Raw genomic sequence first — 94,684 nt, 5'->3', positions numbered from 1 at the left:
TCATGCTTTCACCTTCATTACCATCTATATATTGTCTTACTGCCTGTATTTTTTCTTCTGAAGAAAATCTCGCCATAAAAAACTGCACCTCCAATTGTTAGTTGTGTCTAACAATTGGGGTGCAGTTCACGTAGAGGAGATCGACTTTTCAGGTTGGAATTCTCTTAGCGTATAAAATTGCCGAAATGGGCGGTATAGCATTGTTGCTACTGTTCGTTTAAGTAGACATTTGCGAACGGTTCGTTTTTATATTGAATTGTACGATATAAGTCGTTCGGAAAAGTCTGTTTTGAGTTTACTGACGTTCACTGGTTGTTATGTACATTTACGAACGTGTCTAAAAATTATAAAGAATGATAACCTATACCTATTATCCGAAAATTATAAAAATTGTTATAATTAGGCTATATTCCAATAATCCTAAGGAGGACTTATTTTCATGGTTAGTCTCATTCAACAGTTTAAAGCTTTACCTACCACGGCCATTTCTGATGCAATGGATGGATTGAACAATCTAGACTCAGCAATTAAACCCCTAAAAGATGAATATCATTTTGCCGGACGTGCATTAACTGTCCAGGTACCAGTCGGTGATAATTCAGCCGTTTTAAAGGCAATCGGTGAGGCCCAGGCAGGGGACATATTAGTTGTTGACTGCAAAGGGGATACATACCGAGCTATCGCTGGTGACTTTGTTGTGGGCATGATGCAAACAATGGAAATTGAAGCTCTCGTCGTCGATGGAGTTATTCGTGATCTAGCAGCCATTAAAGATCTAAATTTCCCTGTATTCAGTAAAGGGACTACTGTTGCCTCAAGTGGAAAGGCTGGTGTGGGTGAAACCAATATCCCAATTTCCTGTGGTGGTGTCACTGTATATCCAGGCGACATTATAATAGGGGATGTAGATGGAGTCGTGGTCGTCCCTCAAGCTATTTGTGAAGAAATATTAAAAAAAGCAAAAGATAAAATCATAAAGGATGAACAGCGTGCAGAAAAGTATGCAGGAAAGCCTGATGAAATCAGGAAGTATATTGCCATGATGACTGCAAAATCCTAAAGAACTGCCTTATTAAAATTATCCCCTTAACTATAAAAAAACAGGCAGGAAGCTATTGCTTCCTGCCTGTTTTTTTATTAACCCCTTATTTATCAGAATCAACTTTTGAATCAACTTCTTTTGAATCTTCTTCATTGTATGTGTAATCATAATCCTTCGGATCAATCGGTTTAAAACCATTTGGAGTATAGAATCGGAGTAAGTCTCCGTTTACGACTTGGTCGGATAAATTAAGCATCTTTTCAGCTCTCGTTTTATAATTGAGAATGTCTTCATTCTCCTCGACCAATTCTCCAGTATTAGTATCATAGTACTTTCCTTTAATGGAAGTAACATCTGGCGTTACAAAGTCTCCATTCCTGAAAGGTACTACTTCATTATGATCTTTTGATAATAAATCTGAACCGAATTGTACATAATCATTTGATTTAATCCCTAACAAATGTAGTAATGTTGGGAGAAGGTCTATCTGTCCACCGTATTGATGCATTTCCCCGCCTTCAACGCCTGGAACATGAATCAATAATGGTACACGTTGTAATTGGGCATTCTCAAACGTGCCCACTTCTTTGTCCAGCACCTTTGACATGGCTTCTTTATGGTTTTCCGAAATACCATAGTGATCGCCATACATGACGATTACCGAGTTATCATATAGGCCTGATTTTTTCAGATAATCGAAAAATTCTTTAAGCGCTTCGTCGGCATAGCGTGCAGTTTGGAAGTAACTATCAACCGATGCATCACCCGTTGTTTGTTTACCAATTGTTGCTTTTTCCTGATCCATAGCATATGGGAAATGGTGAGATACTGTTATGAATTTTGTATAGAAAGGCTGTTTAAGTGTTTCTAACATAGGAATGGATTCTTTAAAGAAAGGCTTATCCATTAATCCATAACTTAGTACTTCTTCTTTATTTTCCATATTATAATGGTTTGCATCGAAGAACTGATTAAAGCCAAGAGACTTATACATATTATCCCGGTTCCAGAAAGATTTATAATTACCATGGAACACAGCAGATGTGTATCCTTTTTGTCCTAAAATCGCTGGTGCCGCTTGATACGTATTTTGAGATCGGTTTGTGAATGCTGCCCCCTGTGGTAAACCGAACAGAGAATTTTCGAGCATGAATTCAGCATCCGCTGTTTTACCCTGACCAACTTGATGGAAGAAATTATCAAAGTACATGAAATCAGAATTATCATGTGCAAGTGAGTTTAAAAATGGAGTTACTTCTTCTCCATTCAACTTATAGTCAATCAAGAAATTCTGCATGGATTCCAAATGCAAGTATATAACATTCTTCCCTTCAGCTGCACCGAAGTATTTAGGATTAGGCTCAGCGCTTGTCGCTTTTGTATAGTTGACGACTTCTGCGATATCCGTGCTATTAGCTGTTGCACGCTGAGCATAGGTTTTAGTATTCTGAACCGCATCATAGACAGTATAGTTAAACATGCCTAGATATTTCACAATATAATTCCTGTCAAACGTTCTCGATAATAATTGCGGACGATCCTTTTCAGCAAGTCCCAAATTGATCGCGAAAATTGCAAGTCCTGCAAGGTAAACCATTCCAACTGTACGACGTTTAACTTTGATGTCTTCCACTTTAAAGTCTTTGAATTTATATAAAACAATTAAAAGAACCGTATCAAGGAAATAAAGTACATCATGGGGTTTAAATAATTCTAAAACACTCGGTCCCAAATCTCCGGCATTATTTCGCACTTGTGTCAAGGTTGGTAATGTAATGAAATCGGTAAATGAACGGTAGTATACAATATTGCAGAATAGCCAAAAGGACATCAATAAGTTCAACCGAATAATCCATTTAAACGATTTTTTACCTTTCGCCAGTAATGCCAACCCAAAGAATAAAATAGCTGAACTAATCGGGTTTATGAATAGCAAAAACTGTTGTAGTCCATTTTCAATACCTAAGTTAAATTCAACTCGATATCCAATATAAGTTTTAATCTGAAACATTAATACCGCAATAAAGAAAAAGCCTAGTACATTATTTGCAAATAAATGCTGGCTCTTTTTAAGAAAATTATTCATGCTTTCACCTCTATTAATCTAGTGGTTTATATATATAAATTTTTACATACTTACAGAAGACGGAAAATCGCAAACCTTATGATAGCATTCTTTCACTTAGATAGTCAAGATTGCGCAAAACCACTTTTTGGCACAATATTTACTATTGCATAAAGAACGCTTATTCAGCTTATGAACAAGCCTTTGAAAAAATAACAGAGTTTGGCCCCGCCTTTGAAGTTTGATTTCCTATAATTAATATATAGGAACTCCAAATCTTATTCCAATAAATATCACCATAAATTCCTGGTAAATGTGGATGACAGTTATATTTAAATTTCACTTCCCTTAGGCTTTTACCATTATAAACGACTCCATATAAAAACACCAGCACATTACAAAAACTGTAAAAAATAATTCTTTTAACATCAAAAGCTATTAAATTTATCCAAGATTTCTTTCCCGATAATTCGACAGTCTAAGAATGATTGCTTTTTTTCATTTTATTTTGTCCAGGAATTACTCCCTGAAAACTTTATAATTCCAGTTCAGAACATTTACCTGTACGACTTCTCTTTCAATATCTCCGACCTCATACGCGAGTCGGCTACCTACTAATAACTCAAAGCATTTATCCTACATTTACTTGTATTCCTGACTGTAAAAGATGCCTTTTCTTATGCTCCATTCGAGTATTATCGACAACATCGCCTTCCAAATTTCCCATAATTCGATCATTTTTATTTTCTATTTTTGACAATATTATTAGGACTGCTTTCAGACTGCATCGTAAGTGATGTTACTTCCCCACTCTCCAAAAAAATAGAACTCATCTTGGGTCATTTTCTCTGTTTGTTCATTGATATTATTCAAGATGCATACAAATCCAATGATGACCAGCCAAAGTTCACTGAGATTTTTGACTTTAAACTACCCCTGACTCATAAATAGCAGCAAGATAAATAGCATCGCTATACAATCGACATATAATAGGAAGAAAGTATATTTATTCTCATCTGTTTTTTGTTTTTTTTGGTCCCCTGCTTTAAGCTCCTAGGAGTCCATTTCCAGCTTTTGATCTCCTTAGCTGCTATCAAATCCATAGCTGGGATTGCATTCACTGTGGTGCCCAACTACAAGGCTTGGTTAACGGTCGTTGAGCATAAGCCCTCGTTATTTAAAGGTGGGGATTTTCAATAAGTACAGTCATCTTTCATTATGGTATGTTCTCTTAGCCTATTTGTTATAGGAGCAAATCTGCTTTATATAAAACAAAAAAAGCCTGCTTTCACTTTACGTGAGAGCAGGCCTTGCTTTACATCTTTATTATTTAATACCCTTAGAGACTTCTTTAACCATAGAATCAACAGACTCTAAACCGCCGCCTGATAAGTACCAGTAGTTAGGATCAAGATAAACGATGTTGCCTTCTTTATAAGCTTTTGTATTTTTTACAATATCATTTTCAACTGTTTTTTTCGCTGCAGCTCCATCACCAGCAACTGCATCTCTATCAACTACGAAAAGGTAATCAGGGTCTTTTTCAGCAATGTATTCGAAAGAAATACTTTGACCATGTGTAGATACTTCTAATTTATCATCAACTGCAGGAACGCCGAATACATCATGGATAATACCAAATCTTGAATCAGGACCGTATGCACTTACTTTTCCACCGCTAGCAAGAATGATTAAACCTTTTTTATCTGTTGGTGCTTTTTCTTTCAAAGCGGTGATGTTTTCTTCAACACTTGCAAATTCTTTAGCAGCTTCTTTTTCTTTACCGAAGATTTTACCAAGAAGTGTTACGTTTTCTTCAAATGATTCCATATATTTTGTAGTATCCACACCTACATAAACTGTAGGAGCAATTTTACTTAATTCTTCATATGCATCAGATTGACGACCTGAAATAAGGATTAAGTCAGGAGCAATCTCGTTAATTTTTTCGAAGTCAGGTTCTTTTAATCCACCAGCATTTTCAGTTGTAGCTTCATATTTAGAAAGGTATTCAGGAAGGCCATCATGAGGAACAGCAGCCACTTCTACACCTAATTTATCAAGTGTATCAAGAGTTCCCATATCGAATACGACAACTTTTTCTGGGTTTGTTTTTACTTTCGTTTCTCCTAGTTGGTGCTTAACTGTTATTTCTTCGCTTTTAGCCGATTCTTTTTTCAGACTTGATTCTTCTTTTTCATTATTTGATCCACAAGCTACAGCCACTACAGCCAGCATTGCTATTAATAGGAGTAAAGATAATTTCTTAATCATTAAAATGTCACCTCGAAAAGTATTTTTTATTATTTAAAATTACATGTTGAATCCGTAACTTGTTAGAACCCATCATTTTTCCCTCTTTTTTCCTTACATTTAAACAGGAGGCGGCTAATTCTTGGGCGCCCGCCAACTCTTAACAGCCTAAAGAGTGTTCTTAATGTTTCCTAGTTTAGTTACGAATACCTGAAGTAATTTAAAACCAAATGGCATAGTTCCTAAGTAAAGTACACGCAGATCTTATTATCATTGATATTTTGAATCTCAATATCCATATCATAGATTTCCTTTAATACATTGGAATTAATGACTTGTTCGGTAGGTCCATTTTGGATCACCTTTCCATCCTTCAATGCGACAATATAGTCGGAATAACAGGATGCAAAATTAATATCATGAATGACGATAATGACTGTTTTTCCTAATTCATCAGCCAACCTTCTTAACACCTTCATGATTTGGACAGAATGCTTCATGTCCAAATTGTTCAAAGGTTCGTCAAGAAGTACATACTCTGTATTTTGTGCAATTACCATTGCAATGAAAGCCCGTTGTTGTTGGCCCCCGCTAAGCTGGTCAAGAAACTTATCCTGCATACTCGCAAGTTCCATATATTCAATCGCTTCATCGACATATTTCCAATCCTCTTTAGTCAATTTCCCTTGTGAATAAGGGAATCGACCAAAGGCGACGAGTTCACGAATCGTCAATCGGATATTAATGTGGTTAGCTTGCTTTAAGATAGCGATTTTTTTCGCAAGCTCATTGCTGTTGAATTTCCCCATGTCTTTACCATCAATCAGGACTTCCCCTGAATCTTTAGTAATGAGTCGGCTGATCATCGAAAGAACCGTACTTTTTCCCGCACCATTAGGGCCGATGAAAGAAGTGATTTTTCCTTTGGTAATTTCAATGGATACATCCTCGACAACCGTTTTATTATTATATTTTTTGAATAAACTTTTCACTTCTACCATGACTTATTCTCCTTTAATAGAAGATAGATGAAATAGACACCGCCAACAAAATTGATAATGACACTCAAAGTGGTTGAGAAGGTGAAGATTCTCTCAACTATGAATTGGCCGCCGACCAAGGCAATCACACTAATCAGCATCGCACCTGGAAGGATATGTTTGTGCTGATAAGACTTAATAAATTGATACGCCACATTGGCAACAAGTAAGCCGAGGAATGTGATAGGACCTATCAGGGCCGTTGAAATGGAGATTAAAATCGTGACAACGATTAATACCCGTTTCGTTACAAAATCATAATCCACACCTAAGTTTATGGCTTGGTCTCTCCCTAAGGACATGACATCTAAATACTTCAAAAATCTCATAAAATATACGATTACTGCTATCATAAGGACAATAGCTAACGTCAATAAGTCCGTATTGACATTGTTAAAACTCGCAAACATTTTATTTTGAATGATTTGAAATTCATTCGGGTCAATCAATACCTGCATAAATGATGACATACTGCCGAATAATGTTCCGAATATGATGCCTATCAGCAAGAGAAAATATATATTCCGATTTTGCTTGAACATGAACTTGAACAGTAGACTGGAGAAAATAAGCATAGCTGTCAAAGTAACCAGAAAATTTAGATTTTTATTTAAAATCATGACATGTGTTGAACCGAACAGGAAGATGACTCCTGTTTGAATCAGCATATACATAGAATCTAATCCTAAAATGCTTGGTGTTAAAATTTTATTATTTGTTACTGTCTGGAAAACTACTGTTGCGAAGGCAATCGCACAACCCACTACAATGATGGCGATAATTTTGATAACCCTTCTTGGAAGTGCATAATCCCAATTCGGGCCAAGATCCCAAAAGATATAACCTGCCGTTAAAACTGTTGCAACAACAGCTAGTAAAATGATTTTTCCTTTATTATTCATATGCCTTTCTCCTCATTATCAGATAGATAAATACGGCGCTTCCTATTACACCAACTACGAGACCTATCGGAATTTCAAATGGATAAATGATAATCCGACCCAGAATATCGCAGATCAATAGGAACACAGCCCCTAGCAATGCTGTATGAGAAAGACTCTTCTTCAAATTATCACCAAGGTAAAGTGAAACAATATTAGGTACAATCAGTCCTATAAAAGGAATTGTTCCCACCGTTAACAAGACGACGGTAGAGGATAATGCTACGATAACCAATCCAAAATTGACTACAAATTTATAATTGAGTCCAAGATTGATAGCAAACTCCTCACCCATCCCTGCCACAGTGAATTTATTAGCAAAGAAGTATGCGAGAATAACCAAAGGGATACTTATGTATATTAGTTCATATCTTCCCGACATAATCATCGAGAAATCCCCATTCATCCATGTGTTGAGACTTTGAATCAAATCATATTTATAAGCAAAGAAAGTTGATATAGATCCGACGATATTACCAAACATCAAACCAACCAATGGAATAAAAATCGTATCCTTGTATTTAACTTGATCAAGAATTTTCATGAACAAGAAAGTGCCTGCCAAAGCGAATATGAATGCGAATGCCATTTTCTCAATAAGTGCTGCTGATGGAAAAATGATAATAGCAAGAAGAAGACCCAACCTTGCAGAATCCATCGTACCGGCAGTTGTTGGTGATACAAATTTATTTCTACTCAATTGCTGCATGATTAAGCCACTGATACTCATAACCACCCCAGCAATTACAATAGTTACCATTCTAGGAAAACGGCTTTGCAGCATAATTTGCACTTTATCATCACTTAAATCTAATAAATCGAGTGGCGTAATATCTTTTACTCCAATGAATAATGAGGTAAATGATAAAACAATTAACGCCATGACTAAATATCTTATCTTCATCTTCATTTCCTACTCTTCCTATATCAGTAAAAACACAGTGATAATATTTTTAATTAAAAATGTTTGAATAAAGACTATTATTAAGTTTTTATCTATCTTTAATAAAAATAAGACCCATGAGCTACAATAACTGCATGTGTTTTCCTTTTTTTTGATAATGAGATTCATTATCAATATCGTTGTCATTTCTATTCTACCATTCCTTTGACATGTGTCAACATATACAACCTAATTACTTAGATAAATTGGGAATTGTATCCTCTATTGTTCACACCAATCCATTTAAAGTATATATAAACTTGTGGATTAAATTTGAGATATCAAACCATGCATTTCGCAACATTAAGTGATAAAATCAAAATAACATATATTTACTCTTCCAATGAAAGTAGCGATATGATGAAAACCTTTCTTTCTAAAATGTTCACAAAAAAAGAGAAAATCCAGATTGAATTTTGTCAAAATAATCTTGACCGTTTCCTTAATGAACAAACACTCGCTGTGTATGGAAAGTTCTTGAAGAATCCCCGAATTCAGTATAAAGAATATGAATGTTTAAGTGAATGTAAACTTTGTAATACGACACCCTATGCTAAAGTAAACGGGCAGATTATGAGTGGGGAAAATACACAAGATCTGTTAAACCAGTTACAAAACATATTAAAATAAATACGGGCCAAGCAACTTCAAATTGCTTTGGTCCTTATTTTATTGTAGAGACTTTAACTATATCCCTAAAATTATAATGAAGAAAACCGTGTATAAAAAAACCTCTATTCCTTCTATATAATAGAAGTGCATAAAAGGATTAGCTGTATCAGCCCCTCTGGAGCATCCGTTATATCATCCATTGCAGTCGGGATGAAACAAGATCGCTCTACTGTTTCACGGCTGGAGCTCTCATATTGTTGTTTCGTCTTCATTTCTTTGATTTAGGTTTTATATTGTGATTTATGAGGAGTAGCAGAATACATAACTACTTCTGGGCACCTAGCCATAGAACGCCCTTTATCAACCTAGTAGATACTTCCTGTTTTTTACTACTTTCAAAGTTTATGCTATTTTTCTAGTATTATATATGATAATTTATGGAAAAAAGATTAATTAGGAGGATGTATGTGAAAAAGATCATACCAACGATTGTTTCTGTTGTCTCGCTTAGTCTTATCACTGGATTGCCCGGCCTAAGCTCCACGGCTCAGGCAGATGAATTTACCCCTTATTATGGCAAGGGTCCTAGCTACATTCAGCCAGAAAATCTCTCCTACCTTTTCCCAGACCCTAAAGTTACCTTCAAGACTCCTGCCTTTCAACATGACAAGATTGCCTTTACAAGCCAAGAAGAAATGATAACTTATATCAAAAAACTATCCCACAAAAGCAAAAACATCCAAATTAAGACAATTGGTCAATCTACAGAAGGACGCGATATCCCGATGCTCCTTTTCAGCAAGGATTCAAAAAAGCTGAAAAAGGATACTAAGAAACCGTTGATTTGGATTCAAGGTCAGATTCATGGCAATGAACCCGCCTCTGGTGAATCTACATTAGTGATTGCCCAATGGCTTGCTGAAGGAAAACTTGGTGATGTCCTCGATAAAGTAAACATTGCCATCGTTCCACGAGTAAATCCAGATGGCTCCTATTATTTTAAACGATTTACCTCTAATGACATGGATGCGAATCGAGACTATTTAAAAGTGGAGTATCCTGAGGTACAGACTATTCATCAAACCATCAATGATTATGAGCCTGAAGTCATTCTTGATGTACATGAATATACAGTGAACCCCGCTCCCCTAAAAAAGGTAGGCGCAAATGGATCCATCGCTTCCTATGATCTGCTCATTTCTTCAGCAAAGAATTTAAATATTCCAGAACAGCTTCGAAAAGCATCCGATGAACTTCTTTTGCCTAATGTTTTTAAAACATTGGAAAAAGAAAAGCTTTCCTATCATGATTACTATACACTCGATACTTCTGATGCTGGAATTCTTACCGCTACTGAAGGAAGCACAGAAGCCCGCATCGGTCGCAACGCTCTCGGATTGAAAAATACGATGACCTATTTAATTGAAACAAGGGGTATCAATATCGGTCGTACTGACTTCAAACGTCGTGTTTATGCACAAGCTACAGCTCAGGCTGCCTTCATTAAAACGACAGCTGATCAAGCCAGTACAGTAAAAAAGGTGGTCAAGCAGGCCGAAAATGAAGTGGTGAAAAAAGGAAGAAAGGCAAATGATAATGACAAAATTGTCATCACCAGCGAAAATAAATTGATGAAAAATCAAAAGTTAACAGTAGTTGATTTAGCAAAAGCCAAAAAGGTCGATACGCCTATCGATTGGCTGGATTCTACCGATGCCTACCCTACCCTTGTTAGAGATCGACCAACAGCATATATCCTCCCACCTGAATATAATGATATTGCAAATAAACTTCAGTTATTGGGAGTGCAGGTGAAAAAACTAAAAAAACCTGTGAAATTATCTGTTGAAAGTTACAAAGTAAAGGATTTGAAGGTGTCCACTACACTTGAAAGCGGACATACAACCAAAGAAGTGACGACCACTGTATCTGCGAAAAAACAGGAATTCCCGAGAGGAAGCTATGTATTTAACATGGACCAGCCTGACGCTAACTTCATTTCCCTCGCACTCGAACCTGAAGGCATAGACAGTTACGTTACATTCAATTTCATTCCCTCTGTTAAGGGCGGAGAACTTCCGATTTATCGCTACATGCAACAATCAGCCTTACCAGTTAAATAATAAATCTCCACTACTACCTAAAAAACGCTTTGGCAGCTTTCATTGCCGAAGCGTTTTATTTTTTATTCCTTCTTTAAGCATTTGCAGAATTTCTGACACCATTCAGTCGTCTTTCTTGAATGCAGCAAAAACTTTTGAATATATATATAAACGGACAATGTGTTTAGGAGGGGGAACACCTTTGAATCACCAACATGTACAATTGGAAATTAACCGACTTGTTTATCACTTAAAGCAAGACCAATCAGCAGATGGATCTTGGAACTATCCCTTTGACACTGGGATAACAGCTGATGCCTATATGATTATTTTACTAAAAATTTTAGACATAGAAGATGCTCCTCTTATAGAGGCTTTAGTAAAAAGGATTGAAAGCAGACAAACAGAAAACGGTTCTTGGAAACTTTTCCATGATGAAAAGGAAGGCAATCTCTCGGTCACTATTGAAGCTTACTATGGTCTTCTATATAGCGGCCTACGGAAAAAACAAGATCCCCATATGAGAAAGGCCAAACAATTCATTCTTTCTAACGGCGGAATCAAACAGGCCAATACGCTAACTAAAATGATGCTCACCGTCACTGGCCAACATAAATGGCCGCCTCTATTCCCAATCCCGCTCGAGGTTATATTACTGCCGCCAACCTTTTTCATCAACATTTATGACCTTTCCGTATATGGGAGAGTTAACTTGATCCCCCTGCTTCTGCTTGGACATAAAAAGTATCAGATTAAATCCTCGAACGCACCTAGTTTAAAAGATTTATATCAAACGCGGGAGGAACGTACTGAAGAATATGTGTGGGAGGAATATCGAACGGACGAATACCGCTCTTTCTTTTCCAAACTTCAAACAGGGGTCAAAACCTTAATTGGTTATCCAGATTATTTGCATTCCTTGGCCCTAGAGTCAACGAAAAGATATATGCTCGACCGGCTAGAGCCCGACGGAACGCTTTACAATTATTTTGTTTCTACCTTTTTCATGATCTTTGCACTTCTCTCAACCGGCTATTCGAAAAAAGATCCAGTGATCCTAAAAGCAGTTGCCGGTTTGAAGGGAATGGCCTGTTCAGTTGATGGTTACACTCATATCCAATTTACAACAGCCCATGTTTGGAATACCTCCTTAATCAGCTATGCTTTGCAAGAAGCAGGATTGCCTTCCAAAGATCAAACTGTTAAAGCCGCAAATCAGTACTTACTTTCCCGTCAGCATTATATGTATGGTGATTGGCTGGTTCATAACCCTAACGCGGTTCCAGGTGGCTGGGGTTTCTCAGATTTGAACACAATGAATCCAGATGTCGATGATACGACTGCCTCACTACGGGCGCTGGCCGGTCAATTGCAAACAAACCCAGATAATCAGAACAGCTGGCAGCGTGGTGTCGCCTTCACGATTTCCATGCAAAATGATGATGGCGGATTTCCTGCATTCGAAAGAAATAACGATCATAAATGGTTACACCTTACCCCTTTCGAAGGAGCTAAATATTTCCTAACTGACCCATCGACCGCTGATTTAACAGGAAGAACACTTGAATTTTTAGGGAACTATACAAATTTGAAGAAACCTGAGAAAGTCAGCAAAAAAGCCGTAGATTGGCTCTTGAAAGACCAGGAGCGCGACGGATCTTGGTACGGACGCTGGGGAATTTGCTACCTATATGGCACATGGTCTGCACTGACTGGCCTTAAGGCAGCTGGGCAATACTCTAAACACCCAGCTATCCAAAAAGCTTTGGCCTGGTTAAAGAAAATTCAAAATAAAGATGGAGGCTGGGGAGAATCTTGTTACAGTGACATTAAGCAACATTATATGCCTCTCGGGACCAGCACCCTGACCCATACAGCTTGGGCTGTGGATGCGTTGATTTCAGCATCCGAAAAACCGACACCCGAAATCGAAAAAGGCATCACCTATCTCATTCGCGAAGCCCAAAAAGAAAGCTGGACCAATGACTATCCTGCAGGTCAGGCACTGGCAAATTTTTCGTATATCCATTATCACAGCTATCGCTATATTTATCCGCTATTGGCCTTAAGTCACTACAGAAATAAGTTCATGAATGTTTAAGCGCTGTGTGTGTCGGCGCTTTTTTCGTCATAAAAAGATGAATATGTGGATTACCTGTGGAAAAGGGTGGCACATAAAAGTACAGTTATCCACATTTTAAGGTTATCCACATATAATTATCCAATAAATTGACCCGAAGCATTTTATAAACAAATTATTATCCACAATTGCTGTGAGTAACATTCATTCTTATGTATTTTGCCCATTTATTTGTCCGAAAGTATGCACAAAAGTTCTAGATTACTTGTCTTCTTAAGGTTTTGTGGATAATTTGGGGATGAATCCTCACTGTTTTATTATTTTTCACTTCCAAACTGTATCAAGTTTATCGCTATAGAATTCTATTGCCTTTGCATATGACTGGATTGCATGATCCTTAGAAGTTTCCGCAATAATTTTCAGTAGAGATTCCATTGCCAAATTATGATGTCCTAAATTATAGAATGCCATTGCTCTAAATACTATTAAAGCCTTGTCCTCAGGAAACTTGCTCAGCCCTGTTTCTAATGTTCGTTTTGATTTCTCATATTCTCCAATGGTACGATATGTACTCCCCAACCCTAAATATGCACCTTTTGCATCCTCCTCTGATAAACCCAATGTGAGCGCTGTTTCATAATAGGGCACAGCCTGTGACTCAAGCCCAAGAATATCCAAACTCCAGGCACATTGATACTGAATTACAGCATCCTCGGGATTTTGCTTTGCGAGTTCCATTAAAAGTTGATTTGATTTCTCAAACTCTTTCTTACACCGTAACGATAGCGCCGCTTCTAAATTCTTCACTCTCATTCCCCCTATTGGATAAAGATCTTTATGTCCCTTATTCTGGAGGAACCCTTTAATTCCTTCTTAATTTCGAAACGGATATTGCCATTGTTCATTTATAAGAAAAAAACTAATATGACTGACCAGATACTGTATCAACTATTCTTTTAATGGATTTTGTAAGTATTTAGATTACTAAAAAAAAAAAGGATCTGCCCCATGGCAAATCCTTTTTAGTCTTTGATAATCATTTCAGCAAGGTTATGAACAATAAATGTTACGTAATCGAAACAACTTTTGGTCTTGATATTCGATTAATCATCCAATTCGGTTTTTAATACTTTCCCCGTAGTAGCATCAACTACTACGTCATATTCCTTTTGTCCTTGGTTTATCTCCAGTTCGTATACAAGGATGCCATTCTCAGAATCCAGCTCTACATCCGCAATTTGGCCATCCACCTTTTTCAAAGCAATCTTTTCAGCTTGATCCATACTGATTTTTGCAGTTTCCACCGCTTTTTGAGTGCTCATATCCTCATCATCATCGTCTTCCATCTCCTGAGAAAGGATCTCTCCTTTTTCAGCATCCACATCTACGTCTTGATAGCCTTCTTCCGTTTTAACGGTCATCTCATAGGTCATCGGCTGGTCCCAATCTTTTTCAAATTGAGTAACTTCCCCACCTAGTTTTTCTGAAATCATTTTGACAGCCTCGTCTTCAGATAGCGCACCCTTATTGACTGCATATACGGCCGTTCCGGCAGCACCACCGAAAAGCAATACGGAGGCTATGGACACCGTCATTATTACCTTTTTCCTTTGGATGATACCTTGTTTTATCGTGCTCCACTGCTTTTTCATGAATGAATTCCTCCTTTAATTTGTTACCTTAAGAATAACAATCCTTCATGAAACGAACATGAACGCTAGATTAGAATTTGATGAGAAAGAATAATCGTCACCGACGTTCCTTCCCCCACTTCGCTTTGAATTTCCAATTTGCCGCCGAATGACTCAACAATTGATCGAGCAATGGAAAGACCGAGTCCATTGCCTCCCGTTTTCCTTGCTCTCGATGAATCCACACGATAGAAACGTTCAAATACATGTAACAGATGTTCTGGTGATATGCCTACACCTTGATCTTTCACTCCAATAAAAACTTCATTTCCCTGCTGATTAATCAAGATTTTTATACCCGATTCACTGTATTTCATGGCATTGTCCAATAGGATGACCAACACCTGTTCAAGCTTACTGGAAATGATCATTGCATATATTTCCTTAAACTCGGATTGTATATTTATTTCACGATTCCCAGTCCGTCTAAACGTTTGGGCAATCTGTTCACAAAATGAAATAAGTTCGATTTTTTCCTCCATATCGACTGAAGGTTCCGATTGGGAAGCCGCCTGTAGAAGATGTTCCGTCAACTTTTTCATCCGGATGGCTTCATGATGGATCGCTTCCACAGCCTCTTCCTGAATCGCTGCATCCTTCATTCCCCAGCGTTTCAATAGTGAGGAATAGCTTTCAATAACCGTAATCGGTGTTTTCAACTCATGTGAAGCATCTGAAAGGAATTGCTGCTGTTGGTTATAATTCCGTTCTAGCCTTTCTATCATCCTGTTGAATGAAACTCCCATTACCTGTAGTTCGTCCTTTGATTGATCCGATAGCGGAATCCGTTTGAATTCTCCACTTTCCTCAATATCCATCATTGTCCCGCTCATGATGGATATTGGTTTAAGAATTAGATTTGCCAACCACTTGCCAGCAAAAATGGATAAAAGAATGACAAAAAGGGATGAACCAGCAAGCACAAGTGCAAGTGTTGATAAATTATCAAGAAGGGTGTCCTGTGCCTGGGTGACCTCAATCATTCCAAGCGGCTTACCTTCTTCCGGATAAGGATAGCGGTAGGTTAACACATACTCTCCGTCGACTTTGGTAAAATCATATCCCTTCTCGTTAACGGATTTTATTATAAGCCCCTGGAGGTCCTCTTCATCAGTAAATATGTTGACCAAGCTTCTTTCGGTGTTAAATACCCGTACCATTCCATCGTCTGGGGTATATGGCTCTACCAAGCTAGAATTGCCGGAGAATAGATCCTTCGCCTGGACATTTTCTTCGATTAACGAAGCCTGATTTTCAAGCATATCCTGTTCCCTCTCAACGGAAATCCAAAGAAAGGCGGTTAAAACGATGATACTCAGCACTACCAGCATGAGGCTTAAAAAAAGACTAGAATACCATTGGATTTTCGTCCGGATCTTCATACTGGCTCCTTCAAGCTATATCCTACCCCTCGATAGGTATGTATGAGCTGCAAATCAAAAGGATAATCAATTTTTTTACGTAAATAACGAATATACACATCAACCACATTCGTATCCCCTACAAAATCATACCCCCATACATGGGTCAGGATTTGGTCTCTCGACAGTACTTGATTTTTATTTTGCAAAAGATAAACTAGCAAGTCGAACTCGCGGGAAGTCAGCTCGATCCTTTTGCCTTGCCTCAGAATGTCCCTTGTACCAAGGTTCAATTGCAGATCATGGACCTTAAGGTCATCCGCTTTTCCTTCTGATTGGCTCCCCCGTACATTCATCCGAAAACAAGCACGAATCCGGGCAAGTAGTTCTTCTATTTCAAATGGTTTCGTTACATAATCATTTGCACCATGGTCCAGGCCGTTCACCTTATCAGGTATAGCATCCCTGGCTGTTAAGAGGATGACTGGTGTGTGACCATTCTTTTTTCTAAAACGCCTAAGTACTTCTATGCCATTCAACTCGGGTAGCATCACATCTAATAAGATTAAATCCCACTCTTCAGCTTCAGCCCTTTCCAGACCTGTTTTTCCGGTAAAAGCCGATTCAGTTTGATAACCCTCATGGTTCAGTTCCAGCTGTATGACCCTCGCGATTTTTTCTTCATCTTCTATAATTAAAATTCTTTTATTCATTATTTAACACCACCTACCCCTTAGTGTACTGAAGAAAAATGAAAATATCATGAGAAATTGAACCCTTCTCGTTAAATCGTATGACAAAAACAATTTTATAGAGAAAAAAAATCCCTGCTTCTATCTTTACAGATTAAAGAGAGGTGACTTCCCTGTTTTATGTTCCTTAACTATCGATACTGTAGAACTTTAATTAATAGGGGGCGGATTCCCAGCAATCCACTACCTTATGCTCTATGTCATTTTTTCGCACCAACTGTCCCATATACTACCGATAAAGAAGAATCTTTAGAAATTCTGTTGGATCACCCTTATTAACAACGAATATACTTACATGAAGAAAGAGTAAAAATTGAAAAAGAACCGGATGTGAATACACATCCGGTTCTTTTGTTCTTTTATTTACCAATCCAATGTTGATCAATGAATTCATCGCGTCCTGATTTCGCACGGTCCGCTTTGTACTCATCTTTGTTTTTCTTATGATAGCCTTGATGATATTCTTCAGCCGGATAAAAGGTTTGGGCCTGCAGGATTTCCGTTACTATAGGTTTCTTGAACTTACCGCTAGCTGCTACCTGTTCCTTAGTTTCAATAGCTAATTGTTTTTGAGTTTCATTATGATAGAAGATAGCCGTGCGATACTGGCTTCCTCTGTCATGGAATTGACCGCCATCGTCGGTTGGGTCAATCTGCTGCCAATACAATTCCAGCAGTCTTTCATAAGGAAATAACATAGGATCGAAAGTAATTTCAACGACTTCATAATGGCCCGAAGTTCCCGTCTTCACTTCCTCGTAAGTTGGGTTTTCAACGTGTCCTCCTGTATAACCGGATACGATTCCTCCAATGCCGGGTTGTTCTTCAAATGGTGTCACCATGCACCAAAAACAGCCTCCAGCAAATGTAGCTTTTTGCATAATGGTCATCTCCCTCCAATACTTATGAATAAAAATTAATATATCATATCCTAACCCCAACCATATGTTTTTTTGATTCTTTATAATTTGCGGAACCGTCAGTCATCGTGCCAAAAAGGATCTACCTCTTCGGCAAACCCTAAATCAATCTTTTGACCAACCCTTTTCCTTGAATCTTACTATCGCTTCAACGCGATTGCTTACATCCAATTTATCGAGAATGACCGAAATATAATTACGAACCGTTCCATTAGTTAGATAAAGCTGGCTGGCAATTTCCTTAGTATTCTTACCATCTGCAATCAATTTGAGCACTTGACTCTCTCGTTCAGTCAACGGGTTTTCTTCCTCAAAAGCCATATCCACCAGCTCCGGAGCATATATGCGCCGACCATCCATGATGACTCTAATTGAGTTTGCCAATTCCTCACTTGGACTATCCTTCAGTAGATATCCACCTACTTCTGCCTTTCTGGCTCTTTCAAAATATCCAGGACGTGCAAAAGTTGTTAAAATGATGACTTTGCATTGGTGGCCCTGACTCTTAATCTCTTCTGCTACATCGAGGCCTGTTTTAACGGGCATTTCAATATCCGTAATGCAGATATCTGGCTTTAAACGATTGACGAGATTCATTGCTTCTTCCCCATTGCTTGCTTTTCCGACAACTTCCATATCCTCTTCTAAATCAAGGATAGAACCTAGCGCACCAAGCAGCATCCGCTGGTCTTCAGCAATAACGATTCGAATCAAAGTTAATCCCACCTATTCATTATTTTTTATAGCATTCGGAACCCTAATGTAAAGTGTAGTTCCTTCAGTTGATTTAATATCTAGGCTGCCGTTAACGAATTCAAGCCTTTCTTTCATTCCTTGAAGTCCATTGCCTTTAAAAAACTCTGATTTGTGTGAAAGCCCCACTCCATTATCTTGGACTTTGATCGTCACTCCTGTCTTTAATTCTTCTATAACGATATTACAGCAGTCGGCACGGCTATGTTTGACTATATTGGTCACAGCCTCTTTCAAGCACATGCTTAATACCGTTTCAACAAGCAATGGGGTATCTTGCAATTCTGTGGTGCCCTCCAATTTGAATTCTATCTCTGCCGCTTTCAAAATTTGCTTGACCCGGATTATTTCATCGCTTAGCTTAGCCCCACGCATTTCCGACACCATTTCCCGTACTTCTTTGAGTGCCGTCCTCGCCGTTTGGCGGATATCCTTGATTTCCTTCTTAGCCGAATCCGGGTTTAAATCAATCAATTTCCCAGCAAGGTCACTTTTCAAGCCAATCAAAGAAAGTTTTTGTCCAAGAGTATCATGTAAATCACGAGCAATCCGCTGACGTTCTTCCATTTTGCCAAGTTCGGATATTCTTTTATGTGCATCTTCCAGTTGTTCTTCCAGCCTATCCCGTTTATTCCGATTATATGTGTTGAATGGGAGAAGAATCACGCCTACTACACAAATGAGCATAAAGGGAAATTGCGAAAAGAAGGTAGGATCTTTCATGATGAACCCAATATTGACGGAAACGATGGTAGCTAATAACTGAATCGAATATAATACGAAAAAACCAACCTTATTTTGAACATTCCCAATAAAAAATGCTAAAAAAAGTGAAAAGTAAATGTAGCTGAAAAATATGGTCATGGATATGGATATGACTATTTGTATCGCAGTCCAAACGTATACGGGCCATCCCTTTGAAACGAATGAAAGGCCATATGAAATGAAAAACAAAATGATCATGACGATTCCAAAAACAATCTCCAACATAGATGAAGATTTGAAAATGAAATAAAAAGGGAGGATACAAAAAATGATCCAGACATATGGGCTTAGCCCTGTGTTCTTCGGAAAGATATGATACCAACTTTGCATGGCGCTGCCTCTTTTTCTTTTACTCCTAGTATATACTACGGAGTTTTATCAAAAAACCATCCAATGGAAATTGAATGGTTTTTTAATAAACTATTTATTTTTCTTGAAGACTTGGACGTTTATTATTGATTCCTACCTTTGATTTTGTATCGCTTAGACGGTGCTTAATCTCTTTAAAACTTACAAACGTTTTGTTTTCGCTATCATAAAGGCGGAAGCGAAGCGATTTTAAGCTTGAACCAAGAGTGATTGTCGTTGCCTGTTGCAAAGGAAGAGTGGAATCATGGACTTTTTCCAGATTATAGTTTGGCACTCTTGGACTAAGATGATGCACGTGGTGGAAACCGATATTTCCAGTTACCCATTGTAAAATCTTTGGAAGCTTATAATAAGAACTTCCATCAATGGCAGCCTTCACGTAATCCCATTCTGATTCCTCTTCGAAATAAGAATCTTCAAACTGATGCTGTACATAGAACAGCCAGATGCCCAGTGATCCCGTTACAAAAAGAAGCGGTACTTGGATCATCAAGAATGCCTGCCAACCGATAGCCAAGCATAAAAGACCATAAATCACCAAAATAGAAGCATTTGTCAGATACGTATTCAGACGTTCTTTCTTTCTAGCGCCTTTTGTATTCAAACGATTCGACACAAGGAATAGATAAAATGGTCCTAAACCAAACATGACGATCGGATTTCTATATAAACGATAAGCTAGACGTCCCCAGAATGAAGCGGCTACATATTCATCAACGGTCATGACCCAAATATCGCCGGTACCGCGTTTGTTTAAATTACTGCTGGTTGCATGATGTATGGAATGACTATGCTTCCATTGTTCATACGGAAATAATGTGACGATTCCGCTGATTGTACCCAGGATATTATTCGCTTTCCTACTTTTGAAAAACGATTGATGACAGCAATCATGAAAAATAATGAAAATCCTGACCACAAACCCTGAAGCCAGAACGCTAAATGCAAGGGTCAGCCAATATGAGATCGATAAGCTCTGATAGGCTAAGAACCATAATAGAAAAAAGGGTGGAAATGTATTTAAAAGTTGTTTCACACTCGATTTAGTATTGGACATTTCAAAAGGGGCAACATCTTTTCTCAATTGTTTTTGATTATGGTTACTCATAACTTCCTCCTAATAAATATTATATAGAAACGTGGAGTGTTTAATTGGATTGGTAAGCTTACATTTTAAAGCAACTATAATTTACGCCTTGGCCCGTTAAATTTAACGAACTATCTTTCTCTTCTTAAGTATAGGAATAATCACCGATCTTCTGAAGTCATAAACGTCAATTGGCTGGCATGACAAATGTCATATACTTGTCTACCCTTTCACTTTTCACACGTATTTTATCCTCATTTATCATTTTTACCCCTCAAAAATTGATAAATCCACTCAAATGAATGGGGAAAACAATTAACTATTTTCAACCCATTCGAATCATACTTCCCTTATATGTAAAGCAAATCTATGTATTGCTCAAACAAAAACAGATTCGCCACCAGGCGAATCCATTTATATCTTAATGGCATAAACCCTTTCAGGCCGTCCTACCGTGCCGTATGTTAAATCCGCTTCAATTTTTTCCTCAGACATCAAGTGTTCAAGATAACGCCTTGCCGTAGTCCTACTCACTCCGATTTCCTTCGCCACTATTTCGGCAGTTAACCCAGGGGATGTGTTTCCCAACACTACCATCACCTTCTCCAAAGTCATCCTATCAATCCCTTTTGGCAATGAAGTCTGTTCTCTTTCCTTGTCATTCATTTCCTTTCTCAAAAGCTTATCCACTTGTTGCTGTGTCACAGGAAAATTGCCCTTTCCTAATTCAGATAATTTCATGTAATATTCTTGATATCGGAGTAAGGACTGTTTGAACCGTTCAAATACGACAGGCTTGATAATATAATCAAATATGCCGATTTTAATGGCTTCCTGGACTTTTTCAATCTCTTTAGTTGCCGTAATCATAATGACATCCATTTGTTTGCTTTGCTGCTTGATTTCTTTCAGGATATCGAGCCCATTCATATCTGGAAAATACATATCGAGCAGCAATAGGTCCGGCTGCATGATTTCAATGAAGCTTTTAGCTTCAACATAACTTGACGCTATCCCAATGGTTTGAAACCCTTCAATTTTTTCGATGAACAGCTTCTGTATTTCAGCAATCCGTAAGTCATCTTCTACGATTAAAACTTCTATTTCGCTAATAGCCTTCATTTAATCACCCCTCTGTTTTTTGGTATGGCTACTGTAAAGATCGTATATTCCCCTTCCTTTGATGAAAAAGTGATATATCCTCCTAAACCATTAATGGCTTCCTGAACAAGACTCAGACCAATCCCTGAATTAGTTTGATGGTTTTTCGTGGTAAAACCTTTCTGAAAAATTTGTTCGGTAACATTTGAATTCATCCCTTTTCCGTTATCTTCAACTTCGATAATCAGTTCTTTACCCAAATCAGTTACGAACAACGAAACCTTTTTTTCCTCCCTTTGGTTTTCCCGTACCGCTTCAAAAGCATTATTGATAAGGTTACCGATAATCGTCACTAACACATCTCGGTCTATTTCGGACGGAATATCTTTAAAACTGCTCTCTCTATCAATAGTAAAATGAATTTTCAACTCGCTTGCTAAACTTACTTTCCCTAAGATGAACCCAGCAATAATCGGATCAGGTACTTCCTTCATTAAAAAGTGAATGAACCCTTGTGTGACATCCACTTCCTTCGATATGAAATCTATCGCTTCTTTATAGGACCCCAGTTGAATCAAACCAAGAAGAGTATAAAGCCGATTGGAATATTCATGTGTCTGAGCCCTTAGCCCCTCTGCATAGGCCTTCACATGGGAAAGCTCTTGAAGAAGGTTCGATAGTTCGGACTTATTTCTTAAGCTCGCAACAGCACCGATAACTTCTCCGTGTTTATTTAATATTGGAATGCGACTTGCCAAAAAAATTTCACCGTCTATCATAAATTCCTGATCATATTCGGCCTGTGCTGTACTAACTACATCAAGCAGATGTGTATTTGTAATGACCTCTTCAATTTTTCTCCCGCGTAGCACAACGTCTTTAGGAATATGAAGGAATTTATGCGCCGTTTCATTGACAACAGTGATTTTCCCATAGACATCAATGGCTATAATTCCTTCATGAATGGATTCCAAAATGGCATGTTTCTCTTGAAACATCCAGGCAATCTCCTTGGGCTCAAGTCCTAATATAGCCTTTTTTATATTTAATGAAATAAAGAAGGCAATTAATAAACCACCTATTAAGATAAAAGAGATGGTCCATACTATCTTTCTTTGTATTCTAGACACTTCATTTTCAATATCGTTCTGCATGTAACCAACAGAGACTACACCAATGACTTTTCCCTCATCCTCTATTGGAGCTTTCCCCCTTATGGAGGGACCCAATGTCCCGGTTGATTCCGTTATGATTGATTTCCCATTCCAAACCTCGGCGTTATCTCCCCCTACCATTTTCTTCCCAATCAATTTGGGATTAGGGTGAGACAGGCGTGTTTCATTCTCATCTCCTATTACAATGAATTCCGCATCGATCTGTCTGCGAATTTTTTCCGCAATAGGCTGGATGATCACGGAAGGACTATCTGTTTGAAAGGCTTGTTTAATTTCAGGCAGCAATGAAATGGTCTGGGCAACCGATAATGCTTTTTCCCCTGTTTCCTGTTTCAGGTTAATTTCTAAGATATTTATAAAAATAACTTCAAAGATTCCACCTATTAAGATGATTAACGTGCAGATGCCCAGCATCAACTTAGTATGTAAACGCATTCAATCACCCCTTCTTACATCATATAAAAAAAAACCCCTTTAAAAAAGGAGTTTTTTTGCAACATTCAGAAAATGTTCATTAGCCTTCTATATTGATGACGACATCTTTCCCTCTCTTCTTAAGTAAAACCGGAATGAGCAGCCATAGTGCCGTTACAATCAAAAAGGTAAGTGAAAGTGGCCTAGTGAAAAACAAGCTGTAATCACCATCGGATATGGTCAAGGCTCTGCGCATATTATTTTCTATCATCGGCCCTAATACCAACCCTAGTACCAATGGAGCGATTGGATAATCATTTTTACTTAAGAAATACCCCAAGACCCCGCACCCTAATAATAGCAATAAATCATAAGTGGATACTTGAACCGCATAAACACCAAAAATGGAAATCGCGATAATGATCGGAATCAAGTACTTCTTAGGCGTTTCAATGATTTTTGCAAAAACCTTAACGAGAGGAAGATTAAGGATGAGAAGCATCAGATTCCCAATGAACATACTAGCGATAAGTCCCCAAGCTACCTGAGGATGATCTTCGAATAATAATGGTCCAGGTTGAACATTGTACATCATGAGTGCTCCCATTAAGATAGCTGTTGTACCGGAACCTGGAATCCCCAGAGTCAATAATGGAATCATCGCTCCACCAGAAGCTGCGTTATTAGCCGTCTCAGGCCCCGCTACTCCTGCAATTGCTCCAGTACCAAATTTCTCAGGTTTTTTTGAAATCCGTTTTTCCATAAGATAAGAGAAGAAAGAAGCAAGAGTTGCCCCTGCACCTGGTAGGATTCCTACAAAGAAACCTAAGAGCGATCCCCTGGCAATGGGACCTGCGGATTCTTTGAATTCTTCTTTGGAAGGAATCAAATTACTAATCTTAGCGATTTCCCCGTCATCCTCTTCTTTTTCCAATATCGTCTTGAACACTTCTCCAAGGGCGAATAACCCAACTGCGATTGTCAGGAATTCAACCCCTTGATATAGCCAGGGAACGTCGAAGGTAAAACGAGCAATCCCTGATACATTATCAATGCCTATCGTCCCAATCAGCAAGCCGCAAACAGTCATAATTAACGCCTTCGTTACTGACTTTCCCGCCAAACCACTAACAGCTGCCAGTCCTAGAAGCATAAGTGAAAAATACTCGGCTGGACCAAATTTTATGGCAATCGTCGATAATGGTTGAGCTAAGGCAATCATAGCAATAAGGGTGACAATCCCTCCAACAAAGGAACCGATGGCAGAAATAGACAAAGCACTTCCAGCCCTGCCCTTCTTCGCCATTTGATAGCCATCCAAAGTTGTAACAACAGAAGAAGATTCCCCAGGTGTATTTAATAGTATGGAAGTTGTCGAGCCTCCATACATCGCTCCATAATAGACACCTGCAAGTAAAATGATGGCGCTTGTTGCCGCTTGCTCCGGGGGAAGTCCTCCCGTAATTGAAGCCGTTACCGGAATTAAAAGGGCCACACCGCTCATCGGTCCAATCCCTGGCAAAACGCCAACAGCCGTTCCAATCAATACTCCAACAAATGCAAAAAGCAAATTATACCAAGTAAGTGCTGTTTCAAACCCTTGTAATAAATAATCAAAAGTGCCCATTACTCATCCTCCTTTCCTTTATGAAAACCAGATTGGCCAACCAGGCAGTGTTCCTTTTAAGACATTTACGAATAAAAAATAGACGATTCCGGAAAACCCTGCAGATATAATGAGTGATGTTACCCACTTGCTCCGTTCCATAGTTTGAAAGCAAACAAACAAAAAGAGAAAGGTTGTAATGACATACCCAAATGTTTCTAATGTCAAAATATAAATCAATGTTGAGAGTAAAATAATGATAAAAGGCTTATACTCCAGCTTTTCCTTACTCGATTCTTGTCTCTTACTCCGATATGCCTCATAAAATAGGCGAATACTCAATGCAGCAAGAACAAGTCCCAAAACAAATGGAAAAATATCTGGCCCCACTGAACTTCCATAAGAAGAACTGGATAAATTCCTGCTCCCTATCATAAACAACACACCGACAGCCAGAAAGGCTACAGCTGCAAAGCGGTCAAATTTCATGTCCACCCTTATCCCCCCAATTCAGAAAATAGGAAGAAGGAGAAGTACCTCCTTCTTCCCCCATTATTTTTCCATTCCTAAAGCTTCTAATAATTGCTGTACTTGTTTCTCTTGTTCTTCTAAAAACTTGCCAAACTCTTCACTGTTTTTATATTCTTGCTCCCATCCTTGTGCCTCGACTTCCTTTTTCCATTCAGAAGTTTCAACTAACTTTGCAATAGATTCGTTCCAAAATGTTTTAGCTTCATCAGACATTTCCTGAGGACCAAAAACCCCCCTCCAAATGGTAAACTCAGCATCTACTCCCTGTTCCTTAGCCGTTGGTATATCTTTAAGATCTCCACCAAGGCGTTCAGTCGATGTTACGGCCAGAACTCTAATCTTCCCTGCTTTTAAAAACTCTCTTACACTAGAGGCATCGGTTCCAATTACATCTGCATTGCCTCCAAGCAATGCCGTTATCGCTTCCCCGCCACCGTCGTACGATACATATTTAAGTTCAGTAGGATTTAATCCATATTCATAGGCTGGAAGAATAGAAATCAAGTGATCCATGGAACCTGGAGCTGATCCTCCTGCAAAAGTTAGCTTGCGCGGATCTTTTTTTACTACTTCCAACACTGATTTTAAATCTTTAAATTCTGAATCCGCTTTGACGACGATTGCTCCATAATCTTTTGTCAGCTGCGCCAAAGGAGTCGTATTTTTATATCCATAAGGACTGTTTCCCTCTTTTTTAAGATTATTAATAATGACAGGTGGCGAGTTCACAAACAGCATGTCGTTATTATCAACTTGCTGTGTTGCATATTCCGCCATAAAAACAGCACCACCACCACCTGGTTTGTTTTCAACGGTTAACGGCTGGTTTACCAGTTTTGTCTCACTTAAGACCTTTGTAAATGAACGAGCTGTTAAATCCCATCCGCCACCTGCACCCGACGGAGCAACAATCGTTATGGCTTTTTTCGGATATCCAGTACTTTCTTTCTTTTCGCCTGATGTATCCGAACTACTGCATGCACCTAAACTTAGGGCTAACGAACTTGCCAATATAACCGCAGAAATCTTTTTACGAGAAAACATATGAATCCCCCTTTTGAAAGCGTTTTCTTAATTTTACAAAAATTTATACCTTTTCTTTAATTATTCACCTAAAAAACATAAATTCCATAATATCCATATTGTTCATAAAGTTTTATAGCAGGAAAAGGGGAAAAGACTGCTCCTTCAGAGCAGTCCCAGTTTGTAGACTAAAGGGGGTCTATCTAAATTAAACAAAGTGATTGGAATGGAAGGTGCGAGACTCCTGCGGGAAAAGCGTGTCGAAGGGAGACCCCGCAGGCGCAAAGAGCGCCGAGGAGGCTCCCGGACCGCCCGCGGAAAGCGAGTGCCTTACGTTCCAATCAAGGTTCGAATTTTACAAACACTTAAAAAAAACTGTAGACTGCCCATTAAGAGCAGTCCAACTAGAATAGAATTTTTGATAGATATACGACCAACGTTACCGTAATACTGCTGAATAAAGTGGACATCAAGACGGCCTGTGCCGCATACTCCGGATGGTTACCATATTCTAAAGCAAATAACGCACTGTTTCTTGATGTTGGAAATGAGCTTGCTATAAATAATCCTTGAGCAACCGTCCCTTCCAGCCCAAGCATGAGAATGATTAGGAAGGCAATAGATGGGGAGAGTATTAAACGGCCAATCAAGCTAAGAATTAGCGGAAGCGGGAAGTGAGTTATTTTTAAGTATGCACTCTGTGCACCCAGTGTAATTAAGGCAATCGCTATGAACGCACTTGCGATATTATCAATCGGAGTCCATAAAAACAAAGGAATATTAATTGAAGTCGCCTGTAAAACGAAACCAAGTAAGAGAGCGTAGATAACAGGGTTCTTCAAGAACTCACTGACCGCTCCCTTTGCACTTTTTGTATGAACGGAAACGGAATTCATCAATCCATATGTATAGGTCAGTAGATTTTGAAAGATGATAACGATGACTTGAATTGATAGCCCAAGAGGATTATTATGAAACACCAACTGGCTGACTGGCATCCCAAAATTGGCTGAGTTATTTAAGACCACACTATTTTTAAAAGTTGCAGAAAGACTTTGATCAAACTTAGCGAGTTTAGCAATCAATGTACTTACTATGATGAGACTTACAGCTTGCAGAGCAAGGAAGCCAAATATTTGTACAATCATCCCCCCTCCCATCTTGCTTTGATAAATATTAACAAAGCTAATGGCCGGCATAAGCAGGAAATTGTTCAATTTAGACAACGTGTTCATATCCAGATGGAATTTACGATGAAGAAATGCCCCCGCTCCTATTAGAAAAAAGACAGGTACAATGACATTCAATAAAATTAGAAACAAAACACTCATATTACTACCTCTCCATTTCAAAAGGAAATATCCTGTAGATTCACTTCTCTCATACATCATAATGTGGATGAACCCATAATTAAAATACGAATAAATTATCGTTGGCTATTCAAAAAAGGAATGATAAAAAAAAGCACAGAAGTTTCTGTGCTTTATCTAAATATCTCTCATAAAATCGACACTCTTAACAAATTGGACAAACTCATTGACCAGCTTTAATTCTAGCGTCTTTTCATGATATAACATCCAAGTATCTCTAATAAGTGTATCTCCTTGTTCATCCTTCAAATTAATCTGAAATAGATTTTGGTCTTTCTCCAGTAAGACGCTTGGAAGAATCCCATATCCTAGCCCATTCCTGACCATTTCTTTGCATGTATCACCCTTATCCACTTCCATTCCAACCAAAGGGGGCCTGGAGAAATTCCTTCTCCACCAATTATCAATCATCGATTTTAAAAGAGCGTCGGTCCCATAATCAATTCTCGGCAAAGATGGCAGGTCCTGGATATCAATTTTTTCCTTTGAAGCGATACAAATCGTTTCCTCAAAAAGATGATGCCTTGATTCCGACCATTGATAGTCCCCACGTACAATCCCAACATGGACTTCTTCTTTGTAAATGAGGTTTAGTATTTCCTTACTCCAACCCGTAGTCACATTAAAATCAACCTTAGGAAATTGTTCACGAAAAATTTTCAACAAGCCCGGCAACTTATGAAGCGTAATATAGTTGGAAACTCCCAATCGCAACGTTCCACTAATCTCCTGTCCCATGTTAAACGCAGTCTCTTTTATCTGACGGAGCCTTATCAGCATCTCATCAGCACAGTTCGCCAAGTACTCCCCTTGAGGGGTAAACTGGACACCTCTTGTTCCCCGCTCCACAATCTTCAAATTAAATTCTTTCTCAATTTGTTGAATTCGTTTTGTTAAAGAAGGTTGCGAGATATATAAACTTTGCGCGGTTTTAGTAATATTCTTTTTTTGATATAAAACCTTTAAAATATGCCAATCCCTTTCATCCATTGACTTTCCTCCGATACCACTTTCCAGTAATTGTTTTACCCAAACTGTACCACAAAAGGCTTGAAGGATATATTATTTAACAAAGTCAAAAAAAGGTCCGAGCCATGCCGGCAAGGACCTGTTTACCTTTAAGCAAATTCTCCACCCTTTTCCCTAGTGGGGGGTGGCAACATTCAAGAGGAATATGCTCATTTATTCATTTAATTGAATTCTTTCAGGACATGTATAGATATTCATGGAATCATTACGAATAAATCCGACCGTCGTAATTCCTAATCCTTCAGCTAACTCCAAAGCTAATTCTGTTGGAGCAGATTTTGAGAGTATAAGTTCACAACCAATCTTCGCCACTTTCAATAAAATTTCCGATGAAATCCGGCCACTGAACACGATAGCTTTTCCTTCTATCGAAATACCATTTTTCAAGCAATATCCATATATTTTGTCCAAAGCATTATGCCGCCCAATATCCATCCGACTTAAGACGAGGCCATCGACATCACATAACGCAGCATTGTGAACTCCACCCGTATTTTGAAACGTAACAGCAGAATTTTGCAAATCCTTCATCAAGCGGAAGCAATCATCAGGTGTAAGCTTTACTGAAATATTATCCATTTTCTTAGCAGTCAGTGCATCGTTTACAAAGACAAATCCTTGCCTGCTCATCCCACAGCAAGACGTAATATACCGCTTATTTTGAAAGTCCTGGTAGTATGGGTTCACCTTATCCGTTTTCACATGAACAAAACCTTCTTTTTCTTGCACCCAAATTCCCTTTATTTCTTCATATTTTTTGATAATTCCTTCAGAAGCCAAGTAACCAATGACCATATCTTCGATGTATTCAGGTGTACAAACCATGGTAACAAATTCTTGTCCATTTATTTTCACAGTAACAGGAAACTCCGTCACGATCGTATCTTCTGTTCTCTCAACTTCTCCATTAACTATACGGATAATGTCCCGCTTCATTTCAATTGCTTTCATGTCCCCACTCCTTTTAATGTCTAGGAGCTAATTGACCTAATATGTTAGGAACCTATATCTTCTAGAGGTTGGTCAATGCCCGTTTAGTTTTTCCGCTATTTCCTTATCAAAGACAAATACAGAAATCGCTATATTTTCTTTTACTTTTATATCTGAAAACAAATGGACTAGTTTAGCTCCAACCAGTTTTTCCATTCCTTCCGGAGGATTCACCGAGTATACATCCTGAATCATTTTAGTTCTGGCTGAATGGACCATCTCTTTTCCTTCCTCTGTGCTTGATATGAACATTTCCGTCGGAGTTAAATTCCCGTATAACGTTGAGACGGCCATGTTTTCAACGAAAACTGTGTGGATACGCTCCGGACCTTTCCCGAATAGTTCCTTGCGAAGCTTACGAATCATATCATTGAATTCATGAATTACTTTTGACATATTACCCTCACTCCAATTCACGGAATTACACTTCTCAATTTTCTTATCATAAATCAACAAGAAAAAAAACGAAAGGAATTTGGAAATGGTAGCTCCTATACAGGATTGTTTCTTTTTGAAATAAAAGGTATAATATCAGTAATAAAAGTTGGGTACGCAATAGTGTACTGTTGTGTTTCTATCTTTTCTCAATACCCATACATAAATGGTATGGATTGGTATATTGGCAAGTTTTGCTATTAAACTATTCCACCATGACTTACACCACCGTTCAGAGCCGGAGGTGTAATCATGGTGGTTTTTTTCGTGTTTTCGGCTATAAAAGGGGGAAATATTATGAGCGATTCAAATATTACTATAAAAATTAATGGTTTGGACTATAAAGCAAAAACCGGATCAACAATACTGGAAGTTATCAATCAAAATGAGATAGCTCATCCACAAATTTGTTATGTTCCTGAAGTAGATCCGATCCAAACATGTGATACATGTATCGTAGAGGTAAATGGGAAACTCGTCCGATCCTGCTCGACTGCGGCAGTGAGCGGCATGGATATTGCCTTAGACTCAAGCAAGGCAAAAGAAGCCCAAACCGAAGCTATGGACCGGATCCTGGAAAATCATTCTTTATACTGTACAGTATGTGATAATAATAATGGAAATTGTAAACTTCATAACACCGCAGAATTAATGGAAATTGAACATCAAAAATATCCTTACACACCGAAAGTGAAATTGGGTGACGTCGATATGTCCCATCCTTTTTACCGCTATGATGCTAATCAATGTATTGCATGCGGACAATGCGTAGAAGTCTGCCAAAACCTTCAGGTCAATGAAACGCTATCCATTGACTGGGAAGCAGATCGCCCTCGGGTAATATGGGATGAAGGAACAGATATTAACAACTCATCTTGTGTCGGTTGCGGACAGTGTGTAACCATTTGTCCTTGTAATGCATTAATGGAGAAATCAATGCTTGGTGAAGCTGGTTTCATGTCAGGTTTGAAAAACGACATGCTTGAGCCAATGATTGATCTTGTTAAAGAAGTAGAACCTGGCTACAGTGGTATTTTTGCCATTTCAGAAATTGAAGCAGCAATGCGAGACACTCGGACGAAGAAGACAAAAACAGTCTGTACGTTCTGTGGGGTAGGCTGCTCATTCGAAGTTTGGACAAAAGGCCGAAAAATCCTTAAAGTCCAACCAACTCATGAAGGCCCTGTTAATGCGATTTCCACTTGTGTTAAAGGGAAATTCGGTTGGGACTTCGTAAACTCTGAAAAACGGTTAACTAAGCCCCTAATTCGTAAAAATGGACAATTTGTTGAATCAAGCTGGGATGAAGCACTTGATTTAATTGCATCTAGATTAGGTTCAATCAAACAACAGCACGGAGGTAATTCTGTAGGTTTCATTTCTTCATCTAAGATTACGAATGAAGAAAACTATGTAATTCAAAAACTAGCACGTCAAGTTTTCGAAACGAATAACGTCGACAATTGCTCCCGTTACTGTCAATCTCCAGCAACAGATGGATTGTTCCGTACAGTCGGCATGGGTGGAGATGCTGGAACGATTAAAGATATCGCCGCAGCAGGTCTTGTCATTATCGTTGGGGCAAACCCGGCTGAAGGCCATCCTGTACTAGCAACACGCGTTAAGCGGGCACATAAGCTTCATGGTCAAAAACTGATTGTTTCAGATCTTCGTAAAAATGAAATGGCAGAGCGTTCTGATATCTTTATGAGACCAAAGCAAGGTACGGACCAAGTATGGCTAATGGCCGTTACAAAATATATGATCGATCAAGGTTGGCATGATCAAGAATTCATCAATGAAAATGTGAACTTCTTCGACGATTATAAAGAGATACTTAAGAAATATACCTTAGAATATGCAGAACTAAACACAGGGATTTCAAAAGAAACACTAATTCAAGTAGCTGAAATGATTCGTGATGCTGACGGGACTTGTATTCTTTGGGGAATGGGTGTAACACAAAACACTGGAGGTTCCGATACTTCCGCTGCGATTTCCAACCTTTTACTAGCTACAGGAAACTACCGTCGTCCAGGAGCTGGAGCTTATCCGCTTCGCGGCCATAACAATGTACAAGGTGCTTGCGATATGGGTACTCTTCCAACATGGCTTCCAGGATATCAGCATATTTCTGATGATATAGCACGTGCTAAATTCGAAAAAGCATATGGAGTAAAAATTGATGGAAAACCAGGTATGAACAATATCGAAATGCTTCACGCTATTGAAAAAGGCGATATGAAAGCAATGTACCTTGTCGGTGAAGATATGGCACTTGTCGATTCCGATGCCAACCACGTCCATAAGGTGTTATCAAGCTTAGATTTCTTTGTTGTTCAAGATATTTTCCTTTCTAGAACAGCTCAATATGCAGACGTCGTATTACCAGGAGTACCATCTCTTGAAAAAGACGGAACGTTCACTAATACAGAACGTCGCGTACAGCGTTTATACCAAGCACTGCCTACTTTAGGAGAAGCTAAAGCAGACTGGTGGATCACCCAAGAAATTGCTAAACGCTTAGGAGCGGATTGGAACTTCAATCATCCAAGTGAAATTTATGCGGAAATGGCGAGCCTATCTCCAATATTCAGCGGAGCGAATTATGAAGTCCTTGAAGGCTGGAACAGCTTCCTATGGGGAAGCCATGATGGAACTAGCACGCCGCTTCTTTATGTGGATGGCTTCAACTTCCCTGATAAGAAAGCCCGTTTTGCTCTATCTGATTGGGTGGAGCCTGCTCAGTTCCCAGAGGAATATGATCTTCATATCAACAATGGACGTATGCTTGAACATTTCCATGAAGGAAATATGACGAATAAATCCAATGGAATTCAATCTAAAGTTCCTGATATATTCGTTGAGGTTTCTCCTGAGCTTGCAAAAGAACGGAAAGTCAATGACGGCGGACTCGTACGCTTAGTGTCACCGTTCGGAGCCGTTAAATTAAAGGTTCTTATCACAGACCGAGTACAAGCAAATGAGCTTTTCTTACCGATGAACTCAGTTGACAAAGATTCAGCCATTAATTTCCTGACAGGTCCTGTGTATGATAACCGTACAAGTACGCCTGCTTATAAACAAACGATGGTTCGCATGGAAGTATTAAGTAAAAGCGGAGACACTCCATTACCGGGATCTAATCCACGAAATAAAAAACGTCATCCTCAAAATGGTGTTGAGGTAGAACGTAAGTGGGCTCGTCCAGGGTATGTTCACTTAACGGATAAATAATTAAAGGAGGGTGAAGCTCATGGCAGCTCCAATTACGGAAATCCATAATCCTATAACAGAGGAAGAAATAAAGCTACAAAAACTCGAAGAACTAAAAACGCTTGTCACCAACAATGAGGATGTGTTGAACAATATGTTTAAAATCCTCGGTGAACTTAATGAATCAGGTGTCCTTGAAGCTGCGAATTCCATGCTTCAAGGAAAAGAACAAATTGCAAAAATCGCTCTTCAACAAGTCACAAGACAACCTGTAACCAATTTAATCAATACCCTTATGGGAGCAACAGGAGCCTTGATGAACGCTGATGCCGCACAATCTACAAAACTACTTAACAGTGCACTAGCAGGAGTCGATGAAGCCAACAAATTCCTACAGACCGATAAGAAAATTGGTGTAATGAATTTAATGAAAACATTAAATGACCCAGATATAAATCGAGCAATCGGTTTTGGCATCCATTTCCTAAAAGGAATGGGTAAGGAACTAAAAGAATAGATTTAGAACCTTTTTTACAAGTGACTATCCCCAAAAGTAAGCTTTCTCTCAACAAATAGATTAAGACTTAAAAGAAGTTCATCCTTCTTTTGAGTCTTTTTTCTATCATGCACGACGATATTGAAAACAAAAGGATGGATGAAATGCTAACACATGAAAAAGTCATGGATGCTTTGAAACATGTCGAAGATCCTGAATTGCATAAAAGTATTGTAGAGTTGAATATGGTTAGAAATATCAAAATCGAAGGTACCCATATCCAGTTAGAAGTGGTGTTAACCATTCAAGGCTGTCCTTTAAAAGTGAAGATTCAGGAAGATATTGAAAACTCACTGAAAGCCATCGGTGCTTCAACTGTGTCTTTACAATTTGGCTCGATGACTAAAGAAGAACGAGAAGCCTTGACGAAATTACTAAAAAGCAATGCAACCACTGAAACGGGTATGCCTAATATGCTTCGCCCTGATTCAGGTGTGACCTTCATTGCCGTGACAAGCGGTAAAGGAGGCGTTGGAAAATCAACTGTTACGATTAATCTCGCAGTCTCTTTAGCACGAATGGGCAAACGTGTGGGCATTTTAGATGCTGATATATATGGCTTCAGTGTCCCTGCAATGATGGCGATTAGCCAAAAACCAACGATGATTGACCAAACCGTCATTCCCGTTGTCAGTCATGGTGTGAAGGTCATGTCCATGGGATTTTTTGCAGCAGATGATAATCCTGTTATGTGGCGGGGACCTATGCTTAATAAATGGATAAAAAACTTCCTTGTGAACACGCATTGGGGAGAACTGGATTACCTGCTGCTTGATTTACCTCCTGGAACTGGAGACGTAGCCATCGACGTAGCGGCAATGATCCCTCAAGCTAAGGAAATTGTTGTTACTACGCCGCATAATGTCGCCTCTTTTGTCGCCTCAAGAGCAGGTGCAATGGCCAAACATACCCAACATGAAATCTTGGGTGTCATTGAGAACATGGCTTATTTTGAAGAACAGGACGGATCGAGGAATTACCTGTTTGGAAAAGGCGGCGGGGCCATTTTGGCACAACGACTTGAAACTGAAGTAATCTCTACCATCCCATTCTCAAACCGCAAAGAAAATAACGACGCCTCTGTCTTTGATGAAGAATCGTACGTTGGAGAAACCTTTACATCATTAGCAGAAGATATTATCAATCAAGCATAATTGAACAGAGGTTGACTCTTAAGAGTCGGCCTCTTTTTTACTCATTAAAAGACAAGCTGTATACTCTCCCCTTATTCGCCCCACTACTTGTTAGATTCAATGATTGCAATATTCTCGTAGCACTAGCAGAAGATGAAACAAGTAAAAACTCCCTCAATTGACGATTGGTTATAGTCGATCCGATAAGGAAAAAATAATCTTGTAATGCTTGGATATGAGCATCCTTACTTAATAGTTGGCAATTGTCGCAAAACCATGTACCATGTCTTCTTAATAACGGGCTCTCCTTGCAATTCTCACATATGACTCCCTTGATAAGTTCCCCCGGCTTGAGGGTATAACGTTCCAAGACAGAAAAATCTGCTTCGATATGATTCCTATTTATTACCCGAATTATTTTTCACAAAATGTTGGATTTTTAATAGATTGTTCTATCCTATTAATATTAGAGGGAAGCATGTCGCGATGGATTACTTTGTAGTGTAGTTTACGGTTTTCAGGAGACGTACGTATGATTGTTTGTGGATTACTAATAACAACCAAAGAAAGAATGGGCAGCGCCGAAAATCCATTTTTCAAGAACCAATTCTTTAACTGTGATTCCTGGCGGCTGACTTGAATAATAGGATCTGGAAATGCCGTTTCTTTTCCTTCTTTCTTTCGAATGAGTTGATTGAAATGTGGATCAAAGTAGATTGAACCAGCTATGTTCTTCACTTCTATAATAAGGGCAAATTTTTTGGATACTAATAAGGTATCCATTTGAAAAAATCGGGATTGATCCTGTAACCTTAAATCGTGGAAGATGAAATAGTTTTTCGGTTCAAGAAAACTTAAAGGAAAATCAATTGCACTTTCCCCTTTAAAACCCGCTTCTCTTTTTTTGAGTTCATTCATTATTGAGGGGATTTTAGGATGGGACTGAGGAAGCCTGTGCGCCAAGGCTCGTAATTTAAGGATAGAAAGAGGAACTTTTCGTTCTTTTACAATCATTTTATCACTCCAATCTAGGTTTCTTACAATTGATTCTACATAACAAGTGATATCCCTTTAATTGGTAGCAGCATTTTCTTTCGAAATGTAGTTTATCTTCGAAATTCGGGATATATCTACGAAAATTGAGTTATTTCTACGAAAACATCTATTTATCTACAATTTATTTGATATATCGACCAATAACGGACCTGCTTAACAAGTCCGTCCTACATAGCTGACGTACTATAACAATTTCAGATATCAATGGAACTTAAAGAAGATGACCCCTATTAAATACAGGAAATCATCTTCTTTGTGCTACATGCTTATAGATTATTGTTATTCGTTCTGGCTTCGATTAACATTCTAGTAAAGCATTAGGCGGTATGTGTTTAATATTGCTGAAAAAACTAAGTTCAAGATAAGAATCTTTTGTTAATTTGTATTTGTCCCTCCGCCATTCAAACCTTCTTTAATCAGCTCGTTGACTTTACTGTTCCAGAGCATTCCCACGTGGTCTACACCGCTAATTTGAACGTTTTTCGCTCCCTGAAGTATTGAAAGCGAAGTAGGTACAACATAGTCGCTAGTACTGTAAATCGAAGTATAACGGATTTTACGGGTAGGATCTGTACCTACGGGAGCTTTCGATGTTACAAATTTGTTTGGAGAACCCAACGTCACCACATCGTTTACCTTACTTCCGCCGCCATTGAGGAGAATATAAGTCAGGGTATTGATGCCTCCCGCGCTGTGTCCAATAATATCAACCTTACTCTTTCCTGTTTTCTTTAACACTTCATCTACATAAGGAGCTAGCTGTCTTGCATTATTCAAGCTATTACCCGATTTATCCACCATTTCGATGGCATATAGTTCATTATCGGACCAGCCTTGTGTTTTCAGGTAATTCTTAATGCTGTTAAAGTTTCCGCTATTACCGCCGGCTCCGTGAATGAAGATAACTGGATCATGGCTGTTTGTCTGTGCTTTGGAATCAGAAGGCTGAATAGTAACAACAGAAAAAATAATGGCCATGCATGCAATTATTGAAAGTAGCAATCTCTTATTTTTCATTATTTCCCTCCTATGTGTTTGTCTGCTTTTTTGTTACGTTAATTGTCATACATTTTGGAGGGTGAAACAACCGGCAACTTTTTGTAACACTGGTTACCGCTGGTATTTAACTGGTAAATAAAGGAAAAACTACTTCGCCTATGGCCCTGTAAAATACAGAAATCATCTTTTTATGCCGCCTAGTCCTTTTTTCAAATAACCTTTTCAAAGGGGACACTTCATTTAAATTTCCCCTTTATATTTTTGTATCAATGATAATATTTTCCATTGATATTAATTGGTATATGCAAATAAGGGTAACAGCCATAATTGACATTGTTTTCTTTCTTCTTTACTTAGGGATAGTTATTCATTATTTATGAATATGAACCGTTTGAGGTGGAGGTCTTAAGAGTGAACATTCGTAAACCAGATGTTAATTTTTGGCGATTAATAAGCGTCAGGAAAATGCGGATTTACAACGTTAAGGAAATGCCAATATAAAAAGCCCAATTTCTCAGCATTAAAATTGAGGAATTGGGCTTTATTCGTTACTTGTTCCTACTTTACACTCTTACTTGTAAGAGAATAACTTTAATGGTCCTTTTAATTTTCATCATTTACTGATTCCAATGTTTATTAATAATATGGATGAATGATTTAGAATCATTGCACTTTGTACATTAAATAAATTTGATTTGCAATATAATCTGAACTAAAATGAAGCCCCTTCGTTATCCACCACATGATGATGCCTACCAATGAAGCTGTTTTAATATCAACCGCGACATAGTCGGCAGGTAAATCCTTTTTGGTATTCTTTCTTCTTGTTTCTACTAGTTGCTTTAAAAATAAAAACAATTGCTCCTCAAATTGATTCATTTTAAATATAATAAGTAAATAATTTCGATGGATATATAAATAATCAAGAAATTGTGTTAGCTTTTGTTTTTCTGATAAATCTTTTGCATGTATTAAATCAACAATTTTATTAGAAAGCTCATTTGAAATCTCGTTGGTGATTTGCGTTAGTAAATCTTGAATATCTTGATAATGTAAGTAAAATGTTGTCCGATTTAATTCTGCTTTGGCTGCGACTTTCTGAACCGTTAAGTTTGAAATGGTGGGGTCCTCACATAAAAGAGAAAAGACGGCATTTTTAAACATTTCTCTTGAACGAATTGTACGAGGATCTTCTTTTTTAGGTGTAGACATTTTTAACCCCCTTTATAGATTTTCCTTTGACTTTCTCAACATCATATATGTTTTATGTCGAGTAGTGAACATTTTTAAAAAAACTGTTCATGGTCAAAGAATATATATCTTGTTACTATTGATTTTATCGACACGGTGTCGATAATTCAAGTCTAGAATAAAGGAGTTTATTAATGCAGAAGGAAATAGCGGAAAAAAATAAAAAAATCTTATTAATGGTCCTGATTGCTGGCTGTTTTTTATCAACATTAAATCAAACACTATTAAATGTAGCAATGAGTAATTTTATGGAGGTATTTCATGTTACGGCTGCAACTGTACAATGGCTATCAACAGGCTTTATGCTCGTAAACGGTATTTTAGTGCCGATTACTGCGTTTTTAATGAAACGTTTTACAACAAGGCAGCTGTTTATTAGCTCGATGTTCTTTTTGTTCATGGGGACTGTGCTATGTGCCTGTGCCATGAACTTTAGCATTCTATTAACAGGAAGAATGATTCAAGCAATTGGGGCAGGAATTATTATGCCACTAATGATGACGGTTATTTTGTATTTATACCCGAGTGAAAAGCGTGGAAGTATTATGGGAACTATCGGCTTTGCCATAATTTTTGCCCCAGCCATCGCTCCAACAATATCTGGCTTTATCATTGAATATGTATCATGGAGATGGCTATTTATTGGATTAACTCCACTCGTATTAATCGTCATTATTCTTGCTTTTAAATATTTAATGAATGTTGCAGACACAACAAAAGCAAAATTAGATATCGTAAGTGTCATTATATCAACGATTGGCTTTGGTTGTATTTTATTTGGATTTAGTAGTGCAGGAAGCAAAGGATGGACACATCCAGTTGTTATTACAACAATCATCATCGGAATAATCGTTACAACTCTATTCTGTTTACGTCAAATAAAGTCTAATGATCCATTATTAAATTTATCCGTATTTAAGTATAAAATTTTCACTCTTACATCAGTCATTAACATACTCATTACGATGATTATGTATGCCGATCTAATTCTTTTACCAATTTACTTGCAAAATGGACGAGGTTTTACCGCATTTGAATCAGGTCTACTTCTATTACCTGGAGCCGTGATTAATGCCTTCTTATCACCTATCACAGGTAAAATGTATGATAAATACGGGGCGAAACCACTCTTTATTACAGGTTTAGTATTTATCATTATTTCGATGTGGGGTGCAATTGATTTGACCGAATCCACAACTTATATGTATTTAATGGTTCGTACCATTATTTTACGAATTGGATTAAGTTTCATTTCGATGCCTTTAAATACAGCAGGGCTGAATGCTTTACCCAAAGAATTGGGTTCACATGGTTCAGCAGTAAATAATACCATTCGCCAATTAGCAGGTGCTATAGGAACAGCAGTTATCATCACAGTGTATACAATTCAAGCAACTTCGCATGCTTCTCAGTTATCCATTGAAAATGGAGACATTTCAGCTATACAACTAGCGAAATTATCTTCTATCTTCAGCTCAAGTGACGCCTATGTATTTATGTTATTCGTATCTTTTGTAGCATTAATTTTTGCATGTTTAATGCCTAAAAAAGTAGCCATTCAAAAATACGAAAGTGAATCACATAACTAAAATAGTCAACATTATTATTTAGTGTATTTAAAATGAAAGCATATCTGAGAAATCTCAGATATGCTTTGTTATTTTTCAGATATTGCAATTCCATATAATTCATCTCGGATTAGGTAATTTTAATGGTCTTTTTACATCGTATATCTACTTTAGGATGGGATCATATTAATTTACGGGATTAATTCAGAGAAAATGATCACCCTAAATTCTTTAAGGACCATTAAAACTTTCTTAACGTTGTAACTCCGCATTTTCCTGACGCTATCCTAATAAGTGTTGCTTTATTATAAATTATCAATCTTTATTTTAAATAATCTAACTTTGTTTTAAATGATCAATCTTTTTTATAAAACCACAATAAGTGAGTTAACGTTAACTTTGTGGAAGCATATTATTGCACAACAAAAAAGGAAGCATAACCCCGCATTTTATGAAAAGTTACGCTTCCTGTTATATTAAAAAACCACCAATATATGTATTGGTGGAGACGGTGGGAGTCGAACCCACGTCCAGACATAACGGCACTTAAGCTTCTACGAGTGTAGTCGATATATTCGCATTTCGCGAACTCATTAGCCTATCGACAGGCGGCAGAGCAGCTAGTCTGATTGGTCTCTTCCTTCATCCTCAGACGGTGGATTCCGGCGTATCCCACTTAGAGTGAGTCCCTTACCCTACCACGTGGGCCATGGAGGGAGGAACAGCTATCGACTGTTGTTACGCAGCGAAAGCTAGGTTGTTGTTTTGTTTGCCAGTTATAGGCGTTGACGTTTTAACGAGGCCGATCCCCTCGACTCGCAACTTAAGCTCGAACTATCCCTGTCGAATCCGTAACGTCCCCATGATTAAAATGGAGCGTACGAGAAAAGAATAGTCAGCAAGTTGTGCTGATATTCAGTTGTCATCGGTACAGGATTAATTATAACAGATTCATTTAAAAAATCAATTGTAAGGTCTTGGCAGTTCTACATCTTCTGTCTGTCGCGAAAAGCACGTTCAATATCACGTTTCGCTTCCTTCTTCTTCAGGTCTTCACGCTTGTCATATTGTTTCTTCCCTTTACCCAGCCCAATTAAAACCTTGGCAAAGCCATTTTTCAAATACATTTTCAAGGGTACAATTGTGTATCCTGTTTCTTTCGTTTCCCCAATAAGCTTATTAATTTCCTTTTTGTGCAGGAGAAGTTTTCGTGTCCGTAATGGATCATGATTGTAACGGTTTCCTTGCTCATAAGGGCTGACATGCATATTATGTAGATACAATTCGCCGTTTTCAATTTTGGCAAAGGAATCCTTTAAATTGGCTTTTCCAGCCCGAATCGATTTGATTTCTGTCCCTTGCAAAACAATTCCTGCTTCAAAGGTATCTTCAATAAAGAAATCATGAAATGCTTTTTTATTTTGTGCTAATTGCTTCCCTGAGCCTTTTGGCATCTAACTCTCCCCTTTATCATCCAATCAGGGAGAGGATGACTGGATCATCCTCTCTCCTCAATCTTATCTCTTTTTAGGTTTTCTTTTGCGCTTAGCAGCGGGCGCATTTTCAAAGAATTTTTTCTTCTTTTTCGGTTTTCTTTCTGAAGAAGACGAATCACTATTGCGATTGCCTCCACGGCTTCCGCCTTTGCTTTCGTTACGGCCCGAATTACCACCGCGGCCTCGTTTACGCTCACCTGAATTAGCCTTGAATATTTTCTTCTCCCCAGAAGGACGAGGACGGCTAACTTTCATGCCGATGATTTCAAAATCAATGGCCCGTTCCTCTTTATTCACGTTGGAAACACGTATGTCTATCTCATCGCCAATCCGGAATACCTTACCTGTTCGTTCCCCGATCATCGCAAGCTGACGCTCATCAAAGCGGTAATAATCATCCGTCATAAAGCTGACATGAACAAGCCCCTCAATGGTATTCGGCAGCTCAACAAACATTCCGAAGTTCGTAACAGATCCAATGATACCGGTGTATTCTTCACCAATTTTATCAAGCATGTACTCTGCTTTCTTCAAATCATCGGTTTCCCGCTCAGCATCGACTGAGCGACGTTCGCGCTTCGACGTATGATCGGCAATCTCAGGTAAAATGGCATTCCACTTTCCCTTGGTAGCTTGATCTAGTTTACCCTCCACCAAATAGGTCCGAATTAAACGATGCACGATTAAATCCGGGTAACGGCGTATCGGTGATGTGAAATGGGTATAAAACTCAGCTGATAAGCCAAAGTGACCCAAACTCTCCGGATCATATTTAGCCTGTTGCATTGAACGAAGCATTACGGTTGAAATAACCGTTTCTTCCGGTTTTCCAGCAACAGCCTCAATGATTTCCTGTAAAGCCTTTGGATGAACATCATTGGCCGATCCTCGAACAATATATCCGAAGTTCGTAATGAATTCAAAGAAACGCTGCAGTTTTTCAGGTTTCGGATCCTCATGAATACGGTAAATGAAAGGTACATCAAGACGATGGAAATGCTCTGCAACAGCTTCGTTAGCTGCAAGCATGAACTCTTCAATCAGCTTTTCCGCAACTGATCTTTCACGTAATACAACTTCAGTGGGATGTCCTTCTTCATCCACAACGACTCTCGCTTCATTAAAATCAAAGTCGATTGCACCGCGGTTCATCCGCTTTTTACGAAGAATGGCCGCTAACTTCTCCATGTCCTGGAACATAGGTACCAGCGCTTCATAGCGTTCGAGTTGTTCTTCATCTTTGTCCACAAGAATTTTGTTCACATTGCCATAAGTCATTCGTTCCGTCGTTTTAATGACACTTTCAAAAATTTCATGATTGACGACATCGCCATTTGGCGTGATTTCCATTTCACACGATAGTGTAAAACGATCAACTTGAGGGTTCAAAGAACAAATACCATTCGATAAACGATGCGGAATCATAGGAATAACCCTGTCCACCAAATAAACGCTCGTACCTCTTTCAAGAGCTTCCTTATCGATCGGTGAACCTTCCTTCACATAATGGCTTACGTCAGCAATATGTACACCCAACTTGTAATTGCCATTTTCAAGTTTAGAAACCGTAACAGCATCATCCAAGTCCTTCGCATCCGCTCCATCTATCGTTACTAATACATCATTACGCAAATCCCTGCGGTTGCCAATTTCACTTTCTTCAATGGTATCCGAAACGGCATTAGCTTGCTCCATGACTTCTTCAGGGAACTCCATTGGCAAACCATATTTATGAATTACTGACAGAATATCCACGCCAGGGTCATTCTTATGCCCAAGAATTTCAATGACTTCTCCTTCTGCACTTACACGTCCTTCAGGATAAGAAGTCAGCTTAACAACAACCTTATGACCCTCTACCGCTCCATGAGAAGCATGCTGTGGAATGAAAATATCATTCGCAATTTTTTTATCATCTGGGATGACAAAACCAAAACTTTTACTCTCGGAGTATGTACCGACTACTTGTGTAATTCCGCGTTCAAGTATTCTAATCACTGTACCTTCTTGTCTTGAGCCAGATGTTTCTGAAGAAACACGGACCATGACGATATCTCCATGCATTGCTGTACCTGTTTCATTTGGCGGAATGAAAATATCATCCATTCCTGGATTATCTTCAGGTGTAACAAATGCGAAGCCCTTAGCATGTCCTGTTAACTTACCGCGAAATAAGTTCATTTTTTGCGGCAGACCGTAACGATTGCTTCTCGTTCTGACTACCAATCCCTTTTCTTCCATCTTAACTAGCGCCTTCACGAAATTCTTGAAGTCTGCTGAGTCTTCGATTTTTAGAGCCTCTTCAAGTTCTTGTACTGTTAATGGCTTATACGCTTCGTCTGTCATATACGTCAAAAGCTTGTTTATGTGTTCTTGAATGTTATCTTCCATAAAACCCCTCCTATTCAGGGTATGATAAATTTGTTATTCGGACCAATCCAGACTTTCTAAAAATTCAAATACATCTTCATGCAACTGGTTACGTTCTTTATCAAGGGTTATGACATGACCGGATTCTTCATACCACTTGATTTGTTTAACAGGTGATTCGATAGCTTCATAAATAATATCGGCACTTTTCGGATTGATTACATCATCATGCCGACCCTGCACGACAAATGTCGGCGTGTAGATATGATCGACGTGCTCTCGTACATCAGTTATCAATTCCTGAAGAGCTTTCAATGTATTCATAGGTTTGTCAGCAAAGCGGTCCATTTCCTGCTCTATTTGTTCTTGTGTTTTCCCTTCGTACTTCTTAAATTCTCTGGCGTACTCCAATACTCCTTTATACATCATTTCTTCACTTTTAATATACATAGGCGCACACATTGATACGATACCCTTTATAGGTACAGTGTAACCTAATTTCAGAGAAAATACGCCTCCTAATGAGAGTCCAGCAACAGCAATTTCTTCATGGCCTTTTCTTTTTAAAAAATCATAGGCCATCATGACATCTTTCCACCAATCAGCAGGACCCGTTTTTACCAATTCCTCTGGTGGCACACCATGTCCTTTATAGTGTGGGGCATGACAGGTGTATCCCTGTTTCTCCAAGTATCGGCCAAGCATACGTACATCTGCAGAATTTCCCGTAAATCCGTGTAAAAGTAAGACAGCTCTTTTTCCGCCTTCAAAAGTAAAGGGCTGTTGCAGCTTGATTTTCATGATTATAAGCTCCTTTATTTGTAAATAGCATCCAAAAAAATTTCTGTATTTTATCATTAAGTGCTAAAATTACTATATCTATACATACAACTATGGTGCAAAGAAAAAAGCCTAGCTATTTAGCTAGACTCATTTTTGATCCATTACACATCAAAGAATGCAACAAGTAAAGTTAAAGCAAAGAATAAAACAGCTAATACTATCGTTGCCCGATGTAAAATTAGGTCTAAGCCGCGTGCTTTTTGTTTTCCGAATAACTGTTCAGCACCACCGGCAATCGCACCTGATAAACCTGCGCTTTTTCCTGATTGAAGCAATACCGTCACAATAAGAGCGATACTAACAATCACTAAAAGCGTTATGAGAATTGCATGCATGCAATTACACCTCCTGAAGGACCAATACAATTAATTTAACTTTACCACACCCAATAAATATCTACAATCTTTGTTATGATTTTATGGTAAGAACTTCTAAACTTTTATAGTCCTTGTTTTCTTTTTGAATCAAAGTTTGAGATAATTTACTTAAAGAGAAGAAAGAGGTGTCACCATGTTTAAGTCCATACTTCGGATTCTTGATCTCCTGACCATCCTATTCTCGGCGGTTGCCGGTTATTCTTTATGGACAGGCGGTAGCAATCTTATGAGTGTCCTGTTAATCATCCTATCACCGCTTTTATTGTTGCTAGCTAAGTATCATGGAAACCGGTACATATTATTCGCTGCATATATCACGACAACAATTTATTTTACTGCTATTATTTATAATGGACTTTCCAATAGCAGTATCGACTTTTTCCAATCAAGCTTCCATGTCCTTCTAATGGGGGCAGCAGCTGTTTTACTGAGTATCATAGCCGCAGTTATTGGGTTTGGAACTAATACCCTTACGATTCTCTGGCTATCGCTACACGCCCTAGTCACATTTGAGACAATCAGAATGTCATCTGGTTTCCTTTCGCACTTTTGGTCTACACCAGTCGTTGAAGCCGCAGTCCGTAATGATTATCCTTTTTTGTTGATGGTAGTCTGGATTGGATTATTTCTGGATAAATATCAGAGTGAATTAACAAGGGACTATTTATCCCGGTAATATTGTAAAAACTTTATCTTTTGGAAATCTTATTTTAAAAGCAAGGGGCCTTTCATATGTTAAAACCTATATTTGCAGCAACTGCTCTTTCAACTTTTATTCTATTAGCTGGATGTTCATTTGACCTATCCAACGATGATAAAAAAGAGCAAAAAGAAGAACAGCCGATCTCCCAAGATACGGAGACAGAAACTAATGAGAAAAGTGATTCAAATGAATCGGCCCAACGCCAGGTAGAAGTCGATACGACTGTTAAACCCGCACAGAAAGGGCTTCAGACATTGGCCGAACCGGAAAGCATACCTGTCCTTGTCAATAAACAATACAGTCTGCCGGAAGATTACAAACCTGACGATCTCTTCTATCCAAAAGTAGATTTCATCTTTCAAGATAAAATTGAAAAAAGAATGATGCGAAAAGAAGCAGGAGAAGCTCTTGAAAAAATGTTCCAAGCTGCTGAAAAAGAAAACATGCATTTAGCTGGCGTCTCTGCCTACCGCTCACACCAAACACAAATCTCTATCTTTAATAACTATGTGAAAAGAGATGGGGAAGAAAAAGCTAAAACCTACAGTGCTCTGCCCGGAACAAGCGAGCATGAAACAGGTCTAGCTATTGATGTTACGACCCATGATGGTGCATGCGCTGCTCAAGACTGCTTCGGCGACACAAATGAAGCTACATGGCTGGCCGAACACGCCCATGAATACGGATATATTATCCGCTATCCAAAAGGCAAGGAAAGCATCACAGGCTATAAATACGAACCATGGCACATCCGCTATGTTGGTGTTGATACCGCTGCTGAAATTTTTGAAACTAATAGTACATTAGAAGAATTCTATAATGCAGTTCCCGTACAAGCTGTAACGGATAAATAAAAAAAGGTGCCCAGATGCGGCACCTTTTTTTTGGATGAATTCGATTTAATCAAACGTTTGATTAAATCTATTTATCAGGCTTGAACCCAATGTTATTAAGGTTTTCATTAAAAAGCTGGCTCAGTATTATCGTCTTTCAACGAATTTTAGAGTCAGCCTTTTTTAGAAGATTACTTCTTCAAGTTATAGAAAGATTTCAAGCCGCAGGATCACCAAGCTGGTCTTCAATGCGAAGAAGTTGGTCGATTGCATGTGATTTCATGAAATCCACCTAGTTCCCTTTGCCAAATCTATTAATGTCAATTGAAATAAAAAAGAAGAAGATTTTCATCTCCTACTTTTTTATAAAAACCTATATACGCGTCTCTTTTTCCATTTAACAACGTCATAATGTATTTAATAACTTCATCAGGTTTAATATCTTTAATAGAAACATATATTAATGTGTCACCAAATTCTTTTTCCACTAGATAATATTCTTTCCAGTTATTTATTTCTATCATGAACTCCTTCAAAAATCCTTTATAATAAAAAACCCCCTATTTAAATGTGAATTACCACATTTAAATAGAAGGTCAAAAGCATTAATCTGTACTAATTAAATCTGCTTCTCGTCAGAAGCGGACTTCAAAATAATTACTTCTTCAAGTTATAGAAAGATTTCAAGCCACCATATACAGCCAAGTCACCAAGCTGGTCTTCGATGCGAAGAAGTTGGTTGTATTTAGCGATACGGTCTGTACGAGACATAGATCCCGTTTTGATTTGCCCTGCGTTTGTTGCAACAGCGATGTCAGCGATTGTAGCATCTTCTGTTTCACCTGAACGGTGGGAAACGACTGCAGTGTAACCAGCGCGTTTTGCCATTTCGATCGCATCAAACGTCTCAGTTAGTGTACCAATTTGGTTCACTTTGATCAGGATGGAGTTGCCGATGCCTTTTTCGATGCCTTCAGCCAATTTTTTCGTGTTGGTTACAAATAAATCGTCACCCACTAATTGAACTTTTGAACCTATGCGTTCAGTTAAAAGTTTGTGTCCATCCCAGTCATTTTCATCCAAGCCGTCTTCAATAGAAAGAATCGGGAATTCATTCACTAGCTCTTCATAGAAAGCAACCATTTCTTCGGATGTTACTCCATTGCGGCCTTCGCCTGCAAGATCGTATTTGCCTGTTTCTTTGTTATAGAATTCAGATGAAGCTACGTCCATACCAAGGTAGATATCTTCGCCTGCTTTGTAGCCTGCTTTTTCAATTGCCTCGATAATGACTTGTAACGCTTCACGGTTTGAACCAAGGTTTGGCGCAAATCCTCCTTCATCACCTACAGCCGTGTTCAGGCCTTTAGCAGAAAGAACAGATTTTAAGGCATGGAATACTTCAGCACCCATACGAACTGCTTCTTTGAAGCTAGGAGCACCGACAGGAAGAATCATAAATTCCTGGAAGTCGACATTGTTATCGGCATGTGATCCACCGTTAATGATGTTCATCATTGGAGTTGGAAGTTGTTTTGCATTGAACCCTCCAAGGTAACGATACAATGGTAAACCGGAAAATTCCGCAGCAGCGTGGGCAGCAGCCATTGATACACCAAGGATTGCATTAGCTCCCAAGTTTCCTTTGTTTTCTGTACCATCCAGTTCAATCATGGTAAGGTCAAGGCCTGCTTGGTTTGTTACATCCAAACCGATAACAGCTTCAGCAATGATCTCATTTACATTATCAACTGCTTTTTGTACCCCTTTACCCAGGTAACGAGATTTATCTCCGTCACGAAGCTCAACTGCTTCGTGTTCTCCTGTGGAAGCACCTGATGGTACAATTGCTCGTCCGAAGTATCCGGACTCTGTTTGGATTTCTACTTCTACTGTTGGATTACCACGAGAATCTAGTACTTCGCGTGCATATACATGTTCGATGTACGGCATTATAAATCTCTCCTTTTCCAATTCACAATTTTATTTAGATAATAGGGATTTCCCTGTCATTTCAACAGGTTTTTCGACTCCAAGCAAATCAAGCATCGTTGGAGCTAAATCACCTAGGATACCACCTGTTCTTAATGTTACCTGATTTTTAGTGATAATGACAGGCACAGGATTTGTTGTATGGGCTGTCATGGGGTCGCCTTCAAGCGTTACAACTTCATCAGCATTCCCATGGTCAGCGGTTATGATTACTGTTCCGCCTTTTGAGACGATTAGATCGACAATTTTACCTAGGCATTCATCCACGGTTTCAATCGCTTTAATAGTCGGCTCCAGCATCCCTGAATGGCCGACCATATCCGGGTTGGCAAAATTCAAGAGAATAGCATCAAACCGGTCCGCCTCAATTTGTTCCAACAACGCATCCGTGACTTCATAGGCACTCATTTCTGGCTTTAAATCATATGTAGCAACTTTCGGAGAATTAATTAAAATTCTCTCTTCTCCAGGAAACTTCTCTTCACGTCCGCCGCTCATGAAAAATGTCACATGAGGATACTTTTCAGTTTCAGCAATGCGAAGCTGGGTTAGTTGATTTTGAGAAAGTACTTCTCCTAATGTATTATCAAGATTTGTTGGCTTAAAAGCAACATATCCGTCAACAGTTTCTGAAAAATGTGTCAAGCAGACAAAATGCAGATTATTCGGATGACCTGGACCACGGTCAAATGATCGAAAATCCTTATTCGTAAACGTATTTGAAATCTGAATTGCCCGGTCTGGACGGAAGTTATAAAAAATAACCGCATCATCATCTTTTATGGTCGCTACCGGTTTCTCATCTTCCGCTGTAATGACTGAAGGTATCACGAACTCATCAAAAATACCATGTTCGTAAGAGTCTTCTACACATTCCATCGCAGAAGGGTAAGCAGGTCCATCACCGTACACCATTGAACGATAGGATTTTTCCACACGCTCCCAGCGTTTATCACGGTCCATGGAATAATATCGTCCGGATATGGTCGCGAACTGACCAACACCAATTTCCTTCATTTTCGCTTCCGCATCCTTAATATAACCTTGTGCCGTTTTCGGTCCAACATCCCGTCCATCTAAAAATGCATGAACATATACGTTTTTAACTCCTTCTTTAGCCGCCAATTTCAGCAGGGCATACATATGTTCAATATGACTGTGCACACCGCCATCTGAAAGGAGACCAAACAGATGAAGGTCTGTACCTTTTTTCTTGGTATGGTTCATGGCATCAAGCAAAGTTTGGTTTTCTGCAAACTCTCCTTCACGAATTGCTAGGTTCACACGGGTCAGACTTTGATAAACGATCCGTCCGGCCCCTATATTCAAGTGACCCACTTCAGAGTTCCCCATTTGACCAGCAGGCAAGCCGACAGCTTCCCCGCTTGCAGTTAAATGGGAATGCGGATACTGGTCCCAATAACGATCAAAGTTCGGTTTTTTTGCATGAAAAACAGCATTTCCTTCTTCTTCATTGCGGCAGCCAAAACCGTCTAAGATGATAAGTGCCACTGGCGACTTACTCATAGTGACCAGCCTCCAGCAATTGTAAAAAGGAATCGGTTTTCAAGCTTGCCCCGCCTACCAATGCACCGTCAATATCAGGCTGTGCCATGTACTCTTTGATATTCTCAGGCTTCACACTGCCGCCGTACTGAATGCGAATGGCTGCCGCTGCTTCGTTAGAAAACTTATCAGCAACAACTGAGCGGATATGTGCACAAACTTCATTTGCATCCTGAGCAGATGAAGATTTCCCTGTTCCAATCGCCCAAATCGGCTCATAAGCAATAACGGCTTGTTTCAATTGGTCATCAGATAGCCCCGCAAGGCCTTTTTCAATCTGGCTACCAACGAAATCATTCGTTTCTCCAGCTTCCCTCTGCTCAAGTGTTTCACCACAACAAATGATAGGCGTTAACTGATTTGCAAAAGCAGCATGAGCTTTTTTATTTACGGCTTCATCCGTTTCATTGAACATTTCCCGGCGTTCAGAATGACCAAGAATGACATATGATACACCAAGATCAGCCAAAGCAATTGGACTGATTTCTCCTGTGAAGGCACCATTTTCTTCAAAGTGCATGTTTTGCGCGCCGATTTTCACATCGGTTCCTTTTGCTGCTTGAACAAGTTGATCCAAAAATAAAGCTGGAGCACATACAACTGAATCGATTAAATCTTGCTTCGGAATCAAATTGCTCACTTCTTCTAAAAAGGCAGTCGCTTCAGATAGTGTTTTATTCATTTTCCAGTTTCCTGCAATAATCGGTTTTCGCATTTGGTTTCTCATCCCTTCTAAAGTTGATATTATTAACGGTTCACTCTTATTTATCGTTCAAGGCTACTACGCCAGGAAGCTCTTTGCCTTCCATAAACTCCAGAGAAGCACCGCCACCAGTTGATATATGGGACATCTTTTCTGCTAAGCCAAACTTTTCAGCAGCTGCAGCAGAATCCCCGCCGCCTACAATGCTGTAAGTATCTTTTGCTTCCGCCAATGCTTCAGCAACAGTTCTCGTTCCATTCGCAAATTTATCGAATTCAAATACACCCATTGGTCCATTCCAAATTACTAACTTAGAGCCCTTGATTACATCTGCAAATAATTCACTTGTTTTAGGTCCAATATCAAGCCCCATTTTATCATTTGGGATAGCATCAATATCGACATTCTGGGCTTCTGCATCAGGTGAAAATTCTGCTGCTACAACAGCATCAATCGGCAAATGCAGTTGTACGCCTTTTTCTTTCGCACTCTCAATGAAAGATTTAGCCAGCTCGATTTTGTCTTCTTCTAATAAAGAATTACCGATTTCATGACCTTGTGCTTTAATAAATGTATAACCTAATCCACCACCAATAATCAAGTGATCGACATTTTCCAACAGGTTCTCGATAACACCTATTTTATCCTTTACCTTTGCTCCCCCAATTATAGCTGTAAAAGGACGTTCTGGATTGGATAGAGCTTTTCCTAATACCGCAAGCTCTTTTTCCATTAACAATCCAGCAACAGCAGGAAGATGATGGGCTATCCCTTCCGTTGAAGCATGTGCACGGTGCGCAGCTCCGAATGCATCATTTACATAAACATCAGCCAATGCAGCAAATGACTTCGCTAATTCAGGATCGTTCTTCTCCTCACCAGGATAGAAACGAACGTTTTCCAATAATAGAATCTCGCCATTTCCCATGTTATCAATGATTGATTGAACTGACTCCCCGTAAGCTTCTTCAGCCTTTTGTACATCTTTGCCACTAAGTTCACTTAGTCTTTCCGCAACAGGAGCTAAGCGCAATTCTTCAACAACTTGTCCCTTTGGACGACCAAGGTGGCTGGCTAAAATAACTTTAGCACCTTGTTCTGTCAGATAGGAAATCGTCGGCAGTGCAGCTTTTATTCTCGTATCATCCGAAATCTTTCCGTCCTGCATCGGAACGTTGAAATCAACACGGCAAAATACGCGTTTCCCCTTTAATTCAATATCTCTAATCGACTTTTTATTCATAATCCAAGAACCCCCTTAGATATTGTTATCATATTTTTGATTCTTTTAGTCAAAAAGGGAGAGGGTAAATATCCCAACTCCCCTTTTCTCTTTTTCATTATAGTCGGTTTCCAGGAAATTATCCAAAAACAAGAAATGTAAACGCTTGACTGTTTAATGACTTACTAATAATATCATCTTCTGCCAAGTTTTTTTAGAGGTGTTATTAAAAAAACCTCACCTTGGTGAGGTTTTTTTTAATATTCTAATTACAATCCTTTTTTAGCCAAATAGTCGATTAAATCTACAACACGGCTAGAATATCCTGTTTCATTATCATACCAAGATAATACTTTTACCATGTTTCCTTCCATTACCATCGTGGAAAGAGCATCAATTGTAGAAGATGATGCGTTACCGTTATAGTCACCTGATACTAGAGGAAGTTCGCTGTAATCAAGAATTCCTTTTAGTTCTCCTTCTGATGCTTTTTTAAATGCTGCATTAACTTCTTCAGCTGTTACATCTTTTTCAAGCTCTGCAACAAGGTCGACTACAGATACGTTTGGAGTAGGTACACGCATTGCCATACCATTCAATTTCCCTTTAAGTTCAGGAAGAACAAGTGCAACAGCTTTTGCTGCCCCAGTTGTTGTAGGAATGATATTTTCAGCCGCTGCACGTGCTCGACGATAATCTTTATGAGGCAAATCAAGGATTTGCTGATCATTTGTATAAGAGTGAACTGTAGTCATCATACCGCGTTTAATTCCGAATTGTTCATGAAGTACTTTAGCAAATGGAGCTAAACAGTTTGTCGTACAAGAAGCATTTGAAATAACGTGGTGGTTTTCTGCATCATATTTGTCTTCGTTTACACCCATAACGATCGTGATATCTTCATCAGATGCAGGAGCTGAAATAATAACTTTTTTCGCGCCAGCTTCTAAATGTTTAGCAGCATCGGAACGTTTTGTAAAACGTCCTGTAGATTCTACAACTACTTCTACTCCTAGTTCTCCCCATGCTAACTGTGCAGGATCACGTTCAGCCAATACTTTAACCTTATGACCATCAACAACTAAGTAATCCCCATCCACTGTTACTTTTTCATTAAGAGAGCCATGAATTGAATCATATTGCAGAAGGTGCGCTAACATATTAGCATCTGTTAAGTCGTTAATAGCTACAATATCTACCTCAGGATTACTCAATGCTGCCCGAAATACATTACGTCCAATACGTCCAAAACCATTAATTCCAACTTTTACTGCCATGAAAAATTCCTCCTTTTAAGTTCGCAAATATATTAAGGGGTATAATTCCCCTGTATTAACTCTTGTGCTGCCGCTTCATCGGTGATTAAAACCGTCGATGAAGGTGCGCCTTTCATATATGAACGGATTGCTTTTGCTTTAGTTTTCCCACCTGCTACAGTAATCACTCGCTTTTCAGGGCTAAGATCATCTAATTGAATGCCGACAGTCAAAACTTTATGGACAACTTTTCCGTTTTCATCGTAATAATAACCGAATGCTTCTCCTACAGCATTTCCATCAATCAGCTTCTTTAACATTTCTGGTGTAGAATTTCTTCTTTTAGCCATTGCCAAAGCATCACCAATTCCATGGATAATCATATCGGCTGACTTGATTTGGGAAATAACTTCTTTAATTGCAGGTTCTTTCATAAAGGAAGCATATACCTCACCGCTTAATTGATCAGGTACATATAACACTCGGTACGAGGCATGCGTCCTATGTGCCATTTTCTCTACAATGGTATTAGCTTGATTCTGTACAGCTTCACCAATTCCACCGCGAGCAGGGACAAATGTCAATTTCCTTGACGCTTCATCAGGTGACAAAGAATTAGCTACTTCGGCCATTGTTGATCCACCTGTAACAGCAATGGTATTCTTTGATTCCCACTCTTGTTTCATACGGTTTGCACACGCTTTGCCCAATTCTTTTTTCACCCATGGAATTTCATCACAATTACCAGAGACTATGATGACTTCATCAACTTGTAATATGTCCTGCAACTTCCGTTCCATTATGTCAATACCCATTACTTCACGCATTATTCCTTCTAACTTATCCAGGATCTCCATCCCTTCATCAGTGAGAGTCATTCCAGAACTGAATATATTTATCAGGTTCTGACTTTTCAGAAAATCAACCTCACCTCTTAGCGTTCGCTCCGTCAAATTAAGGCTAACTGCCAGACTTCGCCTTCCAACTGGCTGCATCATTTTGATATAACGCAGGATATCATATCTTTTTTGCATAACCATAAGGAAATCAGGTAATAATTTTCTTTGTACCTCGAGTAATGTACGCATGTTTAAAACTCCTAAAAGTTAAAGTTGGACACTTTATGTCCCGTATAGTCATTTAATGTCCCACTTAAAACAAAAAAATATTCCTGCTACATATTTTATTCTAGCAGGAACGGAATGTTTCTTCAAATGATTTGAAAAATTATTTTTCCACAAGCCTATTTAAAGCTGATTTATCAACATTTCCGAATTGAATTATATTACCTTTCCATTCTATAACAGGAATCATAAGCCCGAACTTTTCAAGTAAAGCATCATCTGAATAGATATCAATTTCCGTATATACTATACCTGATTCAAATTTAATCTCTTCAAGAACCTGTTTGGCCTTTTCACATAATGGACATTTTTCCCTGCTGTATAAAACAAACACATTTGATTCCAAATCACTCATCCTTTTCAATCATATCTTTTTCGTTTAGATGAAGAAGGAATCCCTAATTGTTCGCGGTATTTGGCGACAGTTCGACGTGCCAGAATAATTCCATTCTCCTCTTTTAATCGTTCAGCCAAGTCCTGGTCCGAAAGCGGCTTTTGTTTATTTTCACTATCGATCGCTGCCTGGAGGCTTTTTTTTGCTTGCATGCCCGACATATCTTCATCAAGGCCGACAGATTGTAAAGAAGTAGTGAAAAATATCCGCATCTCTATCGTACCAAATGGTGTCTGCACGTATTTCCCTTTAACAGCCCGGCTTACTGTGGACTCATGTATGCCAAGCTCGTCGGCGATTTCTTTCATGGTCATCGGCTTTAAATAATTTAAACCGTGATGAAAGCACGCTGGCTGTTTTTCGACTATACACTGAATAACCTTCAATATAGTCTCTTTTCTCTGTTGAATCCCTCTTGAGATCCATTGGTATTCTTGCCACTTATCCTGGATAAAACGTTGCACTCCCTGGTCCTTATGACTCTTCATTCTGTTTAAATACCCTTTATCCACATTAAGATTGGGTGTGTTACCATCATAATTCCCGACAAGCAGGATTCCGTCACGAACTTCCACGACTACATCCGGCACAATATAGGATGGTTTTTCCTGAAAAAAGAGTGAAGCAGGACGCGGATTCAATGTCTGGACATAATCAAAAACTTCTTGAATCTCCTTCATTGTAACGCCAATTTTTTTACTTAAGTCTTTCCACCGCTTTTCAGCAAAATCGAGGAAATGGTTTTCTATGATCGATTCTGCCAGCAAATTCACACCTTCTGCTTTTACCTGAAGTAAAAGACATTCTTGAAGATTCCTCGCTGCAAGCCCATGCGGTTCGAGTTGCTGTAAAAGTCGTAGGCTCTCTTCTAAAACGACTGAAGATATCCCCGGAACACATATATCTTCCAGCTGGATTCGCAAGTAACCGTTTTCATCAAGGTTATGAATTAAGAGCAACATTGCCTTCTGCTGCTCACCAGAAAGTTGCTGGTGATTCACTTGCGACATGACATGCTGTTCAAGTGAAAGGGTATCTTCACTGATTTGTTCAATCCAATAATTGGCATCATACGTATTTTTAAGAGTTCGTTTACCCTTTTTCCGGTCAAGGGTTGGTTGAAACAAAGCAGATGTTGGCTGATCTAGGGACAGTAATGGATTTTCCACCATTTTATTTTCTAAAAAAGCGGAAAGCTCTTGTGCGGAGTACTGCAACAATGTAATAGCTTGCATCAACTCCTGGGTCATTGCCATTTTTAATGTTTGCTGTTGAAAAAGTCCTGCTTTCATATTCATACTCATCGATTCATCCCTCCCCCATTCCATTTTACATTATCAGGAGAAAATTCTACACAAAAACCCATGAAAACGCTTACGTTTTTTTCTGAATAGTGTGTTTGTTTTAAATACTATATGTCAGGAATGCGATTTTCACAACTATTTTTATTGAGAAATCAACATTTTCCAAGGTTTATGACTAATATTTTCCAAAAGAGGATGACATTACATGATTCGATGGAAATTTACGGAAATCGATTAAATTCATCAAAAATCGCTTGGATCCATCGGATGCCTTCACTTAAAAATGACAAATAAAAAATCCCCCACTTAATTAAGCAAGAGATTGGTAATGCCCTCGGCAGGAATCGAACCTGCATTTCAAGCTTCGGAGGCTTGCGTTCTATCCGTTGCACTACGAGGGCGAAATAGAAGTTCAGTTACTATTTTTTTCGACAGACTTTATTATATGATAGAATGCCTTCCTTTGCAAGGGTTATCAGGTTTAAAACTTCGGCTTTTGGGTATTATGGGTAATGTGGAAATTCATCCCTGTGCGGCATAATTATAAATAAATTTAATTAGGAAGGAGACTTAGCTAGAAAATTGTCGAACAAATTATCAATTATAGGGTTTGTTTTGTTTGACCTAAATTGACCAAAAAGTGTATCATACATACATAAAGAATTTAAATGATTCTCTTAATCGAAGGAGGAAATGAACATGAATTTAATTCCTACAGTTATCGAACAAACAAGTCGTGGGGAGCGTGCCTACGATATTTATTCCCGTTTATTAAAAGACCGGATCATTATGCTTGGAAGCGCAATTGATGACAATGTTTCCAATTCTATTGTTGCTCAATTACTATTTTTAGAAGCAGAAAATCCTGAAAAAGATATTACTTTATATATCAACAGCCCAGGTGGAAGCATCACATCTGGTATGGCTATCTACGATACAATGCAATATATTAAACCAAATGTATCAACTGTATGTATTGGTATGGCTGCTTCTATGGGCGCATTCCTATTGGCTGCTGGTGAAAAAGGCAAACGTTATGCCCTGCCAAACAGTGAAGTCATGATTCACCAACCACTTGGAGGAGCTCAAGGTCAAGCAACCGAAATTGAAATTGCAGCCCGCCGTATCCTTCACTTGAAAGACAAATTAAACCAAATCCTAGCAGAACGTACTGGACAACCTATAGAAGTCCTTCAAAGAGATACAGAACGCGATAACTTCATGACCTCTGAAAGAGCTCTTGAATATGGCTTGATTGACAAAGTCATCACTCGTAGCAATCTTGAAGATAAAAAAGACAAATAATAAAACTAAAGGACTCGAAAGTAGCATAAAGCGACTTTTGAGTCCTTTTTCTTTTATGTGAAAACATTAAGAGGATGCTTGTCGGCATCCTCTTATTTTATCCTTCTTGCTGTACGAATTCTTCTAATGCCTCTATTGCTTCTTTTTCATCACGGCCTTCAACAATAAGCTTGACGGACACGCCAGAGCTAATGGCAAGACTCATTAATCCCATAATACTTTTTGCATTCACTTTTTTTCCTTCTTTTTCAAGGAAAACATCTGAATGAAAGCGGTTAGCTTCTTGAACAAAAAGAGCCGCCGGTCGTGCTTGTAAACCTGTTTTTAGTCGTACTTCTACTTGTTTTTCCACCATCTTGATCTCCCCTGTTAGCTTTATTTTTTCGCAGCAATAGCTTCTCCTCCACGGAGTCTATCAGCTATTTCATCAATTTTTCGCAACCGATGATTAATCCCCGACTTACTGATGTTTCCTCCTGATACCATTTCTCCAAGTTCCTTTAAGGTTATATCCTGAAATGCTATCCTTAGCTCCGCAATTTCCCGAAGCTTATCTGGTAAAATATTTAATCCTACCGTATCCTCAATGTAATGGATATTTTCAACCTGACGCAATGAGGCCCCAATCGTTTTGTTCAAATTAGCTGTTTCACAATTCACAAGGCGATTTACGGAATTACGCATATCACGGACAATTCTTACATCCTCAAACCTTAATAAAGCTGAATGAGCTCCCACAATACTTAAAAACTCAGCAATTTTTTCGGCTTCTTTTAAATAAATGATATACCCTTTTTTACGTTCTAGCGTCTTAGCCTTTAAACCAAACTTATTCATTAGCTCACAAAGCGCATCATTGTGCTCTTTATAAAGTGAGTAAATCTCAAGATGATAGGAAGACGTTTCCGGATTATTGACCGAACCTCCCGCAAGAAATGCACCTCTTAGATATGAACGCTTACAACATTTTTTCCCAACAATAGTATCGGATATAGCATGGAGAATTTCAAAGCCTTCGCCTAAAATTTCTAAATCGGTTAAAATCCGCTGCCCTCCAGATGACATCCTGACAATATAAACATTATTCTTTTTAAGCTTCATCTTTTTACGAACCAGCAGCTCGACCTGGACCTCATAACTTTTTTTCAACAGCGTGTAAATCCGTCTGGCAATCGCTGCATTTTCAGTTTGAATATCCACAACAAGCTTCCGATTAGAAAATGAAAGGGATCCATTCATCCGGATAAGTGCACACAATTCTGCTTTTCCGCAACAATCCTTTCCTTCCAATGTAGTAAGCTCTTTTTTTGTTTCTGAAGCAAAAGACATCCATTTCACCCCCAATCGAACGCAGGTAATCTCTTTTTATTAGTCAAAAAGCAGTCTCCACTTATATCTACGGAACTATATGGCTTTTCGTTTCATTTACAAGCATATTATAAAGCAAATCTGCCACTTTTTTAGTGTCATGGCGTATTACATTACCTTCATAGCTAAAAATGCGTTCTTGTATGATTTCAAGACCCATTCTTTTTAAACTTTCCACATCGTACACAACCGGTTTGGCATATTCAGCTTTATAACGTTCCTGAATTTCAGACGGTATTTCCTCATTATTAACAAGTATCCTGTCAATATATGCATTTCCCATATGATCATATATAGCTTTTATATGATCGCTTGCGCTATAATCCAGCGTCTCGCCTGCTTGTGTCATTAAATTGCAAATGTACACTTTCTTCGCCTTAGAGCGGCCTACTTCTTCACCAAGATCTGGAACAAGTAGATTAGGCAGAATGCTAGTATATAAGCTTCCTGGACCGATGACGATAAGATCTGCCTGCTTGATTTCTTGGAGAGTTTCACTGAGCGGCTTTATATGTTGGGGCGACAGAAATACTTTTTTTATTTTCTTTCCTGAAAAGGGGATTTTGGATTCTCCAGTAACAATCGATCCATCATCCATTTCCGCTTGGAGAACCACACTTTGGTTGGCAGCTGGCAGTACTTTACCCCGGACATTCAAGAATTTACTCATTTCCTGGATTGCATGGACAAAATCTCCCGTTAATGAGGTCATAGCAGCGAGAATCAGATTCCCCAACGAATGCCCGGACAACTCATTTTTACTCTGAAAGCGATGCTGAAACATTTGCTCAACAAGAGGCTCTACATCTGACAATGCAGCAAGAACGTTACGAATATCACCAGGTGCGGGGATATCCATGTCCTCACGAAGGCGCCCTGAACTTCCACCATCATCAGCTACCGTAACGATTGCTGTTATATCCACTGGATGCTTCTTTAATCCTCTTAATAAAACCGGAAGGCCGGTTCCCCCTCCAATGATCACAACTTTAGGCCGGTTCTTTTTATTTAACATCTTTTACTTTCCCCTTACTTTTTTCGATATCTCTATGAGACACCTGAACCCTGTAATCCTTTTGGAAGTAGTTCGAAATATACTCGGTCAATGCTACAGAACGGTGCTGACCTCCTGTACACCCAATCGCAATAACAAGTTGCGCTTTCCCTTCACGCTTATAATATGGAAGCATAAAGGTAAGCAGATCTGTTACCTTTTCTAAAAACTTTTGTGTCTCACTCCATTTTAAAACGTAGCTAGATACTTCTTCCTCCAACCCCGTCTTTGGCCTCATGTGGTCAATATAGTACGGATTCGGTAGAAAGCGTACATCAAACACAAGGTCTGCATCTATAGGTAGACCATGCTTGAACCCAAAGGACATGACATTGACTGTAAATCCTACACTTTTATCCGTTGAAAATTCTGAAGCAATTTTTTCCCTTAATTCACGTGGCTTCAGCTGTGAAGTATTAAAAATCAACTGAGCCCTGCCCTTTAGTTCATCCAAGAGTTCCCGTTCCATTTTAATACCTTCTAATGGCCGGCCTAATGGAGCTAATGGATGGGTCCTTCTCGTTTCCTTATATCGACGGACCAAGGAATCATCATCAGCTTCAAGAAAAAGAATTCTTGGTGAAACCGATGATGTTTCTGTTAATTTGTCCAAAGCAAGAAATAAGGAATCAAAAAATTCTCTCCCCCGTAAATCCATAACAAGTGCTACTTTATTCATCTTATTCCCAGAGTCCTTCATTAACTCCAAAAACTTTGGCAATAAAGTGGGCGGCAAATTATCGACGCAAAAAAAGCCGAGGTCTTCAAAACTTTGAACCGCCACTGTCTTTCCTGCTCCTGACATTCCAGTTATGATGACCAATTGCGTTTCATTCATCTGCCCTGTACTCATTTTTCTCCGCCCCCATGTATAGCAATCTTTTTTATACGTAAATATTAACCTGGATCTAGTCGATAAGAAAGCAACTTAAATTCAGGTGTATAGGTAAACGTTCCGTAAATAATTCCACTTCCATGAACCATATAGTCCAGAATGTGAAAATCCCCTTCAGCCATTTTCAGCTTTTTAACATCTTCTATAGGGTGCCAGAAAAGCTCCCCTTCTTCACATACATCTACATTGACACCATCAGAGTCCGTAGCAAAGAAAGTAAACATCATCCATTCTGACAACACCTTATCCCCATCCTTCATAATGAAGGTGAAAATGCCTTTGATGGTAGGGTTTTTTAAATAAACGCCTGTTTCTTCTCGAAATTCTCTTATACAGGCATCACGTATGGATTCTCCGGGCTCCATCTTGCCACCAGGAGCGACCCACCATCCACGTCTTGGTTTTTTTAATAATAAGATTTGATTATCCTTAATCAATACACAGTTTGTGACACGTTGCACGTTCTTCACCTCAAATTGGCCTCTGCTCGACTATAGAAACCTTCACTCTTGCATTCCAGAGATTCAGTTTATATCTTTAAACCGCCGCTAGACATCCATTTGGCGATTTACAAATGCTTATAGTTCAAACAAGCTGTATTTTAAATCTTACCCTTATGAATGATATATGTTTAGTATATCTTATCATTATACTATTTTTGAAATAAGCTAACAATAAAGTAACCTTCCTGCATTGGGGGAATATTCATCTCGTGGAATTACCGAGTGAATTTTTTCTCTAGCTTACCTCCTATTCTTCTCCACTTTCATTCCCTAAATGCAGATGGCTATCTTACTTTCTATTACAACATATTGATTCTCCCTAGAAAATGGTAGGGAAGATATAGTCTTAAAGCAGGAAACGAAAAATAGGACACAGATTCTTAATCTGTGTCCTCAACGTTTTATAATAAAAGGGGGTCAACTTCTACTCTTACTATACCCAATCATTATTTCACTGGTGTTACAACATAATTAAAACAGAATTACGATGTGTAAATTTTTGTATATAAATTATTATACTTAAGCCTTCGGTTGCAACTTTTCTTGAAGTTCTTCCACATAATGCTGAACAGATTGAGCAGCAATACTTCCATCACCTGTTGCTGTAACAATTTGGCGCAAAGTTTTTTCACGAACATCTCCAGCAGCAAAAATACCTGGGACCCGTGTTTCCATCCGATCATTCGTTTCGATGTAGCCTGTAGCATTCAAGATGCCTAATTTTTCAAATGGCTTAGTTAGTGGCAACATTCCGATATAGATGAATACACCGTCTGCGTCCATTACTTTCTCTTCTCCATTTACTGTGGAAACAAGAGTGACACCACCAACTTTACCGCCTTCTTCATTAATTTGCTTCAAAGTATGATTCCAGATGAAGTTAATTTTTTCATTGGCAAACGCACGATCCTGAAGAATTTTCTGTGCACGAAGCTCTTCACGTCTGTGAACGATCGTTACTTTCGAAGCAAAACGAGTTAGGTACACACCCTCTTCAACTGCAGAGTCCCCTCCGCCGATAACGAACAGTTCTTTTTCTTTGAAGAATGCTCCATCACAAACAGCACAATACGATACACCACGTCCGCCTAATTCTTTTTCGCCAGGAACGCCGATTTTCTTGTATTCGGCACCTGAAGAGATAATGATCGAACGAGCTTTAAATTCTTTAGAACCGGCAACAATTGTTTTATACTCTTCCCCGTCGATGATTTCCTTAACATCACCATAGGCATACTCCGCACCAAATTTCTTGGCATGGTCAAACATTTTTGTTGAAAGTTCAGGTCCGAGGATTGTGTCGAATCCTGGATAGTTTTCAACTTCCTCTGTGTTGGCCATTTGGCCGCCTGGTACTCCGCGTTCTAACATCAATGTTGAAAGGTTCGCACGTGATGTATAGACAGCAGCCGTCATCCCAGCAGGACCAGCTCCGATAATAACAACGTCATAAATTTCTTCAGACATGTTCTCACTCCTCCATATTCCATAACAAATGGAACCTTCACTAAGGTTAGTGTTCCCTACCTATTATCCTATATAACAAATAATTTTTCGTCCAAATATCTGCTCACTCTAGGAGCGTTTGAACCAATTTTACATACTTCGATAAGGTCGACACCGATATGAAATGTTTGTCTGCTATTGCCTGCTTGCTCATCTTTTCATTTTTAAGCTGATTCCACACGTATTCGACTGCAGATGCCCAGCCTGCTGGATTATTAAGCTTTTGCTCTGATTTAACCGCTTCGATGAAGACAGAAAACCACATTAAATAGAGCCCAGCTTCATCTAATTGAATCGGTTGAAAATGCTGATATAATAATTCAGCCGTTCGATCGGCAAAATCAATGGGTGTCAGTTGACGATTTTTTGCAGGAGCTTGCACCAGGTCTGCATAATCCCTTTCCAAGTCAGTGAAGTTCTGATTCAGGTTGAGGACCTGGTTTTTCAATAGCTTTTGCTTATGAACCGAATGTTTCAAAAGGAAAATAGCAAACAGTCTTTCTTCAATAAATTCGCTTTCAAGCCGTTTTATAATGGAAGGAAAATGATGTTCAAAACCATCAGAAGTTGCATTCATATCTCCCCAAGGCTCCATGCCTTCTTTTTCCGGATTCATTTCTACAACCTTTTTCCAAGCTTTTCTAGCTGCCTGTTCATGTCCTAAATGGAAGGCCGATATGGTAAGCCAATAGTAGAAGGTCCCATCTCCTTCAAACCCTTGTTTCTGCAATATTTTTAGCCATTTATATGCGGATGCATAGTTCCCGATTAACGCGAAAGTCGCACCAAGCTTGAAGCGATGTTCAGATAACATCGGCCGAATTTTTTCGAGCATTTGTATAAGCTCTTCCACCTTATCCTCATCCTGTTGATAATGATGGAAAACCACCAGGTTACAAAGCGCATGTAAGTTCCCTGGACTTTTTTCAAGTACCTCATCCAACGTTTCAAAAGCTTCATCTACCTGACCAAGGTAAAAATAAGCAAGTGCTAGATTATTATAAGCCGACCAATAATCCTGGTATTCGGCAATCGTTTCTTTTAGTACTTCAATTGCCTTAGGGAAATTCCCCGATTCTAAATACTCACGAGCCTTTTCCTGCTTGGAAATTAGTCCATCATGCTTAAAGAGATTTTCTTCGGATTCATCCGACTCGAAGGTAATAAGTTCAAGAAGATCCTCTGCATCATCGCTGAACTCTCCGTCTTCTTCTTTATCCAGGTATGCACTCGCGTGGCGGTAAGCCTCCTTGAACATGCCTAAATGAGCATAATTATTCGCAAGGAAGTAATGGCATTCCGACATATATGGATCCATCACATCCAAGATATTTTCCAGGAGGTTATTTGAATAATTATATTCGCCGATCTCTGAGCAGGTGATTGCCAATTGACAGGCTATCATCGGTTCTGACGGTTCAAGTTCCAGCGCACGTTCCAAGTATTTTTTTGATTTAGGTAGTTCTCGTCTATGATATGCTTTTAGACCCTTGGTGAAATAATACTCACCTGTCGGGTGAAAGGTTAGAATTTTTGCCTGTTGGCCAAATTTAGAGTCTTTACTCATGTAATCCTCCATCTACAAGTTGATTAACCATAGTATTATAACATATTGAAGAATATTTGCCGAACAATTCAAGAAAATGGAAAATGGATTTGTGATACTTTTATTTAGAAATTATCAGGCAAAATACACAGGTTTTGAATCATCATTTTCTCATAAATGTTTTCCTTCACAGGTGTAAAAAAAGAGCCATGATTATGAAGTGAACCCAAAAAGTTAGACACTTTATTTAATTAGACAGCCTTGAGGGCATGAACCCGGTAATCTTACGGGCTCATGACTTTAATTTTACCTTGATTCGTTGATGATTGTCGTCGTAAACACTCAGAAAAAAACCTTTATAAGGAAAAATACCCTCCGGATTTGGGAGGGTATTTGACTATTTATTTATTCATTTTCTTTAGGTTCGTCCTTATCAGAATGTCTGGCCTTCAGTACATCAAGCACTGCTTGGAAAGGCAATTCCTGTTCTTGAAGAAGAACAAATAAGTGATATAGAAGGTCTGCACTTTCCATAGAAAGTTCTTCAGCATCGCGGTTTTTAGCAGCAATGATCACTTCAGCAGCTTCTTCCCCTACTTTTTTCAAGATTTTATCAACGCCCTTATCGAATAGGTAGGTTGTATAAGATCCTTCAGGCATTTCTGTTTTTCTTTTTCCAATCAATTTCTCTAATTCCGTCAAGAAAGTCACATTTGTCTGTACCGCTTGTTGCGCTTCTTTATTTTGGTAAATCGTTTCGCTGAAACAGCTTGTTGCACCTGTATGGCATGCCGGCCCTGCCGGAACAACACGAACGACTATTGCATCCTGATCGCAGTCATACTTCATTTCTGTGATTTTTTGCGTATTTCCGCTCGTTTCTCCTTTATGCCATAACTCATTGCGTGAACGGCTGAAGAACACGGTTTCTCCTTTTTCTATGGATAATTGCAAGGATTCTTTATTCATATAAGCAAGTGTCAGCACTTCGCCAGTTCCTGCATCTTGGACAATCGCCGGAACCAGACCTTTTTCGTCATATATAATAGTTTCGAGATTCATCGTACAACCACTCCTTGTTGTTTGAGAAACGTTTTGACTTCTTTAACAGATGTTTCTTTATAATGAAAAATTGAGGCTGCTAACCCTGCGTCCGCTTTTCCTTCTTCAAATGCTTCCTGGAAATGTTCCGCATTACCTGCGCCGCCAGAAGCAATAACAGGAACCGAAACTGCTTCCGATACTGCTTTTGTTAATGCGATATTAAAGCCCTGTTTTTCTCCGTCACAATCCATGCTTGTCAATAAAATTTCACCAGCACCACGTGTGACCGCTTCCTTCGCCCAATCAATTACTTCCCATTCAGTCGGTTTTCGTCCGCCATGGGTATAAACGCGCCATGAGCCAAGCTCTTCATCATATCGCGCATCAATAGCAATTACGATACATTGAGCACCAAAATAATCGGAACCTTCATTAATTAAGTCAGGTCGTAAAACAGCTGCTGTATTTAAAGATACTTTATCTGCACCAGCACGTAAAATCTTCTTCATATCAGCTAGCGAATTAATACCGCCGCCAACTGTAAACGGGATTGCTAGACTGCCTGCAACCGCTTGAACGACGTCAACAATCGTTTCCCTTCCTTCATGTGAAGCAGAAATATCAAGAAAGACAAGCTCATCAGCACCTTCTTGGTCGTAAAAGGCAGCTAGCTCGACTGGATCCCCGGCATCCCTTAAGGAAACAAATTGTATCCCCTTAACCACACGTCCGTCTTTTACATCCAGACAAGGAATAATTCTTTTGGTCAGCATTTAACCACGCACCTTTTCTACCGCTTCTTTTACAGTAAAGCGATTAGTATAAAGCGCCTTGCCAATAATCGCCCCTGCAACACCTTGAGCTTCATACTCCTTGAGGGTGATTAGATCTTCGAGCGAACTAATGCCGCCAGAAGCAATTACATTTTTGCCAGTTGCCTTCGCCATTGCCACAATCCCGTGCACATTTGGCCCTGAAAGCATGCCGTCTGTTGCGATATCGGTCACGATAAATGTCTCTGCGCCAGCATCAGCTAGTAGTTTCCCAAGCTCTATGGCCTGTGTTTCTGACGTTTGAAGCCAGCCATGAGTGGCAACCTTACCATCCTTCGCATCAATGCCAATCGCGATATGGTTTCCATATTTTCTGATCATATCTTTAGTAAATTCCGGGTCTGAAACGGCCGAGCTACCTAGAATTACACGCTCTACACCATTATCAAGATAATGAGCAATGTCCTGCTCCGTTCGAATGCCTCCACCAATTTGGACGCGGGCACCTAACTCTTTGGCTGCTTTAATAACGTAGGAATCGTTGATACGAACGCCTTCTTTTGCTCCGTCCAGATCGACCATATGTATCCAATCCGCTCCTTGGTCCGCAAAACCTTTAGCCATATCAAAGGGGGAATCGCCATAAACCGTTTCCTGATTGTAGTCTCCCTGGATTAAGCGAACGCATTTGCCTCCACGCATATCAATCGCTGGGTAAATCGTAAAGTTGCTCAAGCTTCTCCCTTCCCTTCTACTAATGTCAAATAATTTTTCAAGAGTGACATGCCCATCTGGCCGCTTTTTTCCGGATGAAACTGCATCCCAAATACATTTCCTTTGCCAACAATCGCCGGTACTTCCACATCATAAGTTGCTGAAGCGGTAATGTATGACTCATCAGTATCAGCGTAATAAGAATGGACGAAATAAACGTGTTCCTCTTCAAGGCCTTCGATCACTGGCGATACATGTTTAAATTCAAGACGATTCCAGCCCATGTGCGGCACCTTATAAGTCATCTCATTGGCATCCATCCCCGTAAAACGAACTACTTTACCTGGGATGAGGGATAATCCTTTTGCTGGTCCATTTTCCTCACTTTCATCAAAGAGAAGCTGCATACCCAAGCATATGCCTAATAAATAACCTCCACCGGCTACGTATTTTTTCAGGAATTCATCAAGCTTTTGTTTTTCCAACAGACTCATAGCATCTCTGAAAGAACCGACACCGGGAAGAATAATGCCTGTCGCTTTAGAAAGTTCTTCTGGATCATCGGAAATGAATGAGTCAGCTCCAAGTCTTTCCAGCCCTTTACTGACAGAGAATAAATTCCCCATTCCGTAATCGACGATTCCTATCATTTACAACATTCCTTTCGTTGAAGGAATACCTTTAACCCGAGGATCAATGGTAGTAGCTTCGTCCAATGCTCGCCCAAGCGCTTTAAATATCGCCTCAATCATATGATGCGTGTTGTGACCGTAATGAACGACAACATGAAGGTTCATCCGGGCTTCAAGCGCAAACTTCCAAAGGAACTCGTGCACTAATTCAGTATCGAAGGTACCAACCTTTTGTGAAGGAAACTCTGCACGTAACTCAAGATGCGGCCGATTACTTAAATCGATGACAACCTGCGCAAGTGCTTCATCCATAGGCACGAAAGCATTTCCGTAACGCTTTATACCACGCTTGTCTCCAAGAGCTTCCAATAATGTTTGACCTAAGCAAATACCAATATCTTCAGTTGTATGATGATCATCGACTTCTGTATCGCCCTTCGCATCAACGGTCAAATCAAACTTCCCGTGCTTCGTGAACAAATCAAGCATATGCGTCATAAACGGAACACCCGTCATAATTGAGGAATTCCCTTCCCCATCTACACCAAACTTCAAGCTAATATCAGTCTCATTCGTCTTCCGCTCCACACTAGCAAAACGCTCCATTACAACTCCTCCTCATTGGGGTCAGACCCCATTTCCCAGATGCAAAAATGCATTACAAATACTTTTATATCAATGTTTTCCGTATTATTTTCAGGGGTCAGGCCTTATTTCCCAAGTTTATTCGCACCGCGAGATTCGATTGCGCGGGCATGAGCTTCGAGGCCTTCCATGCGGGCAAAGGCAGCGATTTTCTCCGCATTTTGACGGAAGGCGGTTTCGCTGTACATGATGATGCTGGACTTTTTTTGGAAATCATCCACATTCAGCGGGCTGGAAAAGCGGGCCGTCCCATTAGTAGGCAACACATGGTTTGGGCCTGCAAAATAATCACCGACTGGCTCCGAACTAAAGCGACCAATAAAGATGGCCCCTGCATGGCGAATTTTAGCCATTACTTCGAGTGAATTATATGTCACAATTTCTAAATGCTCTGGTGCCAGTTCGTTGATGGCACCAACAGCTTCCACCATATTTTCGCATACAACAATTCGTCCATAATCGTTAATGGATGCAGCTGCAATATCACGGCGTGGAAGTAACGCTACCTGCTTGTTCACTTCCGCTGACACTTCTTCAGCCAGCTCCATTGAAGTCGTCACCAGAACACTGCAAGCACGTGCATCATGCTCTGCCTGTGATAGCAAGTCCGCTGCCACTTCTGAAGCAATTGCCGAATCGTCAGCTAACACGGCTATTTCGCTAGGCCCGGCAATCATATCGATGGCAACGTCCCCAAATACTTCCCGTTTTGCTAACGCCACATATATATTTCCTGGACCTACTATTTTATCAACTTTCACAATTGTTTCTGTCCCATAAGCAAGAGCCGCTATAGCCTGAGCGCCTCCAACCTTATAGATCTCTGTCACTCCTGCAATTTTCGCTGCCGCTAAAACCGCTGGCGTCAATTTTCCATCTTTTCCTGGAGGAGATACCATAACGATTCGTTCCACCCCTGCAGCTTTAGCCGGCATTGTGTTCATCAGTACAGATGAAGGGTATGCTGCTGTGCCACCTGGGACATACACTCCAACCGCATCAAGAGGTGTTAATTTTTGTCCAAGCATTGTTCCCGTATCATCAGTGGTAATCCATGAATTGCGAATTTGTTTCTCGTGAAACAATCGAATATTATCTGCCGCTTCTTGGATTATTGCAAGCTGCTCTACTGTTAACGCTGCTGTTGCTTCTTCAATTTCCTGTTCGGAAACGAGTAATTCCTCAAGACTTACACCATCAAAACGCTCAGTATAATTATATAAAGCGGCGTTTCCGCTTTTTCTTACATCATAAATAATATCCTGAACCGCTTTTCGTTGATCAGCCGTACCTGCATCAACCGAGCGCTTCAGTGAAATTCCTTCTGCTAACCGTTCAATTTTCATACGCTCACCTCATTAGCGATTCTTTTACTATTCTATAATTTCTGCTAAGCGATCCACAATTTCAGTAATCCTTGCTTCTTTTATCCTGTAGCTGACAGGGTTTGCCACCAACCTTGAAGTCACATCAGCAATTTTCGCATATTCAACAAGACCGTTTTCCTTCAACGTCTGTCCCGTTGAAACGATATCCACAATTCGTTCAGCTAAGCCAATTAAAGGAGCTAACTCAATCGATCCGTTCAATTTAATAATTTCGACTTGCTCTCCCTGTTCACGGAAATAACTAGAGGCCACATTTGGATATTTACTGGCTATTTTGGGCGCGATGTCGCTAATTTTCGTACCAGGAAGACCGGCAACAGCTAAGTAGCAGGCACTGATTTTCAAATCAAGTAACTCATATACATCTCGTTCTTCCTCTAACATAACATCCTTACCTGCAATTCCAATGTCCGCTACACCGTGTTCCACATAGGTTACAACATCCATCGGTTTAGCTAAAATGAAACGTAGATTCTCCTCTTCTACTTCAAGAATTAATTTCCGGGAATCATCAAACTCAGGAGGTAGACGGAAACCGGCCTTTCTTAATAGCTCTGCCGCTTCTTCAAAGATTCTCCCTTTAGGCATCGCAATTGTTAAAAAGCTATTATTCATCTTTTCCATTCCCTCCATTCCCCACAAATAAATGCACTTCCGAAAACGTTCTTGTAAACGCATCAACATTTTGAACGACCGTGATATCTTGAATCGTCACCCGTTTTCCTTCAGATCGTTTTGATTTTGCAAAATCAAGTGCTTCCATTCTGCGTTCGGGAGTGAATAAAATACATTCCGGCGCAACAGGCTGCATAGGTTCCCCAAGTGCTTCAGCAAGACGATCCACACGGATGGCAAAACCCGTAGCAGAAGCATTCCAGCCGAATTTTTCAAGCAGGTTATCGTAGCGGCCACCATTACCGATTGGTGAACCTACTTGATCTGCATACACTTCAAATAAAGTTCCTGTGTAATAGCTCATATGGCTGACTAATGTTAAATCAAAGCTCACATATTGAGCCACGCCAAATTCTTTCAACTGCGCAGATAATTCCTTCAGTTCACCTAAAGAATCTTGTCCTTTGTTGTTTTCAACCAAATCCAAAGCTTTTGTCAGCGTGCCTTCACTACCTCTTAATGAAATAAACTCGATGAGCCTTTGTTTATCAATAGATGAAAGCGGCAGTGATTTTACATGCTCCCTAAAACCTACATAATTCTTCTCATATAAAAACTTCCTTAATACAGAGGCTCTTTTTTCCGTACCTAGAATGCTCAAGAAAAATTCCTGTAAAAATCCGATATGACCAATGGAAATCTTAAATTCCTGAAGTCCGGATGCCTTTAAAACATCTGCCAGTAACGCAATCATTTCAGCGTCGGCACAGATTGACTTATTTCCGATACATTCAATACCAATCTGTTCGAATTCTGCTGGTCGGCCGCCTTCACGCTGCTGAGCACGGTACACATTTGCTGAATAGGCAAGGCGAAGCGGTATTTGCTGTTTTAACAGTTTGGATGCCGCAACCCGTGCAATAGGGGCTGTCATATCCGGTCGAAGTACAAGCGTATGTCCCTGAGAATCAAGCAGTTTAAACAACTGCTGATCCAAAATAGCCGAAGCTTCACCAATTGTTTCATAATATTCCAAAGTAGGCGTTTCAATAAATTGATAACCCCACTTCTTGATTTCATCACTCATTTTATTTCGGACCGAGGCTTTCGTTTCATACAGCACCGGCAGTGTATCTCTCATGCCTAACGGTTTCTCAAACATAAATGGCTTAGTCACGACTGCACATCCTTTTGAATAATGGTTACTTTATATATATATTTCCAATCGGTCCGCCTTTAAGCAAAAACCAATGTCATTACAAGTATTCATTTTTGTATATACAATTATCTTTCCAAGATAAAACACTTAAAACCCACTGGGCTAACATATAAAATAGTATCAAAAAAAATAACATAATCATATAAATACTCGAAATAATCTATTAAATCACTTTAGTTCGCTAATATGGTAACAAGATGAAGTTATTAATAGTTTACTCCTGGCCCCATCTCCCGTCAAGAAAAAGGTGCCTGACCCTATTTCCCAAAATAAATAACGGTTACTGATCTTACAGCAGCAAGTTTTTGGAATAAAAAGCAAAGGATTAGATCCTATTCCCTAGACCTATACACCTATCTTCAACCAATCTTTGTTATTGATGTATACCTTTTGTTTAGGCTGTCTTATACTTTTTAGGAGATTAGTATTATTTTATTTTAGGGGGAAATGAGATTGAAGAGAATTTTTTCGTTTTTTGTTGCATGTGTCGTTCTTTTTTCGCTTGGTTTTAGCGGAACAAAGAGCTTTGCCGCAACTATGATTAACCAGGATGAGCTGAAAGCATATCTGACTGAAATAAGAATGACACAAGTTGAACTGGAAGATTATTTAGCATACTACGACTTGACATTAGATGAGTTAGAATCGGTAGCAGAGCTGCGTGATACGTTAGGACCTACTGTCACTCCTGAGACTTTACATAATCTGCTTAATGAATATGAAATGACCGAAGAAGAACTTACGGACTTATTAATTGAATACGGCGAACTTGAAGAGGGAGAATCCATTATCGATACCTTCCACTTCATTTATGACATTGAAGATCTAATTAATTTAGAAATGGATTATGATGAGGAAGACATGGAATATGATGAGGAAGAGATGCTCGATTTAATGGATGGACTCTTTACTGAGATCGGTCTTAAAGACGAAGAGCTTGAAAGATTCATGAACCACCTTTTACCCATCGTCGAGGACCCAGCTTTTGAAGATCGTCTAATGGCGATTTCCGATAGGATGGACCAATTCGAATATTTTGAAACAATTGATGAATTGTCTGCGGAACAAGTAGCGGAATTGCTTTCGATTTATAATGATTTGCAAAGCTTGCTACAAATTCAATTCAAATTTGCCTTAATACAGGACGGTGTCACCACAAACCTATCCCTTGAAGCATTATTCAAGCTTGATGAATTGACGAATGCTAGTTTACTAGTTTCAATCTATGATTTAAGCGGCAACCTTTTACTAGATTTTAAATTGACAGGTGAAATGATTGGTTCCAATTTAGTAAAAGAAACCGGTAATGACCTAAAACAGTCTACTGAGGTAATATCTAAAGTGGTGGATGTAAAAAAAATAAAGAAGAAACCCACACATAAAACTGTAAAAGGCGGAGTGTTGCCTAAAACAGCTGGAAATTACCTATTCGGATCATTAATCGGTTTAATCATGATAGCCTTTGCATTTGGATTATTTAGAAAAGCGAGACTCGTTAAGTAAAATGAGCGAAAATAGGCATTCTAAGCACAAAAAAAGATGGTTGATTGCCACTGCGGCTTGCTTTTTGATCGTGGGTTTTTATTTTACAACGACGAACGCTTATACACTGTTAAAAGGATATGCCATATATAAATGGAATAAATCTGAAACAACTGAGGCAACAGCTAAACACCCTGAAATAAAGGCTGATACTCCGGACGAGGATGAACTATATGATACACGACCGGAAACAGGTGATTTAATAGGTGAGCTTTATATTCCAAAGCTTGAGGCAACACTTCCGATCTACCATGGAACGAATGAAGATGAACTTGAAAAGGGTGTCGGCCATTTCGCTGAGTCGGTCCTACCAGGTGAGATGGATAATTCCGTTTTATCTGGACATCGAGATACCATTTTCAGAAAACTTGGTGAAGTTGGAAAAGGTGACTTGCTTATTACCAAAACAGAAGCTGGCACGTTTACCTATAAAGTGAGGAAGGTCCGTATCGTCGATGCTGATGACCGTACGGTGATTGTTCCCAAGCCTAAATCCACACTTACTGTAACAACCTGCTACCCATTCTCATATATTGGTAATGCACCTGAAAGGTATGTACTCATCGCTGATTTACTTAAATCTGAAATAGACAATTAAAAATGAGGGCTGCATGCTTTTGCAGCCCTCTCTCCATAAAAAAAGGGTAGGAGGACAAATTCAAAATGGATAAAGAAGCTCAGGAAAAGTTTTTTCAAATATTAAAAAATACGTATAATACTACAACTAACGAAGAGAATATATCGATTGACGAATTCATCGGCCAAATAAAGAATGAATTGACTTCACTATACCCAAAATTACATTAAAAAGGACCTGCCACATAGAATGGCAAGTCCTTATTTTCATAAAGAAGTTTGCTGTTCCCGATTCAGCATTTCCTCTTTTGTATAAATAATTTTCATTGGATTTCCTCCGACAAAAGCTCCCTCGGGAACATCTTTATGGACTAGTGTACCAGCAGAGACAATCGATCCATTTCCAATTGTCAGTCCTGGGAGAATAGTTGAATTGGCTCCAATCAATACTTCGTCTCCAATCACGACTTCTCCTAACCGATATTCATTAATTAAATATTCATGAGCAAGAATCGTCGTATTATAGCCGATAACAGTATTTTTCCCCACAGATATTTTTTCTGGAAACATCACATCCGGCATGACCATCAAGGCGAATGAAGTATGCTTTCCAACTTTCATATGTAAAAAAGTCCTGTAAAGCCAATTCTTCATGCTTAAAAACGGTGTATAACGCGCTAACTGAATCACCACAAAGTTCTTCACGACTTTCCAGAATGGTACGGTCTTATACACATGCCAAAGTGAATTAGCCCCTTCTACCGGATAGCGGGTCGTACGTCTCATTTTCTAACCTCTGTATGCTTTTCAATCTCTATGATATTCAGTAAGTCAGCCATTTGCTCTAGCATATAGTCAGGATGATAGCTTTCTAAAAATTCACGTCCTCTAATCGACCACGCGACACCCGCTGTTTTGGTACCCGCATTTTTCCCGCCAAGAATATCATGATAACTGTCTCCAACCATGATTGCCTCTTCAGGAACCGAACCGAGTTGGTTTAACGCTTTTACCAGCGGCTCTGGATCCGGCTTGGCTTTTTCCACATCATCCAGAGTGACCACGACTTCAAAGAATTGGTCAAGTTTGCTTAAACGCAGGCCTTTTTCGACGACATCACGTTTCTTCGTCGTAACGACCGCCAATTTATAGCCACTCTGCTTCAAAGTTTGAATTGTTTCAAACACACCGTCATACTGTGTCACAAGTAAATCATGATTCTTCCAATTGTTCTCCCTATAGAAAGCGATCATTTCATCTATACGTTCCGGATCTATAGACGAAAACGTATCAACCAAAGTCGGGCCGATAAATGGAATAATATCCTCCCGCTTGAACTGTCCCGGACAATAATGATCTAAAGTTTTTGTAAAAGAGTCGATAATCAATTCAATAGTATTGATTAACGTTCCATCAAGGTCAAATAATAATGTAGTTATTTTACTGTTCATATACGGCTTCCTTCCTCTGCACACTGTCAGTCCGATTCCAAATATAAGCGACCACCATCGTTAGCACAATAGCGGTGATTAATCTGATAAGTAATAACGGCAAAACCGGAATCCCCAGTGGAATAAAAATTAGTGTATCCTCTATAACAGCATGACAAGCAACTAAAAAGATAAATGCAATCGTCATATCCTTCTTCGAGACATTATCTTCTTTCGCTGCTTGAATCATTACACCTGCCCCATATGCAAGACCAAGCGTCAACCCTGTTACAAATGGCATAGAGGCATTTGGCTTCATCCCTAAGACTCTCATAAAAGGAGCAAGAGCTTTTGAGAAAGCTTCTAGCCATTTTAAATCTTTCATGATTTGAACGGCGACCATAAGCGGGATAACGATAACCGCCAGTTGGGCTATTCCGGAAAGAGCTTGCATAACCCCATGTAAAAGGATGGCACCAACCTCTGTAATCTCGGCTGTATCCCGGATAGCAATTCCTTGTGCCATTTCCGATCCGCCCTGCCAAACGAGATTGATGACAACCGCAGACAAAAGCGCCAGTCCAATCCGTACAGTTAAAATGATCCACAGCTTGACACCAGTTTTCATCGCCACACCTGATTCAATTAATAAATTATGTGAAAAAGATAACATCATAGCGATAATAAATATCTCTTTCACAGTCAGGTCTAGCGTTAATATGCCTGCAATCGCTGCATATAAGTTCAAGAAATTCCCTAGAACGAGCGGGATTGCCGCGTCACCAGAAAGGCCGATGAGATTCATCAATGGTGCTATCAAGTTAATGATCCATGGCAATACAGGTGTATATTGAAGCACGGTAACAATCAACGTAACTGGAAAAATCACTTTTCCCAATGACCAAGTTGTATTCAAGCCAGAAAGGAGCCCCTTTTTAACCGAGTCTACTATCACTATGCCCTCTCCCTTTACACATATTCTCTATGCATCTAAATATCTTTTCTCAGCATATCCACGGACTCTTCTAAAGATTACTAATGCAATAGCAACGACGACCAACACAATGGAAATCACTTGTGCGATACGAAGTGACTCCGTTAACATCAAGCTATCTGTCCGTAGCCCTTCAATGTAATAACGGCCAATAGAATACCATAATACATACGTTAAAAATAGCTCGCCCCTACGCAGGTTCACTTTACGTAAACTTAGAAGAATAATTACACCGATAATATTCCAAACCGATTCGTACAAAAAGGTTGGATGATAGTAAGTTCCATTTATGTACATTTGGTTAATAATGAATTCAGGCAGATGCATATTTTCCAAGAACGCTCTTGTTACTTCTCCTCCATGCGCTTCCTGATTCATAAAATTACCCCAACGGCCAATTGCCTGACCTAACAATAAACTCGGTGCAGCGATATCCGCCAGCTTCCAGAACGAGACTTTCTTCACCTTAGCAAAGACTATCGCGGTAAGCACCGAACCAATTAACGCACCATGGATTGCAATTCCACCATTCCATATCTTAATGATATCCCCAGGATTTTGTGAATAGTACTCCCACTGGAAGATGACATAATAAATACGTGCACAAATAATCGCAATTGGAACAGCAAACAATATCATATCTGTAAATATTTCTTTATCAAGACCTCTGCGCTCACATTCCCTTAAAGCAATAATAAGACCTAGTAATACACCGAAACCGATAATTAGACCATACCAATGTATCTGAATTGGCCCGAGATCAATTGCAATCGGATTCAACGGCTGTATAGCTTGTTCCATTTCGTCCCCTCTTTTCCTATATACCTATTCATTAAAATTCATCATGATCCGGTTCTGCAATCGCATGATTCAAACGATCTGAAAATTGTTCTGCAGCATTTACGCCCATCCGTTTTAGACGATAGTTCATGGCTGCCACTTCAATAATTACAGCTAAATTTCGTCCAGGGCGGACAGGTACGGTTATTTTTGTAACTTCCGTATCAATAATTTTCATTTTTTCTTCATCAAGACCAACCCGGTCATATTGCTTATTTTTTTCCCATAGTTCAAGATTAATGACTATCGAGATTTTTTTATTGCTCCGGACAGCACCGGCCCCAAATAGCGTCATTACGTTAATGATTCCTAACCCTCGGATTTCCAGAAGATGTTCAATCAAATCAGGAGCATTCCCGACTAGCGTATCCTGATCTTCCTGGCGGATTTCTACGCAGTCATCTGCAACAAGTCGATGGCCCCGTTTTACTAATTCAAGCGCTGTCTCACTTTTACCGACCCCGCTTTTTCCAGTAATCAATACCCCTAAGCCATAGATATCTACTAATACACCATGAACGGCTGTAGTTGGTGCTAATCTGCTTTCAAGGAAGTTGGTCAGACGGCTGTATAACCTAGTAGTCTTCATATTAGATCTCATCACAGGAACGGACTCCCGCTCAGATGCTTCAATCAACTCTATTGGCACTTCCTGACCACGCGTAATGATAATGCCTGGTGTAAAGTCCCTACATAGTTCTTCCATCCTCTGTATTCGATCCGGCTCATTCAGTCGATTAAAAAACGACATCTCCGTCATACCTAAGAGCTGTACTCGATCCGCAGGATAATAATCAAAAAAACCAGCTATTTCAAGTCCTGGACGAGATAAATCACTAGTGACAATTGGGCGATTAATTCCTTCTTCTCCGCTGATAAGTTCTAGACCGAATGCATCAACTATATCCTTTGTACGGACTTTTGCCATATATCTTTCCTCCTTTTGGAGCACTACTATTTTTAACGATACTTTTTCTATTTTAGCATTTTTCTGTTAATAACCAAACAAAGCATTATCGTTTTATTCTTTTTTTCTGATGAACATGCTACTTTTTATTCCACTCGTTTGATTATAATAATGGATAAAGTATTTTTGGAAAGGAAAGAATTACATGAAAATCATTATTGATGCAGGGCATGGGTATAATACTCCCGGCAAACAATCTCCTGAGGGTATGAAAGAATATGAATTCAATAGGGAAACGGCTGAATTTACGAAGTTCTATTTAGAAAAATCAAAAGCAGTCACCGTTCATTTTGTTCATGAAGACGGGCGAGATGTTCCACTTAAGGAACGTATAAACAGAGCCAATTCACTCGGAGCTGACTTATATATCTCCATTCATGCAAACGCCTTTGGTTCTGGAAGTTGGCATGAGGCAAATGGAATTGAAACCTTCATTTATCTCTCGAGACCGAAAGAGTCACTTTCTATAGCTGAAAAGGTCCAAAGCGAACTTGTTAAAGCTACTCAATTAAAAAATAGAGGGGTAAAAACCGCCAATTTCCAGGTTTTACGCGAAACAAGATGTCCGGCCATTTTAGTCGAATGCGGGTTTATGACCAATCAAAAAGAAGCATCTCTTTTAAAAACTACTGCGTACCGGAAAAAATGCGGAGAATCTATTGCTAAAAGCATCCTCGCCTACTATAACCTCCAAGCTGATGTAAACCCCAATATGTATAAAGTTCAAATAGGTGCCTTTACAGAAAAGAAAAATGCAGAGGCTCTTGTCAAAAGGTTAGCCAAAGATGGTTACAAAGCAATCATTAGCGTACAAAAATAAATGAAAGCCCCCCATTTGAACTGGTGGGCTTTCATTTTCACTAGGAAACTGTTATCGCTGCAGTCTTGGTTTCTGCAAATACATGAAGCACAGGAACCTCCTCTTTAGCAGTCTTAAACTTAAGGACCTTTTGAACCACATCACTCTTTTCTTCGATGATGGTCATCCCTTCCAAGCTTACGTTAAAACCTCCTAAATTAGATTTCAACTCTCCCTCGATTGCCTTTCCTGGCGGCAGGATCAGCTGGACTTTTCCGGTAATCGATTTAGCATGTATAGAGTCGCAATCTAGCTCAGAGTTTTTGCAGACAATTTCACCATTAAAAGTTTGCACATCTATTTTTTTGAAATAACCATCCGCATTAATAGCACCGTTTAAGGTTTCAGCCTCCAAGCCATTATAATTTGTATCTGAAATGGTGATCGTTCCATTACCTGTTTCGAGCTCGCACGACTCACCATTACCCTGTAAAATATGAATCGCACCATTGGCTGTTTTTGCTTTGAGTTTATTGGATTCCAATGATTCGGCGGTTATAGCACCGTTAAACAACCTTACCTGAATGTCCTCATATTCCTTCCGAGGAATGTACAAAACCGCATCGACTTTAATGGATTTTTCGAAAACCTTAAACCTCATTTTCCCTTCTTCAATCGAGAAGTGAACATCCTCTAAAAAGTTTTTTCTCGCTTCTTCGATATCCTCCACCCTGTATACCTTTGCCTGACATTCAACCCGTACATCCTTATGATCCCAAGTAGCAATTTTTATTTTCCCATTGGCTATATCTATATCGACTCCATTCAGAACCTCATAATCATGCTGGAAAATATGACTGACATCAACTGATTTTCCAAAGTTGAAATCAAGATCGGTTTCTTTAATCTTCTTAAAAGCACTTTCAACAAAATCAATAATCTTTTCCTTTGATGACTGAATATTCTTCTTAAACGTATCCTGAGTATTGTCCTCGCTTTTCTTATCCACGACTACGGTTGATAATTCATTTTGTAGTTTCTGCTCTTTCGCTTCACTTTCCTGACTAGCTTTTTCTAAGTCTTCCAAAAGACTCATTGCTTCTACCGCAGTCAACTTTCCATCTTGAATCATCTCTAAAATTTTCTTTCTTTCTTCCTGCATGAACATTCCTCGCTTTCTTATATCATTTTATTCATACATACGCCTAGAAATCTAAAAAGTTTCATAAATACACTAATTCCCATTTCTCGACAAGGTGCTGCGACAATTTTCGAAAAGAGCAAAGTGGAATTTCCCCGGAAATATCTAGCTTTCATGGATTTTAATCAAATGATTAATTAAACTGACAGTGTCATATTTCCACATAAAAAAACAAGCCAACGGGCTTGTTTTTTTATGCATGTTCATGCTCTTGTTCTTTTTCTTCAATCAATTTTTCCATTCTAATTTGGTCACGGGTCAGAACACGCTTTAAGTATTTCCCTGTGTATGATTCGGAAACTTCACATATTTCTTCAGGCGTACCGTAAGTGACAATCGTTCCGCCCTTATCCCCGCCTTCTGGACCTAAGTCAATAATATGGTCCGCCGCTTTGATGACATCAAGATTATGTTCTATTACTAAAACAGTATCACCATTGTCTACCAGCCGTTGCAAGACTTCGAGCAACCTCGCTATATCATGGACATGAAGTCCGGTAGTTGGTTCATCCAAGATATAAAAAGAGCGGCCAGTTGAACGGCGATGCAATTCAGAAGCGAGTTTCACCCTTTGCGCTTCACCGCCCGATAAAGTGGTTGCCGGCTGTCCAAGCTTGATATAGCTCAGACCAACATCATAAATCGTTTGTAGCTTCCGCTTGATTTTTGGGATATTTTCAAAGAAACTAACCCCATCCTCAACAGTCATATCGAGAATGTCGGAAATATTTTTACCTTTATATTTTACTTCAAGCGTTTCCCGGTTATAACGTTTACCATGACAGATTTCACACGGAACGTAGACATCAGGAAGAAAATGCATTTCAATCTTGATAATTCCGTCACCACGGCAGGCTTCACAACGACCGCCCTTCACATTGAAACTGAATCGTCCTTTTTTATAGCCACGGATTTTTGCTTCATTCGTTGAAGCAAAAACGTCACGAATATCATCAAATACACCTGTATAGGTTGCTGGGTTAGAGCGTGGCGTTCTACCAATAGGTGATTGGTCAATATCAATGACCTTATCTAAATGCTCGATTCCTTTAATTTCACGAAACTCCCCTGGTCTAGCTTTGGCGCGGTTTAGTTTTTGAGCTAATGACTTATGAAGAATCTCATTCACTAATGTACTTTTCCCCGAACCTGAGACTCCTGTGACAGCTGTAAAAACTCCAAGCGGGAATTTAACATTAACGTTTTTTAGGTTATTTTGTTTGGCCCCTTTAATTTCAATAACACGGCCGTCATTTTTCCGGCGTTCCAATGGCAGCGGGATAAATTTCTTCCCTGATAAATATTGGCCTGTTAAAGATTTAGGGTTATTCATGACCTCTTCCGGGGTTCCAGCAGCCACGATTTCTCCACCATGAGCGCCTGCACCTGGTCCGACATCAATCAAATAATCCGCCGCAAGCATCGTATCTTCATCATGCTCAACAACAATCAGCGTGTTCCCAATTTCACGCATATTCTTTAATGTTTCAATTAATCGATCATTATCTCGCTGATGCAATCCTATAGACGGTTCATCTAAAATGTAAAGAACACCAGTCAAACGGGAACCAATCTGTGTTGCCAATCGAATACGCTGGGCTTCACCGCCTGATAATGTTCCGGCTGCTCGGCTTAACGTTAAATATTCCAAACCGACATTGGCTAGGAAACCGAGCCGCTCCCGGATTTCACGTAAAATCAATCTCGCAATTGCAGCTTCCTTTTCGGTCAAATCAAGCTCGTCAAAAAATACCAAAGCCTCTTCTACCGATAAAGCGGTAGTCTCACTTATATGAACCCCTTGAATAAGCACAGAAAGACTCTCTTTTTTCAGCCGATGTCCCTTACATGTTGGACAGTGGTGCTCCGACATATATTTCTGCATTTGTTCACGAATATAGTCTGAGTTCGTCTCCTTAAAACGCCGCTCGATGTTTCTTATGACGCCTTCAAATAGAATATATCCCTCTTGCACTCTTCCAAAATCATTTTTATAGCGGAAATAAATTTTATCTTTACCTGAACCGTATAAAATTTTCTCCAATTTATCCTCCGGTATATCTTTAACTGGCACATCCATATCTATGTCATAATGGGTGGCTACCGCTTCAAGAAGCTGAGGATAATATTGAGAACTCGTCGGCTCCCATGGGGCAATCGCATGTTGACGCAGACTTAAATCCTTATTCGGGATGACCAAATCACGGTCCACCTCAAGTCTCGCTCCCAAGCCATCACAATCAGGGCAGGCCCCGAACGGGCTATTGAAGGAAAACATTCTCGGCTCTAGCTCTTCGATGGAAAAGCCGCAGTATGGGCAGGCATGGTGTTCGCTGAACAGTAGTTCTTCTTCACCCATAACGTCAATGATGACTTTGCCTTCACCAAGCTTCAAAGCACTTTCTAATGAATCCGCAAGCCGTGCCATGACTCCCTCTTTAATAACAATTCGGTCTATAATGACTTCTATAGAATGCTTTTTATTCTTTTCGAGAGTGATTTCTTCACTAAGATCGTGCATCTCCCCATCCACACGAACGCGGACATACCCTTGTTTTTTTACTTCTTCTAAAACTTTTACATGCGTTCCTTTTCTACCTGAAACAATCGGTGCCAATACTTGAAGCTTAGTTCGCTCAGGGTAATCAAGGATGCGATCTACCATTTGCTCAATCGTTTGAGAGGTAATTTCTATCTGATGGATCGGACAGGTTGGCCGGCCGACTCGAGCATATAGCAATCTTAAATAATCATAAATCTCCGTGACAGTCCCAACAGTTGAACGAGGATTCCGGCTCGTCGTTTTCTGATCAATAGAAATTGCCGGTGACAATCCTTCAATCGCATCGACATCCGGTTTATCCACTTGGCCTAAAAATTGACGGGCATAAGCGGACAGTGATTCTACATAACGTCTTTGACCTTCTGCATAAATCGTATCAAAAGCCAAGGAAGACTTTCCAGATCCAGATAATCCTGTTATCACGACGAGTTTATCTCTAGGTATCGTGACATCAATATTCTTTAAATTGTTGGCTCTGGCGCCTTTTATCACAATTTTCTCCATTGCCATGTTTCGTCACCCTTCCGCTTTTAACTCTAGTAATAAGTCACGCAGCTCGGCAGCGCGTTCGAAGTCCAGTGCTTTTGCTGCTTCCTTCATTTCTTTTTCCATGCTTACCATCACTTTTTCGCGCTCTTTTTTAGGCAACTTCGCGAGGCTTGGAGCAAGGTCTTCTTTATATTCTTCACCTTCTTCGGCTACATGAGTAGCCCGGATGGAGTCACGAATGTCCTTTTGAATGGTTTGCGGTGTAATTTGATGCTCTTTATTGTATCTTTCCTGAATTTCACGGCGTCGCTTCGTTTCATTAATCGCAAGTTCCATTGAATTCGTAATACGGTCGGCATACATAATAACGTGGCCGCTGGCATTACGAGCAGCGCGGCCCATCGTTTGGATGAGTGAACGCTCTGAGCGAAGGAAGCCTTCTTTATCAGCATCGAGAATCGTAACCAACGACACTTCCGGAATATCCAAACCTTCACGTAAAAGATTGATTCCAACCAGCACATCGTATTTGCCCATTCGTAATTCTCGGATGATTTCTATCCTATCTAATGTTTTTACCTCTGAATGCAGGTATTGAACTTTGATTCCAATTTCCTTTAAATAATCAGTTAAGTCTTCAGACATCTTTTTCGTTAAGGTCGTAATTAGTACCCGTTCATTCTTTTTAACCCGCTCCTGTATTTCACCTATTAGGTCATCTATCTGGCCTTCAATTGGTCGTACTTCAATCGTAGGATCTAGCAAGCCAGTAGGACGGATTATCTGCTGAACCATTTCCGGTGTGTGTTCGAGTTCAAATGGTCCCGGAGTTGCCGAGACGAATATAGATTGATGAACCTTTTCTTCAAATTCCTCAAATCGGAGTGGACGGTTATCTTTTGCAGAAGGCAGGCGGAAGCCATGATCAACGAGCACTTGCTTACGAGCCTGATCTCCATTGAACATGCCCCTGATTTGTGAAAGGGTTACGTGTGATTCATCCACAACTAATAGAAAGTCTTCTGGAAAGTAATCCATCAAGGTGTATGGTGTTGCACCTGAGGGACGGAGTGTTAAATGGCGTGAATAGTTCTCGATACCCGAACAAAAACCCATTTCCCGCATCATTTCTAAATCATAACGGGTCCGCTGCTCCAAGCGCTGGGCTTCAAGCAGTTTTTCATCCTCCCGCAATTCCTTCAATCGTACTTCCAGCTCTTTTTCGATATTTTGAATGGCGATCTTCATTTTCTCTTCACGAGTTACGAAATGGGATGCCGGAAAAATTGCGATATGTTCCCGTTCACCAGTAATCTCACCGGTTAGGGCATTGACTTCACGAATACGATCAATCTCATCTCCGAAAAACTCGACCCTTACACAATGTTCATCACGGGAAGCCGGGAAAATTTCGACCACGTCACCGCGAACCCGGAAAGTCCCCCGTTGAAAAGCAATATCATTCCGCTCATATTGAATATCCACAAGTCTGTGCAACAATGCATTTCTATCTATCTCCATGCCTGTGCGGAGAGATACCACCATCTCCCGGTACTCTTCTGGAGAACCCAATCCATAAATACAAGAAACACTGGCAATGATGATCACATCTTTTCGTTCGAACAAAGAGGATGACGCCGAGTGACGTAGTTTATCAATCTCATCATTGATACTTGCATCTTTTTCAATGAATGTATCAGTGGAAGGCACATAGGCTTCTGGCTGGTAGTAATCGTAATAGCTAACAAAGTATTCAACAGCATTATTAGGAAAAAACTCTTTGAACTCACTATAAAGCTGCCCTGCCAGCGTTTTATTGTGGGCAATGACAAGCGTCGGTTTATTGATTTGTTGAATGACATTAGAAACGGTAAATGTTTTCCCTGTACCCGTTGCCCCCAACAATGTCTGCATTTTCTTTCCTTCTTTTACACCATCGACAAGCTTTTCTATTGCCGCAGGTTGATCTCCTTGAGGAGAGTATTTTGAGACTAACTCAAACTTATCCTTCACCAAGCATAGCCTCCTACTGAAATATTTTTATATAAAACGGGATATACTATATCCCTTCTATTTATTCCGGTTTTTGAAAGTATATATACACATTCTACCACAATAGCCTCAAAACAAACCAGAAAAAAGCGAACATCTATTCTATTTTGGTTTTTTATAATCTTTAGATGTCGAGAGTAATAACAGGAAGAAGTACAAAAAAAGCACCTTTATGTCAGGCGCTCTTTGATGTTCGTTTCATCATTCTTTTTGACAACCAAAATCCCACTGTCAGTGACAGTGCGTCAACGATGATTAATAAATTTGTATGCGTATAACCTTTATATGCAGAAGCTGTAATCAACGCAACTGTTAAAACAAGACCCACGATATTATTATAGGTGACCCTTGAAAATAGCATAACAAGTAGACAAGGAAAGAAAAGGGCAGAAAGAAATTTAATCATTTTTTCATCTCCTTTATAAGAGAAAAATAGAATAGTTTCAGTTTAAATGATTATGAAGTTTTTTGCCAATCTATTTCCTACTATATTTAATAATTGTTCGGAAGGTTGGCTTCACCACGTTTACAAATTTATTCTTATTAAGCAAAGAGACAAACCCCTTCTAAGAAGGAAGTTTGCCTCTTTTCCACCTGTTAATACGGATCTGCGTCATGTCCTTTTCTAGCTCCTTCCTCTGGGTTATCTGTCCCTCCCATAGGTTTTGAAGACTCTGTATGTTCAGAAGCTGAAGCTAAACCTTCTTTCAGTCTGCGACCGTATTCTTCATCAGCCTCCTCTGCAAGAGCCACCATTTTTTCCTGAATGCGTGGATCTGCAGGAGCTAATGCTGACACAAGATTGGAGATTAATTCATCTCTTTCCCAATCTTCAAATTCACGGAATGTTTCACCAGCCTGTTTCGTATTACTTTGCCGATCTATTGTTTCTCGAACAAGTTTTCCTTCTATAAAAGGTGTATACTCTTTGCCAGTTTGCTTGGCTTCTTTTAAACCACCTACAGTTGATGGTTCGTAGTTGATATGAGGACTTTGATCTCCTCTGCCAACTTCATATTGCATTTGTCCACCAGTTTGATTGGTTGCTGTTGGTTTTTTCGGTGCATTAATCGGTAATTGAAGATAATTTGCTCCTACACGGTGACGTTGTGTATCAGAATAAGAGAACGTACGCCCTTGTAACATCTTGTCATCCGAGAAATCTAGTCCATCTACTAGGACGCCCGTACCGAATGCAGCCTGCTCCACTTCAGTGAAATAGTCCTCCGGGTTTTTATTCAATACCATCGTACCAACATGCAGCCATGGGAATTCATCTTTTGGCCAAATCTTTGTATCATCTAGCGGGTCGAAATCCAATTCAGGGTGATCATCATCACTCATAATCTGTACGTTGAGATCCCATTCCGGATATTCCTCACGTTCGATTGATTCATATAAATCCTGTGTAGCATGATTGAAATTCGTAGACTGAATTTCATTAGCCTCTTTCTGTGTCAAGTTCTTTATCCCTTGTTTAGGTTCCCAGTGATACTTAACAAGGACTGCTTTCCCCTCTTCATTCACCCATTTATAGGTATTAACACCAGAACCCTGCATCATGCGGTAGTTAGCTGGAATGCCCCAAGGGGAAAACAAAAACGTAACCATATGAAATGTTTCAGGAGAGCTTGAGCAAAAATCAAAAATTCTTCTCCCGTCCTGTATATTCGTGACCGGGTCCGGTTTAAAAGCGTGTATCAAATCCGGAAATTTCATAGCATCACGGATAAAGAAAATTTTCAGGTTATTTCCGACAAGATCCCAGTTTCCATCTTCTGTATAAAATTTAACAGCAAATCCACGAGGGTCACGTAACGTTTCTGGTGAAGTCCCTCCATGAATTACAGATGAAAACCTGACAAATACCGGTGTTTTTTTACCCTCCTCCTGAAATACCTTAGCTCTCGTATATTTTGAAATCGGCTCGTCCCCTGCTTTACCGGTCGGAACAAAATAGCCATGGGCGCCTGCACCGCGGGCATGCACGACCCGCTCTGGAATCCGTTCTCTATCAAAGTGACTAATCTTTTCCAGGAAGTCGTAGTTCTCTAGTGTACTTGGGCCTCTGTTACCGACCGTTCGGATACTCTGATTATTCGTGATGGGGTGCCCTTGCCGGTTTGTTAACGTTTTTTCTGAGTTACCATTTGTTCTTTTGGATTTTTCAGACAAAACATTTCCTCCTTTGCTAATTAAAACCATAATACATTTTACCTTACCCTAATTCCCAAATCTTACTCGTCTATCTTCAACATTATTCAAGATATTGTAAGTCCAAGTTCTGCGGTTTAAACCTGGTAACCAATGTTAATGAAAAAAAGTTAGCTAAAACTATACAATCTGAAATCTGAAATCAAAAAACAAACAAACTTGAAAGACCACAGTACAAAACGTGAAATTTCGAGGTTATTTAACCAAGCAGCTACATTAGTAGAATTAGGATTTTTCCCCAATCCCCAATCAAACCTAGAGGAAAAACTGATAATAACTACTGGGGGATATTGGGTTAAAAAAACACTTAAATTTGATTTAAATTTCTAAAATCATGAAAAAGCTTTGAATGGAAAGCTATTCAAAGCCTTTTTTGTGAGAAGACGGGCATACCCATTTTTGTATATGTCATCAAAGCTCCATTATAATTAAGGATAGAATAAAAAAATTCAAAAGCGAGGTGCTTTCATTGGATGAAACATTATTAGGAAGACTAAGCAGAATGATGACAGGAAAGGTCAGCCGCTGGGTCGTCATCGCTGTCTGGATAATTGCAGCTACAATATTAACAATAACGTTACCGGATGTTAAGGATCGCACATCCAATAATACCGCTGACCTGCCTGCAGACTCAGCTTCTGTCGTGGCTGATAAGCTCATTAAAAAAGAGTTCCCGAATTCCTCAGGGATACCCGCCTTACTTACATGGCATCGGGAAGGTGGACTGACAGAAGCCGACTTGGCCGAGGTTCAATACCTTTCCAAGGAATTGACAGAGAATCCATTAACACAACAATCATTTTTACCTCCTCTTCATGAAATCCCATTGCCTGCGCTGCAGGGATCTGTTTCAGAAGATGGTACGACTTTCGTACAACCGCTCTTCTTTAAGGAGAAAACTGAGACCGCTGTATTAGAAAAAAACCTTAAAATTATTAATAGAATAGTAACAGAGCGCGTTGGCCTTGACCCGTTCAAAGTTCAGACAAATTCAGAAAAGTTATCACTTCGTGTAACAGGCCCTGTTGGAATTTCTGTCGATGCAACTGGATTATTTTCAGGTGCAGATTTCCAATTACTTTTAGCTACAGTAATACTTGTACTTGTCGTGTTATTACTCATTTACCGCTCCCCACTTTTAGCCATTATTCCACTTATCGGAGTCGGCTTCGCCTATCTTGTCACCAGTCCAATCCTTGGATTTATGGCAGATCACGACTGGATTACAGTTGATTCACAGGCTATTTCCATTATGACCGTATTATTATTCGGTGCAGGAACGGATTATTGTCTATTTTTAATCTCCCACTACAGAAGTGAATTAAGACATCATGAAAGTAAACGAGAAGCCATGATTGCAGCATTTAAGGATTCATCAGGTGCCATTGCGATGAGTGGACTGACGATTGTAATCTCTCTACTAACTTTACTTGTAGCCAAATATGGAGCCTATCATCGTTTCGCAGTACCATTCAGCTTATCCATTTTAATCATGATGTTAGCAGCCTTAACACTCGTACCCGCACTACTTTCCGTATTCGGTCGGGCCTCTTTCTTCCCTATCGTTCCACGCACACCAGAAATGGAAGAATCACGTGCGAAGAAAAAAGGCAAAACCGTTAAGAAACATAAAGAAGCAGGTCGCATCGGCAATTGGATTGGGAATATCGTAACAACCAAACCATGGACTGTCATTCTTACATGCCTGATTATCTTCAGTGTATTAGCGGGCTATTCATCTCAAATAAAATATTCCTACGATATTCTATCTTCATTCCCTGAAGATATGAACTCCCGTGAAGGATATAAGGTCATTTCTGACTCATACACACCCGGAGAACTTGCACCAGCTACAGTGGTTGTCGATACTGATGGTAAGGACATCGACTTGGCAGATGAACTAAAAAAGATGAATCTGGTTGAAAGTGTCACAGATCCTATTAACAGTAAATCCAATAAGGATCTGCAGTCATATGAAGTCACATTCAATATTAATCCGTACGATATTGAAGCCATAAATGCAATTCCTGACATTCGCAGCCTAGCTGAAAAAGAACTGAAAGCCGCCAATATCTCAGCTGTTGATGAAAAAGTATGGATTGGAGGGCAAACAGCCACTCAATTTGATAAAAGAGATACGGTTAAGACCGATGAATTTATGATTATCCCAATCATTATCGTCTTGATTTCCTTGCTCCTTTTAGCTTACTTGCGCTCTGTGACAGCTATGATTTATTTAATGGGAACGGTCATCCTCTCCTTCTTTGCCGCTATGGGCTTAGGTTGGATAATCCTTCACTATTTCATGGGAGTGGAAGCAATTGAAGGTACAATTCCACTGTATTCATTCGTATTCCTTGTCGCCCTTGGGGAGGATTACAATATCTTTATGGTTTCGAGTATTTGGCGCAAGAAAAAAACAATGCCTATCAAACAGGCAATCAGAGAAGGAGTCGCCGAAACAAGTGGGGTCATCACCTCAGCCGGCATCATCTTAGCAGCCACTTTTTCTGTTCTTGCTACACTGCCAATTCAAGTACTGGTTCAATTCGGACTCATTACCGCACTCGGTGTGTTAATGGACACGTTCATCGTTCGTCCATTCCTTGTTCCAGCGATTACCGCACTGCTTGGGCGTAGTGCCTTCTGGCCAAGTAAAGTCGCTATTCACGAAGAAAAAGAAAGAGCCCAATAATAAAGAAAGTTAGTTTTATTTTTTAAGAAAAAAGTATTAAATAACCTGTGCCTCGTAACATCGGCACAGGGATTTTTGTATGTTTTTCAAAATTAAGGAAAAATTCCAGTTGACACTAGTAAGCTAACCTCTTATAATTACATCAAGTTCAAATATCTCAAATTAAAGATATATAAATTCAAGATTAATATACTAGGAGGAAAAAACAATGACAAATACCAAATGGGCAATTGATCCGACTCACAGTGCAATTGAATTTTCTGTAAAACATATGATGATCGCAAAAGTAAAAGGGAGTTTTAATAAATTCGAAGCAAACATTTCTGCAAATCCATCTGATTTAACAACAGCTGAAATAGATTTTACTGTAGATGTAGCAAGTATCGATACACGCAATGCAGACCGAGATAATCACCTGCGCTCAGCTGACTTTTTTGATGTAGAAAAAAATCCGACTTTAACGTTTAAGTCAACGAAAATTGTGAAAACAGGTGATGATGAGTACGATGTGACAGGTGATGTAACCCTTAATGGATTTACTAATGAAGAAACATTCGCTATTACATTTGAAGGTCAAGGAAAAGATCCATGGGGAAATGAAAAAGCAGGGTTTAGCGGAAAAGGTAAAGTTAAACGCAGCGATTATGGTTTAACCTATAATGCAGCATTAGAAACAGGCGGCGTTCTTATAGGCGACCAAATCACACTTACCATCGAAATCGAAGCAGCTAAAGAAGCCTAATATTAAAAGCAGCTATCCGTTAGGATAACTGCTTTCTTTATTTTTCAACAAGTATTATAAATATCCTGCCCTATGAGTTCCTAGTTTTATAAAGTAAATAAATAAAGTATGGCGCCCCAATGCTTGCTGTAAAGACACCAGCAGGTATTTCTAATGGTGAAAATAAGGTTCGCCCAATCAAATCCGCGACCATAACTAGGATACCGCCGAGCAAGGCTGAAGTGGGCAATAACACTCCAAAACTTGATCCTACCAGCCTTCTAGCCATATGAGGAGCCATTAATCCAACGAAACCAATACCTCCTGCAAAAGCAGTAGCACCACCTATCAAAGCTGTGCTTATCATCAATAATGTAAATCGCTGTTTTTGAACTTGCCCTCCAAGCCCGGTTGCCAAGTCATCACCCAGCTCTTGTAAATTAATATTTCTTGCATAAAGAAAGGCTAGTAAAAGAAATAGGATGGTCCATGGCGCAAGCACGGCGATATTTTTCCAGCTAGAGTTAGACACTGATCCTGTAATCCAAAGGTTTGCCTGGCTTGCTTGATAGATTGGACCAAGAATCATCATCATAGTAGTGAGGGCTTTCATTAAAGCCATGACTCCTATCCCAATCAATACAAGTCTTATTGGGGGAACTCCATTTTTCCATGCTAAGAAATAAACAAGTAATGCAACAACTGTGGCACCAATAAACGCAGCTAGCGGCATCCAATTAATACTCACTGTTAAAGAATGATTTTTGTCGCTAAACATAGCCATGAAACCAACAACAGCTACAGTTGCTCCTCCAGTTATTCCTAAAATATCAGGCGAGGCAAGTGGATTTCGAATCATACCCTGAAGAATTCCCCCTGCTACTGCAAGACCCATCCCTACCAAAAGTGCTACAATAATTCTCGGCAGACGGAAAGACTGAATCACAAGGCGATCACCCTCAGTTCCTCCTCCAAGGAAGACCTGTAAGACACTCAAAGGGTGAATATTCATTTCACCTATCCCTGTACTGATCACAAACACTAACGCAGTAACCAAAAATAATACAAAAACAACAATTATAGCTTTTTTGTCCATTAGGAATGATATTCTTTCATTAAATAAACGAAAGTTCTTATATGACTTCATCGACCGCTGAACCCCTTTCTGGCAATATAAATAAAGAATGGGGTTCCGATAATAGCTGTCATAACTCCGACTGGAACTTCCTGTGGCATCAAAATATACCTAGATATGATATCAGCTGTAAGCAAAAGCACCGCCCCTAAAAGTCCAGCAAAAGGAATTAACCAGCGATGGTCAATACCTACTATAAAACGGGTAAGGTGGGGAACAACAATCCCAATAAAGCCAATTGGACCAGCAACCGCTACTGATCCTCCTGCGAGTAGGATAACTACCAGTCCCAGCACAATCTTAAGAAAAACTATATTTAAGCCAAGACCTTTTGCAACATCTTCACCCATAGATAACACATTCATTTTTCCAGATGTGATTAAGGCTAGGACCCATCCAACTGCAAGGTACGGAAACACTGCAGTTAAATTATCCAAACTCCTACCGGAAACTGACCCTGCAAGCCAAAATAAAACTTGCTCTAAAAGTGCCTCATTTGAGACAAGAAGACCTTGTGTTAGCGAAGATACCATGGCTGTCATTGCTGCACCAGCCAATGTCAGCTTCATCGGTGTTAACCCACCACGGCCCATGCTACCAATCATATATATACTTACCGCTGCTATAGCGGCTCCAATAAAAGACAGCCAAGTGAATACTTGAAGATTGCTTATTCCAAATATGGTGACTCCAGTAACAACCGCCAAGCCAGCCCCAGCATTGACCCCAAATATATCAGGAGAAGCAAGTGGGTTCTTAGTTAGAGTTTGCATTAATACACCTGAGATTGCTAGACTTGCACCAACTGCAGATGCGATAAGAGCGCGGGGAAACCTTACAGATTGAATAACAATATGTTCATTTGATCCATTGAAATGTGTAAATGCGTCAATGGCCATTTGCCAAGTTGTATTCGTATAACCGTATACGATGCTTGAGCACAGTAAAAAAAGCAGCAAAATAATGGTAATAAATATTCCCATCCATTTCTGCCATGTATTTTTTAATAACATATCCAATTACCTTCCCAATCACTTTTGTAAATACTTATGATAATTAATTGTACTGGCGGTAAAGGGAATATGTCAATGAATTTGAGAATCATTTTCAATTAAATATTGACAGAAAAGTATATTCATTTTATGATGATGCTGTTAAGTGCGAATGATTATCATTTGCTCTATATTGGGAGGGATACATAAGATGTTTAAGATTAGATCACTTTTTACTATTATTACTTTATTTGCAGTCTTCCTTCTAGCAGCTTGCGGAAGTTCAAATGACCAAGCAGAAGGAAATAAGGCTGATGACAAAAAAGAAGAGAAAAGCTATACAATTGAACATGCAATGGGAACAACCAAATTAGAAAAACAACCTAAAAGAGTGGTAGTTCTTACAAATGAAGGTACAGAAGCATTACTTGCTTTAGGAGTCAAACCAGTTGGGGCTGTTCAATCTTGGCTTGGAGACCCTTGGTACGATCATATTAAAGAAGATATGGATGGCGTTGAAGTTGTTGGTGTTGAGCATGAGGTGAATTTAGAGAAAATTGCCGCATTAAAGCCTGACTTAATTATCGGAAGCAAGATCCGCCAGGAAGCTGTATATGATAAATTAAGTGCAATTGCTCCTACTGTTTTTTCAGAAACACTTAGAGGAGATTGGAAAGAAAACTTTAAATTATATGCAAAAGCTTTGAATCTTGAAGAAAAAGGTAACGACGTAATTGCTCAATTTGATGCCCACACTGAAGATTTAAAAGCTAAACTTGGTGATAAGGTAAATCAAGAAGTTTCTGTTGTTCGTTTCATGGCTGGAACAACTCGTATTTATTACACAGATTCATTCTCTGGAGTAATTTTCGATCAATTAGGATTTAAACGTGCAGAGCAGCAGAAAGAACTATTTACTGCAGATAACAAACTTGGTAACCTTGCAATTGAGGTAGGAAAAGAAGTCATACCTAAAATGGATGGAGATATTCTGTTCTACTTCACATACGCACCTGAAGGTGACAAACAAGCCCTAAGTACAGCAAAAGAATGGACAAATGATCCTCTTTGGAAAAACCTAGATGCAGTGAAAAAAGGGAATGCCTATGAGGTCAGCGACGCAACATGGAATACAGCTGGCGGTGTTATTGCAGCTAACAAAATGCTAGATGATCTAGAAAAAATAATGCTTAAAAAGTAAAACCCATACAAAGAAACGGCCTTTCTTGATTTAAAAATCGAGAAAGGCCGTTTTTATTTTTCAAATCATTTCAATTGAAGGTTTGTCTCTTTCATCGAAATAAAGGTAGTGCTGTGGTCAAAGATCCAGTCAATATATATTGGATGAAGTCTTCTTGGCAACTATTTTCCTCTATATCGATTAACATCAAAAATAATACGACCCGTAAAAATTATTAACGTGGCATTCCAAGTGATTATGAAAAAATCTCAATTACCCTGCTTGTCCACTTTCTTTCAATTGATCGTCAACAAATAGTATGCCTAATTCGTAATGCTCGCCGTCAAATAAGGCTCTTTGCACAAAACGAATTTGTTCATTATTACCGATTACCTCAAGCTTACAGTGAGCCCGATTTATTTGCAGCGCCCTGTATAACTCTTCTTCTTCCCTGACGACGATACCATTTATTTTCGAAATGATCTCGCCTTTAACTAACCCCATTTTATCCGCCGGGGACTGAGGGATAACGCCTAAGATCTGGACACCAAGCTTGCTTTTCGAAAAATAAAAAGGTAGCTTTGCGTCCGAAACCTTTTGGGAATAATGCAGAAACTCTCGTCCTAGAAGAGCTAAAACAGCTGTTATGATGGCCAATAGCGGGTACCAGTTACT

84 protein-coding genes, 1 tRNA gene, 1 other RNA gene and 1 pseudogene (1 of these 87 only partly in view) are annotated in these 94,684 nt (G+C 39.3%); 19 read left to right on the top strand and 68 right to left on the bottom strand.

Annotated features, from left to right (window positions below; genetic code table 11):
* Positions 1-439 precede the first annotated feature (439 nt).
* Positions 440-1,060, top strand: a complete 621-nt coding sequence (locus AKG34_RS24050) for an RraA family protein (protein ID WP_053348656.1) — start codon at positions 440-442, stop codon at positions 1,058-1,060.
* Between the two features lie 85 nt (positions 1,061-1,145).
* Here the strand turns inward: AKG34_RS24050 and AKG34_RS24045 are convergent, their stop codons facing one another.
* The 5 genes from AKG34_RS24045 to AKG34_RS24025 form a co-directional block, all read right to left on the bottom strand.
* Positions 1,146-3,128 (bottom strand): lipoteichoic acid synthase, encoded by a 1,983-nt coding sequence (locus AKG34_RS24045; protein ID WP_053348655.1) that lies wholly within the window; start codon positions 3,126-3,128, stop codon positions 1,146-1,148.
* 1,305 nt (positions 3,129-4,433) lie between these two features.
* Positions 4,434-5,378 (bottom strand): siderophore ABC transporter substrate-binding protein, encoded by a 945-nt coding sequence (locus tag AKG34_RS24040; protein ID WP_180320492.1) that lies wholly within the window; start codon positions 5,376-5,378, stop codon positions 4,434-4,436.
* Positions 5,379-5,602: 224 nt separating this feature from the next.
* A complete protein-coding gene (locus AKG34_RS24035; protein WP_053348653.1) occupies positions 5,603-6,361 on the bottom strand; it encodes an iron ABC transporter ATP-binding protein in 759 nt (252 codons plus the stop codon).
* Entirely contained in the window at positions 6,355-7,302 is a 948-nt protein-coding gene (locus AKG34_RS24030) for an iron chelate uptake ABC transporter family permease subunit (RefSeq protein ID WP_053348652.1), read from the bottom strand. Before AKG34_RS24030 ends, AKG34_RS24035 begins: the two co-directional genes overlap by 7 nt.
* On the bottom strand, positions 7,295-8,245 hold the full coding sequence (locus AKG34_RS24025; RefSeq protein WP_053348872.1) for an ABC transporter permease: 951 nt from the start codon (positions 8,243-8,245) through the stop codon (positions 7,295-7,297). Before AKG34_RS24025 ends, AKG34_RS24030 begins: the two co-directional genes overlap by 8 nt.
* Positions 8,246-8,572: 327 nt before the next feature.
* Here AKG34_RS24025 and AKG34_RS29780 point away from each other — a divergent pair, with 327 nt between their 5' ends.
* The 3 genes from AKG34_RS29780 (at position 8,573) to shc (ending at position 13,099) form a co-directional block, all read left to right on the top strand.
* Complete coding sequence (locus AKG34_RS29780; protein WP_053348651.1) at positions 8,573-8,914, top strand: DUF1450 domain-containing protein; 342 nt, start codon at positions 8,573-8,575, stop codon at positions 8,912-8,914.
* Positions 8,915-9,363: 449 nt separating this feature from the next.
* Positions 9,364-11,019, top strand: a complete 1,656-nt coding sequence (locus AKG34_RS24015) for a M14 family metallopeptidase (protein WP_236695040.1) — start codon at positions 9,364-9,366, stop codon at positions 11,017-11,019.
* A 181-nt stretch (positions 11,020-11,200) separates the two neighbouring features.
* The gene (gene shc, locus AKG34_RS24010) at positions 11,201-13,099 is read left to right on the top strand and encodes a squalene--hopene cyclase (protein ID WP_236695039.1); all 1,899 of its coding nucleotides are present in this window, start codon (positions 11,201-11,203) and stop codon (positions 13,097-13,099) included.
* A 303-nt stretch (positions 13,100-13,402) separates the two neighbouring features.
* Here shc and AKG34_RS24005 read toward each other — a convergent pair whose 3' ends face one another.
* From AKG34_RS24005 to AKG34_RS23920, 17 genes are all read right to left on the bottom strand, one after another.
* Positions 13,403-13,891, bottom strand: coding sequence for a tetratricopeptide repeat protein (locus AKG34_RS24005; protein WP_053348649.1), 489 nt, complete (start codon positions 13,889-13,891; stop codon positions 13,403-13,405).
* 290 nt (positions 13,892-14,181) lie between these two features.
* Positions 14,182-14,730, bottom strand: coding sequence for a PepSY domain-containing protein (locus tag AKG34_RS24000; RefSeq protein ID WP_053348648.1), 549 nt, complete (start codon positions 14,728-14,730; stop codon positions 14,182-14,184).
* Positions 14,731-14,795: 65 nt separating this feature from the next.
* On the bottom strand, positions 14,796-16,151 hold the full coding sequence (locus AKG34_RS23995) for a sensor histidine kinase (protein WP_053348647.1): 1,356 nt from the start codon (positions 16,149-16,151) through the stop codon (positions 14,796-14,798).
* Positions 16,148-16,843: a response regulator transcription factor gene (locus tag AKG34_RS23990; protein ID WP_053348646.1), complete on the bottom strand. Its 696-nt coding sequence runs from the start codon at positions 16,841-16,843 to the stop codon at positions 16,148-16,150. The genes AKG34_RS23995 and AKG34_RS23990 overlap by 4 nt, the downstream gene beginning before the upstream one ends.
* 398 nt (positions 16,844-17,241) lie before the next feature.
* Positions 17,242-17,763 (bottom strand): peptide-methionine (S)-S-oxide reductase MsrA, encoded by a 522-nt coding sequence (gene msrA / locus AKG34_RS23985; RefSeq protein WP_053348645.1) that lies wholly within the window; start codon positions 17,761-17,763, stop codon positions 17,242-17,244.
* A gap of 144 nt (positions 17,764-17,907) precedes the next feature.
* Positions 17,908-18,516, bottom strand: a complete 609-nt coding sequence (locus AKG34_RS23980) for a response regulator transcription factor (RefSeq protein WP_053348644.1) — start codon at positions 18,514-18,516, stop codon at positions 17,908-17,910.
* A 12-nt stretch (positions 18,517-18,528) separates the two neighbouring features.
* A complete protein-coding gene (locus tag AKG34_RS23975) occupies positions 18,529-19,650 on the bottom strand; it encodes a sensor histidine kinase (protein ID WP_053348643.1) in 1,122 nt (373 codons plus the stop codon).
* 94 nt (positions 19,651-19,744) lie between these two features.
* Entirely contained in the window at positions 19,745-20,797 is a 1,053-nt protein-coding gene (locus AKG34_RS23970; RefSeq protein ID WP_053348642.1) for a Delta(5) desaturase DesA, read from the bottom strand.
* Between the two features lie 393 nt (positions 20,798-21,190).
* A complete protein-coding gene (locus AKG34_RS23965) occupies positions 21,191-21,898 on the bottom strand; it encodes a response regulator (protein ID WP_053348641.1) in 708 nt (235 codons plus the stop codon).
* The gene (locus AKG34_RS23960) at positions 21,895-23,487 is read right to left on the bottom strand and encodes an ATP-binding protein (RefSeq protein WP_053348640.1); all 1,593 of its coding nucleotides are present in this window, start codon (positions 23,485-23,487) and stop codon (positions 21,895-21,897) included. The genes AKG34_RS23965 and AKG34_RS23960 overlap by 4 nt, the downstream gene beginning before the upstream one ends.
* A gap of 79 nt (positions 23,488-23,566) precedes the next feature.
* On the bottom strand, positions 23,567-25,093 hold the full coding sequence (locus AKG34_RS23955; protein ID WP_053348639.1) for a tripartite tricarboxylate transporter permease: 1,527 nt from the start codon (positions 25,091-25,093) through the stop codon (positions 23,567-23,569).
* Between the two features lie 18 nt (positions 25,094-25,111).
* Positions 25,112-25,567 carry a tripartite tricarboxylate transporter TctB family protein gene (locus tag AKG34_RS23950; protein ID WP_053348638.1) on the bottom strand — a complete coding sequence of 152 codons (456 nt, stop codon included), beginning with the start codon at positions 25,565-25,567 and terminating at the stop codon, positions 25,112-25,114.
* 57 nt (positions 25,568-25,624) lie between these two features.
* The gene (locus AKG34_RS23945; RefSeq protein ID WP_053348637.1) at positions 25,625-26,647 is read right to left on the bottom strand and encodes a Bug family tripartite tricarboxylate transporter substrate binding protein; all 1,023 of its coding nucleotides are present in this window, start codon (positions 26,645-26,647) and stop codon (positions 25,625-25,627) included.
* Positions 26,648-27,030: 383 nt separating this feature from the next.
* Positions 27,031-27,957: an AEC family transporter gene (locus AKG34_RS23935; RefSeq protein WP_053348635.1), complete on the bottom strand. Its 927-nt coding sequence runs from the start codon at positions 27,955-27,957 to the stop codon at positions 27,031-27,033.
* A 156-nt stretch (positions 27,958-28,113) separates the two neighbouring features.
* A complete protein-coding gene (locus AKG34_RS23930) occupies positions 28,114-28,986 on the bottom strand; it encodes a LysR family transcriptional regulator (protein WP_053348634.1) in 873 nt (290 codons plus the stop codon).
* Positions 28,987-29,178: 192 nt separating this feature from the next.
* Positions 29,179-29,961 carry a formate dehydrogenase accessory sulfurtransferase FdhD gene (gene fdhD / locus AKG34_RS23925; RefSeq protein ID WP_379146533.1) on the bottom strand — a complete coding sequence of 261 codons (783 nt, stop codon included), beginning with the start codon at positions 29,959-29,961 and terminating at the stop codon, positions 29,179-29,181.
* Positions 29,962-30,048: 87 nt separating this feature from the next.
* Positions 30,049-30,411, bottom strand: coding sequence for a Na-translocating system protein MpsC family protein (locus AKG34_RS23920; RefSeq protein ID WP_053348632.1), 363 nt, complete (start codon positions 30,409-30,411; stop codon positions 30,049-30,051).
* Positions 30,412-30,747: 336 nt separating this feature from the next.
* On the opposite strand from AKG34_RS23920, the gene fdhF reads away from it, so the two are divergent.
* From fdhF to AKG34_RS23905, 3 genes are all read left to right on the top strand, one after another.
* On the top strand, positions 30,748-33,687 hold the full coding sequence (fdhF, locus tag AKG34_RS23915) for a formate dehydrogenase subunit alpha (RefSeq protein ID WP_053348870.1): 2,940 nt from the start codon (positions 30,748-30,750) through the stop codon (positions 33,685-33,687).
* A gap of 19 nt (positions 33,688-33,706) precedes the next feature.
* The gene (locus AKG34_RS23910; RefSeq protein WP_053348631.1) at positions 33,707-34,183 is read left to right on the top strand and encodes a helical membrane plugin domain-containing protein; all 477 of its coding nucleotides are present in this window, start codon (positions 33,707-33,709) and stop codon (positions 34,181-34,183) included.
* Between the two features lie 143 nt (positions 34,184-34,326).
* On the top strand, positions 34,327-35,376 hold the full coding sequence (locus AKG34_RS23905; protein WP_053348630.1) for a P-loop NTPase: 1,050 nt from the start codon (positions 34,327-34,329) through the stop codon (positions 35,374-35,376).
* Between the two features lie 393 nt (positions 35,377-35,769).
* Here AKG34_RS23905 and AKG34_RS29105 read toward each other — a convergent pair whose 3' ends face one another.
* The gene (locus AKG34_RS29105; protein WP_236695038.1) at positions 35,770-36,369 is read right to left on the bottom strand and encodes a nuclease-related domain-containing protein; all 600 of its coding nucleotides are present in this window, start codon (positions 36,367-36,369) and stop codon (positions 35,770-35,772) included.
* Between the two features lie 217 nt (positions 36,370-36,586).
* Between AKG34_RS29105 and AKG34_RS29775 the strand changes: the two are divergent.
* A pseudogene (locus AKG34_RS29775) lies at positions 36,587-36,683 on the top strand (IS3 family transposase); the annotation flags it as partial.
* A 103-nt stretch (positions 36,684-36,786) separates the two neighbouring features.
* Here AKG34_RS29775 and AKG34_RS23895 read toward each other — a convergent pair.
* Positions 36,787-37,428 (bottom strand): esterase/lipase family protein, encoded by a 642-nt coding sequence (locus AKG34_RS23895; RefSeq protein ID WP_053348629.1) that lies wholly within the window; start codon positions 37,426-37,428, stop codon positions 36,787-36,789.
* A gap of 645 nt (positions 37,429-38,073) precedes the next feature.
* Positions 38,074-38,622 carry a TetR/AcrR family transcriptional regulator gene (locus AKG34_RS23890; protein ID WP_053348628.1) on the bottom strand — a complete coding sequence of 183 codons (549 nt, stop codon included), beginning with the start codon at positions 38,620-38,622 and terminating at the stop codon, positions 38,074-38,076.
* A 173-nt stretch (positions 38,623-38,795) separates the two neighbouring features.
* On the opposite strand from AKG34_RS23890, the gene AKG34_RS23885 reads away from it, so the two are divergent.
* A complete protein-coding gene (locus AKG34_RS23885; RefSeq protein WP_053348627.1) occupies positions 38,796-40,250 on the top strand; it encodes a DHA2 family efflux MFS transporter permease subunit in 1,455 nt (484 codons plus the stop codon).
* Between the two features lie 479 nt (positions 40,251-40,729).
* Here AKG34_RS23885 and ssrA read toward each other — a convergent pair.
* From ssrA to secG, 5 genes are all read right to left on the bottom strand, one after another.
* Positions 40,730-41,091: a transfer-messenger RNA gene (ssrA, locus tag AKG34_RS27270) on the bottom strand.
* A gap of 124 nt (positions 41,092-41,215) precedes the next feature.
* The gene (gene smpB, locus AKG34_RS23880; RefSeq protein ID WP_053348626.1) at positions 41,216-41,683 is read right to left on the bottom strand and encodes an SsrA-binding protein SmpB; all 468 of its coding nucleotides are present in this window, start codon (positions 41,681-41,683) and stop codon (positions 41,216-41,218) included.
* 63 nt (positions 41,684-41,746) lie between these two features.
* Positions 41,747-44,116, bottom strand: a complete 2,370-nt coding sequence (gene rnr / locus AKG34_RS23875) for a ribonuclease R (protein WP_053348625.1) — start codon at positions 44,114-44,116, stop codon at positions 41,747-41,749.
* Positions 44,117-44,149: 33 nt separating this feature from the next.
* Complete coding sequence (locus AKG34_RS23870; protein WP_053348624.1) at positions 44,150-44,896, bottom strand: alpha/beta hydrolase; 747 nt, start codon at positions 44,894-44,896, stop codon at positions 44,150-44,152.
* A gap of 143 nt (positions 44,897-45,039) precedes the next feature.
* Positions 45,040-45,273: a preprotein translocase subunit SecG gene (gene secG / locus AKG34_RS23865; protein ID WP_053348623.1), complete on the bottom strand. Its 234-nt coding sequence runs from the start codon at positions 45,271-45,273 to the stop codon at positions 45,040-45,042.
* A gap of 175 nt (positions 45,274-45,448) precedes the next feature.
* On the opposite strand from secG, the gene AKG34_RS23860 reads away from it, so the two are divergent.
* Positions 45,449-45,991 carry a hypothetical protein gene (locus AKG34_RS23860; protein WP_053348622.1) on the top strand — a complete coding sequence of 181 codons (543 nt, stop codon included), beginning with the start codon at positions 45,449-45,451 and terminating at the stop codon, positions 45,989-45,991.
* Between the two features lie 56 nt (positions 45,992-46,047).
* Positions 46,048-46,872 (top strand): M15 family metallopeptidase, encoded by an 825-nt coding sequence (locus tag AKG34_RS23855; RefSeq protein WP_053348621.1) that lies wholly within the window; start codon positions 46,048-46,050, stop codon positions 46,870-46,872.
* Between the two features lie 299 nt (positions 46,873-47,171).
* Here AKG34_RS23855 and AKG34_RS23850 read toward each other — a convergent pair whose 3' ends face one another.
* From AKG34_RS23850 to AKG34_RS23805, 10 genes are all read right to left on the bottom strand, one after another.
* Complete coding sequence (locus tag AKG34_RS23850) at positions 47,172-47,375, bottom strand: hypothetical protein (RefSeq protein WP_053348620.1); 204 nt, start codon at positions 47,373-47,375, stop codon at positions 47,172-47,174.
* 133 nt (positions 47,376-47,508) lie between these two features.
* Positions 47,509-48,804 carry a phosphopyruvate hydratase gene (gene eno, locus AKG34_RS23845; protein ID WP_053348619.1) on the bottom strand — a complete coding sequence of 432 codons (1,296 nt, stop codon included), beginning with the start codon at positions 48,802-48,804 and terminating at the stop codon, positions 47,509-47,511.
* Positions 48,805-48,834: 30 nt separating this feature from the next.
* Positions 48,835-50,370 carry a 2,3-bisphosphoglycerate-independent phosphoglycerate mutase gene (gene gpmI / locus AKG34_RS23840; RefSeq protein WP_053348618.1) on the bottom strand — a complete coding sequence of 512 codons (1,536 nt, stop codon included), beginning with the start codon at positions 50,368-50,370 and terminating at the stop codon, positions 48,835-48,837.
* Positions 50,363-51,124 (bottom strand): triose-phosphate isomerase, encoded by a 762-nt coding sequence (gene tpiA, locus AKG34_RS23835; RefSeq protein ID WP_053348617.1) that lies wholly within the window; start codon positions 51,122-51,124, stop codon positions 50,363-50,365. Before tpiA ends, gpmI begins: the two co-directional genes overlap by 8 nt.
* Positions 51,125-51,170: 46 nt before the next feature.
* Positions 51,171-52,355, bottom strand: coding sequence for a phosphoglycerate kinase (locus AKG34_RS23830; protein ID WP_053348616.1), 1,185 nt, complete (start codon positions 52,353-52,355; stop codon positions 51,171-51,173).
* A 248-nt stretch (positions 52,356-52,603) separates the two neighbouring features.
* Positions 52,604-53,611 carry a type I glyceraldehyde-3-phosphate dehydrogenase gene (gene gap, locus AKG34_RS23825; RefSeq protein ID WP_053348615.1) on the bottom strand — a complete coding sequence of 336 codons (1,008 nt, stop codon included), beginning with the start codon at positions 53,609-53,611 and terminating at the stop codon, positions 52,604-52,606.
* A 32-nt stretch (positions 53,612-53,643) separates the two neighbouring features.
* The gene (locus tag AKG34_RS23820) at positions 53,644-54,678 is read right to left on the bottom strand and encodes a sugar-binding transcriptional regulator (RefSeq protein ID WP_053348614.1); all 1,035 of its coding nucleotides are present in this window, start codon (positions 54,676-54,678) and stop codon (positions 53,644-53,646) included.
* A gap of 139 nt (positions 54,679-54,817) precedes the next feature.
* Positions 54,818-55,060: a glutaredoxin family protein gene (locus tag AKG34_RS23815; RefSeq protein WP_236695037.1), complete on the bottom strand. Its 243-nt coding sequence runs from the start codon at positions 55,058-55,060 to the stop codon at positions 54,818-54,820.
* Positions 55,061-55,074: 14 nt separating this feature from the next.
* A complete protein-coding gene (rpoN, locus tag AKG34_RS23810; protein WP_236695036.1) occupies positions 55,075-56,412 on the bottom strand; it encodes an RNA polymerase factor sigma-54 in 1,338 nt (445 codons plus the stop codon).
* 329 nt (positions 56,413-56,741) lie between these two features.
* A tRNA-Arg gene (locus AKG34_RS23805) sits at positions 56,742-56,813 on the bottom strand.
* A 298-nt stretch (positions 56,814-57,111) separates the two neighbouring features.
* Between AKG34_RS23805 and clpP the strand changes: the two genes are divergently transcribed.
* Positions 57,112-57,717, top strand: coding sequence for an ATP-dependent Clp endopeptidase proteolytic subunit ClpP (clpP, locus tag AKG34_RS23800; protein ID WP_053348613.1), 606 nt, complete (start codon positions 57,112-57,114; stop codon positions 57,715-57,717).
* Positions 57,718-57,814: 97 nt separating this feature from the next.
* Here clpP and AKG34_RS23795 read toward each other — a convergent pair whose 3' ends face one another.
* The 15 genes from AKG34_RS23795 to AKG34_RS23725 form a co-directional block, all read right to left on the bottom strand.
* Complete coding sequence (locus tag AKG34_RS23795) at positions 57,815-58,072, bottom strand: HPr family phosphocarrier protein (protein ID WP_053348612.1); 258 nt, start codon at positions 58,070-58,072, stop codon at positions 57,815-57,817.
* A 20-nt stretch (positions 58,073-58,092) separates the two neighbouring features.
* Positions 58,093-59,046: a DNA-binding protein WhiA gene (whiA, locus tag AKG34_RS23790; protein ID WP_053348611.1), complete on the bottom strand. Its 954-nt coding sequence runs from the start codon at positions 59,044-59,046 to the stop codon at positions 58,093-58,095.
* 67 nt (positions 59,047-59,113) lie between these two features.
* Positions 59,114-60,100 carry a gluconeogenesis morphogenetic factor MgfK gene (locus AKG34_RS23785; RefSeq protein ID WP_053348610.1) on the bottom strand — a complete coding sequence of 329 codons (987 nt, stop codon included), beginning with the start codon at positions 60,098-60,100 and terminating at the stop codon, positions 59,114-59,116.
* Positions 60,090-60,992, bottom strand: a complete 903-nt coding sequence (rapZ, locus tag AKG34_RS23780) for an RNase adapter RapZ (RefSeq protein ID WP_053348609.1) — start codon at positions 60,990-60,992, stop codon at positions 60,090-60,092. The genes AKG34_RS23785 and rapZ overlap by 11 nt, the downstream gene beginning before the upstream one ends.
* Positions 60,993-61,036: 44 nt before the next feature.
* Positions 61,037-61,495 carry an 8-oxo-dGTP diphosphatase gene (locus AKG34_RS23775; protein ID WP_053348608.1) on the bottom strand — a complete coding sequence of 153 codons (459 nt, stop codon included), beginning with the start codon at positions 61,493-61,495 and terminating at the stop codon, positions 61,037-61,039.
* Between the two features lie 561 nt (positions 61,496-62,056).
* Positions 62,057-63,004 (bottom strand): thioredoxin-disulfide reductase, encoded by a 948-nt coding sequence (trxB, locus tag AKG34_RS23770; RefSeq protein WP_053348607.1) that lies wholly within the window; start codon positions 63,002-63,004, stop codon positions 62,057-62,059.
* Between the two features lie 103 nt (positions 63,005-63,107).
* The gene (locus AKG34_RS23765; RefSeq protein WP_053348606.1) at positions 63,108-64,610 is read right to left on the bottom strand and encodes a tetratricopeptide repeat protein; all 1,503 of its coding nucleotides are present in this window, start codon (positions 64,608-64,610) and stop codon (positions 63,108-63,110) included.
* A gap of 384 nt (positions 64,611-64,994) precedes the next feature.
* On the bottom strand, positions 64,995-65,651 hold the full coding sequence (gene hisIE / locus AKG34_RS23760) for a bifunctional phosphoribosyl-AMP cyclohydrolase/phosphoribosyl-ATP diphosphatase HisIE (protein ID WP_053348605.1): 657 nt from the start codon (positions 65,649-65,651) through the stop codon (positions 64,995-64,997).
* Positions 65,648-66,406, bottom strand: coding sequence for an imidazole glycerol phosphate synthase subunit HisF (hisF, locus tag AKG34_RS23755; protein ID WP_053348604.1), 759 nt, complete (start codon positions 66,404-66,406; stop codon positions 65,648-65,650). The genes hisIE and hisF overlap by 4 nt, the downstream gene beginning before the upstream one ends.
* Positions 66,407-67,141: a 1-(5-phosphoribosyl)-5-[(5-phosphoribosylamino)methylideneamino]imidazole-4-carboxamide isomerase gene (gene hisA / locus AKG34_RS23750; protein WP_083450953.1), complete on the bottom strand. Its 735-nt coding sequence runs from the start codon at positions 67,139-67,141 to the stop codon at positions 66,407-66,409. It lies immediately after the preceding gene.
* A complete protein-coding gene (gene hisH, locus AKG34_RS23745; protein WP_053348603.1) occupies positions 67,138-67,770 on the bottom strand; it encodes an imidazole glycerol phosphate synthase subunit HisH in 633 nt (210 codons plus the stop codon). Before hisH ends, hisA begins: the two co-directional genes overlap by 4 nt.
* Positions 67,771-68,358 carry an imidazoleglycerol-phosphate dehydratase HisB gene (gene hisB / locus AKG34_RS23740; RefSeq protein ID WP_053348602.1) on the bottom strand — a complete coding sequence of 196 codons (588 nt, stop codon included), beginning with the start codon at positions 68,356-68,358 and terminating at the stop codon, positions 67,771-67,773.
* 104 nt (positions 68,359-68,462) lie between these two features.
* Positions 68,463-69,743 (bottom strand): histidinol dehydrogenase, encoded by a 1,281-nt coding sequence (hisD, locus tag AKG34_RS23735; RefSeq protein WP_053348601.1) that lies wholly within the window; start codon positions 69,741-69,743, stop codon positions 68,463-68,465.
* A gap of 27 nt (positions 69,744-69,770) precedes the next feature.
* Complete coding sequence (gene hisG, locus AKG34_RS23730; protein WP_053348866.1) at positions 69,771-70,400, bottom strand: ATP phosphoribosyltransferase; 630 nt, start codon at positions 70,398-70,400, stop codon at positions 69,771-69,773.
* Positions 70,393-71,577 (bottom strand): ATP phosphoribosyltransferase regulatory subunit, encoded by a 1,185-nt coding sequence (locus AKG34_RS23725; RefSeq protein ID WP_053348600.1) that lies wholly within the window; start codon positions 71,575-71,577, stop codon positions 70,393-70,395. Before AKG34_RS23725 ends, hisG begins: the two co-directional genes overlap by 8 nt.
* A gap of 495 nt (positions 71,578-72,072) precedes the next feature.
* Here AKG34_RS23725 and AKG34_RS23720 point away from each other — a divergent pair, with 495 nt between their 5' ends.
* The 3 genes from AKG34_RS23720 (at position 72,073) to AKG34_RS28150 (ending at position 73,968) form a co-directional block, all read left to right on the top strand.
* Positions 72,073-73,122 carry a processed acidic surface protein gene (locus AKG34_RS23720; RefSeq protein WP_053348599.1) on the top strand — a complete coding sequence of 350 codons (1,050 nt, stop codon included), beginning with the start codon at positions 72,073-72,075 and terminating at the stop codon, positions 73,120-73,122.
* A gap of 1 nt (position 73,123) precedes the next feature.
* On the top strand, positions 73,124-73,759 hold the full coding sequence (locus AKG34_RS23715; protein ID WP_053348598.1) for a class D sortase, LPxTATN-specific: 636 nt from the start codon (positions 73,124-73,126) through the stop codon (positions 73,757-73,759).
* Positions 73,760-73,824: 65 nt separating this feature from the next.
* Positions 73,825-73,968, top strand: coding sequence for a YwzD family small protein (locus AKG34_RS28150; protein ID WP_161804975.1), 144 nt, complete (start codon positions 73,825-73,827; stop codon positions 73,966-73,968).
* A 36-nt stretch (positions 73,969-74,004) separates the two neighbouring features.
* Here the strand turns inward: AKG34_RS28150 and AKG34_RS23710 are convergent, their stop codons facing one another.
* Genes AKG34_RS23710 through hprK form a run of 5 tightly spaced genes read right to left on the bottom strand, consistent with a single transcriptional unit; the run spans position 74,005 to position 77,929 of the window.
* A complete protein-coding gene (locus AKG34_RS23710) occupies positions 74,005-74,523 on the bottom strand; it encodes an acyltransferase (protein WP_053348597.1) in 519 nt (172 codons plus the stop codon).
* On the bottom strand, positions 74,520-75,188 hold the full coding sequence (gene ppaX / locus AKG34_RS23705) for a pyrophosphatase PpaX (protein ID WP_053348596.1): 669 nt from the start codon (positions 75,186-75,188) through the stop codon (positions 74,520-74,522). The genes AKG34_RS23710 and ppaX overlap by 4 nt, the downstream gene beginning before the upstream one ends.
* Positions 75,178-76,122, bottom strand: a complete 945-nt coding sequence (locus tag AKG34_RS23700) for a nucleoside recognition domain-containing protein (protein ID WP_053348595.1) — start codon at positions 76,120-76,122, stop codon at positions 75,178-75,180. Before AKG34_RS23700 ends, ppaX begins: the two co-directional genes overlap by 11 nt.
* Positions 76,123-76,149: 27 nt before the next feature.
* A complete protein-coding gene (lgt, locus tag AKG34_RS23695; protein WP_053348594.1) occupies positions 76,150-76,962 on the bottom strand; it encodes a prolipoprotein diacylglyceryl transferase in 813 nt (270 codons plus the stop codon).
* A 31-nt stretch (positions 76,963-76,993) separates the two neighbouring features.
* On the bottom strand, positions 76,994-77,929 hold the full coding sequence (hprK, locus tag AKG34_RS23690; protein WP_053348593.1) for an HPr(Ser) kinase/phosphatase: 936 nt from the start codon (positions 77,927-77,929) through the stop codon (positions 76,994-76,996).
* Between the two features lie 184 nt (positions 77,930-78,113).
* On the opposite strand from hprK, the gene AKG34_RS23685 reads away from it, so the two are divergent.
* Positions 78,114-78,788 (top strand): N-acetylmuramoyl-L-alanine amidase, encoded by a 675-nt coding sequence (locus tag AKG34_RS23685; RefSeq protein WP_053348592.1) that lies wholly within the window; start codon positions 78,114-78,116, stop codon positions 78,786-78,788.
* A 40-nt stretch (positions 78,789-78,828) separates the two neighbouring features.
* Here the strand turns inward: AKG34_RS23685 and AKG34_RS23680 are convergent, their stop codons facing one another.
* The 5 genes from AKG34_RS23680 to AKG34_RS23660 form a co-directional block, all read right to left on the bottom strand.
* Positions 78,829-79,929: a DUF4097 family beta strand repeat-containing protein gene (locus AKG34_RS23680; protein ID WP_053348591.1), complete on the bottom strand. Its 1,101-nt coding sequence runs from the start codon at positions 79,927-79,929 to the stop codon at positions 78,829-78,831.
* Between the two features lie 232 nt (positions 79,930-80,161).
* Complete coding sequence (gene uvrA, locus AKG34_RS23675; protein WP_053348590.1) at positions 80,162-83,041, bottom strand: excinuclease ABC subunit UvrA; 2,880 nt, start codon at positions 83,039-83,041, stop codon at positions 80,162-80,164.
* Positions 83,042-83,047: 6 nt separating this feature from the next.
* On the bottom strand, positions 83,048-85,033 hold the full coding sequence (uvrB, locus tag AKG34_RS23670) for an excinuclease ABC subunit UvrB (RefSeq protein WP_053348865.1): 1,986 nt from the start codon (positions 85,031-85,033) through the stop codon (positions 83,048-83,050).
* Between the two features lie 214 nt (positions 85,034-85,247).
* On the bottom strand, positions 85,248-85,478 hold the full coding sequence (locus AKG34_RS23665) for a CsbA family protein (protein ID WP_053348589.1): 231 nt from the start codon (positions 85,476-85,478) through the stop codon (positions 85,248-85,250).
* Positions 85,479-85,669: 191 nt separating this feature from the next.
* Positions 85,670-87,247, bottom strand: a complete 1,578-nt coding sequence (locus tag AKG34_RS23660; protein WP_053348588.1) for a catalase — start codon at positions 87,245-87,247, stop codon at positions 85,670-85,672.
* A 508-nt stretch (positions 87,248-87,755) separates the two neighbouring features.
* Here AKG34_RS23660 and AKG34_RS23655 point away from each other — a divergent pair.
* Positions 87,756-89,981, top strand: a complete 2,226-nt coding sequence (locus AKG34_RS23655) for an MMPL family transporter (RefSeq protein WP_083450951.1) — start codon at positions 87,756-87,758, stop codon at positions 89,979-89,981.
* A gap of 208 nt (positions 89,982-90,189) precedes the next feature.
* Positions 90,190-90,723 (top strand): YceI family protein, encoded by a 534-nt coding sequence (locus tag AKG34_RS23650; protein ID WP_053348586.1) that lies wholly within the window; start codon positions 90,190-90,192, stop codon positions 90,721-90,723.
* A gap of 70 nt (positions 90,724-90,793) precedes the next feature.
* Here AKG34_RS23650 and AKG34_RS23645 read toward each other — a convergent pair whose 3' ends face one another.
* Positions 90,794-91,849, bottom strand: coding sequence for a FecCD family ABC transporter permease (locus tag AKG34_RS23645; RefSeq protein WP_053348585.1), 1,056 nt, complete (start codon positions 91,847-91,849; stop codon positions 90,794-90,796).
* On the bottom strand, positions 91,846-92,850 hold the full coding sequence (locus AKG34_RS23640) for a FecCD family ABC transporter permease (protein ID WP_053348584.1): 1,005 nt from the start codon (positions 92,848-92,850) through the stop codon (positions 91,846-91,848). Before AKG34_RS23640 ends, AKG34_RS23645 begins: the two co-directional genes overlap by 4 nt.
* Before the next feature lie 190 nt (positions 92,851-93,040).
* On the opposite strand from AKG34_RS23640, the gene AKG34_RS23635 reads away from it, so the two are divergent.
* On the top strand, positions 93,041-94,030 hold the full coding sequence (locus AKG34_RS23635) for an ABC transporter substrate-binding protein (RefSeq protein ID WP_053348583.1): 990 nt from the start codon (positions 93,041-93,043) through the stop codon (positions 94,028-94,030).
* A 252-nt stretch (positions 94,031-94,282) separates the two neighbouring features.
* Here AKG34_RS23635 and AKG34_RS23630 read toward each other — a convergent pair whose 3' ends face one another.
* A protein-coding gene (locus tag AKG34_RS23630; protein WP_053348582.1) for a PDZ domain-containing protein crosses the window boundary here: on the bottom strand, positions 94,283-94,684 show its 3' end. Its footprint extends 792 nt past the window's final position; 402 of the gene's 1,194 nt are visible here — the last part of the coding sequence; the start codon falls outside the window, past its right edge — the gene reads right to left on this strand; the stop codon is at positions 94,283-94,285.

This window comes from Peribacillus butanolivorans (assembly GCF_001273755.1).
Lineage (GTDB): Bacteria > Bacillota > Bacilli > Bacillales > DSM-1321 > Peribacillus > Peribacillus butanolivorans.
Note: the sequence above shows the minus strand (reverse complement) of the source record. Positions and strands in the feature narration are given on the sequence as shown.

Coding starts and splice junctions, on each gene's coding strand:
- AKG34_RS24050 (WP_053348656.1), top strand. CDS start 440: ATGGTTAGTCTCATTCAACAGTTTAAAGCTTTACCTACCACGGCCATT.
- AKG34_RS24045 (WP_053348655.1), bottom strand. CDS start 3,128: ATGAATAATTTTCTTAAAAAGAGCCAGCATTTATTTGCAAATAATGTA.
- AKG34_RS24035 (WP_053348653.1), bottom strand. CDS start 6,361: ATGGTAGAAGTGAAAAGTTTATTCAAAAAATATAATAATAAAACGGTT.
- AKG34_RS24030 (WP_053348652.1), bottom strand. CDS start 7,302: ATGAATAATAAAGGAAAAATCATTTTACTAGCTGTTGTTGCAACAGTT.
- AKG34_RS24025 (WP_053348872.1), bottom strand. CDS start 8,245: ATGAAGATAAGATATTTAGTCATGGCGTTAATTGTTTTATCATTTACC.
- AKG34_RS29780 (WP_053348651.1), top strand. CDS start 8,573: ATGCATTTCGCAACATTAAGTGATAAAATCAAAATAACATATATTTAC.
- AKG34_RS24005 (WP_053348649.1), bottom strand. CDS start 13,891: ATGAGAGTGAAGAATTTAGAAGCGGCGCTATCGTTACGGTGTAAGAAA.
- AKG34_RS24000 (WP_053348648.1), bottom strand. CDS start 14,730: ATGAAAAAGCAGTGGAGCACGATAAAACAAGGTATCATCCAAAGGAAA.
- AKG34_RS23995 (WP_053348647.1), bottom strand. CDS start 16,151: ATGAAGATCCGGACGAAAATCCAATGGTATTCTAGTCTTTTTTTAAGC.
- AKG34_RS23990 (WP_053348646.1), bottom strand. CDS start 16,843: ATGAATAAAAGAATTTTAATTATAGAAGATGAAGAAAAAATCGCGAGG.
- msrA (WP_053348645.1), bottom strand. CDS start 17,763: ATGCAAAAAGCTACATTTGCTGGAGGCTGTTTTTGGTGCATGGTGACA.
- AKG34_RS23975 (WP_053348643.1), bottom strand. CDS start 19,650: ATGCAAAGTTGGTATCATATCTTTCCGAAGAACACAGGGCTAAGCCCA.
- AKG34_RS23970 (WP_053348642.1), bottom strand. CDS start 20,797: ATGAGTAACCATAATCAAAAACAATTGAGAAAAGATGTTGCCCCTTTT.
- AKG34_RS23965 (WP_053348641.1), bottom strand. CDS start 21,898: ATGAAGGCTATTAGCGAAATAGAAGTTTTAATCGTAGAAGATGACTTA.
- AKG34_RS23960 (WP_053348640.1), bottom strand. CDS start 23,487: ATGCGTTTACATACTAAGTTGATGCTGGGCATCTGCACGTTAATCATC.
- AKG34_RS23955 (WP_053348639.1), bottom strand. CDS start 25,093: ATGGGCACTTTTGATTATTTATTACAAGGGTTTGAAACAGCACTTACT.
- AKG34_RS23945 (WP_053348637.1), bottom strand. CDS start 26,647: ATGTTTTCTCGTAAAAAGATTTCTGCGGTTATATTGGCAAGTTCGTTA.
- AKG34_RS23935 (WP_053348635.1), bottom strand. CDS start 27,957: ATGAGTGTTTTGTTTCTAATTTTATTGAATGTCATTGTACCTGTCTTT.
- AKG34_RS23930 (WP_053348634.1), bottom strand. CDS start 28,986: ATGGATGAAAGGGATTGGCATATTTTAAAGGTTTTATATCAAAAAAAG.
- fdhD (WP_379146533.1), bottom strand. CDS start 29,961: ATGAAGCGGGACATTATCCGTATAGTTAATGGAGAAGTTGAGAGAACA.
- AKG34_RS23920 (WP_053348632.1), bottom strand. CDS start 30,411: ATGTCAAAAGTAATTCATGAATTCAATGATATGATTCGTAAGCTTCGC.
- fdhF (WP_053348870.1), top strand. CDS start 30,748: ATGAGCGATTCAAATATTACTATAAAAATTAATGGTTTGGACTATAAA.
- AKG34_RS23910 (WP_053348631.1), top strand. CDS start 33,707: ATGGCAGCTCCAATTACGGAAATCCATAATCCTATAACAGAGGAAGAA.
- AKG34_RS23905 (WP_053348630.1), top strand. CDS start 34,327: ATGCTAACACATGAAAAAGTCATGGATGCTTTGAAACATGTCGAAGAT.
- AKG34_RS29105 (WP_236695038.1), bottom strand. CDS start 36,369: ATGATTGTAAAAGAACGAAAAGTTCCTCTTTCTATCCTTAAATTACGA.
- AKG34_RS23895 (WP_053348629.1), bottom strand. CDS start 37,428: ATGAAAAATAAGAGATTGCTACTTTCAATAATTGCATGCATGGCCATT.
- AKG34_RS23890 (WP_053348628.1), bottom strand. CDS start 38,622: ATGTCTACACCTAAAAAAGAAGATCCTCGTACAATTCGTTCAAGAGAA.
- AKG34_RS23885 (WP_053348627.1), top strand. CDS start 38,796: ATGCAGAAGGAAATAGCGGAAAAAAATAAAAAAATCTTATTAATGGTC.
- smpB (WP_053348626.1), bottom strand. CDS start 41,683: ATGCCAAAAGGCTCAGGGAAGCAATTAGCACAAAATAAAAAAGCATTT.
- rnr (WP_053348625.1), bottom strand. CDS start 44,116: ATGGAAGATAACATTCAAGAACACATAAACAAGCTTTTGACGTATATG.
- AKG34_RS23870 (WP_053348624.1), bottom strand. CDS start 44,896: ATGAAAATCAAGCTGCAACAGCCCTTTACTTTTGAAGGCGGAAAAAGA.
- secG (WP_053348623.1), bottom strand. CDS start 45,273: ATGCATGCAATTCTCATAACGCTTTTAGTGATTGTTAGTATCGCTCTT.
- AKG34_RS23860 (WP_053348622.1), top strand. CDS start 45,449: ATGTTTAAGTCCATACTTCGGATTCTTGATCTCCTGACCATCCTATTC.
- AKG34_RS23855 (WP_053348621.1), top strand. CDS start 46,048: ATGTTAAAACCTATATTTGCAGCAACTGCTCTTTCAACTTTTATTCTA.
- AKG34_RS23850 (WP_053348620.1), bottom strand. CDS start 47,375: ATGATAGAAATAAATAACTGGAAAGAATATTATCTAGTGGAAAAAGAA.
- eno (WP_053348619.1), bottom strand. CDS start 48,804: ATGCCGTACATCGAACATGTATATGCACGCGAAGTACTAGATTCTCGT.
- gpmI (WP_053348618.1), bottom strand. CDS start 50,370: ATGAGTAAGTCGCCAGTGGCACTTATCATCTTAGACGGTTTTGGCTGC.
- tpiA (WP_053348617.1), bottom strand. CDS start 51,124: ATGCGAAAACCGATTATTGCAGGAAACTGGAAAATGAATAAAACACTA.
- AKG34_RS23830 (WP_053348616.1), bottom strand. CDS start 52,355: ATGAATAAAAAGTCGATTAGAGATATTGAATTAAAGGGGAAACGCGTA.
- gap (WP_053348615.1), bottom strand. CDS start 53,611: ATGGCAGTAAAAGTTGGAATTAATGGTTTTGGACGTATTGGACGTAAT.
- AKG34_RS23820 (WP_053348614.1), bottom strand. CDS start 54,678: ATGCGTACATTACTCGAGGTACAAAGAAAATTATTACCTGATTTCCTT.
- rpoN (WP_236695036.1), bottom strand. CDS start 56,412: ATGAGTATGAATATGAAAGCAGGACTTTTTCAACAGCAAACATTAAAA.
- clpP (WP_053348613.1), top strand. CDS start 57,112: ATGAATTTAATTCCTACAGTTATCGAACAAACAAGTCGTGGGGAGCGT.
- AKG34_RS23795 (WP_053348612.1), bottom strand. CDS start 58,072: ATGGTGGAAAAACAAGTAGAAGTACGACTAAAAACAGGTTTACAAGCA.
- whiA (WP_053348611.1), bottom strand. CDS start 59,046: ATGTCTTTTGCTTCAGAAACAAAAAAAGAGCTTACTACATTGGAAGGA.
- AKG34_RS23785 (WP_053348610.1), bottom strand. CDS start 60,100: ATGTTAAATAAAAAGAACCGGCCTAAAGTTGTGATCATTGGAGGGGGA.
- rapZ (WP_053348609.1), bottom strand. CDS start 60,992: ATGAGTACAGGGCAGATGAATGAAACGCAATTGGTCATCATAACTGGA.
- trxB (WP_053348607.1), bottom strand. CDS start 63,004: ATGTCTGAAGAAATTTATGACGTTGTTATTATCGGAGCTGGTCCTGCT.
- AKG34_RS23765 (WP_053348606.1), bottom strand. CDS start 64,610: ATGAGTAAAGACTCTAAATTTGGCCAACAGGCAAAAATTCTAACCTTT.
- hisIE (WP_053348605.1), bottom strand. CDS start 65,651: ATGAATCTCGAAACTATTATATATGACGAAAAAGGTCTGGTTCCGGCG.
- hisF (WP_053348604.1), bottom strand. CDS start 66,406: ATGCTGACCAAAAGAATTATTCCTTGTCTGGATGTAAAAGACGGACGT.
- hisH (WP_053348603.1), bottom strand. CDS start 67,770: ATGATAGGAATCGTCGATTACGGAATGGGGAATTTATTCTCTGTCAGT.
- hisB (WP_053348602.1), bottom strand. CDS start 68,358: ATGGAGCGTTTTGCTAGTGTGGAGCGGAAGACGAATGAGACTGATATT.
- hisD (WP_053348601.1), bottom strand. CDS start 69,743: ATGAAAATTGAACGGTTAGCAGAAGGAATTTCACTGAAGCGCTCGGTT.
- hisG (WP_053348866.1), bottom strand. CDS start 70,400: ATGAATAATAGCTTTTTAACAATTGCGATGCCTAAAGGGAGAATCTTT.
- AKG34_RS23715 (WP_053348598.1), top strand. CDS start 73,124: ATGAGCGAAAATAGGCATTCTAAGCACAAAAAAAGATGGTTGATTGCC.
- AKG34_RS28150 (WP_161804975.1), top strand. CDS start 73,825: ATGGATAAAGAAGCTCAGGAAAAGTTTTTTCAAATATTAAAAAATACG.
- AKG34_RS23710 (WP_053348597.1), bottom strand. CDS start 74,523: ATGAGACGTACGACCCGCTATCCGGTAGAAGGGGCTAATTCACTTTGG.
- ppaX (WP_053348596.1), bottom strand. CDS start 75,188: ATGAACAGTAAAATAACTACATTATTATTTGACCTTGATGGAACGTTA.
- lgt (WP_053348594.1), bottom strand. CDS start 76,962: ATGGAACAAGCTATACAGCCGTTGAATCCGATTGCAATTGATCTCGGG.
- hprK (WP_053348593.1), bottom strand. CDS start 77,929: ATGGCAAAAGTCCGTACAAAGGATATAGTTGATGCATTCGGTCTAGAA.
- AKG34_RS23685 (WP_053348592.1), top strand. CDS start 78,114: ATGAAAATCATTATTGATGCAGGGCATGGGTATAATACTCCCGGCAAA.
- AKG34_RS23680 (WP_053348591.1), bottom strand. CDS start 79,929: ATGCAGGAAGAAAGAAAGAAAATTTTAGAGATGATTCAAGATGGAAAG.
- uvrA (WP_053348590.1), bottom strand. CDS start 83,041: ATGGCAATGGAGAAAATTGTGATAAAAGGCGCCAGAGCCAACAATTTA.
- AKG34_RS23665 (WP_053348589.1), bottom strand. CDS start 85,478: ATGATTAAATTTCTTTCTGCCCTTTTCTTTCCTTGTCTACTTGTTATG.
- AKG34_RS23650 (WP_053348586.1), top strand. CDS start 90,190: ATGACAAATACCAAATGGGCAATTGATCCGACTCACAGTGCAATTGAA.
- AKG34_RS23645 (WP_053348585.1), bottom strand. CDS start 91,849: ATGAAGTCATATAAGAACTTTCGTTTATTTAATGAAAGAATATCATTC.
- AKG34_RS23640 (WP_053348584.1), bottom strand. CDS start 92,850: ATGTTATTAAAAAATACATGGCAGAAATGGATGGGAATATTTATTACC.
- AKG34_RS23635 (WP_053348583.1), top strand. CDS start 93,041: ATGTTTAAGATTAGATCACTTTTTACTATTATTACTTTATTTGCAGTC.